Raw genomic sequence first — 88,865 nt, forward strand, 5'->3', positions numbered from 1 at the left:
CCTTTATTCAATTTAGATACATTATTTTACTGTATCTTAGGTTTATCTATCGCTTTTTCATAAAACATAAGAGCGTTATTACTAAATATTACTCTTCGATATCAATTCCTTTGGATTCAAATAAATCACGTACTTCTTTAGAAAATGGAAAGATTGTTCCGTCTATGGTTTTTAAATTCGAAAACTGTGATAGCTCTTTTTCACTCACATTTTCCAAATCAAATTGATCATCTTCACCATCCCATAAAGGGATTAATTGCGCATAGATATCATTACCTCCATCAAAGAAGAGGCTTTCCACATTCTGCGCATACTCTTTAGGTATTTCCAACTGTTTAAAATAAGTCTCTACTTCAGGAATTGGTGTCTCATCGAAGTCTTCTGGATCTACAGATAATTTCTCAGATTCACAAAAACTGTAAACGTTAAATCGTGGCTCAAGCACGTTTTGTTCATACATCAACTCCTGAATAATAGCCAACTTGAAATTAAAATTGTCAAATTGTAAGAAATCACTCATAAATTGGTTCCTTTCATAATCAGAACGAACCCTCTATCTTCCGAATACACCAGTCAATCAGCTCTTCCAGTCGCTCAATGGCTTCGGTCATATGCAGGTAGCCCATGACTGCCTCAAAGCCGGTAGACATCCGATAGGTGACGATATCTGTATTCTTAGCCTTGGTGTGGCTGTTGGCATTGCGGCCGCGCTTGTAAATATCCTCTTCCTTCTCCGTCAGAAATCCTTCTTCCAGCATGAGAGAGATGAGATTAGCCTGAGCCTTGGCAGAAACGTACTTGGTCGCTTCCCTGTGCAGCTGATTAGGCTTGGTCAGCCCCTGAAAAATCAGGTGCCGCCGGATATACATGGAGTAGACAGCATCTCCCTCAAAGGCGAGGGCAATACCGTTAATCAGGTTGACATCAGTCACGGGTCCACCTCACTCCGTCCTTAGTATCCAAAAGCTTGATGCCCTGAGCGGCCAATTCATCTCGAATACGGTCTGCAGTCGCAAAGTCCCGATTAGCACGCGCCACCTGGCGTTCCTCAATCAAGCGCTCAATGTCCGCGTCCAAAACTTCTTCTACAAAGACGATACCAAAAACTTCTAAGAGCTTGGCAAAGGCTGCCTTGACTTGAGCTGTGTAGTTGCCAGAGTTGATCCACTTGGCCAGCTCGAAGACAACCGTGATACCGTTGGCCGCATTGAAATCTTCGTCCATGGCGGCGGTGAACTTGTCCAGAAAGGCCTGAAGCTGATTAGAGTCTGCCTGACCAGTGAAAGGCTGCTCATAGGTGTTCTTCAAATATTTGAGATTAGTCGCTGCATCATGAACAGCTTTTTCCGTGAAATTAATCGGCTTGCGATAATGCTGAGTAGCAAAGAAGAAACGCAGCACCTGACCATCAATGGTCTTGAGGGCATCGTGAACAGTGATGAAATTGCCTAGAGATTTAGACATCTTGACGTCATCAATGTTGACAAAGCCATTGTGCATCCAGTAGTTGGCAAAAGTCTGACCAGTCTTGGCCTCTGACTGGGCGATTTCATTGGTATGGTGAGGAAACTCTAGGTCTGCCCCGCCACCGTGGATATCAATTGTATCACCCAAAATCTCCGTCGACATGACCGAGCACTCGATGTGCCAGCCCGGACGACCTGCTCCCCAAGGACTGTCCCAGGAAATCTCACCCGGCTTAGCTGCCTTCCAGAGAGCAAAATCTACTGGATTTTCCTTGCGGGCGGTCTCCTCATTTGTCCGACCAGAAGCACCCAACTCCAAGTCTGCCAAAGTTTTGTTGGCTAATTTGGCATAATCGTGAGACTTTTCCACGCGGAAGTAGACATCGCCCTCTGACTCATAGGCGTAGCCTTTGTCCACCAAAGTCCGCACGAAGTCAATGATTGCCTCCATAAAGTCAATCACGCGCGGATGCTGAGTAGCCGGCTTGACACCTAAGGTCGTCACATCCTCACGAAAAGCAGCGATATACTTGTCAGCCACTTCTTTTGGTGTGATGCCTTCTTCCTTGGCGCGATTGATAATCTTATCATCTACATCTGTAAAATTGGAAATATAATTGACCTCAAATCCCCGATACTCAAAATAGCGGCGAACCGTGTCAAAAGCTACTGTTGAGCGGGCATTGCCGACATGGATATAGTTATAAACCGTCGGACCGCAGACATACATGCGAACCTTGCCCTCTTCAATGGGCACAAATTCACGTAGGCTGCGGGTCATGGTGTCGTAAATTTTAATCATGCGGTCCACTCCCTTCTCTATTTCTGACTTTTTCGGCTGAAAACCAGCTCTGCAAAAGGGCCAAATTGTCTGAGGCTATCCAGTTGGTAAAAGCGCTGCCCTTCCTCTTGGGTAAAGAGGGGAACCCCCTTTCCCAGGATAAGGGGCGCTATCTGAATAATGAGGTGGTCGAAAAGATCCGCATCCAAGAGCGGTCCTACCAAGGAATTACCACCAATCACAAAGACATTTTTGCCTTTGTCAATCTGGTGAACAAAGTCCACCACATCCCCAGCTACTGGCTGGTAATTGCTGACAGGCAGGTGCCTATCATGCGTAAAGACATAGTTTTCCGTAGCTTGATAAAAACTTTCTACATCTTGCAAATCTTGGATTTCCTCAAAGGTCCGCTTGCCCATGATGGTGATATCCATTTGCCTGTAAAAGTCATCATAGCCTGTATCCTCTACAGAACCAAGCTGATGCAGCCAGTCTATCCTGTGCTGACTGTCTGCCAAGTAGCCATCCATGGTGATACAGCCGTAAAAATATACTGCCATTCTTGTAGTTACCTTTCTAGTTCCTTTGCTATTGTCAAAGCGATAGTGAAAAAAGTCATGGCATCAGCTGTCCGCTCTTCATGACGGGCATCCCAGGTTCGGTTATGATGATCCACATAGTCAGCTGTGTAGAAGAACTGATAGACTTTACTCTTGCGAAATTGACTCCAAGCCATGATAGCTGAAGCTTCCATGTCCACCACTTTGGCTCCAGCAGCCAAGCGACGCTTGACCTTATCAGGCGTTTCTCGATAAAAGGCATCAGTCGTCCAAGACTTGGTGCGGATATGCTCGATATTGTGCTTGTCAAAGATGGCTTCCAGCTCGATCAGCAGTGACTCGTCATAGGCTACTTCGTCACCCGGTGGGGCATAGTGATAGCTAGTTCCTTCATCTCGCAATGCAGCTGCAGGCAGGATAATCTTATCCGCCTCAATTGAGCGGTCCAAAACGCCACAGGAACCTAGAATGATGAAATTCTTGAAGCCTCTGGCCGCCAACTCCTCCAGCTGGCCGACTATCATGGGAGCCCCAATCGGAGCCAACATAACTGCCAGCTTGCTAGGTCCTTGGCCATAAATATACCATGGATGCTGGCCGTTTATGCTTTTCAAATAGCCTCCTGGATAGACTTCCTCTGACTCAACCAAACGTTTCAGAATTTCGCCATTAAAGGACAGGATGATGGTTTCGCATACCTCACCCTTGTCATGGACTGGCTTTTCATTTGGCTCAATGACTGCTGCCACATCTTCAAATTCCTCTAATAGCATAACTTCTCTTTCTTTAAGGCTGCAGCAAATCCACCTTCATCTTTTCTATGCGGCGCAGTTTGGTCTCATCTTTTTTAGCTTCACTGATATAGCGAGCCCATTCGCGCTGGTGGCTAGGCGGCAATTTTGTAAAACGATCCTTGGCAAGACCGTCCAAACCTTCTTTCAGTTCAAGGACTACCTGGTTCAAAATAGCATCTGATAAATCTGACATGTCGGTTCCTCCTGTCATATTTTACTTAGATAACTTTGCCAACTTTTTCTACAGACTTGACGAATGGTGGCTGGCTTCGCGGGCATGCTCTAGCTTGTCTAGATAGTATTCCCGTTTCTCCTCTACCTCGTGAATGGTTGGCTCGTCTTTCTCACCGTGAACACGGACAATCTTGGCCGGTACACCAACAACTGTCACATCACTTGGAACATCAGCCACTACAACTGCACCGGCTCCGACCTTGGCTTTTTCACCAATCTCAATTGGTCCAATGACTTGAGCATGGGCAGAGACTAAGGCACCCCGACGGACGGTCGGGTGGCGTTTGCCTGTATCCTTGCCCGTACCGCCTAGGGTCACGCCGTGGTAAAGCATGGCCCCCTTCTCCACAATGGCTGTCTCACCAATCACTAGGCCACTGCCATGGTCGATGAAGACACCTGACTCAATCTGAGCGCCGGGATGAATCTCAATCTGGGTCCAGAAACGCCAGAATTGACTGTGCATGCGCGCCAGCAGCTTGAAGCCGTGCTGCCACAAAAAATGCGAGAGGCGGTGGGCCGCCAAAGCTTTGATGCCTGGATAGGTTAGCAAGACTTCTAACGACGTTCGTGCCGCCGGGTCATTTTCCTTTACGATATCAATGGATTCCTTCCACCAACCCATGCTAGCCTCCTTCCTTCTCTAAACAAGGAGAGACGAGAACTAGGCTCGCCTCTGCCGATTTCTGATGAGGTCTACAGGGATGAGCGACCTCTTATTCTTCTGTTTTAGGGCTTTCTTGATGGTCTTTGTGACCTTTGTGCTCCTTGTGCGGATGATGTCCCTTGTCATGATGATGTTTTGGCTTATCAGACTTTGGCGGACGCGGCAGCAATACTTTCATGGAAGCATCTACCCGACCTTTGGCATCAATCTTGATCACCTTGACATCCACTTCATCACCGATTTGTACGACATCTTCGACGTTGTTGGTCCGAGTCCAAGCCAGCTCTGAGATGTGAACCAGTGCATCCGTCTTGTCAAAGAGATTGACAAAGGCACCGAATTTCTCAATTCGAACAACCTTGGCATGGTATACTTCATCCACTTTTGCTTCGCGGACTAGACCAGCAATGATTTCCTTAGCACGATTGATGGCGTCTTGATCGCTGGAGTAGATGGATACATTACCCTCTTCATTAATATCAATCTTAACACCGGTCTCAGCGATAATCTTGTCGATGGTTTCCCCACCCTTACCGATGACAATCTTAATCTTGTCCACATCAATCTTGATGGTGTCGATTTTCGGAGCAGTTGGAGCCAACTCTGGACGTGGAGCAGGAATCGTCGCTTCAATCAAATCTAGGATTTCAAAGCGGGCTTTCTTAGCCTGAGCCAGAGCTTCTGTCAAGATCTCTGCTGTAATTCCTTCAATCTTGATATCCATTTGCAGGGCGGTAATCCCTTCGCGAGTACCAGCTACCTTAAAGTCCATATCACCAAAATGGTCTTCCAAACCTTGAATATCGGTCAGAACTGTGTAGTTGCTGCCATCTGAAATCAAGCCCATAGCAATTCCGGCAACCGGTGCCTTGATCGGCACACCGCCGGCCATCAAGGCCAGAGTACCCGCACAGATAGATGCTTGTGAGGAAGAACCGTTTGATTCCAAGACTTCTGCTACCAGACGAATTGCGTACGGAAACTCTTCCAGACTAGGCAAGACTTGCTCCAAGGCACGTTCCCCAAGAGCACCGTGTCCAATTTCACGACGGCCAGGAGCCCCATAACGGCCTGTCTCACCGACAGAGTATTGCGGGAAATTATAGTGGTGCATGAAGCGTTTCTTGTATTCTGGATCCAAGCCGTCAACAATTTGCGTTTCGCCCATTGGTGCCAAAGTCAGAACAGACAAGGCTTGGGTTTGCCCGCGAGTAAAGAGACCAGAGCCATGCACGCGCGGCAGGTAATCCACTTCCGCATCCAGCGGACGGATTTCATCAACCTTACGGCCGTCAGGACGGATCTTATCTTCGGTAATCAAACGGCGCACTTCCGCGTGCTCCATTTGCTCCAAGATTTCAGCCACATCACGCATGATACGGTCGAATTCTTCGTGGTCTGCGTATTTCTCTTCATAAACCGCTGTGACTTGGTCTTTGACAGCCTGAGTTGCGGCTTCACGCGCCAGCTTTTCTTCTACCTGAACAGCCTTTTGCAAATCGCTGTTATAAACTGCGATAATCTCTGCCTGCAGCTCTTCATCAACATGCAGCAATTCTACTTCTGCTTTTTCCTTGCCGACTGTCGCTACGATTTCTTCTTGGAAGGCAATCAATTCTTTTACCGCTTCGTGCCCTTTGAGAAGAGCTTCCAGCATGACATCTTCAGACAGCTCCTTGGCTCCAGATTCTACCATGTTGATAGCCTCTTTGGTACCAGCCACTGTCAGTTCCAAAAGCGAAACTTCTTTTTGTTCCTTGCTAGGGTTGATGATAAATTCACCATCTACATAGCCGACTTGAACTCCTGCGATAGGGCCGTTAAAAGGAATATCTGAGATAGAAAGAGCCAGAGAGCTACCGAACATAGCAGCCATTTGAGGCGAAGCATCTTCATCATAAGAAAGAACAGTATTGATAACCTGAACTTCATTGCGGAAACCTTCTGCAAACATAGGGCGAATCGGACGGTCAATCAAGCGAGCGGTCAAAGTCGCATCCGTTGATGGACGACCTTCGCGCTTGTTAAAGCCACCAGGATATTTCCCAGCTGCATACATTTTTTCCTCATAGTTGACCTGCAATGGGAAAAAGTCACCAGTAGCCATCTTTTTGGACATGGTTGCCGCAGTTAAAACGGTACTTTCTCCATATCGAACAACGGCGCTGCCATTTGCCTGTTTTGCAACCTGACCAGTTTCAACTACCAGCTCACGGCCTGCAAAAACGGTTTTAAAAACTTGTTTTGTCATAAAGACTCCTTGCCGAGCACATGCTCAAATTTTTTCATACGCCTTGGCTACAAAGATCAAGATATTAAGCCCGTCAAAAGCAAAGTAAAAATTGGAAACTGATGAAGTCTTCGATGAAGACAAGACAGTTTATCTTTTTTACACAGCTTTTAGGTCGTATTCAGTTCATCAAGATATTAAGCCCTTAAGCAACCTATAGGACGTGTTCAGTTAGCACTGTGACTTTAATTTCATGGTCTTAGTAGCTTATTATATCCTCATCTTTGTATCAAGCACGTATAGACCTTATTTTACCACAATTTCAGACAAAAGAAAAAGGCTTTGACAGCCTTTTTAAATGAATATCTTAAATCTACTTATTTTTAGATTTTAGAGCCAGTTATAGTTCTCCACAAAGATTAAAGCTAATCAATTGTTTCTCGGCTAACAGCATAAAAACGAGTCTTTTGAAACCTAACGGACCAAGACGAACTTAGAGTCGTATAATAAAAAAGAGCCCTAATAGGACTCCGGTTACAGATTATTCAAATTTTGATTCACATGGACTTCATATTACCATTTTGGTATAATTATATTGGTTTTAAACGAAAGCCTCAGAACGTTTTGAAGGGCTTTTTTTGTGGGGTTGTATATTCATAAGTTAACTAGTATTACCTATTTTGTATGCTTTGTTTTTATATAAGCTTTTTGGTTATGAGTCAATAGAAAAGCGAAAGGAATTTTAAAATGTTAAAAGACAATATAAAAAAGCCCAGCTATATGAAGGACTTACTCAAAATGATAAATATAAAAAATAGATATTGATACTTCATGGGAACTGTCTAATTATAAAATAAGTGAGGACTGGCAAAAATTAAATTAGAGGTGGAAAAGATGAATTTTAAAATGTTTGAAGATAAAAATTGGTTTCAACTAATCAGGAATAGAGTCCTTAGACTAAGTGATGGTAGTGTCATAAAACAAGATTTATTGTCGACCTTGCTACTAATAAATTTTTTTGCTTATTTCATAGGAACAATGAAATTTATTTGGAATAGCGGAATTGATGAAATTTATCGATTGTCGATTTCTCACTTACTTTCGTTAATGTTCACTATTAATTCATTTTTGGATTTCCAACTTGGTAAAGTTGATGAACTTATTTATTGGAAACCTACTGTTGTTTTTCAGCTAAATTTTTCAGGTATATTAAGTGATTTAGGTTTATTATTAACCAGATTTATCCCTTGCGGAATTCTACTATTTTTTATTTTTGTGATCTTTTCCCGAGAAAAATTTATTAATGAGGTTATTAAAGTGATTTCATCAATTCTCGTAGCAATTATGACATTTGGAGAGTATCAGTTTACTTTGTCAGTTATATTGATGCTTATACTAGCTTCATCAATACAATTTGGAAAGGGTAATTTGTTTAGACTACTTAGTATTTGTCTTCTATTTTTAACACCAACTTTAAATCTTGAGAAAAAAGTAAAATCAGAACAAAGTACTAGGGCGCTCAAAATTTTCCTTTGGATCTTTTCTTGGCTTATGATTTCTAAAATTATTTCTATATGGTTTGAAATTCCTTTGGAAGTTGCTGTCTTGTTAGTAATAGTTTTAATGATAAGATTTAGTTTACAATTGCAAACTAAGAATCCACGTTTAGAAATTTTGTTAAAAGGAGCTATTTACTTTTTAGTTTTTATAACTGTAATAGTTTCTAACAATACAACTGATGAGATGATAAGTTTAGTTACGGTATCAATTGCGATATACTTTGCAGTTGATAGATTCTTTAGTCTATTTAAGGAAATTGAGACACTTGTACAAAATGATGAAATTAATTATTTTCTTTACTTTGACAGTTCAATAGATATTCTAAAACAGAAATTTTTACCAGATGAGTTTTTAACTTCTGTGATAACTGATATTGATGACCAAAAATTATATGGACAGTTAATAATAAGAGCTAAGCTTGGAATGAAAGATAGTTTTAATAAATTATTATTACTAGTTAAAGCTCAAAGAGAATATAAAGGCTATCAATTGTTATTATTAGCAATTGAATATAAATTACAGAAAAAAGAAAATAAAGAACTTACTATAGTTAATTTTATTGAAGATAATGTGCACAATGAGATCTTATTTGATGACCAGATAATCCATCCAATTGAATTTTTAGTTTTGTATGGTACAGAGTTAAAAGAAAAAAAAGAATATGAGCAAGCTAGTAAATATTTATGTTTTTCAGAATACTATGATTCTTATAATTATATAAATAGTTATTTCGATTGTATAAAAATAATTGGTGATGAACAGGAATTAAATCGTCTTCAAAAAAATATATATTACATTGAGATGAGTAATTGGTAGCTAAACATACAAAAGTTAACATCTTTCTAAAAAAATATATTAAAAGAATGTTGATAAATCAACATTCTTTTTTATTTCAAATCAATTCTCAGAAAGACATTTTGAGGGATTTTTTGCTATACTATTTCTATATACGACAAAAGGAGTAAACTATGGAACAAAAACATCGTTCTGAATTTCCAGAAAATGAACTCTGGGACCTAACGGCCCTTTACCAAGACCAGGAGGACTTCTTGCGGGCCATCGAAAAGGCCAGAGAGGACATCCAGAAATTCGTCCGTGATTACCAAGGCAAGCTCAGCACTTTCGAAGATTTTGAGCGGGCTTTTGCTGAGCTAGAGCAGATTTATATCCAAATCAGCCACATTGGCAACTACGGTTTTATGCCACAGACCACTGACTTTGGTGACGAGAGCTTTGCGCAGATTGCCCAAGCAGCTATGGAATTTGAGACCGAGGCCAATGTCGCACTCAGCTTCTTTGACGACGCCCTAGTCGGCGCAGATGAAGCTGTCTTAGAAAAACTAGGGCAAGAGCCCCATTTGACCTCAGCCATTCGCCAAGCTAAAATCAAAAAAGCCCACTATCTGGGAGCTGATGTCGAAAAAGCCTTGACCAATCTAGGTGAGGTATTTTACAGTCCACAGGATATTTACACCAAGATGCGAGCTGGCGACTTTGCCATGGCTGACTTTGAAGTAGACGGCAAAGTTTACAAAAACAGCTTTGTCACCTATGAGAATTTTTACCAAAACCATGAAAATGCAGAAATCCGCGAAAAAGCTTTCCGCTCTTTCTCTGAAGGCCTTCGTCAGCACCAAAAAACTGCCGCTGCTGCCTATCTGGCTCAGGTCAAGTCTGAAAAATTACTAGCTGACATGAAGGGCTATGACTCTGTCTTTGACTACTTGCTAGCTGAGCAAGAAGTTGATCGCTCTATGTTTGACCGGCAGATTGACTTGATTATGAACGAATTTGCCCCAGTAGCTCAGAAATACCTCAAGCATGTCGCTAAGGTAAACGGACTTGAAAAAATGACCTTTGCCGACTGGAAGCTGGACTTGGACAGCGAGCTCAATCCCGAAGTCAGCATTGATGATGCTTACGATCTCGTCATGAAATCAGTCGAGCCGCTCGGACAAGAGTATTGTCAAGAAGTTGCCCGCTATAAGGAAGAACGCTGGGTCGACTTTGCGGCCAATGCTGGAAAGGATTCTGGAGGCTATGCTGCGGATCCTTATCGGGTTCACCCTTATGTCCTCATGAGCTGGACTGGTCGCATGAGCGATGTCTATACTCTGATTCACGAAATTGGCCACTCTGGTCAGTTTATCTTCTCTGACAATCACCAAAGCTACTTCAACGCCCACATGTCCACCTACTATGTGGAAGCACCGTCTACCTTCAATGAGCTTCTGCTCAGTGATTATCTGGAGCGCCAATTTGATAATCCTCGCCAGAAACGCTTTGCCCTGGCTCACCGTCTGACGGATACTTACTTCCACAACTTCATTACTCACTTGCTGGAAGCTGCTTTCCAACGCAAGGTCTATACTTTGATTGAAGAAGGCGGAACCTTCGGCGCAAGCAAACTCAACGCTATCATGAAAGAAGTCTTGACGGACTTCTGGGGAGATGCCGTTGAAATCGACGACGATGCTGCCTTAACTTGGATGCGCCAAGCCCACTACTACATGGGACTCTACAGCTATACTTACTCCGCAGGCTTGGTCATCTCTACCGCTGGCTACCTACATCTGAAAAATGACGAAAATGGTGCCCGTGACTGGCTTGAGCTGCTCAAATCTGGCGGCAGCAAGACTCCGCTTGAGTCAGCTATGATTATCGGAGCAGATATTTCGACAGACAAACCACTCCGCGACACCATCCAGTTCTTGTCAGACACAGTTGATCAGATTATTGCTTACAGCGAGGAGTTGGGGGAGTAAGGAATAAACAAAATCAGCTTGAAGCAAATCTTCAAGCTGATTTTTAAATAGTTTAATAAAAATAAAGCGACCCAAAAAAGCGGAGATAAAGTAAAATATAGGCACTAAAACAAGCGATAAATATAAGCCATCTTGTCCAGTACTGTGATTTAGTATAATTCTTCATTCGCAACAGCCCGATGAAAAACCAGATTAGACTCCAAAACACTAGGCCTAATATCTGAGGGGCAAAATACGAAATTAAAAGCAAAACAGGGATCAAGAAAGCTAATACTAGTATGATTCTTTTTTGCGTTATCTGCTCTCTAGGAATCATCCAGCCTACAAAAAAACAAAAAACCGCTGGAGCAACAAATGGTGTAAAAATCATAAAGATAAATAAAATATATTTTAAAAACTCAATAATAATCATCACCACATTCCCATCGTGTTTTAAATAACCTAGATCTCTAGCGCGACCCATTGGAAAAAAATTTACCTCTACTTATTATACCTTAAAATATGCATTTTCAAACAAAAATTTTAAATTGACTCATTATTGTTATAATCGAAATAAAAAAGACTGCTCCAAACAAGAGCAATCTCATTTTAAAACAGGCCTATATAACCATAATCTTACTTTATCCCAACTCCGCCACAATGGCTTTAATCTGCTGGGCAGTATGAACGCCCGCTACCTGCTTGACGACTTGACCGTCTTTTTTAAAGAGCAAGGTCGGGATAGACATGATGCCAAAAGCGCGTGCTGTAGCTGGATTTTCGTCCACATCCATCTTAACAATCTTGAGCTCATCTTCGGAAAGTTCCTCTGAGAGCTTGTCAAGGATTGGCCCCTGCATCCGACAAGGTCCGCACCAAGTGGCCCAAAAGTCAATGAGCACTAATCCATCTTTTGTTTCTTGCTCAAATGTTGCATCTGTGATTGCTTTTACCATTATTTTTCTCCTTTATTCTTAGTCAAACTTTGTCAAATCCTGCTTCATCAGGAAAAAGAAGACATCTCCATAAGTGCCCTGGTAGTTCAAATCATGACCTTTATAAGTCAGTTTTTTAACTGGGTAATAATCTGCCACTCCAATCAAGCAGGCTTGCTGGGATTGCTCAAACTCCTGATAAGACTCAAAGGTCATCTTCCGCTCCTGCTTGACAGCATCCAAATATGTGATTTCAATCATAACTTCTCCTTTTCAAAACTACTCTTGTAATTTTTATTTTATGATTATATTGTAATCTCTTTTGTTACATCTGTCAAATAAAACGACTTGGAGAAATCAATTCACTTTTTAAGCCACTCACTGATTGCCTGACAAACAAAAAAGCCTCCCATCGGAAGACTTTCCCATATAAATAAGAAAAAGCAGGCTCAATGCCCCTTGTGCTTTTCCAATCGTTTTTGCTGTTTGAGTTCGAATTTCCTTTGCTTAGCCAGTTCTTTCTGCTGCTTACGCTTGACTCGAGCGATTTTCTTTTGCTCTTCAAATTGCAGCTTCAGCGCTTCCTGAGACTTTGAAGAACGTGAAGCCAGCTGCTCTTTTTTAGCCTGTCTCTGCAAGCGTTTGGGACTGATGGACTTAGCCTTCTCCTTTACCCTGATGCTAGGACTAAATTGCAACCGATGATAATAACGGTTTAGAAAATCCAACAATTCCCGCGTGCTAGGCTCTGCACCAAAGGTGACTCGGCAAACTCTATAAGATTGAGCATGTTCCTGCTCGAAAAGACCGTGCCAAAATCCCTCTTCAAAGTAAACTGTCAGCGTCATTGAAATCTTATCCATGACAGCACCTCCTTTAAAAAATCCCTAAGAATGGACAACCAAGGAGGAAGGTTACTGACAAAAAATCGATTTTTTGCGTCTGGACTACCAACCAGAACTGTGTTTTTATCTTAGTAGCTACAGTCTAGCAATATTTTCTAAAAAATTCAAGGCTATCTGAATCTCGCTTAGATAAATGAATTGGATTTTCTTGTATGAGATCCAGAAAAATCAAAAACAAGAAATCTCTCTTCTTGTAAAATACATTCATTTCCGATATAATACTACAAATACTGAAAGGAGAGAACTATGAAGTATATTTGGGCTTTTTTAGCAGCCTTGAGCTTAGCTGGACTGGTTCTTTTCTTCTGGCACTCCCAAACCAAATCAAATCCTACTCCTCCTAAGCCAGAAACCACACAGACAGCTTCTAGCGAGAAAATGGACAATCAACCGACTCCGACAGAAGACATCGTGTCTGAAGAATACAGCGTTTCATACGATGACAAGCAGCTCTACGGAAAGATTACTGCTCCTTCTGACTACAAGAGTAAAAAATTGCCGACTATTGTTATCGCACATGGATTGAACAACACCCTTGAGCAATATGAAATGTACAGCCAGCTGTTGGCAAAGCAAGGTTATCTGGTTTACAGCTTTGATTTCTACGGCGGCAGCCGTCAGTCGAAGAGCGGTGGACAAGATATGCTGAATATGTCGGTCAAGACCGAACTCACAGACTTGACTCAAGTCATGGAAAAGCTTCGTTCCGAGGCCTTTGTAGATAAAAGCAAAATGAGCTTATTCGGTGCCAGTCAAGGCGGTGTCGTTGCCAGTCTCTATGCTGCTGCTTATCCGGACCGCGTGCACAAACTCCTGCTCATCTTTCCAGCTTTCGTTCTTTTCGATGATGCCAAAGAGACCTATCGTGAGCTAGGGAGTCCTGACTTCGACCAACTTCCTGATAGCTTGACACACCACAATGCTACTCTGGGCAAGATTTATCTAATTGATGCCTTAGACATTGACATCCAAGCAGAACAGACCAAAATCACAGCTCCGACCCTCATTATCCATGGTACCGATGATGCAGTCGTGCCCTACCAGTATGCTGTTCAAGCGAGTCAGACCATTCCAAATGCAAAGCTGGTCACTGTAGAAGGCGGGGAGCATCGTATTGACGAAAGATTTGCTATCACTGCCGCTCCTGCCATCCAAAAATTCTTGAAAGAGTAAAGTCGCTGATAGAAAAAGTTCTTCTAAAGAAATAGAAGGACCTTTTATTTGGAAAAATTAGAAGAATTAGACTTAGAAATGATATTTGAATATCTTAAAACGAACTAAGAGGAAAGACGAATAATCGTACTCCAAAACCCTGAAAACTGATTTGAGATTAGGTTACAATCCTAGTGAAAAAGAAAAACTACTCTTTAGTGGAGTAGTTTCAACTTTGTGTATTCAATTGAACATGGCCTAAGCGAGTCAATAAAACAAAAAAAGCCCCCTGAAGTCAGAGAGCCATTTTGAGCTCGGGCTAAAATCCTAGCAAAAAAGATGAAACTCCTTGTGTTCATCGAACACGGTGTCGTTTCCTTATTTTCATACGGATTTTTGACGCCCTTAGCATCATGATTCTTGCTAGATAAAACGTTTATAAACTAGGCGACGAGGCGAAGATTGTACTAATGGTACATCGAGGCGAAGTCAACGAAGTATGGAAACGTTTTAGACGCAAGATTAACGACGAAGTCCAAGAGAGTTGATCAACTCACGATAACGGTTAACGTCGTTCTTACGAAGGTAAGCCAAGAGGTTACGACGGCGACCGATTTTCTTCATCAAACCACGGTAAGTAGCGTGGTCTTTTTTGTGTTGTTTGATGTGGTCGTTGAGGTGGTTGATTTCCCAAGTAAGGACAGCAACTTGTACCTCTACTGAACCAGTGTCACCTTCGTGACGTGCGTATTGTGCAATGATTTCATTTTTTTTCTCTTTTGAGATTGCCATGATATACTCCTTTTCTTTACGCTTCATCCGAGTGGCAGGTTTGGCATGGCCTGCAACCAAGAAGAAGTTATTTGTCTTTTAGACATTCTTATTCTACCAAGAAGGGCTACCTTTGTCAAATGATTCTGTTTCAACTCTTTTGTATGAGGAATTCAGGCTCTTTCATTTACAATTCAACGCCGAAGATTTCTAAAGAAAGCATTTCTACCTCGGTCAGCCTCCGCCATTCTCCAAGAGCCAATGCAGGATCCGACTGTAGGGGTCCCATCGTGAGGCGCTGCAGATCCGTGACTTCTTTTCCGCAGGCAGCCACCATGCGCTTGACCTGGTGGAACTTGCCCTCAGCTAAGGTAATTTCTACGAGAGAAGTCTCTTTTGCTTCATCTAGCTCTAAAATCTTGAGCTGAGCTGGCTGACAGGTGAAATCTTTCAGCTCTATTCCTGCAGCAAAGCGCTCCTCATCTGTTTGGTTCATCAGGCCTGCCACTTGAGCTCGGTAGATTTTTTCTACGTGCTTTTTGGGTGACAGCATGGCATGGGCTAGCTTGCCATTATTGGTCAGAAGGAGCAGGCCGTGGGTATCAATATCCAAGCGGCCGACAGGAAAAACTTCTTTCTGACGGGCAGTCTCGTCTAGCAAGTCCAGAACTGTCTTATGACGGTCATCCTCTGTCGCCGAAATGACTCCCTGCGGCTTGTTGAGAAGGTAGTAAACGAATTTTTCATAGGTCAACCTTTGGCCAGAAACGACAATCTCATCTGCTGTCTCATCAATCTGGGTCTTAGGTGATTTCTCTACTCTGCCATTGACCAAAACCAGCCCTTTCTTTAGAAGCTGCTTGACCTGAGCGCGTGAGCCCAGACCATTTTCTGCTAAAAATTTATCCAGACGCATCGTATAACCTCCTAACTTTCTGAAGCCATTCCGCTCTTTTCTTTGCTAAATCTTAGCACAAAGAGCGAGGTCAAAATCATAGCCAGCCCCAAAACGCTGAAGATAAAGGCTGGGGCGTTAGAGAATCTCCCAATGAAACTGAGGACAAATGTAGTGGCCGTTGCTCCAATACTGCAACCTAAAATCACGATAGAAGTGGCTTGATTGAGGAGGTGGGCGGAAATGCGCTCGGACAGGGTGTAAAAAATGGTCGTCAGACCGACACTATAGACAAAGCCGGCGCTAATAGTAGCCATGCTGAGTGACAAGAGATTAGGTGAGAAGCCAATGATAATCTGACTCAGTCCAAAAACCAGACCAGAAAGCATCAGCAGTTTATCTCTAAAAAGACGGGTCAAACTAGCAAAGCTGATGCCCGCTGCAATCCCAATCAACTGCATTAAGGAAAGAATCACGCCTGCAGTTTGGGCTGTCCCCATGCCAGACTTCTCTACAATCCCCGGCACCCGCACATTGATGGCAATATAGGTCAGCACAATAACCCCCGCCACAAAGGCAAAAGCTAGACTCAGCTGCCAATTCTGACTGCTTAGCTTGGGAGTCGATTCAAACTGTTCTTGCTGCTTTTCAGAGACCTTGTTATAAGGGACAAAAAGCAGATATAGCACCAAGACCACCAGTCCGAAGCTATAGACGAGAAAGGCAGCCTGCCAACCGAGAGGAAGAAGCCGACTGACGCCAAAAGTCAAGAGGGCTGTCCCGACTACTTCTGCTGATCCCCTCAGTCCTAAAAGCCGAACGCGTTCCTGCCCCTTGTAGCGCTCGCTCACAATCGAAATCGCCTTGGCATTGAGCAGACCAATTCCCATCCCAAAGACAAGCCGAGATACAAACATAAGCCAGTAAGACTGATTAAGAAGAGGAAGAAGTCCGCAAAGTGAAAAGATCAGAAGCCCGCTCACAATCATCTGACGCTCTGTCAGGTATTTTTCAATGACCCTATTAAACAGCAACATCAGCATAATCCCAGCCGAAGGCAAAGAAACTAGAAGTTCTACCCAACTTTCTGGAATCCCCTTATAAAAAGCAAACATGGCCGACTGGGCACTGGAAATCGAAAAAGCCGTCGTCAGAATCAAAGAAAGCGAGAGGATACTCACCTTTTCCATCAATTTTTTCATTCTATTTTCCTTTAAAATTCACACTACCTCTATCATACAGTTTTTTGGGTCAAGACGCAATTTCTTTGTCAGGAATATTATGGGTCTCTGTCGCTCCATTCAAAATCAGGCACCGCCAGCCAGTCAAAACCGCTCCCGCCTTTATTTCTTGCAGGTTTTATGTTATGATGAAGGATAGAAAAAGGAGAGAATCATGTCTGTGAGTGAAAAAACATCTGTTATTGAAAGATTAACCAAACCAGCCCATTTAATTGATATGAAGGACATTATCCGCGAGGGCAATCCGACCCTGCGCGCTGTCGCTGAGGAAGTCAGCTTCCCTCTGTCTGATCAGGACATCATTCTGGGCGAGAAGATGATGCAATTTCTCAAGCATTCCCAGGATCCAGTCATGGCAGAAAAAATGGGGCTTCGCGGCGGTGTTGGTCTAGCTGCTTCCCAGCTGGATATTTCCAAACGGCTCATCGCTGTTTTAGTTCCCAACCCTGAGGACGAAGAGGGCAATCCGCCTAAGGAAGCTTATAGTTTGCAAACACTGATGTACAATCCTAAGATTGTAGCCCATTCCGTTCAGGATGCAGCTTTAGCTGATGGTGAAGGCTGCCTGTCAGTCGATCGAGAAGTACCTGGCTACGTAGTTCGGCATGCGCGAGTGACAGTGGATTACTTTGACAAGGACGGTCAAAAGCATCGTATCAAGCTCAAGGGCTATAACGCAATTGTTGTTCAACATGAAATCGACCATATTAACGGCATCATGTTTTACGACCGCATCAATGAAAAAGACCCATTTGCAGTCAAAGACGGCATGTTGGTGATTGAGTAAACAACTTGCATATCATTATCAAAAATACCTAGATAGAAACTATCTAGGTATTTTTCTATTCTAACTATCCCGTCTCCAGAAAATAGCCAAGAGGATAACTGCTCCTAGCACTGATGGAACAATAGCTGTATCAGCAAGCATTGGTCCCCAATGGCCAAAGAGAAATTGACCAATCAAGGAACCAAACCAACCCAAGAGGATCTTTCCGATACAGCCCATGCGCTCCCCACGGCTAGTAATAGCCCCGGCGATAAGACCGATGATAAAACCGACAAACATACTACCAATCATATATGCCCCTTCTTTCTATATTTCTAGCAAGGCTTCTCAAGAAGCAAGTGGAAGCCGTCATTATGGAATGCGCCATTCAAGGCAGCTCAAAATCTTAAATCACCCAGTCTCCATTGCGGAAGATTGGCACACGGCTGCCGTCTTCGCGGATACCGTCAATATCCATCTGGTTAGAACCAATCATAAAGTCCACATGGACATCCGAGCGGTTGAGACCCGCTGCTTCTAGCTCTTCTTCGGAGAAATTCTCTCCACCGACCACACTAGTCGCATAAGCTGCACCGATAGCCAAGTGGTTAGAGGCATTTTCATCAAAGAGGGTATTGAAGAAAGTAATACCTGACTGAGAAATCGGACTCGGATCTGGAACCAAGGCACACTCACCTAAAGCACGCGCGCCAGCATTTTCAAAGACAAGATCCTTCATAACCTGATCGCCCTTTTCAGCGGTAACATCCACAATCTGGCCATCCTTGAAGGTCACCTTGATGCCCTCAATGATGTTGCCATTATAGCTAAGAGGCTTGGTACTGGTTACATAACCATCTGCTCGGCGGAAGTCCGGTGCTGTAAAGACCTCTTCTGTCGGCATGTTGGCAATGAAATACTCGCCCTGAGCATTTAGACTACCAGCTGATTCCCAGTGGTGGTTCTTGGGCAAGCCCAGTGTCAAGTCTGTTCCAGGAGCTGTGTAGTGGAGAGCAGTGAATTGCTCTTCATTTAAAACCTTCGCTTTTGAGCTAAGTTTTTCTTCATGAGCTTTCCAAGCGGCTACTGGGTCATCCTCATAGACACGACAGGTTTTGAAAATCTGATCCCATAGAAGATCTACTGCTTCCTCATCGCTGGCTGCATTTGGAAAGACCTTCTTAGCCCACTCTGTACCCGCTGCTGCAGCGACTGTCCAGCTGACTTTATTGGATTGGGTTGCGATTCGCATCGGCTTCATGGCTATCCCCATAGCCTTAGCAGAAGCCGATAATTTCTCAGCATCCACGCCATTTAAAGCTCCTGGGTCAGATGAACGAACGCCCAAGCGGCTGGCTTTCTTCTCAAGGAGATAGTTCATCTCAGCCACCTTATAGTCTGGGACATTGTCCAAGCGCTCCATCGGCGCATGGAGGAATTTCTCCCGCGCAGTCAAATCATCCGCCCACTGGACAATGACTTCGTGAGCTCCCAGAGCATAGGCTTCCTTGACAATCAAGTGAGCCAGCTCACGTTGCTCCACATCAATATTGAGCGCCACTGTGTGACCCGGCTGCACATTGATACCATTGGCAACCAATAGTTTAGCATATTTTTCTAAGTTTTCTTTAAAATTTGGCAGAACCATTCTGCTTCTCCTTTTCTTTTGTTATTTCTCTTTAAATAAGGACAGCAGGCTAACCACTGCCACCGTACCGGAAATCAAAGCGGTCATTTTCAAAATCGTATCTGGATCAAGATCCAGCTGGTAATCCAACACTTTTTGCGCTGGCTTATCCTGAGCGGAAATGGTAAGCTTCATGAGCAAGTCCTTTCTAAAACATAATTCTAAGGTATAAATTTCTAATCGTGCTGGAGTCTTCAGAATCCTCAATTAATAGATTAAAACAAATCACTATGACTGCCTGTCCTAAGCAAGTTTAAAATCAATTCTTCCTTGTCTACTTTATAGACCAGGAGCCAATCCGGCTGGATATGGCATTCACGCACTCCTTTAAAGTGCTTGGATGCTGTCAGTTGATGATCTCGATATTTGGCAGGAAGTTCCTTTTCCTGAATCAAAAACTCCAATACTTCTTCTAACAAGTTTGCCTTAAGTCCACGCTTCATAGCCAACTTAAAATCTTTTTTAAACTGTTTATGATAACGAATCTTAAGCACGCAAATCCTCCATCAAGTCTGAAACACTCACAAAAGACTGACTCATATTCCGATTTTGATCTAAATCCGCCAATACTTCCATCAGCTTCCGACTTTCATCCAGTCTGACATCAAAGGGCAGCCCTTGGTACTGAATAGCCTGACGAAGAAAAATATTGATAGCCGTTGTCATATCCATTCCCAAGCTGTTGAAAACTTGCTGAGCCTGCTCCTTGACCTCACTGTCCAAGCGGATGCTCATACTAGTCTTTGACATACTCTCACCTTCTTTCTATAGACTATTTTAACAAAAAAGAAAGCCAATGTAAATCTGTTAGATATACATTGGCTTCTCAAATTTTCTATTTACGATAAATCTTATAACTTACTTTTTACTTCCTATAAATTCGTTGACCATAGGTAAAATCTCTTTTTCCAGTCCTAGAACCTGATCTGATTTCCATTTAGTCTTTTCTGTTATGGCAGCCATTATTTGTAATTTTAGACTCTGACGACTAAAAATTCCTTCCCACTGTTTATATTTTGCACTCGGATCTAAATTTCCAAACTTGGAATTCTGGCTATCTGTAATGATACAAAGGTTCCCAAAGGAGTGCAAAAATTTATCATCCATTTTCTCAATTCTTTCATCACTATTTGGGTTCTGAGGATGCCAATGCTCTATGGAACGACGATATGCAAATTTGAAATCTTCAAATTCAACACTCGAATATTTTTCTTTTAAATCAGAACGATTTTTCCATAAAATATAATCCACAAAGTTAAATGCATAAACAGGAATATCCCCGTATTTCTTTATACTTCCATCCTCAGCAAACAATCTTTCTTCAGCATATCTCACTGCTATACCTTCAAGAAACTCCTTAAAGCGAGCACCAAATTCTTGATCATTTAGCTCTTCAATATGTTTGTAGAGAAATTGTAAGATCTCATATAACCAACGACTATCTCGATTGGCAGTGAAGGTGACAGCAAACATGGATTGGAGAAGAATGATGTTTTTGTTAATCTCCGAATCTGAAAACGTATTATTAGTAAAGCGTTCTTCAACTATATAGTGCTCCTTCGATTTTCCATTTGGTTGATATTCATAATAAGTACCCTTCTGTAAAAACCATTCATCCTTATTTCTACTTGAAGAATCCGTATTTGAATTTCTAACGATGTAGTTATCAAAAATATGCTTCATTGTAAGAAGAAGTTTACTAAAATCAATTATCCATTTTTCATCACGGTTCTTTACATCAAACAATGATAACATTTTTTTATCATCTAACTGAACACCACCAACTGTTTGCCCATTTTTGAGCGCAAATGCACAAAGTAAAAAGGTCCGAAAATCAACTACTGTACTGTAATCCCCAAATTCTCTTTCCGCAAATTTTCTATTTTCAATTACCTTGTGATTTAATGCTTCTATTAGTGTCTTCTTTTCATTTAAGGTAGTATCAATGTTATCATAAAGATTTTTAAATTCATAATTTGAAAAATGCCAACCAAAAATCTTTTCTCGTTCTTGAAAATCATCTTTCCTTTTTCTTCTCATTTTAAACTGGCTATCAACCGGCTTATCAAACTCTGCACAGGCATCCCAGATTCTTGCAAATTTTTGTGCCATTTCTTGATCTTCACCAAACTTAGCCATCATTTGCGCCTTAAGAATTTCATGGGCCTCTAGTTGTTCTCCTCGAGAGTTGAATCGTTCGAAATATAGATTCAAATCTAAATCATTAGGAAGAAGACTGCGAAAAATAATGACTTTATCAAAAAGATAATTAAAGAAAGATTGAGATTCAAATTGCCGCTCCTCTAGTACTTTTTTCAATGCGTCATAAGCATGTCTGTAACCTCTAGTCAGCTCATTTTCATCATTCTCAGAAATTTTTTGCTTGGTGAATAACTTTTGAATATTCTCATTTGACTTCTTCCTAGCTGGGAAAATAAGATTGACAGCTCTCAATCTATCAAAACCAAACTCATGTTTCAAAGCTAAGGCAATCAAATTAAGGGCTGTTGTCCGCTGCTGCCCATCTATGATTTTGAAAAGACCATTTTCCTCATTAACGACTAATGTTCCAATATAGTAATTTGCTCTTTGTTCTTGAAAAGCATCTGCTACATCGTTCAACAATTGCTCAATTTCATCATAGGTCCAGGCAAAATTTCTCTGATAAAGAGGAATAGCATAGCTATCTTCATTTAACAAACGATTAACTGATAAGCTTATATGTGTTTCTACCATTTCTCTTTTTCCTCCTCTATAATTTGCTCCACAGTATAATTTTCAAATAATTCTCGATCTATCTTAACCATGAAATCATTTGGAGTTACAGCATGGGCTAAAAGTTGGAATAGTTTTTGAACCTCTTTTTGTCTAAACCTTCCACCAGCAGCATATTTTCCTACCGTTAAATCATATATCGCTCGAGACTTCACACGGGGGTAGTAAACCCAAATAAACAAAGTCTCTACTATTTCCTTTGATAGCTCTTCTTTTCCAAATCTCTCTGCGAAAAGTGAACAAACATTAAAAAACAAATTATGGCACTTGAGATAGCGTCCCTTTGAGCTATTGTAAATTTTCAACATACCTTCTGGGTAAGTTAAATTTTTTTCTTCCCTCTCTGACTCATTAGAGAGTCCTAACTTTTCATTTAAAAAATTTTTATGATCTTTAATAGTTTCATGGGCCGATTCAATATACTCAAAAAATTTACTTCCATCAATAATAGGCATGGTAATTGACATAGGAAACTTTTCAATATGACGATATAATTCTAGGTATGGAAAGTTCTGATTTAAATCAACACCTTTAAAATCATCAATAAAGTCCTCTGTAAAACGCAAATAAGAACCATAACGCTTGTTTGTAAGTCCTGTCTCTCCTCGAGACCAACGTCTCATACGGAAAAGATGTTTATCAAACAACTCTTTGAGACTTAAATCTTTATCTTCTACAAATTGCTCCCACTTTTCAACAATCTTTTCATCTTCTGAATCTTGCTTACGAAGATGATAAGCTTTGAGTAAATCGTGAGGTTCTAGAGATTTTCCACGATTATTTTGTGAATCAAACAGCTGAAAGGCCTCTGATAATCGTTCCTGTGGCATAGTTATCACGGAGGCAGAACAATTTTCAAGTAGAAAACTACACACCTGTTCAGCTTCTTTCTCGCCTACAAGTTGGATTAAATTCTTCCATTCATTAAAATTTTCGTAAGCATTATAGCAAGATAGTTCTCCAAAGTCAGCTTCAAGTAAGTTTTTTGCTCCTTTAAATTCATCATATCTATTTAAAGCATAAAGAAATAGCGAAATGGAAACCAATCGTTGCTGACCATCTACAATATCTAAGTGTCCGTCATTCTCATGCAAAATAACAGAGCCAATTTGATATTCATTTTTTTCCATAGCATCTCGTAAATCATAAAAAAGATTACGAATATGCTTTCTGTTCCATTTATAAGGTCTTTGATAACTTGGTATTGTTAGCCTATCACATTTCAATATTTCTGATATTTTTTTACTTTCAAACCCTATTTCTTTTTCATTGACATTCATCATTATCTCCTAAAAATATTATCAGCATAGAATCTTTGGTCCATTAATGCTTTGGAATAATAGTAGCATTAGGAATTGCTTTTGCAACATTTTCTGCTGCTATTTTATCAATAAATGGTCCTGCGATTTGATTGCCAAACCTATCAACTACAATCCATTCAATCATTTTTCCCTCCTTTATTTCTCAATATAAAAATTCTACACCTTTCAGTGGACATTTTATGTCCACTCAAGTTCAAGTATCGAAAATATTTATTGATAGTAACCTAAAATTTCTTTCATCGTCTTTTGAATATCATCAACTAAAGACTGTGGCGACAAAATTTTAACTGCTTCTCCTTGACTGAGTAGCCAACGTTTAAGACCAGGTGTATATTGACTCTCAAACTTAAACCTCGTCCATTCTTCGTCAGCTAATAAGAGATGTGCATTAGGAAATTGGTCTAAAACAATAGTTGGATCATAACGGAATTCCAATTCAACTGTAATCTTTCTTCCTAAAAAAGCGTCTACTCGCTGATTACGAATATCCCCATCCCTGAATTTTCTGCCATAAGAGATGTTAGGTTTAGATTCCTTTGTGGCCTTCCAAGTCTGTATTCTGTCCAAACGCAAGGTCATGTAATTCTCATTCTTAAGATTGTAAGCTACAATATAGAAATAATGAATATCATAATACAGAGAAACTGGAAAAATTAAATGTTCTTTTTTATCTTGATATGGACTCTTGTAGACAATTTCTAGCACCTTCTCCTTGCGAATCATCTCTGACCATTCCCAAATCTTTTGAATACGATTTTGCTCGTCTGTAATTGGGGCATAGTTCAGTCTTTCGCTGTTGATAATCATTTCTATTTCTTTTTGTTCCTCTTTTGAAACAAGCCCCAACAAACTTTTTAACAAGTCCTCATTTTCTACTTTATTTAAAGCTCTATTTTCTAATAAAATCTTAGAAATTATTAAAATATCTTTTTTATTAAAGAGTGATTTTCCTTTTAAATATCTTGTATGATGTTTTGAATCGTAAGCCAATTCAGCTGCAATCATGGGCTGAGTCATTAAAAAATCACCTAATAAAGAGAAATCTCTCTGAATCGTTTTTGCACTAACCTTAAACTCATCACTTAATTGATTTTTTGATAGATGAGCTCCTGATTGTAAACGTAACAAAATGGATAAAATACGTTCTTGATCGTTCATAAAACCTCCACTTTCCCTATATTATAACATGAATATTCTATATATCCACCCTAAATCCTATTATTTTTGAGTTATTTTCTTTTTTATCTAAATCGTGTATTGCTTTTTCAAAATCTCTGTACGACAAATAGCTCAACTCTACATCAGTTAGAGCTGATACTATCTCTTCTTTCATCAGTCGCTCCGCCTGAATATATAAAACTAACTCAAATAGTTTTCTGACATAAGAGGTATGGTCTTACATTTTTTATCAGTTATTAGAGTTATTTAATAAAACAAAACAATCATAACCACCCGTCTAACGGGTGGTTTGTCCCAGGGCTATAAGCCCACATCACCAGCCAGCGCCTAAAGACGCTGGCTTTCACTTTGTTCAAGCCTCATTGCTCTTGACTCGTAACAAACCTCTCAAAGAGGTGTTTGCATTACTTACCACTATCCCTAAAGGGATCCTCATATTCTTTTACACTCAATTTATCCAACGCTATATCATGCTTTTCCTGCTCTTGGATATATTTCTTAATGGTGGCTTCATTAAGGCCTACTGTACTCACGTAATAGCCTTCCGCCCAAAAATGTCGGTTCCCAAACTTATATTTTAGATTGGCGTGCTTATCAAACATCATGAGAGCACTTTTACCTTTTAAATATCCCATGAAACTAGAAACACTTATCCTCGGTGGAATACTTACCAACATATGTACATGATCTGGCATTAAGTGACCCTCGATAATTTCAACACCTTTATAACTACATAATCGGTGAAATATTTCACCCAAACTGTTTCGATATTGATTATAGATAACTTTTCGTCTATACTTAGGTGTAAACACAATGTGATAGAACACATCCACTTTGTGTGTGATAAACTATGTGCCTTTTGCGCCATATATTTCTCCTTTCGCTTTACAATTGGCTTGAACACCTTTATTGTATCGCGTTGGGAGTTTTTTTGGTATAACCTTCAATGCGCACCCGCGTAGCGGGTGGTTTATTTGTCTCGCACCTAGCGGAGCGAGACAGACTGAAAGTCACAACAAAAAAGATGGAGAAAATCGTCCATCTTTTAATTTTTCTGAATTGTTTTAGAAAAACTCATCAAACAAACTCAACTGGTTATCTTCAGGCATATTGCCTAGAATACCCATATCGTCCATTTTTTCGACTAGGGTGCTAGAGAGGCCACCACGTTTGCGGAGCTCTGTCTTAGAGAGGAATTCACCTTCTTTCCGTGCTCTGACCACTTGGCGAGCAACGTTGTCACCCAGACCGTCCATAGCAGAGAATGGTGGGATAAGGGTATCTCCTTCGATGAGAAACTCGGTCGCATGGCTCTTGTAGAGATCCAGCTTTCCGAATTTGAAGCCCCGCTCCAGCATTTCATTGACGATTTCCAAGGTCGTATAAAGGTCAATTTCTACATTGGAGGCTTCGTTGTTCTTACGCTTTTCAGCGATTTCGTCCATCCGGCGCTTGACGGCATCAAGTCCGCCACTCATTGTCTTGATATCAAATGCTTTAGCCCGAATGGAGAAATAAGCACAATAGTAATAAATCGGATGATGCACCTTGAAGTAGGCCACCCGCAGGGCCATCATAACATAGGCTGCTGCATGGGCCTTGGGGAACATGTACTTGATTTTTCCACAGGACTCGATGTACCATTCTGGCACATTGTTTTCCTTCATGGCTGCGATGTAGCCATTGCGCTCTTCTTCAGAAATCTTCAGCCAAAGGCCCTTCCGCACGCGCTCCATAATCGTAAAGGCCATCTTAGGCTCCAAGCCCTTGTGCATGAGGTAAACCATGATGTCGTCCCGACAGCCAATAACGGTGGACAGGTCAGCAATCCCTTGTTTGATCAAGTCCTGAGCATTGCCTAGCCAAACGTCCGTACCGTGAGAGAGACCAGATAGCTGTAAGAGCTCGGCAAAGGTGGTCGGATGGGTCTCATCAACCATGCCCCGTACAAAATTAGTCCCAAACTCCGGAATCCCCAGCATACCAGTCGGCGTGCCGATTTGCTCCTGAGTCACACCCAGAATGTCTGTTCCAGAAAAGAGGGCCATGACGCCAGCGTCATCCATAGGAATGTCATTTGGATCAATGCCAGACAAGTCCTGAAGCTTCCGAATCATGGTCGGATCATCGTGTCCCAGAACGTCTAGCTTGAGGACATTTTCATCGATATCGTGGAAGTTGAAGTGAGTGGTCTGCCACTCAGCTGTCACATCATCTGCTGGATATTGGACCGGTGTAAAGTCATAAACATCCATGTAGTTAGGGATAACAACGATTCCGCCCGGGTGTTGTCCAGTCGTCCGCTTGACTCCGGCAGCTCCCTGCGCCAGACGCTCAACTTCTGCGTCTCGGTAGAACTTCCCGTAGTCGCGCTCATAGCCCTTGACAAATCCATAGGCCGTCTTAGCCGCAACGGTACCAACAGTACCAGCCCGAAAGGCATACTCCGCACCAAAGATATCCCGCACGTCCAAGTGGGCGCTTGGCTGATCTTCTCCGGAGAAGTTCAAGTCAATATCGGGTACCTTGTCCCCGTCAAATCCAAGGAAAGTCTCAAATGGAATATCCTGACCGTTCTTGCTCAGCTTGCGGCCGCACTCTGGACAGTCCTTATCCGGCATATCAAAGCCAGAACCATAGGAGCCGTCCGTGATGAACTCGCTGTATTGGCATTTGCCACAGACATAGTGGGGTGATAGAGGATTAACCTCGGTAATCCCGATCATAGTCGCGACAAAGCTAGACCCGACAGACCCCCGCGAGCCTACCAGATAGCCCCGCTCATTGGATCGTTGCACCAGCATCTGCGAAGCCAAGTAAATCACGGCAAAACCATTCCCCAAGATGGAGCTCAGCTCTTTTTCGATCCGCAAATCTACGATATCTGGCAGAGGATTGCCATAGATCTCAAAAGCCTTTTGATAGGTCAGCTCGGCAACTGTCTCCTCAGCCTTGTCAATGAAAGGCGTATAGAGGTCGCCCTTGACTACCTCAACCGGCTCAAAGGTTTCCGCCAGCTGATTGGGATTTGTGATGACTAACTTCTTAGCCAACTCCTCGCCCAAAAATGCAAATTCGTCCAGCATCTCATTGGTGGTCCGGAAGTGAGCCTTAGGAAGCGGAGCCGGCTGGGCATTTTCGCCGTGGCCAATAGTCCGGTTAATCATGGCTCCCTGACCGAGACTGCGGACGATAATCTCACGATAGATTTCTTCTTCCGGCTCGATATAGTGGACATTTCCCGTCGCAAGGACAGGTTTGCCCAAACGATCTCCGACCTCAATCAGGTTGCGAATAATGGTCTGCAGTTCTTCCTGGTCCTTGATTTGTTCCTTGGCAATCAGCGGTTCATAGATAGCCGGCGGCATGACCTCGATAAAGTCATAATACTTGGCTACTTCGACAGCCGCATCTACCCCCTGAGAGACAACAGCGTCATAAACTTCGCCCTCTGAGCAGGCCGAGCCTAAAATCAAGCCTTCACGATGGGCATCCAGCACAGTCCGTGGAATCCGCGGGACACCTTCAAAATATTTGGTATTGGACAGACTGACTAACTTGAAAATATTCTTGAGACCCGTCTGATTTTTCACATAAATGGTCGCATGCTTGACCCGAGCTTTCTTGTAGGAGTTCTCATCGACCAGATCCGTATTGAGATCCTTGAGATTGGTCACACCATGCTTTTCAGCCACATCCTTGATAAAGATAAAGAGGAGACGGCCCGTCGCTTCCGCGTCATAGTTGGCCATGTGGTGGTGCTCCAGAGCAATCTGGAAACGCTTGGTCAAAGGCCCCAGACCATGACGCTTGTACTCTGGATAGAGATTGCGGGCAAATTCCAGCGTGTCAATAACTGGCTGGGTAATTTTCGGCAGGCCATGCCGCTCATAATTGACATTCATAAAGCCCACGTCAAAGGTAGCATTATGGGCCACGAGGACACTGTCCTGGCAAAATTCCTGAAATTCTTTCAGCACCTGCTCCAGTGGCTTAGCATTGCGGACATGCTCATCTGTAATCCCGGTCAGATCCGTCGTAAAAGCCGAAAGAGGATGCCCAGGATTGATAAACTCATCAAACTCAGCGATGATATTGCCCTTGTGCATCTTGCTGGCAGCAACCTGAATCAAGTCATTGTAAACCGCTGAAAGTCCTGTTGTTTCGACGTCAAAGACTACATAGGTCGCATTGCTCAGCTCCATGTCCACTTCATTGTAGACGATGGGTACCCGGTCTTCTACAATATTGGCTTCCATGCCGTAAATCAGCTGAATACCAGCCTTCTTAGCAGCCTTGTAGCCATGGGGAAAGCTCTGCACATTGCCATGGTCAGTAATGGCGACAGCCTTGTGGCCCCATTTGGCTGCCGTTGCAACGATTTCCTCGACCTCAGGCAGGGCATCCATAGTAGACATATTGGTATGGGCGTGAAATTCAACCCGCTTCTGGCCCTCAGGCATCAAATCCTTGCGCTCATAGTGGGTAACAGCCTGCACATCCTGAACATTCATGGTCAGGTCGCGGGTGAAATTGTTCATCTCCACATTTCCCCGCACGCGCAGCCAGGCACCTTTCTTAATCATGTCAAACTTCTTGGCTTCTTCTTCGTTTTTCATCCATTTCTGCAAGGAGAAGCTGGAAGTGTAGTCTGTCATCTTGAAATTGAGCAAGACTCGGCCAGTTCGAGTGACCTTCTGCTCCAGATCAAAGACCATTCCCTCAAAGACCAGACGATTTTCCTCAGTCTGAACTTCAATCATAGGGGTAATCTCTGCTTTATCCAGCTTTGGTTTAGCCGCAGCCTTGCGAGATTGGAAGTCATAGGCTGGCTTCTCCTCTGGCGGCGGTGCCATCTGCTGCAGGGATTCCATGGCTTTGAGAGCCTCTTCATTGGCTGCTTGGACAATCTTGTCATTCTCCGCCTGGAAATTCTCCGCTTGCTGCTGGGTCAGTTCATCGCTGTGCTGAACCTGACAGGTCAGATGAGGAAAGCCGTACTTGACCAACTGCTGGCTGAGATTTGGCAAGTGATTCTTACGAAAATGCTCCGTATCAATGGTTGAAGCTCCTTCAATCAGCAGCTTGTCCCCATCCAAATGAACCCGCAAATCCTGATACAGGCTTTTAAAGCCATGGCTGGCACATGGACCTTCCTCAAAGGCCAGCTGGTAATAAGCCTGTAAGAGCTCATCCGACACCTGAGGAGCCTGACAGTGAATTTCAAAAATGGCCTGATTACCCGTCTTAGAAAACTCTTGAGCTAAGCGCTTCTGCAATTCCCGAAAAATCTCAATAGGCAGAATATTCGCAAAAGAAAAATGAAACTCCCAGACCCGACTGACCTTGTGGACCAGAACCTTCTCAATTTCTGCATTCAAAAAGGCCTCTGAATTTCTCATTTCAAGGGGCATATCCAGCTGATGCATTAAAATTTCAAACTTGTTTGACATGATATTTCCTCGTACAGTAGTGACCCTATTTTACCATAAATCAGCACTTTTTTCGATAGAAAAAGAGTAGGACAAAGCGCGACTCCTACACAATTATTAAGATATTCTTCCTGGAGCTAAGTTATGATATAATAGAAAAAACATTTATCAAAAGGAGTCTTAATTGTGAAGAAAATTCTTTTAGCCTGTGCTTGTCTGTTGACCCTGACTGCCTGCAGTATGCCTAATCAGCATAAGCAAGAAAACAAGCCCAAGCAAAATCAGAGTCAAAGCAAGACTAAAGAAGAAAAGACGAAGACAAAAACTTTTTCTCGTTCAGTAAGCGATGATTCCGTCATTAAAGTCAAAGTCTACTATCAAAAAGATAAGATTACTGCTTTTTCTTTCATTACAGAAAAAGAGATTCCTGATGAGGAAAAAGGTAAAAGTCGCAAAGAGCTGGCTGATATTTATCAAAAAGACATGGAAAGCAGTCCCAATTTTGAAGCGGTTCACAAGACCAAGGGGATTGAGTCAGAGGTTAGAATTTCTGCAGATAAAAAAATAGTTCATCAATCTGTCACCTTAGATTTGAATAAGATTGATATAGACGAAGCTGCTGCTGCTTTTGGAGTGACGAACCAAGAGGACACCATATTTGAAAGGCTAAAAGATAAACCAGAAGACTTTTTTGAAGCTATCAAAGAGCAAGGTTTGACAGAAGAATAAAAAAAGCTTTCTGAGTGATTTAACTTTACAGTTAATACTCAGAAGGCTTTTTCTGTCTATCTTAACACTGCTTCCGCTAAGGCTTTTTGAATGGCTATAACACTACGATCGCTGGTAAATTGCAGGACTTCTGCTGGCTCTTGAGCGCTGGAAACCCAGATTTTCAGCTCAGCATCTAGGTCGAAATGGCCGGCTGTTTCTACTGAGAAGCGACTGATAGAGCGATAAGGAAAGGACTTATAAGAAGTCTTTTTGCCAGTCATTCCCTGCTTGTCGACCAAGATTAAGCGCTTATCTGTGAAGACAATCAAGTCACGAATGAGGCTAAAAGCTAGTTCCACATTCTCTGTTGATGTCAGAATATCCTCCAATTGTCTTTCTGTTTTTTCAATATCTTTCTGAGAGGCATTGCCTAATAAACCGCTGAATAATCCCATCATTCGGTCCTCCAATCTATTTTTTCCTACTATAGCATTTTCAAGACCAATAAGCAAAAGAAAACTGCCAGATAAAACTGGCAGTTGTTTTATTTTGTCAAAATCGACAGGGTTTCTAGCAGATTATCAGCGTGGACTTCAATGGTATCGCCAGTAGCTTTGATCTTGACTTCGACGATGCCTTCTGCAGCTTTCTTACCAACTGTCACACGGATTGGAAGACCAATCAAATCGCTGTCGCTGAACTTAACACCTGCGCGTTCATTGCGATCATCCACCAAGACCTCATAACCAGCACTTAGCAAGTTAGCCTCGATTTGGTTAGTTAGAGCCAAGGCTTCCTCGTCCTTGATATTGACCGGAATCAAGTGCACATCAAATGGTGCCAGCTCTTTCGGGAAGTTGATGCCCCAAGCATAGCGGAATTCACCCTTAGGAGTTTTATTGACAAAGAGACGGGCATGCTGCTCCATAACAGCGGACAGGAGACGACTGACGCCGATACCGTAACACCCCATAATCATCGGTACTGCTCGGCCATTTTCATCCAAGACATTAGCGTTCATGCTGTCAGAATAGCGAGTTCCCAGCTTGAAGATGTGGCCAATCTCAATCCCACGAGCAAACTTGAGAACACCTTGGCCGTCTGGCGAAATTTCACCTTCACGAACTTCACGGATATCCACATACTCAGCGGTAAAGTCACGACCTGGATTGACACCGGTCAAGTGGTAACCATCTTCGTTAGCGCCAACCACAGCGTTAGCTAGGTCTTGCACCTTACGGTCAGCGATGATTCTCACACCTTCAGGCAGATTGACTGGCCCTAGTGAGCCAAAACCTGCTCCCAAGAGCTGACGGACTTGATCTTCACTCGCCACATCAAAGAAATCCGCTGCCAAATGATTTTTCAGCTTAACTTCATTAAGCTGGTCATTTCCGACCAGAAGTGCTACGACAGGAGACTCGTCAGCCATGTAAACCAAGGTCTTGATTGTCTGGCTTTCATCCAGCCCAAGGAAGGCAGCAACTTCGTCAATTTTCTTGCAGTCAGGCGTGGAAACGCGGGCTACTTCTTCCTCAGTCACGACACGGCCGGCTGGCTTGTATTCATCCGTCGCCATTTCAAGGTTGGCAGCATAGCTGGACTCACTGGAGTAGGCGATGGTATCCTCACCAGATACCATCCAGCTGGTCAATTCTGTCCGAATAGCTTCCTGAACTTCCTCAGGAATTTCATCAAAGCTGGCTACAGACTTGTCCAAGACCACCCAGCGGTTCAAATCCGTCCGGTCTGGCGTAATGGCCATGAATTCCTGACTGTCCTTGCCCCCCATGGCACCGCCATCACCAATAATGGCTTTGAAATCTAGCTCGCTGCGGGTAAAGATTTTCTCGTAGGCAGACTTGTATTCATCATAAGCTACATCTAAGCTGTCATAGTTAGCGTGGAAACTGTAGGCATCTTTCATGATAAACTCACGCGTCCGCAAGAGCCCGTTACGAGGCCGCTTTTCATCACGGTACTTAGGCTGAATCTGATAGAGATTGAGTGGCAGCTGTTTGTAGGATTTAACCGAATCACGGACGATAGCCGTAAAGGTTTCCTCATGGGTTGGCCCCAAGATAAAGTCGGATTTCTCACGATTTTTAAGCTTGTAGAGGTCTTCACCATAGGTCTCATAACGGCCAGACTCGCGCCAGAGGTCTGCACTGAGCAGGGCTGGCGCCAGCATCTCCACTGCACCAATCTTGTCAAACTCTTCCCGCATGATTTTTTTTGCTTTTTCAATCACGCGATTAGCCAGCGGCAGATAAGAATAGACCCCAGCTGAAACCTGACGGACATAGCCAGCCCGCAGCATCAGAGCGTGACTGATAACTTGAGCATCGCTAGGCATCTCACGCAGGGTTGGAATTAACATTTTACTTTGTTTCATAAAAACAAAACTCCTTGACTTTCATTGAATAATTTCTTTTTCATAGTTCTAAGAACTTTAGTTTCTTAGAAGAATAATTTCATGATATCGTTCCAGGTAACGGCAATCATCAGGATGACCATAATAGCCACTCCAGACAGAGTGATATAGGTCTCCGTTTCTCTTTTCAGCGGTTTTCTGCGGATAGCCTCCAGAATATTGAGGACGATTTTTCCACCGTCCAAGGCTGGAATGGGAATCAGGTTGAAAATACCGATATTGAGCGACAGCATGGCCAAAAGGCTGAGTACTGCTGGCAAACCTTGCTCTGCAGCCTGACTGCTGAAATTGTAAATAGCGACCGGACCGCCCAGCTTATTGATATTGAAGTTGAAGATGATATCTTTCAGAGCTGACAAAATGCGAACCGTTGTAGACCAAGCCGCAGTAAAGCCGCCAATGACCTTGTCCCAGAAGCCTGTCTTGACCGTTGGAGATACCCCTAGCAGATAACGATTGCCGTCTTTTTTAGGCTGTACAGTAATCTCTTTCGTTTCGCTGCCGTGTTTGTAGGTAACAGACAAGGTCGGCGCTTCTTTACTCTTGGCTGTGATTTTCGCCAGAGCGCTGGTTAGATCCGCCCAGTTGCTAATCTCATAGTCATTAATTTTAAGGATTTGGTCATTATTTTGAACCCCAGCAGCTGCTATAGCACTACCATCCATGACTTGAAAATGATTGCTGTTCTCATCGCGAACGCCACCCTGAACAAAGGCCAGCAGCATAAATACCAGGACACTCAGGATGAAGTTATTCATAGGCCCAGCAAAGTTGGTGATAAGACGTCCCCAGATACTAGCATTCTGATACTGAACATCCAGCGGTGCAATCCGCACCTCAGTGCCGTCTTCTTCAACAATCGTTGCATCATGATCTACTGCATAAGTCTTGAGCTCGTCAAGGACTAGACCAGTGATTTCCAGCTTTTTCTCAAAGTCAAAGCCAGTCACATTTATGGGCAGAGCTGTCTGGTCAACCTTTTTGCCAGAGAGATTGATACGAACCACCTTGCCCTCTGCATCCAAGGTCAGACTAGCCGGTGTCCCCACCTTAATGTCAGTGGAGTCTTCCCCCCAGCCGGCCATGCGCACATAGCCCCCCAAGGGTAAAATCCGAATCGTATAGGCCGTCCCGTCCTTGCCAATATGGGAGAAAATCTTGGGTCCCATACCGATGGCGAACTCTCTGACCAAAATGCCGGACTTCTTCGCAAAGTAGAAGTGTCCGAACTCATGGACCACCACAATGATCCCAAAAATAATAATAAAGGTTATAAACTGCATGGACTTCTATATTTTACCTTTCCTAGAAATCTTGTTTTTGCTTTTAAATCAAAGAAGGAGCAGAAAACGGCCAAATACCGAGCTTCCCGCCCCTGCATAGCTGACACTCTTGAAAATAGGTTAGAAGCTCAATTCAAAATTTTGAGCTCCAAATCCCAGTTTTATCTCAAATCGTTTTCTTTTGACAAGCTTGCCATCCCTTGCTTTCAGCCATGCACGACTGTCTTAGAACAAGCCGAAGAAATGCATGAGCGGAAAGACGAAGAGAAGGCTATCAAAACGATCCAAGACACCACCGTGGCCAGGAATGAATTTTCCTGAATCCTTGACCCCGAAATGACGCTTGACTGAGCTTTCGACCAAATCACCCAACTGGCCGGCAATACTAAAGAGCACTGCCAGAATCAAAAAGACAAGGGCATTATAAGGAGCGTACACTTGCGGTCGAACCAACATAAAGATTCCAGTCACTAGAACGGCTGATAGAACGCCGCCTAGGCTGCCTTCAATCGTCTTATTAGGAGAAACTCTCGGCGCCAGCTTTCTTTTACCGAAACGCACCCCGACCAGATAAGCTCCACTGTCAGTAGCCCAGACGATAAAGAGAGCTAGCAGGACCTTGTCAATATTCATCAAGCGGGCATCAATCAAGGCATTAAAGCCAAGACCGACATAAAAACTCGCTGCAATCGGATAAGCCGCATCTTCAAAGGTATAGCTGGATCCTAGAACAGTCGAGATCAACAGAAGGAAGACGACCAAGCCATAGGCCACGACATTGCCATCCACTGGCAGAAACTTCAAATAGTTCTCCAGAGGTAGGGTCAGGACAAAGGCTGCCAGCATGGCCAAGACACCCTCGATGGTCGCTGTCGGCAGACCTTTCATTTGGAGAAATTCATGCACCGCCAGCATGGCCAGCAGGCCCACAAAAATCTGAAAGATGACGCCTCCTGTCAATACCAGAGGAATAAAAATAGCAAGAGCGATTCCTCCAAAGATTAGACGTTTTTGTAAATTTTTACTCATACTTTTTTACTTTCTCCCTTAAACACCGCCAAAACGTCGATTCCGACGGCTGTATTCTGCAATTGCAGCCTTCAAAGCCTTCTCATCAAAGTCAGGCCAGAGAACATCCGTAAAATACAGCTCACTGTAGGCTGACTGCCAAGGCAGAAAATTGCTGAGACGCAGCTCTCCACTGGTCCGAATCACCAGATCCGGATCGCGCAGCATCTTAGGCAAATTGCTGGTATAGAGGTAGTTGCCAATGACTTCCTCAGTAATGTCGCCAGGACTGAGTTTGGCATCCAGAACATCCTGAGCAATCTCTTTAACAGCCTGATTGATCTCATATCGACCACCGTAGTTTAGGGCAAAATTGAGAATCAAACCTGTATTGAGCTTGGTCAGGCTTTCAGCCTTTTCCAGAGCTTCAAATGTCGCCTTAGGAAGCTTAGCCGTATCACCAATCATCTGGATTTTAACATTGTTCTTGTGCAGCTCCGGCACATAGCGGTCGTAAAATTCAACCGGCAGATTCATGATAAAGGAAACTTCCTTTTCCGGCCGAGACCAATTTTCCGTTGAAAAGGCATAGACAGTCAAGACCTGAACACCCATTTCCTTGGCAGCAATCGTCACCTTTTGCAGGGTTTCCATACCAGCCTTATGACCAAACACGCGCGGCTGCATCCTTTTTTTGGCCCAACGGCCGTTGCCGTCCATAATAACAGCAATGTGCTTTGGAACATTCAGCGGTGCGTTCAGCTTTTCTTTTTTCTTAAAACTAAACATACTTTTTATCCTATTTAAAGTTTTGTCAGTTCATTATATCATAAATCCTTGGAATGTGGGCAATTCATCCGCTTTTTCAAGCCTGAGGGCATAAAATAAGGACAGAATGTCAACCAGAGAATCTAAACTCAGTTAAAACTCACCAGCCTGTCCAAACTGCGAGGCCAATAAGCTTGAAACCAGACACCTCCTAAACGTATGAGTCAAAACAAAAAAACAGCCCGCAAGCTGTTTATTTCTTTACTCTTCAATTGCTGATTCTTCCTCGGGAAGGTCAACGCTTCCCTCACCGTCAGCAACAGCAGGAATCCCCTCAGTCAATGGCAGCACAGTCTTAATAGCTGTCAGTTCAAAGGTCAGATAAACACCGTCCACATCCAGAACAACTGTTTTCTTGTCTGTGTCTACTTCATCCACTGTTCCGTACAAGCCGCCGATGGTAATCACTTCATAACCCTTTTGCAGCTTGTTAAGACTCTCCATACGCTGCTGAGCCTGTTTCTTTTGAGTACGCATTTGGAAATAAGTCATCCCTACCAGTACAACCGCAAATACAATAAGCATAATTGGATTCATATCTTTTCTCCTTCGAATATCATATATGAACTACTATAGCAGATTTCCCTTATTTTTACAAGACGATTCTGACTTTTCAGGTAAATTCCATCTCAAGTCAGAGGAAGCATGACTGGCCTGGATGCATTTTTTTAAAAGCAAAAATCAGGATGACCAGCACCCTGATTTTATGTCTTTTTATTTAAGATTTTTAACAACTTCTGCTACATGCTCAACTGTAAAGCCGTATTCTTCCAGCACCTTGCCTGCTGGAGCAGATGCACCGAACTGGTCGATTCCGATAACTGCACCGTCTAGACCGACATACTTGTACCAAGGTTGGCTAGCTGCCATCTCAATCGCTAGGCGGCGACGAACTGCATTTGGCAGAATTTCTTCTTTGTAGGCCGCATCTTGAGCATCAAAAAGTTCTGTTGATGGCACGCTGACCACGCGGATTTTAGCGCCTTCTGCTGCAAGTGCTTTAGCAGCTGCAACAGCCAAATTAACCTCAGAACCAGAAGCCAGCAAGATGGTATCGAAATCTGCTCCTGTTTCATAGACCACATAAGCACCTTTAGCTACCTTGTCAAAGTTTGTTCCTTCTTCAACTGTTAGATTTTGACGGGTCAAGACCAGAGCAGTCGGAGTAGATTGGCTCTTAAGGGCCAGATACCAAGCTGCCTGAGTTTCACGCGCATCTGCTGGGCGGAAAACAGTCAGGTTTGGAATGGCACGCAGACCAGCCAAATGCTCAATCGGTTCGTGAGTTGGGCCGTCTTCACCAACTGCAATTGAGTCATGTGTGAAGACATAAGTCACTGGTAAACCTTGAAGGGCAGACAAACGGACAGCTGCCTTAACATAGTCTGAGAATACGAAGAAGGTACCACCGTAAACACGAAGACCACCATGAAGCGCCATACCGTTGAGAATTGTTCCCATAGCAAACTCGCGCACACCAAATTGGATGTTGCGGTTGAGACGGTGGGCATCATCCTGCAGACCGTCTTCCTTGATGTAGGTCATATTGGAATGAGCCAAGTCAGCAGAACCGCCAAGGAAAGTTGGAAGCACCTTAGCTGCTGCATTGAGGGCATCCTGACTAGAATTACGAGTCGCTTGAGAGAAGCCATTTTCAAGCACTGGGAAGTCTTCTGGTTTGATTTCTACTGGATCCTGACCACCAATGATAGCTGCTACTTCTGCTGCCAATTCTGGATGGGCTTGCTTGTAGTCCTCTACCAGCTGTTTCCAAGCATCGTAAGCCGCTGCACCACGCTCCGCTACATTTGTACGGTAGTCTGCATAGACTTCCTCAGGAATCTCAAATGGAGCATAGTCCCAGCCCAAGGCTTTACGAGTAGCTTCAGCTTCTTCTGCTCCCAGAGGCGCACCGTGCACTGCATTCGTTCCTTGCTTGTTTGGAGAACCGTAACCGATAACCGTCTTGACTTCAATCAAAGATGGTTTGCCGGAAGCTTTAGCTTCATTGATGGCTGCATCAATCGCTGCAAGGTCTGTTCCATCTTCTACCAAGGCAGTATGCCAACCATAGGCTTCATAGCGGGCACGAACATCTTCTGTAAAGGAATCCTTGGTCTCTCCATCTAGGTTGATATCATTTGAATCATAGAGAACAACCAGCTTGTCCAGCTTTTGTAGACCAGCGTAAGAAGCAGCTTCAGCTGAAACACCCTCCATCAAATCACCGTCACCACAGATGACATAAGTGTAATGGTCGAAAATTGGATAGCCTTCACGATTATACTTGGCAGCTAAGAAACGTTCTGCCTGAGCAAATCCAGTAGCTGTAGAAATACCCTGTCCCAGTGGGCCAGTAGTAGCATCAACACCAGCTGTGTGGCCAAACTCTGGGTGACCTGGTGTCTTAGAACCCCATTGGCGGAAGTTTTTGATTTCCTCCATGCTGACATCTTTAAAGCCAGACAGATGAAGCAAGGCATAAAGCAACATAGAGCCATGTCCTGCAGATAGGACGAAGCGATCGCGGTTAATCCAGTTTGGCTCTTCTGGATTGATACGAAGTTGTTTAGTAAACAAGTCATAAGCCATCGGTGCAGCACCCATGACTACGCCAGGGTGACCTGACTTAGACTTTTCAATCGCGTCAATCCCTAAAAAGCGAATGGCATTAACTGATAATTGTGACATTGGATTCTCCTTATTTTTACTAAAATCTGTCCTGACATCAGAACAGGATAAACAATGGTCGTAGAAACGATAAAAATTGTCTCATATCTATTATAAGAAAATTATCCCTATATCGCAAGATAGGGATAATCTCATCTTTTTTATAGATTTATTATAAATCTTGAAAACGGCAACAAAAAGACCAAGAATTACACAGGCGACTGTTCACTCTTGGACTGTCAAAAAAATCTGCCCATAAGGACAGAAAAAGTAAGAAATTGAGCATCCTGCTCCTAAGTTTGACTGCGCCCACAGATTGTTTCATTAAGTTTTTACAGAACGTAGTTTTCGCTTACGCTCAAACTGCATCTATGCTTCTAAGCTCTGCTCGACTCTGCGAGCCGGCAATCGCTAAAAAAATAGCGGAACGTAGACTTAGCTTGCACTCAGTCTGCATCAATGCCTCTAAATTCGACTGCGCCCACAGCTTGTCTCATTAAGAGACATAGAAAAACCCAGCTATCCAAATGGTTAGCTGGGTTAGGGTTGAGCTACATCATAGTTTTAGACTATCCTGCGGCCTTTTGATGAATGGTGATGCCGTATTTTTCATGGTTTTCTTCATACCAATTAATTAAGGCCATCGCAGTTTGATAAGTAATGTTCTTAATTTTGCTGGTCCCTTTAGTTAAGGTCAGGATACTCATCTTGCTGATGTTTGCATCCGTCGCAATTCGATAACTAGTTAAGGTTCCATTAACTAACAACTGAACAACAGCCTCGACTTTCCTATAGTCAGGCATAGTTGTAATATCCAACTTTTTCATAATTAAATCCTCTCCTAAAATTTAATTTACTAATCCATTATACACTTTTTTCTGACATTTACATATATAAAAACTTGAAAATGTACAAAAAAATTAGAACACAATCTATTGAAATGTCAACTTTTCATGTTTTATCTCCATTATCTAAAAAATTTAAAATGCCCAATTGTCATTTGCTGTCTTCCTCCAAATTATCTAAACATTTTTTAGAAGCCTAAATCATGCTAGTTCAGATTATGTGAGTGTCTTCCAACAGTTTTTTTAATTTTCTGAAAGCTGATGAAATACAGTATTGCGTTCCCGCATTTTACACTAGTCTGCTTTAGAGTTTTCAAGAAAAAACTTAAAAAATTTAGAGGAAAATAGCAATGTTAACCTTTCTAAAAAGTAAGCAGCTTCATGAAGCCAGTATGTTAGTCTATCAGAGAGAACGGCAGTATCTAGAAGAAAACAAAGAGCAGATGACAAGTTATAGTTCTTATGCCCTTGCAAGTATTTCCAAATTATGAAATGGAGCACCAAGCCAATAGAAAGGTTTTGATAGAAGACTTGTATAAGGCTTATCAGCTCTTTCTCTGCTGCAGGAGCCTGTTCAAATGACAAAATCCGCCTCGCTAGAACGAGACGGATGTAGCTGTGCATTAAGGTGACTGAGATTTAGACTTCTGCTCTAGCCTCTTGGCTGAGGGGCTGTCTTTTCTGACCAGATAAAGGCCCTCCTTGGAATTGGTCGGATCCTCCTTGAGCTTGAGCATGAGCAAATCCCCATTGTGGACATAGCTGTAAAGTTTAGACCCTAGCCGGATACTGCCGGCCTTGCGGTCAATGCTGCCCTTCTCTTCCAGACCCTCTTTATAGAAGGTGACTTGCTGGTCTCTGATATTCAGAATCGTTTCCTTGTCCAAGCCACTGAAGCCGTCTGCCCCATCCTCAATCTGGCGGTAATACACTCCGTCCAGACTGGCCTCATTCAGGCTGGCAAAGAGGAAGAGAGCTCCAAAAGCTAAAGCAAGGAGGACTAGGCCTGAGAAAATAATTGTCTTACGCTTCATCTGCCGCTCCTGCTCTTTCCGGGACGGTCAGCCTGGGATAGGGGATATCAGCTATCAGCTCGTCATAACGCTGGAGCAAATCCTGAAAAGTCACATCTACATAACCAACAAAGACCAGCCGCTCAATATCTTCTTTATTAAAAAAGATTAATTCTTTTCCCGTCAGACCGGAGGGCAGGATTACTGCTCCAAAGTCAAAGTAGCCGGTCTGTCCGTCAAGGGTCGTCACAGGAAACTGGCTGACAATCATCAGGGGTTGAGAACTGCCCTTAACCATGACTACACTTCCGATAGGTAATTGTTGCTTCATCAAAGTCTCCTTTCTCCTTAAGCCAGAGCAAGCGCTGGGAGGGCGACTACAGGAGCTACTGTCACTGCAACTACTACAGCTGCAACTTCCAGACCATTCACGGTTTGCGCCCCCGTTTCAACCGAATTCACCGTTTTATTTCCATTCGAGTCTTTACTGATATTCGAGTCGACGCCATAGACTCCAACCATACCATTCCAGATATCAGTAGATACTTTAAGACCGGCCCCAGTATCGTGCTGCTCTGTTCCAGCATGTAGAGAAAGATTAATCTCCGGCATAGGGAGCCAACCTGTGTCTGTATTTAAGCCAACACTGCCATTGACACCAATATGATAGCCACCGACACTGATTTGAGGACTGGCATTAAGCTTCCAGTCACTGGCATCTATATCAACAGAAGCCACACCCAAATCTACAGCTACTCCATTAAAAATACCATTATTTGTCTTGTACTTGAAAATACCAGGATCATCTTCTTCCACAGTTGTCGAGTATTTGGCATAGGTACTATATAACCAGCCTGTACTCCAGTCAGTCTTTTTGGAGTGTTCCAGGGTATTGGTATGACCAAAAAGAAAGTCCCAAAAGCCCGATGAACCACCGCTACTACCAGCAGCCTGTTTGGCAGCAGGCATAGCTACTGTTTGGGCACCAGTTTGATTGCCTGCTTGCTTCATAAAGCCCAGCATAGCCCCAGCCCACAGCCCATTGAAAGCAGCCTGCGAGAGACTACCAGAAGCCTGATCTGCCTTGGCCTGGTCCAGTCGTACCTTGAGGATGGGATCAGCCTGCTGGACCGCTTCTTCCAGATGGCTGCGGAGGGCCTGCGGAATGTTCCGGCTGGGATAGCGCTCTAGATAGGCCTGGACAGCCTGGATATCCTCCGGAGTCAGCTCTTCACCGCTGTCTAGCTTATCCATGACCTTTTGAAAGGCAGCTTCAACTGCTTTTTTGCTCTCCCAAGCTGTTTCAACAGTCTGGGTCCAGGTCATCCTGTCCGGACTAGGCAGGACAAAGCTGCCGTTAAAGTTTGCAAAGCCTTCTGTCATCAGGCTCAGAGCTTGGTCCAAAGCAGCAGCCAGCCCCGGCAGATTGTCGAAAATAGTGGCCGACGATGAATAAAAGGCCAGCAGTTTATTCAGCTTGTCCTGCAATTCATGACGTTTGTCCTGAGCTGCTGTAATGGCATTCTGGATGCTGCTTTTGGTAGAAGCAGCCACATCCTTCTGTTTATTGGCCTCGGTCAGAGCCTGATTTTGGCTGTCAATGGTCTGATCATAAGAAGCAATCTGACTCTCCAGGACATCCTGATCCAAACTCTCTTCTGCCACCTCACTGACATAACGGCTGGGCAGATCGCTGCCAGCTTTGACCAGCTCTTCTTCAAAGAGAATCGCTGCCTTAAAGAGGGGAAGGAACATCCCCTGACAGTAGGTTTTAGCACTGTCATATGCTGTTCCGGTCAGCCCGCTTTCCCCTGCAAAATTTTCCATGGCCTGCATGGCAGATTCATAAGCCGCGATCCTCACCTGGCTGGCAGTGGCCATTGACCCTGCCTGCTGGTTGGAAACGGGGAGTTCCATCTTAGCGCCCATATCCAGCCTCCTTGTCTTCTGCTTCCAGAGCTTGTCTATACTGACCCTGGATGATCTCAATCTGACGGTCTAGCTTTTTTCTTTCCTTATCCAGCCGATCCTGACCATCCTGGATATCCAAATCCAGCAATCGGTGACTGTGCTCAACCAGACCCATAATATCATAAAAATCCTGACTGTCCTTGGCCGTTAAGGGCAGGTAATTCAGCTCTCTCAAGGCCGAAAGTCCCCGGTCATAGAGATAATCAATATCCTCTTCAAAGCGGTCTAGACGACGCTTTTGCTCCTCAGCCTTATCCAGTTTTTCAAATGCCTGCAGGCGTTCAGCAGCTAGAGTTTGGGAATTCTTCATACTACTTCCTCCTTATCCCTCAATATCCGCAGCCATTCCTTGGTCAGTCGCCTGAAATTCCTCTGCTACGCTTTGCAGGAGCTGACTGAAGCTTGTAATCTTACCGGCGATATCAGCTGACGCCGTACTGGAATGATCAATTTCCTCACTTGCCCGGCTATTTCCCTCCAAACGACTGATAGCATCCTTGTCAGGCTGAGATGCTGCACCTATCTGACTGGAAGCGGCTGAAAAGCTATTAGCATGGCTAGCTACTAGCCCATTATCACTTTTAATATCTGACATTGCTTGCTCCTCTGTTTTTGCTTTTATTTTATGACATTTATATTATAAGTTCAAGTCTCCGCCTGCTTTTTAACCAAAAAGAAACAAGACTGATAAATAATTCCAATCTTGTTAATTGCTAAACCTACTTAATCTGGTGCTTTTAAAGCCTCTAATTTCCGCTTCCTAATGAGCAGAAACTCATTCTCCAGATCGCCTTCCAAATCTTTGACAGCCAGATGATTCAAGCGAGATCCGGTAACATTATCAGGAATCTGCTTTTTATTACTCTGTTAGCTCGACTTTCCATACTCCAGTTTTTTTCTCCATTTCCGTATAGCTAGACCGACTGTAAAATAAAGAACGGTCGGAATCATCCCCACTGAAAGCGAGAAGAGGAAAGCTTGATTTTTTTCTACCGAGACAAAGCCTAGTAATAGTAAAGGATTTATAACCGCATCCTCCATAGTGTGCATAATTACCAGCGGCCAGACAGACTTAGTAATTCTAAAAATCTCTGTATACATGACCGTCCAGCATGCAACAGTTATCATCCCGATAAGGAAGAATGTAAACCTTCCAACCGGCAAGGTATTTTGGATTTCTCTCTCAGACAGAAGCTTCATAATGTAAGGCAGATGCCAAATCCACCAGATAAATCCAACAAGTAGATATAGTTTTAAGTCAGATAATTTTAATTTGATTAATTGATTGGTAAGATATGCCCTCCAAACGGATTCTTCAAAAATATTTTTTATGAATTGAGCCCCTATCTGTGTGAGCAAGATTCCAAGATAGACCGTAAACTCAACCTTCACATCTGTCACTCTGATGCCTTGTGTCATCAGTCCCAAGAGTATCACTATCATAGTAACAAGAGGGTAGACTAAAAAACTAATCAGATATAATTTTTTGTTATTCTTAAAATGAATGGAAAAACCTGCCTCTTTCCAGCCGTCTCCGCCAAAGCTTCGAAGAAAGATGGTACAGATTAACGGAGTTACCAGCCAAATCAGCATCCCTAAAGAGCCGCTTCCTATCTCTGTTCCGATATTTTCGTAATGAGCTTGGCCAGTTACTTTATCAACAACATAACCAATCCTGCCACATAGGCTGCTGAGAATGGCGAAGATAATGACATTGCGTTTAATTGTAGTTATGGACTGTTTCATAGCAGTCTCCTTTCGTCAAAAAATTATTCATCTCTCTTATTTGAGAGAAGCTAGGTTGATTCGAGTCATCGACTGCTTCGGCAATATCAAAATTTTGTTTCATTTTACCGATACCTTCTAAGCAAGTCTGGCTTTTCTTCAGCATCAGGTTTCAATGTTTTTCTTTTTATATACCTAATAGAAACATTTCTTTTAAGTGATATCAAGGAGAATTTAGTTGAGATTTTGGGGTAAATGGTAATTTATTTCCAGAAAGGGGAGATATTTGTAATTCCTACTTAACAAAAAAGACCTACCTTCATCTAAGAAGGAGATCTTTGAAAAGTTAGTTGACTCAGTAAGCTTTATTCTGCTTGCTTGTCTTCTTCAGATGCGTCAGCACCCTTTTCACGAATAACTAAGACACCATCTTCCAAATCGGCTGTCAAGTGCTTAGCATCTAGATTGTCTAAGTGGAAGTCAGTCACCTTGTCACGAATTTGCTGCTCAATGACACGGCGCAGCGGACGAACACCCATGACTTGGTCATAACCAGCGTCGCGCAGGAATTCCTTAGCTGCATCAGATACAGCCAGATCAATTTCTTTCTTGCTCAAGGTTTGATTTACTTCGATCAGCATGAGATTAACAATCTCCATCAAATCTTCTTTCTTGAGATGAGAGAACTCAATAACCGCGTTGAAACGATTGAGGAATTCTGGACGGAAGTAAGCTTTGAGTCGATCCATCAGATCAGGTTTTTCAGCATCCTCTTCCAAGCCTGCTTCATATCCAAATCCAGCATTGGAAGTCGCAATAATAACCGTATTCTTGAAGTTGACTGTATTCCCTTGACCATCTGTCAAACGACCGTCATCCAGAACTTGAAGGAGAAGGGTAATCACTTGTGGATCAGCCTTTTCAATCTCATCCAAGAGAATGATAGAGTAAGGATTGCGACGCACACGCTCGGTCAAGGTGTTGTTGTTATCATCATAGCCGACATAGCCTGCAGTCGTACCAATCAGCTTGGAAACAGCAGTCCGGTCGGAGTATTCTGACATATCCAGACGGATGATGGCTTCCTTGGTACCGAACATATCCAGAGCCAGTTGCTTAGCAAGCTCAGTCTTACCAACACCAGTTGGTCCAACAAAGAGGAAACTTCCGATTGGACGGTTGCCTTCATCAAATCCTGCACGGTTACGGCGTATAGCTCTAGCCACGGCTTCTACAGCCTTATCTTGGCCAATCACTTTAGCTTTGAGACGGTCACTCATGCCCTTGAGGCGCTCAATGTCGCTGGCACCCATCTGAGATACTGGTACACCCGTCATCCGTTCAACAGACTCTGCTACGTCGTTGACCGTAGCTGTCACCTTCATATCCTCAGTGTGATTTTGAATTTTCTTTTCTAGCTCTTCAATGCGAGTCTTAGCATTCAGAGCTGCTTCATAATCTTCTTTCTCAACAGCCGCTTCCTGTTTGTCTTTCTGTTCAGCAATCTCATTTTCAACCGCATGAACATCAGTCACTGGATGCTGGGCTGCCAAGTGGGCAGCAGTCACGTCGACCAGGTCAATCGCCTTGTCTGGCAGGCTCCGTTGTGGAATATACTGGACAGAGTAGTCCACAGCCGCTTTCAGCACTTCATCTGGCAGGATGACATTGTGGTGCTTTTCATACAGGTCACGAATACCTTGAAGGATCTGATAGGTATCTTCGGCAGACGGTGCATTAACCTTGACTTCATTGAAACGACGAGCTAAAGCTGCATTTTTAAGGATAGTATTGCGGTACTCATCCTGAGTAGTAGCTCCGATGACGGTTAACTCACCACGAGAAAGCGCTGGTTTGAGAATATCCGCCATGCCCTTAGAGCCACTATCTCCACCGATAGATCCTGCTCCTAGGATTTGATGGATTTCATCAAAGAAGAGGATAATGTTGCCGGCTTCCTTGACTTCATTGACCAAGTTTTGGATATTTTCTTCAAAGCTACCACGATATTGGGTTCCAGCTTCCAGACCGGAAATATCAACAGAAATAATTTCCTTATTCTTGATAGCCGCTGGCACATCACCGTTGACGATAGCCTGAGCCAATCCTTCTACGACAGCTGTCTTACCAACTCCGGCGTCTCCGACCAATACAGGATTGTTCTTGGTTCGGCGAGAAAGGATTTCAGCTGTTTCTTGGATTTCCTTATTGCGCCCAATGACTGGATCTAACTTTCCATCACGCGCTTCCTGAGTCAGATTGCGACCCAGTTTAGCCAGGATACCATCCTGCTTAGGTCCTTGAGCAGCAGTCTGGCCAGTCTGCTCACCTACTCCTTGACCAGGGAGCTTACCAGTAGCCCGGTACTGAGCAAACTCTTCCGGTGTGACCTCTCTACCATTAATCAAGTAGCGCCGGTGTTCGCTGTTGTAGCCACCCATGCGCCCCATAAGTTGGTTGAAAAGGTCGTCCATATTATTAAAATTGTTGTAGTTGTTGTTCATAGCATTACCTCGCTTTTTTCATATTTTGCTTTACATAATTTTTATTTTTACTAAAGTTTGAGATAAGAAATCTCTTCCTTATCTACTATAAATTTTCATTTGGGAGATCTTCTCCTATCTATTATTTTACATAACTTATTCTCTTTTCAAAAATCAAGACTGATTCAGTCTCTATTTTTATGAGTGATTTGATCTCTTTCGGAAGAAGATGATCTTACATAATTTTTAATCCTCCCAAAAATAATCGCCTTCCGGCTATATTCACATCTTCTGATTAAATTTACGTAAACTTTTTTGTTTACAGTTGTAATTTTATCATGACAGAATTTATTTGTCAATAGATTTTACATAATTTTTTAAAATAAATTTACAAATGTAATCAAAATTTTGGTTTAGGCTCTTTTCATTCCTATAAAGACGCTTTTTTATAATAAAAATCTGGACATAGTCCAGATTTTAAATCATATACTCTACACTATAGCTGGCATCCGACAGAATACGGGACAGAAACTGTTTGGTCCGTTCTTCCTTCGGACTAGAGAAGAATTCCTGAGGAGGATTTTCTTCAATTATGTGGCCTCCGTCCATAAAGATGACATGGTTGGCCACATCGCGGGCAAAGCTCATCTCGTGGGTCACAACGACCATGGTCACTCCCTCCTGAGCCAGCTGCTTCATGACACTAAGAACTTCGCCGACCAGTTCCGGATCTAGCGCCGAAGTTGGTTCATCCAGCAGGATAACGTCTGGCTTGACAGCAATGGCGCGGGCAATCCCAATCCGCTGCTGCTGGCCGCCTGATAGCTGGGAAGGATAGTAGTCTTTGTAGGCCAAGAGACCCACGCGCTTCAAGGACTCTTCCGCAATCTCAAGCGCTTCTTCCCTCGGTATCTTACGAGCGATCACTAAGCCTTCTAAGATATTTTCAAGGGCTGTTTTATTGGCAAAGAGATTATAATGCTGGAAGACAAAGGCCGTCTTTCTACGGATTTCTAAAATCTCCTTTTTGCTGAGCTTAGCCAAATCATAGTCTTTACCAGACAGAGTCAGCTGGCCGCCATCCGCTTTTTCTAAGTGATTCAGACAGCGCAGAAATGTTGTTTTCCCAGAGCCTGAGGGTCCTAGAATAACCACAACATCACCTTGATTGACCTTGAGACTGACATCTGCCAGCACCTGATGCTCTCCAAACCGTTTGGAGATATGTTTTACTTCTAACATAATCTTTCCTTCCTAAGCAAGAGCGTAGCGCTTTTCCAAGCCCCTAAACATCCACTGAATCAAGCCACAAATAATGAGATAAATAACAAAAATCACCAGATAAGACTCTGAATACTGGTAAGAATGGGAGGCTTCTATCTTAGCCAGGGCTGTGATATCCTTGACTGTCATGACAAATACCAGCGAGGTTCCCTTGACTAGATTGATAACCAGATTGGCCAGATTGGGCAGGGCAGAGCGCAGAGCCTGAGGAAAAACAATCCTCCGATAGGCTTGAAAATTCGTTAAACCAATCGCTTGAGCCGCTTCTAACTGTCCTTTATCCACTGTCAATATGGCAGAGCGCAGTATTTCCGACAAACTGCCTGTCGTCATCAGGCTATAGATGATGAAAGCATAGTAAAGTGGATTGAACTTAAAGACGTCTACCTGACTGCCCAGATTTTTAAAAATTTGATTCAGTAAGCTAGGAAAAAGACTATAGAAAAAGAGAATGAGCAAAATGGGAGGTGTCGCCCGAATAAAGGCCAGATAAACCACCGAAAAGGTCCGAACACCCCGAACTTTATAAATCTGCCCCAGAGCTAGAAGCAGAGCCGGAATAAAGCTGAGCAGAATAGCCACCACCATAATGATCAAGGTTACTGGTATGCCTTTCAACGTTACCAGAAAGGTATTTACAATATAATTCAAATCCATGCTTTACCTCTCCTTGACTGTCAGACTTTTTTCCAGAAGCTGGGAAGCCAGCGAAACCACTAGGGCAATCCCCCAGTAAATCAAGGCCACCGCTGTATAGGTTTCTAGGGAATAATTGCCCAGATTCCGACTGATGAGATTTTGCCCTGCTCCCATGACATCCACTGCCCCAATCGTATAAGCCAGCGCAGCATCTCGCATGAGATTAAGAAGGGCGGTAGTGAGATTGGGCAGGGCGATGCGAAACGCCTGTGGCAGGACAATACGCAGAAAAGTCTGCAGCGGTGTCAAGCCAATACTGAGACCTGCCTCAGTCTGTCCCTTGGGAACAGCAAGATAGGCTGCCTTGAAGACTTCCGCAATCATAGCCGCAAAGAGCAGAATCATGGTGATGATAACAAAAACAGTACGCGACCAATTATTGATATCCAGCCCCAGCCACCATTCTAAAAACTCTGGAATGCCATAAAAAACCAAGAAAAGTAAGACAATAGGCGGCGTACATCTAAGGATAAATATATATCCTCTAGCCAGGCCAGCAAAAGACTGTTCCTCGGCAATCTGAGCCCAAGCCAACAGACCACCCAGTAAGGAGCCAATCAAAGCTGTCACAAACATAATCCATAAAGTGGTCGGCAGAGCCTGCAACAGACTAGGCAGCAGGCCAAAGACACGGGACAAGTCATACGAGACCATAATTTTCTTCTCCTTCGACAATGATTAGATAGAATAAGCTTCTCTTGGACGGGCGCTTTCAGCTTGGAGCAACCATGCTCTCGCCTAGCTATCCTCTTTGAAAATTCCTTCAAACAGCAGCAAGGTCAGCTTAGAAGCCACCAACTCTATTTTCAGCCAGCTTCTCAGTCAGCCTTTTGATTTTCCATAATCAGCAGACAGCAGCAACTAATCCTTGTCCACATAAGAGAAGACATCCTCTCCGAAATACTTTTCAGATAGTTTAGCCAAGGTTCCGTCTTTTTCCAGTTCCTTAATTGCCTTCTCGTATGCCTTGGCAAATTCTTCATTCTTTTCGTTTTTATGCAGCAGGGGATAGGTCGGAATCCCCTTGTAAGGGAACCAAGTCAGTTGATCCGCATACTGATGGTAAGAACCTTCTTTATCTGTCACAGCTTTTTCAAAAGACAGCTTGATGTCAAAGAAAGCATCGTAGCGCCCTTCCAGAACCCAAGCATAAGCATCAGCTACCTTGAAGGACTCTGCTGCAGTCAAATCAATAGGAGCACCGCTATGCTTCTGATTATACTCTTCGATAACCGCCCATTGAGCATTCTGCGGAGAAATCGGTACCAACTTGCCCTTTTCCTTGGCAAAATCATCAATGGTCTTGTATTTTTCAGCGTCTTCCTTGCGGATAGTGAAACCGATAATGCTAGCGCCGATTGGGCTTTCTGGAATGATGAACTTCTTCGCCCGCTCTTCAGTGTACCATGCTCCCTTGGTTCCAATATCATATTTCCCAGATTCCAAACCGACTAAAAGATCTTCATCACTGGTACCAGTATATTCAAACTGATAGTCTGGCAGCTTTTCATCAATGGCCTTGAGAACAGCAACTTCATAGCCATCTGACTCGCCTTTTTCGTCCACAAAGTCATAAGGAACATAGTTCTGTGTATGTGCCACTTTCAATGTCGTGACCTTGCCACTGCCTGATGCAGAGCTGCTCGTCTTGCTAGATGAAGCACCTGTCAAGGTTCGCCCCAAATAAGTCGCCACTACAATAGCAATCACTGCTGCTCCACCAATAATCCATTTTTTCTTGCTCATTCTTTCGCCTCCTTCTTATGCTAAACTTGCTGCTTGGCGAACCCACTGAATCCGCTCTGCTTCAATATCGCTTGGAATAGTACAGTCAGCCCCGATAATCAAAGCTACCTTGCCAGCCTCTGCTATCAGCCGCTTGGTCTCGTCTTGAATAACTGCTTGACTGCCCGTGTAGAGCAGGCCTTCCTTGCCATTTTCAAAGCCACCCAAGACAGTACGACCGCCAAACAATTTCCGGCCCTCCGCTAGGCTGATGCCTTCTGGCCCCACTGCCCAGTTGATGACCTGAGCTGGATAGTCAGTAAAAAGATGAACATCATTTCGCGCGCCTTCGTAACCGCAAATGTGCAGGATATTCACTCCGCCAGCCGCATTGGCTGCTTCCAGCACCGCCAATTCACTAGGAGCAATAAAAGCCTTATAGTCTTCAGCCGACACCCGCGCATCCTGAATGCTCTGAACGCTGAGGTAGATTCCATCCGCACCAGCTTCCTTGATAATCCGCTCCGTCAGAGCTGCAATATCTTGAGCAATCACATCCAGCACCCGCTTCGTGAGCACCGCATCCTCCACCAAGAAATCTGCAATGATATCATCTCCACCAGCAACCTTACCGATCAACCATTTGAAGTAGGTCACTGGCGCAAAAATATTGTAAATAGCGACCAAGTCTTCTGTAAATCCAGCCCTAATCTTCTGAACCAGTTCCACTTGCTCACTAATCCAAGGGTGGTCAGCACCTAGCGGCTCAATATCTGCTAAGTCTTTTATAGATTGGACTTTTTTCAAGCGTTCATTAGGATAGGCAAAATAACCATCACTCATCAGCTTGATAAAGTCTGGCTCGACTTCTGCCAGAAAAGCTTGATGGCCAGCCAGATTTTTCTCAATAATGGCCTGATTTCCAAAACCTACCAGCCACTCATCCTCGTTGGTAAAATGATGCCAGAAACCAACTGGCACTCGGTCAACGGGCTCTCCTCTGAAGGCCTTCAGTACTAATTCTCTTTTTGAAGTCATCTTTTCTCCTTTTTTATTATCCTTATCTAGCCAATGGTTTGTTTTTTAGCTTGCTCATTGAGCTAAGTCAACCTTTTAAAATTCTAATCCGACAAGAGCAGGGCAGCGATATCATTGGGCTGCATCAAGCCAGTTGACTGCTCAGGCAGTTTCTTGAGCGCCTGCAAATCATCTTCTTTTTTGTCTGAAGACTGATGAGCATAAATCTGACTGATGCTCAGAAAGGTTCCTATTATCAATAATATCAGAGCAAGAGCAGCAAGCATTTTTTGATACCGATTCATCTATCTTCCTCCTTGAAAGAGTTGAAAATTGCTCTTTAGGACTTTGGCAATTCCATCAGAACTGATTAGCTGCCTGGCGGATCCAGTCCAATCTTTCTATTTCAAAATCATCTGGTACAGTACAGTCAGCCCCTAGAATCACTCCCTGACTGCCAGCTGCAGCCAGCAACCGCTTGGTCTCATCCTCTAATTCTGCACGACTGCCTGTATTTAGAAGAGCTGCTCTGCTATTTTCGAAGCCCCCAAGGACAGTCTGACCGCCAAAGAGCTTGCGCCCTTCCGCTAGGCTGACACCCTCATGGTGAGTTGCCCAGTTAAAGACTTGAGCCGGATAGTCTTTGAACAGTTCCAAATCATTGCTGGCTCCTTCAAAGCCGCAGATGTGGAGGATATTCACTCCGCCAGCCGCATTTGCCGCTTCCAAAACCTTAACCGTACTGGGCTCAATATAACTACGATAACTAGCCGCATCTACCCGGCCGTCTTGGATTTGCTGTGTACTGAGATAAATCCCCTCAGTGCCCGCTTCCTCAATGATACGTCTAGTCAAAATAGCAATATCGCCGGCAATGACATCCAAAACTTGTCCTGTCAGCTCGGGATTCTCTGCTAAAAAATCTGCAATTTCTCTATCTCCTCGTGACCCTTCCCTGCGGAACCAGCGCTTGAGATAGGTGACCGGCGCAAAGATATTGTAGAAGGAAGCGAGGTCCTCCGGATAGCTTGCCTTTACAGCCTTCACCATCTCAATCTGCTGCTCAATCCAAGGATGATGCTCACCGATAGACTGAATAGCTGCCAAGTCCCGAATGGACTCAACATGATCCGAATAAAGCGCGCTAGGATACTTAAAGAAGCCATCGCTCATAATCTTGACAAAATCTGGCCGTGCAGCTCGAACATAAGCAGCATGCCCCTCAACACTTTTATTGAAAATCACTGGATTGTTCAGGCCCAGCATCTTTTCCTCTTGGCTTACAAAGTGAAACCAAAAACCAACAGGCACTCGGTCAACTTCTTCACCCCGAAAAGCTCTCAGCACTAATTCTTTCTTGCTGACCATTACTTCCTCCTTCTTTGAATTTGTAATATATCTTACCATCCTCTCTTTCTCCTGGGAAATATATTTTCCCTATCAGCCTGATTAAAAATATTTATCAAAGCAAAATAAAAAAGCTAGACTAAGCTAGCTTTTTCAAGGCTTCTCAGACTCTGCTGAACAACCTTATTTTTTGTACCTTTTTTAGATAAGTACCATATATATTTTCTATAGACGAGATAGGTAATTTTTATCAAAAAACTGCTACTCCGATCTTACTTACCCTTAGCTGCAAAATACTCCCGCACGAGCGGTGCAACCTTGGTGCCAAAGAGTTCGATAGACTGGAGAACCTGCTCATGCGGAAGCGATCCCAACGGCAGATGCAGCATGAAGCGGTCCAGTCCCAGCTCCTCTATCATCTTGATCAATTTCTGAGCGACATGTTCAGGGCTACCGACAAACATGGCACCCTCTGGTCCTACCTGATCCAGGTATTGCTCATAGGTCATCTCCCGCCAGTGAGGGCGGTCCTTAGAGATAGCGTCCACTACCTGCTTGGTCGGATGGAAGTAAGTCCGGACCGCCTCCTCATTATCCTCCATGACCCAGCCCCAAGAGTGGGCAGCGATCTTCAACTTTTCATCTGAGTGGCCACTTTCCTGCCCAATCCGGCGATAGGCATCCAGCAGGGGCTTGAAGCGCTTAGGCTGTCCACCGATAATGGCATACGCAATTGGCAGTCCCTTCTGGGCGACCTTAATGGTGGACTCGACATTGCCCCCCGTCGCTACCCAAACTGGCAATGTTTCTTGCACCGCCCGTGGGTAGACTTCCCGATTTTCAATAGTCTGCGTCAGATTGGCATAGAGGAGCAGGTCCAGCTTTTTATCAAAAAGCTCTTCATAATCCTTCAAGTCATAGCCAAAAAGCGGAAAGGACTCGATAAAAGAACCACGGCCAGCCATGACCTCTGCTCTGCCATTTGACAATGCATCAATCGTCGCATACTGCTGGTAGACTCGAATAGGATCCAAGCTCGACAGGACACTGACAGCACTGGTCAGGCGAATCTTCTCCGTCTTGATCGCACCAGCCGCCAGCACAATCTCCGGCGCAGAGACCGCAAAATCCTCCCTGTGATGCTCTCCAATGCCATACACGTCCAGCCCCACCTTGTCTGCCAACTCAATCTCTGCTACCAGCTGCCGAATCCGCTCATCATGAGTATAGGTCTGCCCTGTCCCCTCCAGCGGCGTTGTCTCTCCAAAAGTAGAAATACCTAATTCCACCATGTTTTTGTCCTCCTGATATTTAAGATAAAAATATTTTATCACTAATTAGTGATAAAATACAAAAATGATGCTCAACCTATTTGTCCATCTGTATAAAATAGGATGACTGTCGTCAGCATGGCTTTGCCATGGTCGAAATAGACTTCCAAAGAGCATCGTCACCAAAATACCATACCAAAAGCCCCAGAAAAATCTGAGGCTTGGTATTTTTATCGAGATTCATTAAGACGGTTATTCCACCGTTACAGATTTAGCGAGATTGCGTGGTTTATCCACATCTAAGCCGCGGTGCAAGGTTGCAAAGTAAGCAATGAGCTGTGTCGGTACCACCATAGAGATTGGTGACAGGTATGGATGAACCTGATTGAGTACGATATCGTCTCCCTCTTTGGCTACATTCTCCTCAGCAATGGTCAGCACCTTGGCACCCCGAGCTACGACTTCTGAAATATTGCCTCGTGTATGACTAGCCAAGACTTCGTCTGAAAGCAGAGCCAAGACTGGTGTCCCGTCTTCAATCAGAGAGATCGTACCGTGTTTGAGCTCACCAGCCGCGAAACCTTCACACTGAATATAAGAAATTTCTTTGAGTTTTAGGCTGGCTTCCATCGCCACATAGTAGTCTTGACCACGGCCGATATAGAATGCATTGCGGGTCGTTTCCAGAAGGCCACGGACCTTATTGTCAATCAACTCCTTTTCTGACAAAGTGGACTCAATAGACTGCGCAACTATGGACAGCTCGTGAACCAAGTCAAAGGCTGCCGCTTTTTCAGAAGCATTGGCATCGCCAACAGCTTTAGCCAAGAAAGCCAAGGTTGCGATTTGAGCTGTATAGGCCTTAGTAGAAGCAACCGCAATCTCAGGACCTGCATGCAGCAGCATGGTATGATTGGCTTCCCGAGAAAGCGTAGAACCTGGAACATTGGTCACGGTCAAACTTGGAATACCCATCTGATTCGCCTTGACTAAGACCTGACGGCTGTCAGCTGTTTCACCAGATTGGCTGATAAAGATAAAGAGAGGCTTCTTGCTAAGGAGCGGCATGGCATAGCCCCACTCAGAAGCAATGCCCAGTTCAACAGGTGTATCCGTCAGCTCTTCCAGCATACGCTTAGAAGCATAGCCAGCATGGTAAGAAGTTCCAGCTGCAAGAATATAGAGACGGTCAGCTTCCTGAACAGCCTTGACAATATCCGCATCTACTGATACTTGCCCCTTATCATCTGTATAAGCGCTGATGAGCTTACGCATCACAGTTGGCTGCTCATCGATTTCTTTGAGCATATAGTATGGATAAGTCCCCTTACCAATATCGGACAAGTCAAGCTCAGCTGTATAGCTTTCACGCTCCAGAATATTCCCATCATAATCCTGCACTTCCACACTGTCTTTACGGACAATAACCAGCTCTTGGTCATGAATTTCCATAAATTGATTCGTCTCACGAATCATGGCCATGGCATCTGAGCAGACCATATTGTAGCCTTCACCCAGTCCGACTAGAAGTGGAGATTTATTTTTAGCAACATAGATAACATCTGCATCTTCTGAATCCACCAAAGCAAAGGCATAAGAACCACGGATAATGTGAAGAGCTTTTTTAAAGGCTTCTAAAACAGACAAGCCTTCTTCTTCAGCGAATTTGCCAATCAGATGCACAGCAATCTCTGTATCTGTCTGCCCCTTGAAGTCATGACCAGCTAGATAGGTATTCTTGATATCAAGGTAGTTCTCAATCACACCGTTGTGAACCGAGACAAAACGGCCAGTCTGTGAAGTATGAGGATGGGCATTGTTTTCACTTGGTTTTCCATGAGTAGCCCAACGAGTATGTCCGATACCAGTAGTCCCAGCAACATCAATGCCAATTTTAGCATGCAGGTCAGCGATACGACCGACCGACTTGATCAGACTAGAAGTTTTCCCTGTTGTTACAAAAATTCCAGCCGAGTCATAACCTCGGTATTCCAGCTTTTCCAAGCCCTGCATCAAGATATCAGTTGCGTTGCGATTTCCGACAACTCCGACAATTCCACACATAACATTACTTCTGATTTCCTATATTTTAGAAACCAGCCCTTCTTATTGAAAATTGGTATAGTCTTTTTGGAGTCCAAAAACTCCAACAAAGCTAGTATACACACTGTTTTTTGGTTTGTCAAGTGTAAAATTGGTATAGTCTTCTTTAAGAAAAGTATGCTTAGCTTCTCTTACAGCAAAACAGCTCCTTGAAGCATTTAGAAAAATGGACAGATATGGTAAAAATGACTTTTTATATGACTAAAAATTTGGAAAATAGAAGCTCAATAAACCACAGACCTGTCTTTGATGATTCTCACAAAGCAAGATACAGAAAAAGAGACTCAAATGAGCCTCTTTCTTTTACCATTGAATTATTTAGCGATTTTCGCGAAGTATTCAAGAGTACGTACAAGTTGTGCAGTGTAAGACATTTCGTTGTCGTACCATGATACAACTTTAACCAATTGTTTGCCGTCAACATCAAGAACTTTAGTTTGAGTTGCGTCGAACAATGAACCGTAAGCCATACCTACGATATCTGAAGATACGATTGGATCTTCTGTGTAACCGTATGATTCGTTAGCTGCTGCTTTCATAGCTGCGTTTACTTCATCAACTGTTACGTTCTTTTCAAGAACAGCAACCAATTCAGTAACTGATCCTGTTGGAGTTGGAACGCGTTGTGCAGATCCGTCCAATTTACCGTTCAATTCTGGGATAACCAAGCCGATAGCTTTAGCAGCACCAGTTGAGTTAGGAACGATGTTTGCAGCACCAGCGCGAGCACGACGAAGGTCACCACCACGGTGTGGTCCGTCAAGGATCATTTGGTCACCAGTGTAAGCGTGGATAGTAGTCATCAAACCTTCAACAACACCGAAGTTGTCTTGAAGTGCTTTAGCCATTGGAGCCAAGCAGTTTGTAGTACATGAAGCACCTGAGATAACTGTTTCAGTACCATCAAGAATGTCGTGGTTAGTGTTAAATACAATTGTTTTAACATCGTTTCCACCAGGAGCAGTGATAACAACTTTCTTAGCACCACCTTTAAGGTGTTTTTCAGCAGCATCTTTCTTAGCAAAGAAACCAGTTGCTTCAAGAACGATTTCTACACCGTCAGTAGCCCAGTCAATTTGTTCTGGGTCACGTTCAGCAGAAACTTTAACGAATTTACCGTTAACTTCGAATCCACCTTCTTTAACTTCAACAGTACCATCGAAACGACCTTGAGTTGTGTCGTATTTCAACAGGTGTGCAAGCATTACTGGATCTGTAAGGTCGTTGATGCGAGTAACTTCAACACCTTCTACGTTTTGGATACGACGGAAAGCAAGACGACCGATACGACCGAAACCGTTAATACCAACTTTAACTACCATTCGTGATTTCCTCCTTATGAAAATCAAAAAATTTTTATGTGAAAAGAGTAACTTGAGTTGCTACAAATCACCTTTCAACATTTCTATTATATACTTAATTGAGGTAAAATGCAACTGATTTCATTGTTATTAACAAGTATTATGAATTCTTTCACTAACTTTCATTTCGACTTTCATTGATTTGAAAAAGCAAAGCAGTATCTTTTGAAAATGCGGGAATACAACTTACAAAATCAATCATTTCCCCTTTTTATTGAGGGGCAGTTCTCCAAAAATAGAAAAAGCACCCGCAAACGCGAGTGCCAAGGTTTGCTCAAGGATTAAGCTTCACCTTTGTTTTTCTTAATGATTTCTTCTTGTACTGACTTAGGTACATCTTCGTAGTGGTCAAATACCATCATGAATGTACCGCGTCCTTGTGATGCTGAACGAAGAACTGTCGCATAACCGAACATTTCAGCAAGTGGAACATAAGCACGAACGATTTGGCTGTTACCATGCGCTTCCATACCATCAACACGTCCACGACGAGCTGTTACGTGACCCATAACGTCACCAAGATTTTCTTCAGGAACAGTGATTGTTACCAACATCATTGGCTCAAGGATAGCTGGTTGTGCAGTCTTAGCAGCTTCTTTCAAAGCAAGTGATGCCGCAACCTTGAAGGCTGTTTCAGATGAGTCGACATCGTGGTATGAACCATCGTAAAGTTTCGCTTTCACGTCAACGATTGGGTAACCAGCAAGGACACCATTAGCCATTGACTCAACCAAACCTTTTTCTACCGCTGGGATGAATTCACGTGGAACCACACCACCGACGATAGCATTTTCAAACTCGAAGCCTTTTCCTTCTTCGTTTGGTGTAAACTCGATCCAAACGTCACCGAATTGACCTTTACCACCAGATTGGCGTTTGAAGAATCCACGAGCTTGAGTTGGAGCACGGAATGTTTCACGGTAAGATACTTGAGGTGCACCTACGTTAGCTTCAACCTTGAACTCACGACGCATACGGTCAACAAGGACATCCAAGTGAAGCTCACCCATACCAGAGATAACTGTTTCACCAGTTTCAACGTTTGTTTCAACACGGAATGTTGGATCTTCTTCAGCCAGTTTTTGCAGAGCAATACCCATCTTGTCTTGGTCAGCCTTAGACTTAGGCTCAACCATCAGCTGGATAACTGGTTCTGGAACGTTGATAGACTCAAGGATGATTTTAGCTTTTTCATCTGTCAATGAGTCACCAGTAGTTGTATCTTTCAAACCTACGGCAGCAGCGATATCACCAGCATAAACAGTTTCAATTTCATTACGGCTGTTAGCGTGCATTTGCAGGATACGTCCGATACGCTCACGTTTACCTTTAGAAGTGTTCAATACGTATGAACCGCTGTTCAGGACACCTGAGTAAACACGGAAGAAAGTCAAACGACCTACGAATGGGTCAGTCATGATCTTGAAGGCAAGAGCTGCAAATGGCTCTTCATCAGATGCAGGACGAGTTTCTTCTTCTTCTGTATCTGGGTTGATACCTTTGATTGCTGGGATGTCAAGTGGGCTTGGCAAGTAGTCGATAACTGCATCAAGCATCAACTGAACACCCTTGTTCTTGAAGGCAGAACCACACAATACTGGGAAGAATTCAACGTTGATAGTCGCTTTACGGATAGCAGCTTTCAATTCTTCGTTAGTGATTTCTTCACCTTCAAGGTATTTCATCATCAAATCTTCATCAGTTTCAGCAACTGCTTCCACCAATTTTTCACGGTATTCTTGAGCTTGCTCAAGGTATTCAGCTGGGATATCTTCTTCCAAAATATCTGTACCAAGGTCATTAGTATAGATTTCAGCCTTCATCTTGATCAAGTCGATAATTCCGCGGAAGTCATCTTCTGAACCAATTGGCAATTGGATTGGATGAGCGTTTGCTTGAAGACGATCATGCAAAGTGCTTACTGAGTAAAGGAAGTCAGCACCAATCTTGTCCATCTTGTTGGCAAATACAATACGAGGAACTCCGTACTCAGTTGCTTGGCGCCAAACTGTTTCAGTTTGAGGCTCAACACCTGATTGTGAGTCAAGAACAGTTACCGCACCGTCCAAGACACGAAGAGAACGTTGTACTTCGATTGTGAAGTCCACGTGTCCTGGTGTGTCGATGATGTTTACGCGGTGGTTGTTCCATTGAGCTGTTGTCGCAGCAGATGTGATAGTGATACCACGCTCTTGCTCTTGCTCCATCCAGTCCATTTGTGACGCACCTTCGTGAGTTTCACCGATTTTGTGGATTTTACCAGTGTAGTAAAGAATACGCTCAGTTGTTGTTGTTTTACCAGCATCGACGTGGGCCATGATACCGATATTACGAGTTTTTTCAAGTGAAAATTCGCGAGCCATTTGGTTATTTCTCCTATTAATTTATTTTACAATTTATTATAACATGATTTAGCAAAAACGGATAGGCAGGACCTACCCGTTCTCAATGTTTATCTTGTTTTTGTTGGTCTCAACTTGTAGATAAGTTGAATTGAACTCGGGCTAAAAGCTCGGAAAATAGATAAGCTTTTCTAGAATCTTTGATTCTGCGTCAAGCTTCCTAATTTTCAGTCGCTTTTTTAACGCCCTTAGTATCTTATTCTTACCAACGGAAGTGTGCGAAGGCACGGTTGGCTTCAGCCATACGGTGAGTATCTTCACGTTTCTTAACAGCTGCACCGGTGTTGTTAGATGCATCCAAGATTTCTTTTGCAAGGCGGTCAACCATTGTGTGCTCACCACGTTGACGAGCAATAGTTACCAACCAGCGAAGTCCAAGTGTTGTACGACGTTCTGGACGAACTTCAACCGGAACTTGGTAGTTTGAACCACCGACACGGCGAGCACGAACTTCAAGTACAGGCATGATGTTTTCCATAGCTGTTTCAAATACTTCCAGCGCATCGTTTCCAGTTGCTTCTTTGATTTGGTCAAAAGCTCCGTAAACGATAGAAGCCGCTGTACCACGTTTACCATCAAGCATAACGCGGTTGATAAGACGAGTAACTAATTTTGAATTGTAAAGCGGATCTGGCAATACTTCGCGCTTAGGCGCTTGGTTTTTACGACTCATTTATCTTTCTCCCCTTTCCTTATGCTTTTGGTTTTTTAGTACCGTATTTAGAACGGCCTTGTTTACGATCAGTAACACCTGCTGTATCAAGTGCACCGCGGACGATATGGTAACGTACCCCTGGAAGGTCTTTTACACGTCCACCACGAAGAAGCACCACACTGTGCTCTTGCAGGTTGTGTCCGATACCTGGGATGTAAGCTGTAACTTCAATCAGGTTGCTCAGACGTACACGGGCAAACTTACGAAGGGCAGAGTTCGGTTTCTTAGGTGTCATAGTTCCGACACGGGTTGCAACTCCACGTTTTTGTGGTGAAGATACGTTTGTTTGAACTTTTTTATGGCTGTTGTAACCAACGTTCAAAGCTGGTGATTTAGATTTTTCTACTTTTGATTTACGCGGTTTGCGAACCAATTGGTTAATTGTAGGCATCTACATTCTCCTGTATTTTTTTTTAATTTTGGTGATGATACACTTGGTGACAGCTACCATCTGCGTGTACTTTTGCAACATTTGTCAGCACGTCTCTGTACACTTTTGAGAGACCAAAAGTAAAAAGTACCGTCTATCATTATAGCACGACGATACTTTTCTGTCAATACATTTTTTCTATTTTAAGCCTATCTCTGCTTATTAGATTGCTGCTGACTTATTGCTGCGGCTGAGCCACTGCTTCTTCTGATACACCAGCTGGATTTTCAGAAACAGCGGCCTGAGCTGCTTCCGGATCAATCAAGACTGCTATCGCCTGAATACGACTTTGGAATCTAGCCTTCGTCGCTGCATCCTTAACCTTCTCTACTGCAGTCTTAGCCAGCTGCAAATCTTCCAAAGTTTGCATGGTTTCAAGCTGTTTGACTGCTTCTTCTGCGGCCTGAACTGCTTGCTCCTCTTCCTGAATTTCTTTTTCCTGCGCTTCTTTTTGAGCAGAAGATAGCTGTAAGGAAGAGCTGCTTGATGCGATGCTGGCAGCTGAACTAACTGAATTTCTGGTGGAATTAGCCTGTCCCTGCACAAAAACCATGCCGGTAATCAGAATCCCAAATAAAATCGACAATACTCCTAAACGAATCCACAGCGGACTGTGGTCAAACTTTTCTAAAACTGTTTTCATCTATAATCTCCGCCCTTTTCCCTAATCAAAAATATTTCCAATTTCCACATCAATGGTATTCGCCTTGACATCAATATTGGTTACTTTCAAGAGCGATTTATAGCCCAGATAATCGCGATTGGCCTGCGCGTTGTCCGCAAAGACCGCTACACCTGCCAGCTCCGAGTCGAACTCAGATAAGAGACTAATCATCCCTGTAATGGTCCCTCCGCCTTTGAGGAAGTCATCCACAATCAAAACACGGCTGCCAGCCTTGAGACTGCGCTTAGACAAGAACATCTTTTCAATACGATCTCCGCTGGAGCCCGATACATAGTTGACACTGACCGTTGACCCTTCTGTAATCTTTAAATCCCGACGAACGATGACAAAAGGTACATTGAGAACATTGGCTACTGCATTGGCCAAAGGAACACCCTTAGTCGCAACTGTCATGACCGCATCAATCTGTTGATCTTTAAAGCTCTTGGCAATAATTCGTCCGATATTATTCAAAATGGATGGAGTGCTGAGCAGATCAGATAGATAAATATAGCCCCCAGGAAGAATCCGATTGCTTTCAGACAGCTGATCACAAAGACCTTGTACAATGGTCTTAGCTTCTGCATCTGAGATGGACGGGCTGAAAATCACTCCTCCACCAGCACCAGTAATCGTTTCGATGGTTCCAATTTCAATCTCTTCAAAGGCACGCTTAATAATGACAATATCTTCTGAAATAGAAGATTTGGCAGATTCGTATTTTTCTGCAAATGTATTTAAGCTCGTTAATTCATAAGGATGGTTAATCAGATAATTGGAGATAACCACCATACGCTCACTTCTTCTTAATTTCATTTTTTCACCAATTAAAGTTATTTTATTCATTATACCATAACAGAAACAAAAAAACGAACATTCTTTTCCAAGTAATGTCCATTTTTCGTATTTTACTGTTCAAGTTTTGGTTTGTAGAAAGAACGGCCTTCAAGAGCGAATATTTTATTGCTCATTTCACCTGGATCTACAAGTCCCAAGGCAGCAGTCATCATCATCATCTCCGCATCCAGATTATCAATCATGTGAAGAATTTCTGCCTCCATAATCTTAGGCCGTACAGGACTGCCGTATTCCAAGAGACCGTGGTGGCTGAGAAGGACATGGCGCAGGACAATAACCTCTTCCTTACTATCGTCAATTTTCAGCTCCATCAAGGTCTTGGTCAATTCTTCATCAATCAAAGCGATGTGGCCAATCAGATTGCCTCGCACGGTATACTCGGTATTTTCTGGACCGCTGAGCTCAATAACCTTGGCCAAGTCATGGAGCATGATCCCTGCAAAGAGCAAGCTTTTATTAAGCTGAGGATAAATGTCTCCGATAGCATCCGCCAGCTTGACCATGGTAGCGGTATGAAAGGCTAGCCCCGACTCAAAAGCATGGTGATTGGTCTTGGCAGCTGGATAAGAATAAAACTCCTTGTCGTACTTGCTATAAAGCGAGCGGACCACGCGCTGCCAGACCGAATTCTCAATCTTAAAAATCATCTGAGATAAATAATCTCGGATTTCTTTCTGGTCTACTGGCGGTTTTTCCTTGAAATCCGCTGGATCATTGGGCTCTCCAGCCTTAGGAAGACGCAGGGTCAGTTGATTTACCTGAGGCGTGTTATTGTAGACTTCCCGTCGGCCTTGCATGTGCACAACCTTGCCAGCAGTGAATTCTTCAACATTATGTGGCTGAGCATCCCAGAGTTTACCCTCGATTACCCCTGTATCGTCTTGGAAAGTGAAGGCCAGATAATTTTTCCCAGCCCTTGTCTGACGGACTTCTGCTGACTTGATCAGATAGAAACCTTCAAACAGTTCATCTTTTTTCATTTGATTAATCTTCATTGTTTTCCCTTTCTTCTGAAAAATCAAGTAAGTTCAAATCGAGGTCTTGGTCAGACAGCTCAATATGGCGTAAGGTTCTTTCGATAGCTCCTGTCCTACGAGTCAAGAGTTCATCAATGTTACCCGAAGCATGCTGTAAGTGTTTTTGTGCCTTGGTCAGAATTCCACCGAACTTGTTAAACTCGGATTTGACAGAACCCAGAACCTTGCTGATGTCGTCCGCACTTTTTTGGATATTGAGCGTTTTAAAACCGACAGACAATGAATTGAGTAGGGCAGACAGGGTAGATGGCCCCGCTACCACAATCTGCTCCTCCCGTCGCAAACTGTCAAAAAAGGCTGGATTGCGGACAACTTCCGAATAGAGACCTTCCGTTGGCAGAAACATAATTCCAAAATTAGTCGTAGCTGGCGGCGCCAGATATTTACTTTTAATATCCTTGGCAAAGCGTTTAACGCTTGCTAAGAGAGACTTGCGGTAGAGCTCAATCTCTTCCTTGCTGCCAGACTCATAAGCATCTTCCAAACGGTAGTAATCGGCCAGAGGAAACTTAGAATCAATGGGCAGATAGACATATTCATGCTCCGTCTGTCCTGGCAGTTTAATGGCATATTCGACACGCTCGCTGGAGCCGGCCACCGTCACAAACTCTCGCTCATACTGACTGGCCGTCATGATGTCCTCAATAATCTGCCCCAGTTGCAACTCCCCTAGAATCCCCCGAGTCTTGGTGTTGGATAAGACCTTATTCAGTGTGCCGACATCTCGGGCAACACTCTGCATTTCTCCCAAACCGCGATTAACAGACTCCAACTGCTTAGAGACCGTTTCAAAAGAAGTCTGAAGACGAGTCTGAAGTGTCTTTTCCAGTTTCTCTTCAACAGTCTGCCGCATCTGCTCTAGACGGGTTTCGTTGGACTCTTGAATCTGCCGCATACGCTCGTCAGTTTTATCCCGATTCTTGGTCAGGTTATCGCTGATTTCCAAGCGCAGATCTGTCAAGTTGCGGTGCAAATCTGTCCTGACCTCGCTCAAACGATCTCCCAGAGCTAATTCCAGCTCTTTCTGAGCCGTTTGCTTTTTCTGACTTTCCTGCTCCAAGCGATAGTCCAACTGATCCGATAGATGATCTGCCTGATTTTCCAAGACTTGCTTTAGCGTCTCGGTCTGCTGACTAATCTTTTGCCATAAAAGAAAGGTCAGTACTAGATTTCCCAAAAGAATGAGGATGATTATAAACTCCATATCAGCTCCTGTCTCTGCTGTAAATGACGACTGTATAGCCGCTATCAAAGTCCAAATAAATTGGCCTATCTATAAATTCGTTAGAAGCATACACTTTTTTGAAAAAAAAGTTATCTTTATTGAGCGGATATTTGGCGCCCTCAATCGTTAAGGCAGCATCATCCGACGGCAGAAAGGCCAGATAGCGCATGCCAGCTACTGGTTTGATTTCATGGCGCCCCTGGGGAACATAGGTCAGCAGATTCTGCTCATCTTCCAGAAAAATCTTCTCCATATAAGGTGCAATTTTTTCATTACTGGGTAGGAAAACATTGGCCAAGGCATGATCCAGACGGCCCCCAAAGGTGCCGAAAATGGTCAAACGGGCATCTGGATACCGTTCAAAACAAGCCAGAACAGCTAACTCCAAGTCTGTATCATCCTTTTCAGGATGGGCCTGAACGACTTCCTTAGCTCTATCTTTTATACGTAGCAATTCTTCCTTGCTCACAGAGTCAAAATCTCCGACAGCCAAGTCAGGACAAACTCCCTGCTCAAGCAGAAAGAGGCTTCCACGGTCTACTCCAACTAAAACATCAAAATCTAAGCTAAAATGTTCCAAGTTTCCGCCAGCAAACAGCGCCACCTTAGTCATGCAGGGCATCCCGTAAGGTCTGAACTTGATGATTGACATCACCCTTGAAGACATAGCTGCCAGCCACGAAGACATTGGCACCAGCTTCTTTAGCAATCCCAATGGTCTTATCGTCAATACCGCCATCCACTTCAATATCAAAATTCAACTGATTGACTTCGCGCAGAACGACCAGTTCACGAATCTTATCCATGGTTTCTGGCAGAAAGGCCTGACCGCCAAAGCCTGGATTAACTGTCATCACAAGGACTTGATCAACCAAATTCAAAACATTTTTGACTGCTTCGACTGGTGTTCCCGGATTAATCACAACACTAGGCTTGACCCCTGCTGCTCGAATCTTCTGCAGCGCTCCATGGATATGAGGTGTCGCTTCGGCATGGATGCTGATAATATCTGCACCGGCACGAGCGAATTCTTCAATATGATGTTCAGGATTGGAAACCATCAGATGACAATCAAAGACTAGCTTGCTGTGAGGACGCATACTGGCAACAACCCCAGCCCCAAAGCTGATATTGGGTACAAAATGACCATCCATAATATCAATATGAGCATACTCAGCGCCTGTTGCTTCTAACTTTTTTAGTTCTGATTCAAAATTAGCATAGTCCGCACTTAAGATTGAAGGGGCAATTTTGAATGAAGTCATAGTTCTTCTCCTTATTTAGAATTTTTTTTGGCAACTTTTTTATAGGTTTCCCGACGATTTTCAATCTCGCTGAGAAACTGCAGGTAATTATCAAAGCGGAATGACGCTATCTGGCCGGACTCGACTGCTGGCTTAACGGCACAAGCTGGCTCGTGGGTATGAGTGCAAGTACGAAATTTACAGGACTGGCTGACCTCAGCAATCTCCGGAAAAGCTTGATTGAGATCTTCAGCTGTAGTCACCTCGTAATCCAAAGACGAAAATCCTGGTGTGTCGGCAATCTTCCCACCGTTTAGATTGTAAAAACTGACAGCCCTCGTCGTATGACGGCCGCGGCCAAGACTTTCAGAAATCTCTCCTGTTTCTAGCTGCAGGTCTGGGGCAATTTTATTGAGCAGGGTGGACTTTCCAACACCAGTCTGTCCCATGAAAACAGTGATTTTCCCTGTCAGCAGCGGTAGTAACTCCTCAGTTGCTTTAACGACCTCATAGCCGATGGACTGATAGGCCTGCACATAGACATCCAAGCTCTGCTCATCTTCAAGCAGGTCTAACTTGCTGATGTAGATAATAGGATGAATCCGCTTATGCTCTAAAAGCACCAGAAAGCGATCCAACAGATTGGCATTGAAATCTGGCTCTTTCGCGCTCATGATTACAACTGCTTGGTCAATGTTGACAATGGGCGGCCGCACGAGACTGTTCTTTCGCTCTGCTATTTTTAAAATATAGCCTTCCGAGTCTTTTTCTGCTGAAAATTCGACTTCATCACCGACATAAGGTGTCTGCCCTTTTTTGCGAAAATTACCCCGCGCTCTGGTTTGATAAACCTGTCCGTCCGACTCTACATAATAGAAACCAGCCAGAGCCTTAATGATTTTTCCTTGCAAGATTGCTCCTTAAAAGTTAATACACTCATTATAACAAAAAATGCGAGATTTAGCTTGCTTGTTTTGCATAGAAGGTATTTCTTAAGGTTGGCTTCATTTTTCATAGAAAGCAGCTACTTTAAAATACTTGAGATGAAACTGACATGATAAAAGCGAACAAGCTCAAAAGAACCTGTTCGCTTTTTTATATCGAATGAGATATTTACTGTGATTTTCAGTAAGTCACAAAACCGATTAGCTGCGTTTTGCCTTAGCCTTCAGTATTCCTCCTGCGAGAAGAGCTGCTAGTAAGCCAAAAATAGTAACAAGAAGACTTTCTTCCTGTCCAGTACGAGGAAGAGCTTTTCCTCCGACTTTCGGAGCTTGACCGCCTGGCTTATTAGGTGAAACCGCTCCTTCAACAGCCACTTTCTTAGTAGGGATACGACTGAAGGTTAGCTGAGTACCGTTGATCTCAAGCTTATAGCCATCTACTGGATCAGCCGCAACACTATAGACAATTTCCTTGCCATCCTTGTACTTAGGAAGGCCGCTAAAGTCATACTGCCAACCATTTTCTCCTGACACAACCTCTTCTTTGATTGGCTTGCCATCTGCCAAGAGGCGAACAGTAATCTTAGAAGGTCGCACCTTATCTTGATTTTCAGCATCTGACCATATAGCAGTTCCCTTAACAGCAATCTGTGTTGGTTTATAACTATTAGTCAAAGTAAAGCTGCCATCTGTTGCTTGTTCTTGGCTGCTACTATAACCCTCAACTGTCACTTCTTCAAGGACTGTATAGTTGATTTTCTTACCCTTCTTATTCTTAGGCAGATCCTTAGACTCAAACTTCCAGTCAGTAGCGGCTGTTACTTCCAGCTCATCTACGACTTTATCTCCGTCCAAAATCTTGACCTTGATAGATGTCGGGCGCTTGCCATCTTGATTATTAGCATCATCCCAAACCTTTTGACCAGAGACTTTAACGGTTTCTGGAGTATAGGAGTTGGTAATGGTGAACTTATCAATCTTAGTTTCATATTGAGCAACAGCATCTTCCTTAAGTGTGTAGACAATCTCTTGACCATTTCTATATTTAGGCAGGTCTTTAGATTCAAACTTCCATCCATTAGCAGCTGTTACTTCAAGTGTATCAACAATAGTGCTTCCATCCATCACTTTAACTGTAATAGATGTTGGACGTTTGCCGTCTTGATCATCTGCATCATCCCAAACTTTCTGACCAGAAACTTTAACCTGTTCTGGAGTATGAGAGTTAGTGATTGTCTGACCTTCTACTTTCGGACTGTAACCTTTTTCTTTCAAAGCGGCTACTGTTGCATCATCCTCTTTGACAGAGTAGGTAATCTCCTGCCCCTTGTCAAACTGAGGCAGATTGGTGAAACTTGCTTTCCAAGTGTTGGCATCTGCCTTATCAGCAACTGTCAATGTTAATGTCTTACCTGCGACAGCAACTGGCTCTTCACCATTTACTGAGCTATACAGCTGCACTGTGATGGAAGCTGGACGCTTGCCGTCTTGGTTATTAGCATCATCCCAGACCTTCGTAACAGCATACTCCGTACTTTGAGGAGTGTAAGAATTGGTAATGGTGAACTTATCAATCTTAGTTTGATAGTCCGCAACTGCTTCTTCAGTAACAGTGTAGGCAATCTCTTGGCCTGCTGCATACTTAGGAAGGACTTTAGACTCAAACTTCCAATCGTTAGCAGCTGTTACTTCCAGCTCATCTACGACAGTATCGCCATTTTTCACCTTAACCTTAACAGAAGCTGGACGCTTGCCGTCTTGGTTATCCGCGTCATCCCAGACTTTTTGACCAGAAATCTTGATCATCTCTGGAGTGTAAGAGTTGGTAACAGTGAAATCTTTGATTTCTTTAGTGTAGCCAGCTACATCATCTTCCTCGATAGAGTAATCAATCTTCTGACCATTTTCATAAACTGGCAGATTTTCAAATTTGGTTTGCCATTGATCAGCAGCCGTCACTTCCTTGCTAGCGACTTCTGTCTTGACACCGCCAACGGTCTTCATCAGTTTAATGCTAATCTTAGTTGGACGCTTGCCATCTTGATTGTCGCTGTCATTCCAGGTCTTGCTGGCAGTGATTTCTGTCTTTTCTGGTGTATAAGAGTTAGTGATATTGTAGCCGTTGAGATTGGTTGAATAACCCAGTACAGCTTCTTCTGTCACTGTATAGGTAATTCGTTGGCCATCCTTGTAGACTGGCAAGCCAGTAAAGTTGTAAGACCAGCCTTCTGCCTCTCCGACTGTTTGAGTATTGACTTTTTGACCGTTAGCTAGCAGATTAACTGTGATAGAAGCTGGACGTTTGCCATCTTGGTTATCGCCATCTTCCCAAGTCTTGCTTCCAGACACAGTCGTTGTCTCTGGGGTGTAAGAATTAGTGATGTTGTAACCATCCACTTTGCTAGTATAACCTGGTACAGCTTCCTCACTTACAGTATAAGTGATTTCTTGGCCTGCTGCGTACTTAGGCAAAGCCTTGGACTCATATTTCCAGTCGTTAGCGGAAGTCACATTTTGCTCATCCACAACCGTATCACCATTCAGAATTTTAACCTTAACAGAAGCTGGACGCTTACCATCTTGGTTTTCCGCATCATCCCATTTCTTCTGACCGGAAACCTTGACCGTTTCTGGAGTGTAAGAGTTGGTGATGTTGTAGCCGTCCACCTTGCTCGTGTAGCCTGAGACAGCTTCTTCGCTTACAGTGTAGGTAATTTCTTGGCCTGCTGCATATTTAGGAAGAGGATTGGATTCATATTTCCAACCGTTAGCAGCCGTCACTTCCTGCACATCAACAATATCTTGGCCTTTCAAGATCTTGACTCTAACAGCATTTGGGCGCTTGCCGTCTTGGTTATCCGCATCTTCCCACTTCTTCTGACCAGAAATCTTGATTGTTTCTGGCTTGTAAGTGTTGGTCACTACAAAGCCGTCAGCAGCATTGCCAGTTACCTGAGATTGATAGTGAGGGACCGCATCTTCTTCAATAGAATAAACAACTTCTTGTCCCTTTTCATATTTGTTCAAGTTGGCGAACTCGGTTGCCCACTGGTCAGCTTCGGTCAGAGTTCTGTTCGCAACTTCTGATTTCTGACCGCCGACTTCTTTATAAAGTTTGACAACAACATTGGCAGGACGTTTGCCGTCTTGATTCTCGGCATCATCCCATTTCTTGCTGGCTTTGATAGCGATTTTCTCTGGCGTACGAGTATTGGTAACAGTGAGATTCCCCTGATCTACTTCTGGAGCATCGTAGCCATCAAGCTGATCTTCACCGATTGTATAGGTGATTTTTTGACCATTTGTATCAAAGATTGGTAAATCAGTTGTCTGAGCTGTCCACTCCGCATCTGTACTTCCGCCAGTTACAGTCACTGTCTTATCAGCCAACTTTTGACCGTTAGCGTAGACATCTACAGCAATAGAAGCCGGACGCTTGCCATCTTGATTGTTTTCATCTTTCCAAACTTTCTTGACTGTCAGCTTTTTGCTGGCATTTGGATCCACCGTATTCTTGACTGTCTTAACCGCTCCATCAGCCTTGATAGTCACCTTCATCGGATTGCTGTCCAGTACATAGCCTTCCGGAGCTGTGACTTCTTCTACTGTGAATTGGCCTTTCTTGATTTCTTCACTTGAGAAAGGCTGTGTAGAAACCCGCCCGTTAGCATCAGTTGGCGGCAGAGTAATCTCTTCACCGCTAGGAGTTGTCACCTTAAAGACAGCACCTTCCAGCATTTTACCAGTCTTAGAATCTTGTTTGTAGAGAACCAGACTGTTGCTGATATCTGCTGTGATGACACCGCCTTCTGTAATCCGGCTGCTACGCTCTACCGTAGAGCTCGTCTGACCAGGACGATCATCTCTGAATGGCAGTTTTGTATTATCAACTTCCATCTCAGCCGTATTCGACACCAAAGAACCATCAGCTGGTGAAGTTGTCATATAGTTCAACATAAAGGCACGATTGCCTGGGTTATTGATAGTTAGAGTAAACTCTGTATAAGTGTCATTATAGGCAACCGTATAATCTTGACCTTCTTTCAAGATGACAGAATTCGCAATACTTGATAAACTCTGCGTGTACTCCCCTTGGCGAAGGACAAGTTGCTCCGGAACGAATTGCATTGGTGCACTGCTATCTGGAATGACATCCTTGATAACAATAGGAGAATTATAAGTCTTTTGCTGAGTATTGATACGAACAGTCCAGTTATGTGAGTAGTCACCACTCTTGCCTAGAATAGCCGAATTATATGGCTTCTTAGCAATGACCCCTCCAATCTTAGCGTAGTTTTCACCGGCTGTTGAAAAACTGCTTTGTTTGCGCTCGTTAATGGTGACCTTATGGCTCATCGCCCCTTGAGTTTCCTCAGGCTTATAATTCCAGTCCTGATCAGCGCCTACTGTCGTCGCCTGAAAGTCAAAGAAGAAGCTCCCTCTAACTCCACTAGCAGTTGTCTTGGCCTTGTAATCTGCCAGATTCTGAATAGTAACCGTGATCAGACCACCCTTACCCGAACCATTCGACGTCATCTTAGCCGCTCCAAGTTGGACCTGCGTTTCATTATCCGTCAGAGTAAAAGTTGTACCATCAGCAATGGTTGCACCGTTCGGTACTGTAAAGGTAAAGGTATCCCCATCCTTGAGCTTGTTATCGTAAGCAGACAAATCAAAAACTAGCTCATAGCGATAATTCCCCCCTTGGACCAAATTGTAAGCACCGTTAACCTTGGTTGCTTCGCGGCCATTAGAATGATCCCAGATTTTAATGTCTGTGATTGCATTCTTCAAAGCATCAGCTTGAGCAGTTGCTGTAAACAGCTTCAAATCCAGCAAAAACAGAAGGGGCAGCATCAAAAACAGCAGCCATTTTTTCAGTTTCATAACATTCTCCTTTTTTATTTCGTTACCTAAATAAGTAATTAATCTAATTGTAACAAATACTTGCTATAATGGCAATATCATAGAACTATTTTAGTAAAGAAAAAATAGAAATTTTTCTGCTTTTTTCACTGTATGAAAAAAACTGATATTCTCTATTGGCATTTTCACAAAAATAAGTTATAATAGAATCTCAAGCGGAGGTGGTGGAACGGCAGACACGCATGCTTCAGGCGCATGTGCCCGTACGGGTGTGAGGGTTCAAATCCCTTCCTCCGCATAAAAAGCAATCCTATCATGATTGATAGGATTTTTTGTTGTTATGAAGTAGAATTACACTGCTGAGAAAAGCCAAAAAGGTCAGCCCCCCTGTTAAATACTTCTCTAATAGACTCGCGGTCACAAAGAAATTGAAAACTGTAGCCAAAAAGAGAAAAACAGTTCCACTTAAGATGTTTTTTCTCAAAACAAAAGACTTCAAGCTACTTCTTAGCCAGCCTCCAAACGATAAATAACTGAAAGCAAAGAAACCCCACAGCAAGAAAAGTAGAAAGTTAACAGGCCGCAACCATAAAGGAAATACTATATAAGTGCCGCCAAATACCAAACGTCCCAGAGGCAGGCCTAGCAGTAGAAGGAAGTGGAGTAAAGACTGCGAAAACCAGAGCAAGGCAGAAAACAAAGACAGAAATTTCACTTTCATATGTACCTCATGAGCAAAATAGAAGACCAGCTATATAGAGCAGATCTTCTATTTTTTTATAATCCCTCTGACTTCAAAGCGTCTGCCAAGCGAGCAAATTCCTCTAAACTCAGAGCTTCTCCCCGAACACTTGGAGATAACTCCGCTCGTTCTAAAGCTGCTGTCAGTTTGCCTTTAGTCTCCTCAGACTTCCCAAAACAACTGGTCAGGTTATTCCAGAGAGTTTTCCTGCGGTGGACAAAACTGGCCTTGGAGACCTTGAAAAAGAATTTCTCATCCTGAACCTCAGCTGCCGGCTGCTCTCTGCGCACCATCTTGAGAATAGCCGAATCCACATTAGGCGCTGGCACAAAGACTGTCCTCGGCACGATAAAGGCAACCTTGGCCGTCATGTAATACTGCACCGCAATCGACAAACTACCATAAGCCTTGGTATTCGGCTGAGCCGAAATCCGATCGGCCACTTCTTTTTGCATCATAACGACAAACTCACTAAAAGGAATCCCGCTCTCAATCAAATGCATGAGAATCGGTGTTGTGATGTAGTAGGGCAGATTTGCCACTACCTTGATAGGCAGGTCTGGATTCTTAAACTCTGCTATGTACTGGGCCAGATCAACCTTGAGAATATCCTGATTGACCACTGTCACATTGTCAAAATCGCGCAGAGTATCCGCCAAAATCGGCACCAGCCGATCATCAATCTCAAAGGCCATGACCTCCACGGCACTTTCGGCCAAAAATTCCGTCAAAGCCCCAATACCAGGACCAATTTCGATGACATTGACCTTTTTGTCAATCTCAGCTGTGTCCACAATCTTCTGGAGGATGTTCGTATCCGTCAGGAAATTCTGACCGAAAGATTTTTTAAAGGTGAAACCGTGACGCTCCAGAATGGCACGGGTTACACTATGGTCTGCAATACGCATCTTTTCTCTTTTCTAATTCGTTATTCGTTATTTTTTAAGGAGGTCATTTGCTCAAGCAAGGTGTAGAGTTTTTTCTGCTCTTCTTCCTCGTAAGCAGATGCATTAGCCTTAACTTCTCTGCATTTCTCGTCATACAAAAATCCTTCATAGCCATCTTCTGTAGATAAAGCTATATAGACTTTCGCCATTTCTTCAGGACTAATCGAAAATCTCGACTTAATTTTATACAGATTTTTCATAAAAGCGCTGAGGTGATCATAGCGGCGCATATCAACTTTGACATTGGTCACACGGATTGCCTGAATTTTGATACCTTTCCAATATTTCCGCATATAAAGCGACAGCATCAACAAAGCCAGTTTATTCTGATAATAGGTCTTAGCAGGGCTGTAATGTTTTTGACCAGATAAATTTTCAAAATCAAGCTTCATGAAAGGATAAAGCACTAGCCCTTGGGAAGAAATATTAATAATCCGACCACTCTCTGACTTTTCCAACAAGTCTTTCAATAAGGAAGAAAGCAAGAATGGAGCGCCCACATTGGTCGCAAATTGTTTTTCCAATCCGTCTTTGGTAATCACAGGACTTTTGATTGATAAATCAAAATCAGCCGCATTGTTAATTAAAACATCTAAAGTCACTTCTTTTTGGATATACTGCTCCACTGCTTTCCTGACACTCTTCATCTCAGATAAATCAACCAAGATGTAATCTACATGCGGATTTCCTGTTTGTTGACGGATTTTTTCACAGGCTTGCTCAGCAGCTTCTTTTCGCCGGCAAAATAAGGTCACTGACCACCCCTTTTCAGCTAACTGTTTAGCAGCCTGGTAGCCAATCCCACTATTACCGCCCGTAATAATTACTTTTTTCATTCCTTACTCCGTTAGACTGAATACCTCTCCATCACTTCTTCCACTTCCGCCAAAGTCACCCCAAACAATTCCAAGCGTTTAAGCAGTTGCTTGCCGTTAGAATAGCCGATACGGAGCTGCTCTCCCAGATACTCTCGGCGCTGACGGCTGTCGCTTCCCATAAGCAGACCTAGTCGCACAAGATCGCCTTTGGTGATGTCAAAATTATCCTCATCATCGAAATATCCGACCAACCCAGCTAACGCCTGCTGTAAATTCTCAAATGAAGCGTGTTCCACTCCAAGCGATTTACCCTTGTTCTTAGACTTGGGAGCCGCCTCATCACGGCGGAGAAAGGCATGCTGAGCAGTTGGCACAGCCTCCATAATCATTCGACGGATACGCTCACCGTTGTAGTCTGGATCGGTAAAGACAATAACCCCACGCAGCTGGTGCAGTTTCTCTATCCGCTCTAGGTCTTCTTCATTGATAGCGGAGCCTCTCGTCTCGTAAGTGTCAACTTGGTAAAATCGCTGAAGGTTAGCTGTATCATCCTTGCCCTCCACGACGATTACCTGAGGGATTTTTATCTTCTCAGTCAAGCCCAAACACCTTCTTTGCATTGTCATAGGTCGCTTGCGCTACTTCTTCGACCGTCAACCCACGCAGCTCAGCAATTTTCTCTACAACATAGCGGGTATAGGCTGTTTTGTTTTCTCGGCCACGCTTGGGAACAGGTGCTAGATAAGGCGCATCCGTCTCGACGAGGATTTTGTCCAAAGGCAGGTTCTGCGCTGACTCCTGAATATCCGTCGCTTTCTTAAAGGTCACAACTCCAGAAAAGGAAATCATCATCCCTAACTCGATAAAGCGCTCTGCCATTTCCAAAGAACCCGAATAAGAGTGCATAATAGCGCCTCGAGGACCTACACCTTCACTCTTGATAGTCTCATAGGTATCCTCCAATGCGTCACGTGTGTGAACGACAAAGGGCAGGTTCAGCTCTTTAGAGAGCTGGATTTGGCGTCGAAACACCCGCTCCTGAACATCCTTGGGCGCGGTCATCCAGTGATAGTCCAGCCCAATCTCGCCCAGAGCCAGCACCTTGGGGTGACGAAGCTTGTCCAGCAGATAGGCTTCCACCGCCTCATCATAAGTCCCAGCCTCAGTCGGATGCCAGCCAATCGTAGCATAAAGCTGATCATAGCTGTCGGCCAACTCCAAGGCGCGCTCAATGGTCGGCCGATCAAAACCGACAATATTTATTTTGCTGACGCCCATTTCTGCAGCCAGCTGCAGCTCCTCTGCCTCTCGACCAGCAAATTCTTCCACATTTAAATGCGTGTGTGTATCAAAAATCTTCATGGCTTACTTCCTTGTCTTTCCTGTCCTTTATTATATCAAAAATGACCTAAAAAATCAGAAGTCGCTTCAAAGCAGAAAAATAAGATAGCTGCCATTCAACAGCCATCCGAATCCGCCTTCAAGTTATCCATTGGAATAATTAAGCAGAAAGACAATGCCAGCATTAACACAAGAGGGAGGAGAATATAAATAACCCCCAAACTGCTGGCAAGAGCTATCAACAGCATGGATAAAACACTCGGAACAGCCATGCTAAATAGATTAATAGCTGACTGTATGGCTCCCATGGACTCTTCTGGTATTAGGCTGAAGACAGATTTCTGCAGTCTTGGACTCAGCAAACCGACTGTAACTGAGCAAGCAAAGCTTGCTATCAGTATAAGTAAAAAATTTTGCCAGAAAAAACCGCAAAGAATAAAACCTTCACATACTTGGCTACTATACATAGCAAGCTTCGTCGAAAGTTTTTTCAGCAAACTGCCACTCAAAATATTTCCTAAGATCAGACCAGCGGAACTTAGAACAATTAACACGGCAATGGACTGACCAACCTGCAAATTCCAAAAAGGCCTTTTCAGCAACAAAAGAGTCGCTACTGGCGTCAGAATGTTCAGAGTGACCTGTCCAAAGGTTGAAACCAATAACAACCTCACAACATTTTTCAATCCCAGTAAGACTTTAAGAGAATCCAATAAATGCTGCCAATAATTTTCTCTATTTAGCTCCTTGGCACTGCTGAGCTCCGGTTCTAAATCCTGTAAGCTTTTACTAATATGCCAAAAACCAAGGTAAGCTAGTAAGAATGTCAGAGCATTTAGTCCTGCCAAAGCTCCAATACTCATCCAAGCGATGAGAAAACCGCCAGCTAGATTCCCCAAAATATGAACCAGACTCATACTAGCCTGCCGAAAGCCCATAGCAGAGGTCATATCTTGCTCAATCACCTTTACATAAACCGGCGTCAGCATGGCACCTGAAAAATAACTCAGACTATCCGACAGAAAGTTAATCAAGCAAATCACAAGCAAAATCAAGAAAGAGAAATCTTGTCCAAGCAACAAAAACGTTACCAAGCTATATAAGAGCACCTTACTAAACTGTATAAGCAGGTATTTATGAATACGATCCTTCTGAAAGTCCGCTGCAACTCCAGTAAAAACTTGAATTAACTGAGGCAGCGTTTCAGAAAGAGAAATCAATAAAACCGCAATTGGAGCAAAGGAGTAAGCAGAAACATAGTTCATCAAAGCCAAATAAAAAACAATGTCTCCAAAACCTGAAATCCATTGATTGATGAGCAACTGGCGAAAATTTTTGTTTTTTGCAAAAACAATCATACGACATCTCCTTTACTCTTGTTAGATTTTTGTTTAACAAATCATAACAATTAATTAGTCAATTGTCAAATTTTTGTTAGATTATTATTTTACAAAAAGAAGGCCTAGAATGAATCCAGGTCTTCTTAAACTATGTTAGGTCCTGTTTGAACTTCTCTATAATCTTTCGAATCAGTTCTTTATTGACCGTGTACTTAACCGAATCATCATCCACCACAAGCTCCAGCAAGCCAGAATTTAGGAGCTTCTGCGTATGGAATGAGATAGAGGCTCTTGTAAGCCCCAGTTTTTTAGCTATATCTTTATTCTTGGCATGCGGTTGAATCAATTCAATCAAGACTTTATAGCGGGTTTCATCACCAAGAGTTTTTAAGGTCAGAGCCAATGTTTCATCGTTAAGCTCTGATTCCGCCTTTGATAACTGGGAACTTCTCGTCGAAAGGACTAAGGAATAGGAAGTGAAATCAGGAACCTTTTCGAGAAAAGAATCAATAAACATGGGTGACAGAACAAAGACTTGAGTGTCCTTTTCAAGAAGCTTGGCATTCTGCTCTTCATCATCCATCACATCAGATAGGCTAAATTCTTGTTCAAAAGCTAGAACTTCCTGCTCAAACTGCTCATAAATAGGCTGATAGAGCTCGAACACTCTTTCCAGCAAGGAAACTAATTGATCCCGAAGCTTCTCTGGATACTGAATAGCTTGGTACCAGTACCATTTATTTTCCGGAGACTTGTCACTATTCTCTATAAAATCCAGCAGATCTTCAGGATATCCCTTGGTAACTCCCCCTTTAGAAAGCTTAAGTGATAAGCAATAGATGATTTGCTCTGCGTCTAGTTTTTTCAGACATTCTAACAAGTCATGCAAATTGGCCGGATCTTCTCCTTTTTCTAGCAAGTAGAGGTAGAGGAGCGGAGCCAGTCCCACTGTAGCTCCTTCGAACAAACTAACCGCAACAAGCTCGCTTTTCAAAGGAAGTAAATCCTGATAAAGCTTATCATAGTGCGGCTGTACATCAAGAAGCAGCTCCTTTTGATTCTGCCGTAAATCCTTCCACATATGTTTATCTTCCCTTGAAACGATGGCAGGCACCATAAGAAATTCATATAACTTACTACGATAATGAACAAGCTTTACACCCACAGACTCTTCCCTCCTTACACATACTCCGCTTCTGACCAGAAATAGTATACAATTCCTGTTTTTCATTATACCAAAAATCAAGCAAAATATTCATCGTCTTCTAATCTGTTCATCTCCTGACAATAAATCCATCTTTATAAAATAAGAGATTTTTAGAAACTTTCATCTAGTCCTTAAGACCGATTTTATCTTTTTTCGATATTTTCTTATTGATTATCGATAATATTCGTGTTATAGTTACTAAGAAATGAAACGTTAGTCGGAGGAAATTATGACAGACAAAATGAAAAAGACTGCTGAAGATATGAGCATCACTCTTACAAAAATCAGTATCAGCCTTTTATTTATTGCTTCCATTATCCTGATAGCCCTAGGACCTTGGGTCGTCAACCTAGTTATCGAATTTCCCTCTCCTTTCTTTCAAGGGGAGACGCGCTTTTGGCTATTGCTGCTGCTCGGCTATGTCCTAGGCTGCCTGGCTCTGGCCTGCATTGTCCATCTCTATCGACTCCTTAGCCGCATTGGTAAAAATCAGGTCTTTATCACACAAAATGTTCAGTACATGCGCTATCTTGGCTGGGAAGTGGGCACTGTCGCTCTTATCTCCCTATTTATGGGACTGACAGCTTACTTGCCCATGCTCTTAGTCACTGTTTCTTGCAGTATATTGACCCTGATTATCCGCGTCATCCGCAATGCCTTTGGCAAGGCCATTGAGCTGCAGGATCAAGTGGACTACACTATTTAGGAGGTCTTATGATTCAGATAAATTTAGACCTTGTCATGGCGCAAAAGCGCATCAGTGCTGGCCGTTTAGCAGAGTTGATTGACCTAACACCAGCCAATCTATCTATCCTAAAAAATAATCGAGCCAAGGCTGTCCGCTTTTCAACACTCAACGCTCTCTGCCGTGAACTAGACTGCCAGCCTGGCGATATTTTGGAGTATATCCCTGACGATGAGGAGGAGAAATAATTATGGAATATCCAGCACAAGATCAGATGAATGTCCAGCCTTGTCTGCCCGCAGAAGCAGAACGACAGACCATCTTCACAGGCCTAGAGGACAAGCAACTGCGATTCTTTAAAATCAGCTATCTAATCCTCTATCTTTTAACCTACTTTTACTCTGCTGTATTTTTTAATTATCAAACTGCACCCTTTTTCCCGTTTGCAATCGGCCTTATATTATTAAGCGAGGCCTTAATCAGGAAATTGGCCTATCCATCTCTGCAGATAAAAAATCTTGACAGCAGATTAGAGGCTAGAAGCTTTCTAATCATGACGTTAGCCCAAGCCCTAGCTTTAAGTCTCTGGGGGCTTCATCGCCAGCTAGAATTGTTCCAATTTCTAGCCATCCACATCTCATTCGCCTTCTATATTCTGTCCCACACAGGCTGGTTAAGCCAAGGGCGTTTGGGTATCCTAGTCTGGTTTGACACCATTCAAGCCTTCTGCATCCTGCCCTTTAAAAATTTCATTGCTGCTATTCTAGTCTTTATAGAAGGCAAGCAGCAGGACTCTTCTGACAGCTCTGACAGTCTGTCTTCAAAGAAATCCCAACAGCTCGTGATTATCGTCAGCAGCTTCTTTGTTGCAGGAATCTTGGTCTACTTTGTCTGGTCCCAGCTAAGTCAGGTTTCAGACAGCTTTGCTTCTTTCTTCAGCAATACCGCTGATGTTATTGAAAATCTCCTTGACTCCCTCTTTTCAAGTCTTGATAGCAGCATGATTGTCTTCAAGGCCTGCCTGGCTGTTCCTGTCAGTCTATACTTGTATGGCCTCCTAGCCGGCAGTCTGTTAGGCAAAAAAGATACTAAACTTAGCTACAAAAAATTCCAAGCAAGCATCCGCCCTTTGCGAGTAGCACCCGCTTTCGCAGCCTACATTATCATCGGCAGCCTCTGCCTGACCTATGCTCTCTTCTTCCTGACGGGTCTGGGTGAGCTCGGTCAGCTCCTAAGCGCCGGAACAATAGCTCAGGCTATTTCTCCCCAGAATGCTTCAACTGTTGCCGTAGCTGGCTTCTGGCAGCTGGTTCGGGTCTCTATCCTTAACTTTGCAGTCCTAGGTGTCTTCTATCTGATTGCCAAAAAGCCACTCTGGGACCAGAAAGGGACGCGATTCGCAGCTACTATCCTCTTTATCTTTACCGGTCTGCTGGCTTTACTAGCTGGCTGGAAATTATTTGGCATCTACATCTACCTTTACGGACCAACACCGCTGCGCTTGATTTCAGCTTGGTTCATCCTAGTTCTCTTAGTCTGGTGCCTACTGACCTTGATTCGTTTCTACAAACCTATCCAAGCCATTCGCATCGGTATCTTTTATGCCCTGATAAGCTTTACCTTGCTCTGCTATCTTTATCCAATGCTTTTACCAGTAGCAAAATAAGCAACTGTGCTTAACTATACACAAAAAACCAGAAAGAAAATCAATTTCTTTCTGGTTTTTTTCTCTTTTTATATCATTTACCGGCATTCGATAATAGACCGCTCATTCTTCTAACTCAAAGGAAAAATAATTATATTCTAAAATCACACGTCAGCAAATGATCATTAACCATGCCAATGGACTGCATAAAGGCATATATGGTCGTAGAACCAACAAAAGAAAAACCTTTCTTTTTGAGTTCTTTACTAATTTTATCGGATAGATCCGTTCGAGAGGGCACCTCTTCAATACTAGACCATGAATTAAGAATCGGTTCATTATTTACAAAAGACCAAATATAAGAATCCAAACTACCATATTCTTCTTTTAATTTTAAATAGGCCTTAGCATTTTTTATAACTGCCTTTATTTTCAGCCTATTTCGTATCACTCTTTGATCACTAAGCAATTCTTCAATCTTCTGCTCGTCATAGTTGGAGAGTATTTCAGGATTGAAGTTTTCATAAGCCTCTGTCATAGCATCCATTTTTGACAAAATAGTTTGCCAGCTCAAGCCCGCCTGCTGACCTTCCAAAATCAACATTTTAAAGAGTTTATGCTCGTCATGAACAGGTCGCCCCCAGTCATGGTCATGATAATTTCTCTCAAGCTCACTATTTTCAGCCCAATCGCATCTTTTTATCTCAACCATCTATTTTCTCCTTATAGTTTGATTTTCTCAACTTGATTATTATCTAAGACCAAGAAAGCATCAGAAAAAGAGACTTCAAAAAGTTGCAAGGAGTTGCTATGCTGCTCAATAATATCTTGATAATAAGGATACTTCTGAATAAAAACGCTTTTTATATCCTCAATAGAAAGCTGGCTTTCTTTGACTCTCCCTTGAATCCGGACATACCTCCCATCACCTTTCGGGACTGTTGTAAGAGCTATACGATTATTGATTGCCAACTCTTGGATTTTATGACTATTTTTAAATGAGATAAAGAACAATTTCTTCATCTCCTCATCATAGTAAAAATTGACAATTCTTACATTTGGGATATCCTTTACAGAAGTAGCTAGAGCCATTTCTGTCTGTTCTGCCAATAAGGCCTTAAAATATTGATTCATATTTGACTCCTTTATTATTTTCTCTAAAACTAGTATAATATAAAAAGGTATCATTTTTTGAAACTATTTAATAAAAATATGGAGTTTCTCATGAATAAATCTCAAAGAATTAACGATATGCTTATTTTTCTCAATAAGAAAAGACAATTCAACCTAAAAGATATTATGAATCGATATCATATTTCAAAAAGCACTGCCCTTCGTGATATTGCCAGCCTTGAAACGCTGGGAATTCCAATTTATTCTGACTTGGGCCGGAATGGCAGTTATAAAATTCTTAGCAACGACTTGTTATCTCCTATTATTTTCTCCATAGATGAAATTTCTGCCTTGTATTTTTCCATGCTGACTCTGGAAAACTACAATATGTGCCCTTTTGATATTGACCTGCAAAAATTAAAAGAAAAATTTGAAAACTCGATTTCAGAACAGCAGTTAAGCAAGATCACAAAAATTGAGAAAATCCTTCAACCAGAAGTCAGAAAGACAATCAACAATTCTCAGTTGCGAATAATTCTTGATATTTTATTGCACAGGCAGGAAGAATTTTTTCCAATTAAGTATGAACAGCAGTCTCTTCTGGTTCAATTTATCAAACTATTTAGCCTCAAAGGAGATTGGTATGCAGAGGTCATAAACAAAGACACTGGCCAAAAAAGGGAACTTCCCTGCCAGTCTATTGACTTTTACCCATAAATTTAAGACAAAAAAACCAGCGGTCTCGAGTCTCCGCTGGTTTCTTGATGAATCGTTTGGATTAAGCAGCCAAAACTTTGCGTCCTTTACGACGGCGAGCTGCCAATACACGACGACCGTTTTTAGTTGACATACGATGGCGGAAACCATGTTTACGCGCACGACGGATTTTACTTGGTTGATAAGTACGTTTCACGATGAATACCTCCTCTTAGATTCTTGTATTCGTTTAGCCGGCTAGTTGTGATCAGTTACTAAACATACTTTACTATTCTATATGATTCTAAGCCTTTTGTCAATACTTACTTAAATAACTTTCTCTTTGTAAACGTAATCATATGGTCCGAGTCGCCTCATAAAAGGGAATCAAAGCTGTCATGGCCTCCTGCAGCTGGGAAAGCACTTGCTCTCTTGAAGCAGCCTGAGAAAGGGGAATATCGTATTTAATCAAGACCTTACGAACCTGACCGACCGCTAGCTGCTGAGTAAGGAGCTGGCGATTTTCCTCTGTTCCTTCAAAACGCTGACTCACACCATCTATCTGAGCAAAATAGTAAGCTGGCGACTGAATAGGCAACTCCAAGACCCGATTTTGCTTGCTGAGGCTGTGCTCATCTTTCTTGCGCTCCATGAAGCTCACCTCCAGCGATACCCCAAAATCTTCTGCAGTTCCATACAAGCGCAGAGCAAACATCGGTTCTGTGATTTCTCCATAGCCTTTAAGATAATTCCAAAAATGGGGCCGCAGTATCTGTGCCTGATTCATCCACTGGCTGGTTCGCTCCAAGGTCAGCTTAGGATAGAGGCTCTGAAAATCCTTGACCAAATCCGCAAATTCCTTGCGTGCCGCCTGGCCCTTAGCTCTTAGCTCCAACATAGACTCACGCAACTGCTCTGCCTTGTCTGGAGATATATACTTAGCCCCTTGATGAGGCAGATAACTTTCAATAGCTGGAAAAAGTGACATAAAAAATCCTTTCTATATTCAAAAACCAGCATCTCTGCTGGCTTTCTTTTTATTCGCTGTCAATATCCACGACGACATAGCGGTTAGGCTCGTCGCCTTCGGAATAGCTAGTCACGCCATCGATGCGAGAGATGATGCGGTGGATAATTTTGCGCTCGCTGTTAGACATAGGGTCAGTGTGCTGACCGCGTCGGTCTTCCAAGGCCCGCTGAGCTAGTTTCTGCGCATAGCTTTGCAGCACTTCTGCTCGATGTTCAACATAGTCATTGACATTAATGGAAATATAGAAGCTCTTCGAATATTGGTTATAAAGATAGTTTTGTGCCAATAGCTGCAGAGCTTTCAAGACTTTTCCGTGGTAGCCAATCACGCGCCCCGGTTCATTAGTATCAATCTGCATGTTGATAGTTCGGCGGTTGTGGCTGCTGGAAATGCCCGCTTCAACATCCATCTCATCAACGATTTTCTGAACATAGTTCGTTACATTCTCAACTACTTCTTCAATATCGTAGTCAGCTTCGACTTGGATGCCTAAGTCAGCAAAAGAGCTTTCTTCTGTTTCTGTCGGCTCAGCCTTGTCTTTAGCTGCTTGTTCAAAAGAGATAACCTTGCTATCGTCCGCTTCTGCTTGAGCAACTGCCTCATCAATAGCTTGGTTGGTCTTGAGAAGATCAATGGTGCCTGTCTCTTCTAAAATCGTATTGGCTTGCTTGTCATTTTTGAGAATTTCAGCCTTGACCTCATCTGAGATAACTTCTCCTTCTCCTTCGACCTTCTTGATGGCAGCTACCACACGGCCCAAATCAACCGTTGCTTCACTGACAGACTGCACAGGCTCATTCTGAGCGTTAATCTCTTCGGGAACACCTTTTACAGCCTTTTGATTGGCCTTGACAACTGTCGTCTCAGCAATCGGCTCGACATCCACCTGAGCTGGCTTCTTGCCAAACAAGCCTAAAAAGCCTTTTTTCTCACGTGAAATAACAGTGATATGCGCTCTCATACGTGGAATATCCAACGTTTTCAAACCATTTTGAATGGCTTCTTCAACACTTGCTCCTGTAAAAATAACCATTGCAAGAGTCCTCCTTCTTACTTACTTTTTCTTTTTCTGTGCTTTTTTCAGGGCACGTTTCTTTTTCTGTTCCAATTGACGCTCTGACCGTTCCTTGGCTTCCCGCTCGGCAATGATTTTAAAAGGATTGCTCAGCAGCAAGGTCTGAACCACCTGATAAGCATTGGAGACCGCCCAGTAGAGGGCTACCCCGCTCGCCGCATAAAGGGCAAAAAAGAAAATCATCACTGGCATTAGGTACATCATGACTGTCATCCCGCCATTTCTCTCAGGCAAGGCTTTATTTGAAAGCCACGTACTGAAGAAAGTGAAGAGAGCCGCCAACAGCGGAAGAATAAAGGTCGGATCTGTCGCTCCTAGATTGAGCCAGAGGAAGTGACCTGTTTTCATAAAATCAACCCGAGTCAGGGCTTGAAACAGAGCCAAGAGCACTGGCATCTGGATAAAGAGCGGAATGAATGAGGCATAAGGATTGACACCCATTTCTTTGTAGAGCTTTTGAGTTTCCTCAGCCAAGGCTGTTCTGCTCTCCATGTCCTTACCAGGATACTTTTCCTGCAGTTGCTTGATATGCGGCTGTACTTCCTGCAGCTTGCGCGAAGAAGTCGTCTGGAATTGGAAGACTGGCAGGAGAACTGTCCGGATAATCAAGGTAAAGAGAATAATCCCAATCCCCTTGCTTCCACCAAAGGATAGAAAACGAATGGTGTCGGCAAAGAAATAGACCAGCTTCTCCCAAAAGCCATTTGAATCGGCCGTTACTTGACTGGTGCCGCAGGCTGTGAGAAAGAGCAGCGAGGCAACCAGCAAAATCCCTAATTTACTTTTCTGTTTCACAAATGAATCCTTCCTGATAAAGTTTAGCAATCTTTAATACATGCAATAAATTTTGTTCAACTTGGTGGTAGTCCAACTCTTCCACTCCTTTGCGAGCAATAACTACGAAGTCTGCCTGGACTAGATGTTTTTGATGCTGCATCAAGACATGGCGGATTTTTCTTTTAATACGATTACGAACTACTGCATTCCCCAACTTTTTACTGACGGAAATTCCTACTCGAAAATGCTTTTGCTCTTTTTCTAACATGTAAACGACAAATTTTCGATTAGCAAAACTCTGTCCACTTTTAAAAATCGCATTAAAATCTTTTTCGCTCTTGACGCGATAGTTTTTTCTCAAAACTCAACTCCATCCACCAAAATTATATCTATTATACCATATTTTTCGAAAATGCCAATAAGTCCTGCTATGACGCCGTTTTTGCAAATATTTAAAAGGTCGATTCACCAAAAGAACACCGCAATTCCCTTGCGATGTTCCCTATATCTTATTTCTTTTCCAGCTGTTTCTTAGCTCTTTCCAACTCCTGACGAATCTGTGCAAATCCTGTCCCGCCAAGGGAATTCCGCTTTTGTACAGCCGTTTGTGATTCGAGCGCTTGATAAATATCTTCCTCAATCAGTGATGACACTTCTTGATAGCGGCTCAGCGGAATATCCTGTAGATAATAGCCTGCCTTGCTGCATTCCAGCACCAACTTTCCGACAATCTCATGGGCTTCCCGGAAAGGCAGTCCTTTCTTGGCCAGATAGTCAGCCAATTCTGTCGCATTGGAGAAGTCTTGCTGGGTTGAAACCAGCATTTTTTCCTTATTGACTGTCATACTAGACAGCATACCCGCCATAATATCCAGCGATTTTTGGATAGTATCTACTGTATCGAACATGCCTTCCTTGTCTTCCTGCAGGTCCTTATTATAGGCCAAGGGCAGGGATTTCATAACCGTCAGAAGACTGAGGAGATGGCCATAGACCCGGCCGCTCTTACCCCGAATCAGCTCCGCCATGTCCGGATTTTTCTTTTGCGGCATAATGGATGATCCTGTACTAAAGGTGTCTGACAGACTGACAAAGCCATATTCATAGCTGCACCAGTTAATCAGCTCCTCGCAGAGACGAGACAGATGCATGATGAGCATGCTGCTGTTAGATAGAAACTCCAAGATAAAATCTCGATCACTGACCGCATCCAAAGAATTGTGGTAAATGCCTTTGAAGCCCAATAAATCAGCCGTCAGCTCCCTATCAATTGGAAACGTTGTCCCCGCCAGAGCCGCTGCTCCTAAAGGAGATAAATCCGTATGCTCCAGATTAAAGGCAAAGCGCTGACTATCCCGGCTGAACATCTGATAATAGGCCAGTAGATGATGGGCAAAGCTAATCGGCTGGGCATGCTGCAGATGGGTATAGCCTGGCATGATAGTCTCTACATGCTCCTCAGCCAAGTCCAGCAGCACCTGACGCAGATTCAAGAGTTTATCCGCAATCTGGCCGAGCTGATCCTTGAGATAGAGGTGCATATCTGTCGCCACCTGGTCATTACGGGAGCGAGCCGTATGAAGCTTGCCAGCCACTGGCCCAATCTCCTCGGTCAGAAGAGCCTCCATATTCATATGAATATCTTCATTACGCACATCAAACTCAAGCTCTCCAGCCTGATAACGTACCAGCAGCTTTTCTAGGCCTGCCTGAATAGCAGCTGCTTCCTCTGGAGCAATGATTCCCGTCTGTCCCAGCATTTTGACATGGGCTAGGCTGCCCTGCAGATCATAAGGAGCCAGACGATAGTCAAATCCGATGCTGGCACCAAACTCCTCTACCCAGCCTTCCAGAGAGGCTTCAAAACGTCCGCCCCACAGTTTATGATTCACCATAGGAAAGCCCCTTTCTATTTGTCCTTGTGAGCCTGAACCTCTGCGTGAACCTTAGATGGAAGACCCCATAGCTTGATAAAGCCAATCGCGGCATCCTGGTCAAAGGTATCTGCACTGGTATAGGTGGCCAGACTTTCATCGTAGAGAGAATTATCAGACTTACGTGCCACGACTGTCGCAGCCCCCTTATAAAGCTTCACTTTAGCTGTTCCATTAACCACCTGCTGAGTGGACTTGAGATAGGCAATCAGAGCTTCTGTCGCTGGATTAAACCAAAGGCCATTGTAGATGAGATTGGACAGTTCATTTTCGATAATCGGCTTAAAATGAGCCAATTCTCTAACTAAAGTCAGATCCTCGATTTCCTTGTGGGCAGCCAAGAGAGTCACCGCCCCAGGGCATTCATAGATTTCCCGAGACTTAATCCCCACCAGACGGTTTTCCACATGGTCAATCCGCCCAACACCGTGTTGTCCAGCTAGGTCATTGAGCTCAAGAATCAAGTCCGCCAGCTTCATCTTTTTGCCATCTAAAGCAACTGGCACGCCCGCCTCAAAATCAATATTTACATAGACTGGACTGTCTGGCGCTGCTTCTGGTGCAACCGTCAAATCATAGGCGTCTTCAGGTGCTTCATTCCAAGGATTTTCTAATACTCCGCACTCATTGGCCCGCCCCCAAAGGTTTTGGTCAACTGAGTAGGGGCTGTCCAGATCTGCTGGAATTGGCACACCATTAGCTTTAGCGTAATTAATCTCTTCTTCCCGAGACCATTTCCACTCCCGAACCGGAGCAATCACCTTGAGCTTGGGATCTAAGGAGGCGATAGCGACTTCAAAACGTACCTGATCGTTTCCTTTTCCGGTACAGCCATGGGCAATGGTTGTCGCCCCCGTCTTGTGGGCAATTTCAACCAATTTCTTAGAAATCAAAGGTCGGCTCAGAGCGGACACTAGAGGATATTTTCGTTCGTAGAAGGTGTGTCCTTGCAGAGCAACCAAGACGTAGTCTTCCGCAAACTCGTCTTTAACATCAATAACATGTGATTCGATAGCGCCTACTTTCAGCGCCTTGTCATGAATGAAATCCAAATCATTTCCTTCACCTACGTCCATACAGACCGCGATCACATCATAATCCTTGTTCAGCCAAGTAATGGCCACCGAAGTGTCCAAGCCACCGGAATATGCTAAAATGACTTTCTCTTTAACCATATGATTACCTCTATCCTTCTACATTTTATTTTTAAACATTCTACTGTATGAAAATGCGAATGTCAAGAGAAATTTTAATAT

General features: G+C 43.4%; 87 protein-coding genes, 1 tRNA gene and 1 pseudogene. 10 read left to right on the forward strand and 79 right to left on the reverse strand.

Annotated features, from left to right (window positions below):
- Positions 1 to 88: 88 nt before the first annotated feature.
- The 8 genes from HMPREF9378_RS03190 to pnp all read right to left on the reverse strand — a co-directional run bounded on the left by HMPREF9378_RS03190 (position 89) and on the right by pnp (position 6,753).
- Entirely contained in the window at positions 89 to 520 is a 432-nt protein-coding gene (locus HMPREF9378_RS03190; RefSeq protein WP_002899001.1) for a DUF6892 domain-containing protein, read from the reverse strand.
- Between the two features lie 19 nt (positions 521 to 539).
- Positions 540 to 932 (reverse strand): Mini-ribonuclease 3, encoded by a 393-nt coding sequence (locus tag HMPREF9378_RS03185; protein WP_002907988.1) that lies wholly within the window; start codon positions 930 to 932, stop codon positions 540 to 542.
- Positions 925 to 2,268 (reverse strand): cysteine--tRNA ligase, encoded by a 1,344-nt coding sequence (gene cysS, locus HMPREF9378_RS03180; protein ID WP_002914051.1) that lies wholly within the window; start codon positions 2,266 to 2,268, stop codon positions 925 to 927. The genes HMPREF9378_RS03185 and cysS overlap by 8 nt, the downstream gene beginning before the upstream one ends.
- Before the next feature lie 17 nt (positions 2,269 to 2,285).
- Positions 2,286 to 2,807: a dihydrofolate reductase family protein gene (locus HMPREF9378_RS03175; protein ID WP_000301974.1), complete on the reverse strand. Its 522-nt coding sequence runs from the start codon at positions 2,805 to 2,807 to the stop codon at positions 2,286 to 2,288.
- 8 nt (positions 2,808 to 2,815) lie between these two features.
- Positions 2,816 to 3,580: a nucleoside phosphorylase gene (locus HMPREF9378_RS03170; protein ID WP_002902286.1), complete on the reverse strand. Its 765-nt coding sequence runs from the start codon at positions 3,578 to 3,580 to the stop codon at positions 2,816 to 2,818.
- A gap of 13 nt (positions 3,581 to 3,593) precedes the next feature.
- Entirely contained in the window at positions 3,594 to 3,812 is a 219-nt protein-coding gene (locus HMPREF9378_RS03165) for a YdeI/OmpD-associated family protein (protein ID WP_002902283.1), read from the reverse strand.
- Between the two features lie 30 nt (positions 3,813 to 3,842).
- A complete protein-coding gene (gene cysE / locus HMPREF9378_RS03160; RefSeq protein WP_002902281.1) occupies positions 3,843 to 4,460 on the reverse strand; it encodes a serine O-acetyltransferase in 618 nt (205 codons plus the stop codon).
- A gap of 91 nt (positions 4,461 to 4,551) precedes the next feature.
- Complete coding sequence (gene pnp, locus HMPREF9378_RS03155) at positions 4,552 to 6,753, reverse strand: polyribonucleotide nucleotidyltransferase (protein WP_002902278.1); 2,202 nt, start codon at positions 6,751 to 6,753, stop codon at positions 4,552 to 4,554.
- 873 nt (positions 6,754 to 7,626) lie between these two features.
- On the opposite strand from pnp, the gene HMPREF9378_RS03150 reads away from it, so the two are divergent.
- Both HMPREF9378_RS03150 and pepF read left to right on the forward strand, forming a co-directional pair.
- Positions 7,627 to 9,108 (forward strand): hypothetical protein, encoded by a 1,482-nt coding sequence (locus HMPREF9378_RS03150; RefSeq protein WP_002914055.1) that lies wholly within the window; start codon positions 7,627 to 7,629, stop codon positions 9,106 to 9,108.
- A 152-nt stretch (positions 9,109 to 9,260) separates the two neighbouring features.
- The gene (pepF, locus tag HMPREF9378_RS03145; RefSeq protein WP_002902272.1) at positions 9,261 to 11,057 is read left to right on the forward strand and encodes an oligoendopeptidase F; all 1,797 of its coding nucleotides are present in this window, start codon (positions 9,261 to 9,263) and stop codon (positions 11,055 to 11,057) included.
- Positions 11,058 to 11,109: 52 nt separating this feature from the next.
- Here the strand turns inward: pepF and HMPREF9378_RS03140 are convergent, their stop codons facing one another.
- The 4 genes from HMPREF9378_RS03140 to HMPREF9378_RS03125 form a co-directional block, all read right to left on the reverse strand.
- The gene (locus tag HMPREF9378_RS03140) at positions 11,110 to 11,520 is read right to left on the reverse strand and encodes a hypothetical protein (protein WP_002902270.1); all 411 of its coding nucleotides are present in this window, start codon (positions 11,518 to 11,520) and stop codon (positions 11,110 to 11,112) included.
- 157 nt (positions 11,521 to 11,677) lie between these two features.
- Positions 11,678 to 11,992 (reverse strand): thioredoxin, encoded by a 315-nt coding sequence (gene trxA, locus HMPREF9378_RS03135; RefSeq protein WP_002902269.1) that lies wholly within the window; start codon positions 11,990 to 11,992, stop codon positions 11,678 to 11,680.
- A gap of 18 nt (positions 11,993 to 12,010) precedes the next feature.
- Positions 12,011 to 12,232: a DUF4649 family protein gene (locus HMPREF9378_RS03130; protein WP_002899027.1), complete on the reverse strand. Its 222-nt coding sequence runs from the start codon at positions 12,230 to 12,232 to the stop codon at positions 12,011 to 12,013.
- A gap of 188 nt (positions 12,233 to 12,420) precedes the next feature.
- Entirely contained in the window at positions 12,421 to 12,834 is a 414-nt protein-coding gene (locus HMPREF9378_RS03125; RefSeq protein ID WP_002902267.1) for a YjdF family protein, read from the reverse strand.
- Positions 12,835 to 13,122: 288 nt separating this feature from the next.
- Here HMPREF9378_RS03125 and HMPREF9378_RS03120 point away from each other — a divergent pair, with 288 nt between their 5' ends.
- On the forward strand, positions 13,123 to 14,049 hold the full coding sequence (locus tag HMPREF9378_RS03120) for an alpha/beta hydrolase family protein (protein WP_002914057.1): 927 nt from the start codon (positions 13,123 to 13,125) through the stop codon (positions 14,047 to 14,049).
- A 501-nt stretch (positions 14,050 to 14,550) separates the two neighbouring features.
- On the opposite strand, the gene rpsO is transcribed toward HMPREF9378_RS03120, so the two are convergent.
- From rpsO to HMPREF9378_RS03105, 3 genes are all read right to left on the reverse strand, one after another.
- A complete protein-coding gene (gene rpsO / locus HMPREF9378_RS03115; protein WP_004193424.1) occupies positions 14,551 to 14,820 on the reverse strand; it encodes a 30S ribosomal protein S15 in 270 nt (89 codons plus the stop codon).
- A 166-nt stretch (positions 14,821 to 14,986) separates the two neighbouring features.
- Complete coding sequence (locus HMPREF9378_RS03110) at positions 14,987 to 15,715, reverse strand: pseudouridine synthase (RefSeq protein WP_002914060.1); 729 nt, start codon at positions 15,713 to 15,715, stop codon at positions 14,987 to 14,989.
- An 11-nt stretch (positions 15,716 to 15,726) separates the two neighbouring features.
- On the reverse strand, positions 15,727 to 16,896 hold the full coding sequence (locus HMPREF9378_RS03105) for an MFS transporter (RefSeq protein WP_002914064.1): 1,170 nt from the start codon (positions 16,894 to 16,896) through the stop codon (positions 15,727 to 15,729).
- Positions 16,897 to 17,089: 193 nt separating this feature from the next.
- On the opposite strand from HMPREF9378_RS03105, the gene def reads away from it, so the two are divergent.
- The gene (gene def / locus HMPREF9378_RS03100; protein WP_002914066.1) at positions 17,090 to 17,722 is read left to right on the forward strand and encodes a peptide deformylase; all 633 of its coding nucleotides are present in this window, start codon (positions 17,090 to 17,092) and stop codon (positions 17,720 to 17,722) included.
- 60 nt (positions 17,723 to 17,782) lie between these two features.
- Here the strand turns inward: def and HMPREF9378_RS03095 are convergent, their stop codons facing one another.
- The 12 genes and pseudogenes from HMPREF9378_RS03095 to HMPREF9378_RS03045 form a co-directional block, all read right to left on the reverse strand.
- Positions 17,783 to 18,013, reverse strand: coding sequence for a GlsB/YeaQ/YmgE family stress response membrane protein (locus HMPREF9378_RS03095; RefSeq protein ID WP_002893807.1), 231 nt, complete (start codon positions 18,011 to 18,013; stop codon positions 17,783 to 17,785).
- 94 nt (positions 18,014 to 18,107) lie between these two features.
- On the reverse strand, positions 18,108 to 19,349 hold the full coding sequence (locus HMPREF9378_RS03090; protein WP_002914068.1) for an aminopeptidase: 1,242 nt from the start codon (positions 19,347 to 19,349) through the stop codon (positions 18,108 to 18,110).
- 21 nt (positions 19,350 to 19,370) lie between these two features.
- Positions 19,371 to 19,523, reverse strand: coding sequence for a hypothetical protein (locus tag HMPREF9378_RS11680; protein WP_002902249.1), 153 nt, complete (start codon positions 19,521 to 19,523; stop codon positions 19,371 to 19,373).
- Positions 19,524 to 19,603: 80 nt separating this feature from the next.
- Positions 19,604 to 19,882 carry a type II toxin-antitoxin system YafQ family toxin gene (locus HMPREF9378_RS03080; protein ID WP_002902247.1) on the reverse strand — a complete coding sequence of 93 codons (279 nt, stop codon included), beginning with the start codon at positions 19,880 to 19,882 and terminating at the stop codon, positions 19,604 to 19,606.
- Positions 19,875 to 20,138, reverse strand: coding sequence for a type II toxin-antitoxin system RelB/DinJ family antitoxin (locus HMPREF9378_RS03075; protein ID WP_002902245.1), 264 nt, complete (start codon positions 20,136 to 20,138; stop codon positions 19,875 to 19,877). The genes HMPREF9378_RS03080 and HMPREF9378_RS03075 overlap by 8 nt, the downstream gene beginning before the upstream one ends.
- A 108-nt stretch (positions 20,139 to 20,246) precedes the next feature.
- Entirely contained in the window at positions 20,247 to 22,124 is a 1,878-nt protein-coding gene (locus HMPREF9378_RS03070; RefSeq protein WP_002902244.1) for a DUF262 domain-containing protein, read from the reverse strand.
- The gene (locus HMPREF9378_RS03065) at positions 22,118 to 23,446 is read right to left on the reverse strand and encodes a DUF262 domain-containing protein (protein WP_002902243.1); all 1,329 of its coding nucleotides are present in this window, start codon (positions 23,444 to 23,446) and stop codon (positions 22,118 to 22,120) included. The genes HMPREF9378_RS03070 and HMPREF9378_RS03065 overlap by 7 nt, the downstream gene beginning before the upstream one ends.
- A gap of 40 nt (positions 23,447 to 23,486) precedes the next feature.
- Positions 23,487 to 23,609 carry a hypothetical protein gene (locus HMPREF9378_RS11820; RefSeq protein ID WP_002902242.1) on the reverse strand — a complete coding sequence of 41 codons (123 nt, stop codon included), beginning with the start codon at positions 23,607 to 23,609 and terminating at the stop codon, positions 23,487 to 23,489.
- A gap of 86 nt (positions 23,610 to 23,695) precedes the next feature.
- On the reverse strand, positions 23,696 to 24,643 hold the full coding sequence (locus tag HMPREF9378_RS03060; RefSeq protein WP_002902241.1) for a helix-turn-helix transcriptional regulator: 948 nt from the start codon (positions 24,641 to 24,643) through the stop codon (positions 23,696 to 23,698).
- Positions 24,644 to 24,680: 37 nt separating this feature from the next.
- Complete coding sequence (locus HMPREF9378_RS03055; protein ID WP_002902240.1) at positions 24,681 to 24,818, reverse strand: hypothetical protein; 138 nt, start codon at positions 24,816 to 24,818, stop codon at positions 24,681 to 24,683.
- A 250-nt stretch (positions 24,819 to 25,068) separates the two neighbouring features.
- Positions 25,069 to 25,532: pseudogene (tnpA, locus tag HMPREF9378_RS03050) on the reverse strand (IS200/IS605 family transposase).
- Positions 25,533 to 25,728: 196 nt separating this feature from the next.
- Entirely contained in the window at positions 25,729 to 30,117 is a 4,389-nt protein-coding gene (locus tag HMPREF9378_RS03045; RefSeq protein WP_002914071.1) for a PolC-type DNA polymerase III, read from the reverse strand.
- 165 nt (positions 30,118 to 30,282) lie between these two features.
- Here HMPREF9378_RS03045 and HMPREF9378_RS03040 point away from each other — a divergent pair, with 165 nt between their 5' ends.
- Positions 30,283 to 30,825, forward strand: coding sequence for a DUF1307 domain-containing protein (locus HMPREF9378_RS03040; protein ID WP_002902237.1), 543 nt, complete (start codon positions 30,283 to 30,285; stop codon positions 30,823 to 30,825).
- A gap of 56 nt (positions 30,826 to 30,881) precedes the next feature.
- On the opposite strand, the gene HMPREF9378_RS03035 is transcribed toward HMPREF9378_RS03040, so the two are convergent.
- The 36 genes from HMPREF9378_RS03035 to HMPREF9378_RS02855 all read right to left on the reverse strand — a co-directional run bounded on the left by HMPREF9378_RS03035 (position 30,882) and on the right by HMPREF9378_RS02855 (position 72,280).
- Positions 30,882 to 31,262 (reverse strand): PH domain-containing protein, encoded by a 381-nt coding sequence (locus tag HMPREF9378_RS03035; protein ID WP_023916976.1) that lies wholly within the window; start codon positions 31,260 to 31,262, stop codon positions 30,882 to 30,884.
- Between the two features lie 89 nt (positions 31,263 to 31,351).
- Positions 31,352 to 33,202 (reverse strand): proline--tRNA ligase, encoded by a 1,851-nt coding sequence (locus tag HMPREF9378_RS03030; protein WP_002902234.1) that lies wholly within the window; start codon positions 33,200 to 33,202, stop codon positions 31,352 to 31,354.
- A gap of 65 nt (positions 33,203 to 33,267) precedes the next feature.
- Positions 33,268 to 34,524, reverse strand: a complete 1,257-nt coding sequence (rseP, locus tag HMPREF9378_RS03025; RefSeq protein ID WP_002914073.1) for an RIP metalloprotease RseP — start codon at positions 34,522 to 34,524, stop codon at positions 33,268 to 33,270.
- A gap of 225 nt (positions 34,525 to 34,749) precedes the next feature.
- Positions 34,750 to 35,553 (reverse strand): phosphatidate cytidylyltransferase, encoded by an 804-nt coding sequence (locus HMPREF9378_RS03020; RefSeq protein WP_002914075.1) that lies wholly within the window; start codon positions 35,551 to 35,553, stop codon positions 34,750 to 34,752.
- An 18-nt stretch (positions 35,554 to 35,571) separates the two neighbouring features.
- Entirely contained in the window at positions 35,572 to 36,321 is a 750-nt protein-coding gene (locus HMPREF9378_RS03015; protein ID WP_002914077.1) for an isoprenyl transferase, read from the reverse strand.
- 240 nt (positions 36,322 to 36,561) lie between these two features.
- Entirely contained in the window at positions 36,562 to 36,897 is a 336-nt protein-coding gene (yajC, locus tag HMPREF9378_RS03010) for a preprotein translocase subunit YajC (protein WP_002914078.1), read from the reverse strand.
- 177 nt (positions 36,898 to 37,074) lie between these two features.
- Positions 37,075 to 39,051 carry a transketolase gene (gene tkt / locus HMPREF9378_RS03005; RefSeq protein WP_002914080.1) on the reverse strand — a complete coding sequence of 659 codons (1,977 nt, stop codon included), beginning with the start codon at positions 39,049 to 39,051 and terminating at the stop codon, positions 37,075 to 37,077.
- Positions 39,052 to 39,599: 548 nt separating this feature from the next.
- Positions 39,600 to 39,857 (reverse strand): hypothetical protein, encoded by a 258-nt coding sequence (locus HMPREF9378_RS03000; RefSeq protein ID WP_002893837.1) that lies wholly within the window; start codon positions 39,855 to 39,857, stop codon positions 39,600 to 39,602.
- A gap of 641 nt (positions 39,858 to 40,498) precedes the next feature.
- Positions 40,499 to 40,909 carry a hypothetical protein gene (locus HMPREF9378_RS02990; protein WP_002902216.1) on the reverse strand — a complete coding sequence of 137 codons (411 nt, stop codon included), beginning with the start codon at positions 40,907 to 40,909 and terminating at the stop codon, positions 40,499 to 40,501.
- Positions 40,899 to 41,219, reverse strand: a complete 321-nt coding sequence (locus tag HMPREF9378_RS02985; protein WP_002902215.1) for a DUF4176 domain-containing protein — start codon at positions 41,217 to 41,219, stop codon at positions 40,899 to 40,901. The genes HMPREF9378_RS02990 and HMPREF9378_RS02985 overlap by 11 nt, the downstream gene beginning before the upstream one ends.
- A 17-nt stretch (positions 41,220 to 41,236) precedes the next feature.
- Positions 41,237 to 42,817, reverse strand: a complete 1,581-nt coding sequence (locus tag HMPREF9378_RS02980) for a hypothetical protein (protein WP_002902214.1) — start codon at positions 42,815 to 42,817, stop codon at positions 41,237 to 41,239.
- Complete coding sequence (locus HMPREF9378_RS02975; RefSeq protein ID WP_002902213.1) at positions 42,807 to 43,169, reverse strand: hypothetical protein; 363 nt, start codon at positions 43,167 to 43,169, stop codon at positions 42,807 to 42,809. Before HMPREF9378_RS02975 ends, HMPREF9378_RS02980 begins: the two co-directional genes overlap by 11 nt.
- 12 nt (positions 43,170 to 43,181) lie before the next feature.
- Complete coding sequence (locus HMPREF9378_RS02970) at positions 43,182 to 43,454, reverse strand: TIGR04197 family type VII secretion effector (RefSeq protein WP_002902212.1); 273 nt, start codon at positions 43,452 to 43,454, stop codon at positions 43,182 to 43,184.
- A gap of 272 nt (positions 43,455 to 43,726) precedes the next feature.
- The gene (locus HMPREF9378_RS02965) at positions 43,727 to 44,605 is read right to left on the reverse strand and encodes a CPBP family intramembrane glutamic endopeptidase (protein WP_002914085.1); all 879 of its coding nucleotides are present in this window, start codon (positions 44,603 to 44,605) and stop codon (positions 43,727 to 43,729) included.
- A 344-nt stretch (positions 44,606 to 44,949) separates the two neighbouring features.
- Positions 44,950 to 47,088, reverse strand: a complete 2,139-nt coding sequence (locus HMPREF9378_RS02960; RefSeq protein ID WP_002911636.1) for an ATP-dependent Clp protease ATP-binding subunit — start codon at positions 47,086 to 47,088, stop codon at positions 44,950 to 44,952.
- Between the two features lie 456 nt (positions 47,089 to 47,544).
- Complete coding sequence (locus HMPREF9378_RS02955; protein ID WP_002911634.1) at positions 47,545 to 48,309, reverse strand: amino acid ABC transporter ATP-binding protein; 765 nt, start codon at positions 48,307 to 48,309, stop codon at positions 47,545 to 47,547.
- A 12-nt stretch (positions 48,310 to 48,321) separates the two neighbouring features.
- Positions 48,322 to 49,008, reverse strand: coding sequence for an amino acid ABC transporter permease (locus HMPREF9378_RS02950; RefSeq protein ID WP_002902204.1), 687 nt, complete (start codon positions 49,006 to 49,008; stop codon positions 48,322 to 48,324).
- Positions 49,009 to 49,011: 3 nt separating this feature from the next.
- Positions 49,012 to 49,704, reverse strand: coding sequence for an amino acid ABC transporter permease (locus HMPREF9378_RS02945; protein WP_002899085.1), 693 nt, complete (start codon positions 49,702 to 49,704; stop codon positions 49,012 to 49,014).
- A 207-nt stretch (positions 49,705 to 49,911) separates the two neighbouring features.
- Entirely contained in the window at positions 49,912 to 50,796 is an 885-nt protein-coding gene (locus HMPREF9378_RS02940; RefSeq protein WP_002902202.1) for a transporter substrate-binding domain-containing protein, read from the reverse strand.
- A gap of 15 nt (positions 50,797 to 50,811) precedes the next feature.
- Positions 50,812 to 51,813 carry a uroporphyrinogen decarboxylase family protein gene (locus HMPREF9378_RS02935; RefSeq protein WP_002914090.1) on the reverse strand — a complete coding sequence of 334 codons (1,002 nt, stop codon included), beginning with the start codon at positions 51,811 to 51,813 and terminating at the stop codon, positions 50,812 to 50,814.
- Between the two features lie 83 nt (positions 51,814 to 51,896).
- Positions 51,897 to 52,097: a hypothetical protein gene (locus HMPREF9378_RS02930; RefSeq protein WP_002911630.1), complete on the reverse strand. Its 201-nt coding sequence runs from the start codon at positions 52,095 to 52,097 to the stop codon at positions 51,897 to 51,899.
- Between the two features lie 55 nt (positions 52,098 to 52,152).
- Positions 52,153 to 53,199, reverse strand: a complete 1,047-nt coding sequence (locus HMPREF9378_RS02925) for a uroporphyrinogen decarboxylase family protein (protein ID WP_002911629.1) — start codon at positions 53,197 to 53,199, stop codon at positions 52,153 to 52,155.
- 212 nt (positions 53,200 to 53,411) lie between these two features.
- Positions 53,412 to 54,431 (reverse strand): LLM class flavin-dependent oxidoreductase, encoded by a 1,020-nt coding sequence (locus tag HMPREF9378_RS02920; protein WP_023916956.1) that lies wholly within the window; start codon positions 54,429 to 54,431, stop codon positions 53,412 to 53,414.
- A 231-nt stretch (positions 54,432 to 54,662) separates the two neighbouring features.
- Positions 54,663 to 56,474 (reverse strand): glutamine--fructose-6-phosphate transaminase (isomerizing), encoded by a 1,812-nt coding sequence (gene glmS, locus HMPREF9378_RS02915; protein WP_002911624.1) that lies wholly within the window; start codon positions 56,472 to 56,474, stop codon positions 54,663 to 54,665.
- Positions 56,475 to 56,827: 353 nt separating this feature from the next.
- Positions 56,828 to 57,835 (reverse strand): type I glyceraldehyde-3-phosphate dehydrogenase, encoded by a 1,008-nt coding sequence (gap, locus tag HMPREF9378_RS02910; RefSeq protein WP_002899102.1) that lies wholly within the window; start codon positions 57,833 to 57,835, stop codon positions 56,828 to 56,830.
- Between the two features lie 320 nt (positions 57,836 to 58,155).
- The gene (fusA, locus tag HMPREF9378_RS02905; protein ID WP_002914093.1) at positions 58,156 to 60,237 is read right to left on the reverse strand and encodes an elongation factor G; all 2,082 of its coding nucleotides are present in this window, start codon (positions 60,235 to 60,237) and stop codon (positions 58,156 to 58,158) included.
- A gap of 241 nt (positions 60,238 to 60,478) precedes the next feature.
- Entirely contained in the window at positions 60,479 to 60,949 is a 471-nt protein-coding gene (rpsG, locus tag HMPREF9378_RS02900) for a 30S ribosomal protein S7 (protein ID WP_002893865.1), read from the reverse strand.
- Positions 60,950 to 60,968: 19 nt separating this feature from the next.
- Complete coding sequence (gene rpsL / locus HMPREF9378_RS02895; RefSeq protein ID WP_002893867.1) at positions 60,969 to 61,382, reverse strand: 30S ribosomal protein S12; 414 nt, start codon at positions 61,380 to 61,382, stop codon at positions 60,969 to 60,971.
- A gap of 217 nt (positions 61,383 to 61,599) precedes the next feature.
- Positions 61,600 to 62,064, reverse strand: coding sequence for a hypothetical protein (locus HMPREF9378_RS02890; protein ID WP_002914096.1), 465 nt, complete (start codon positions 62,062 to 62,064; stop codon positions 61,600 to 61,602).
- Between the two features lie 21 nt (positions 62,065 to 62,085).
- Positions 62,086 to 62,901: a pur operon repressor gene (purR, locus tag HMPREF9378_RS02885; protein ID WP_032909079.1), complete on the reverse strand. Its 816-nt coding sequence runs from the start codon at positions 62,899 to 62,901 to the stop codon at positions 62,086 to 62,088.
- A 92-nt stretch (positions 62,902 to 62,993) separates the two neighbouring features.
- Positions 62,994 to 63,938 carry a 3'-5' exoribonuclease YhaM family protein gene (locus HMPREF9378_RS02880; protein ID WP_002893873.1) on the reverse strand — a complete coding sequence of 315 codons (945 nt, stop codon included), beginning with the start codon at positions 63,936 to 63,938 and terminating at the stop codon, positions 62,994 to 62,996.
- Positions 63,928 to 65,184 (reverse strand): DNA recombination protein RmuC, encoded by a 1,257-nt coding sequence (locus HMPREF9378_RS02875; protein ID WP_002902192.1) that lies wholly within the window; start codon positions 65,182 to 65,184, stop codon positions 63,928 to 63,930. The genes HMPREF9378_RS02880 and HMPREF9378_RS02875 overlap by 11 nt, the downstream gene beginning before the upstream one ends.
- A gap of 1 nt (position 65,185) precedes the next feature.
- The gene (locus tag HMPREF9378_RS02870) at positions 65,186 to 65,818 is read right to left on the reverse strand and encodes a thiamine diphosphokinase (RefSeq protein WP_002902191.1); all 633 of its coding nucleotides are present in this window, start codon (positions 65,816 to 65,818) and stop codon (positions 65,186 to 65,188) included.
- Positions 65,811 to 66,470, reverse strand: coding sequence for a ribulose-phosphate 3-epimerase (gene rpe / locus HMPREF9378_RS02865; protein ID WP_002893879.1), 660 nt, complete (start codon positions 66,468 to 66,470; stop codon positions 65,811 to 65,813). Before rpe ends, HMPREF9378_RS02870 begins: the two co-directional genes overlap by 8 nt.
- Before the next feature lie 11 nt (positions 66,471 to 66,481).
- Positions 66,482 to 67,360 carry a ribosome small subunit-dependent GTPase A gene (gene rsgA, locus HMPREF9378_RS02860; RefSeq protein ID WP_002902190.1) on the reverse strand — a complete coding sequence of 293 codons (879 nt, stop codon included), beginning with the start codon at positions 67,358 to 67,360 and terminating at the stop codon, positions 66,482 to 66,484.
- Between the two features lie 234 nt (positions 67,361 to 67,594).
- Complete coding sequence (locus HMPREF9378_RS02855; RefSeq protein WP_002902189.1) at positions 67,595 to 72,280, reverse strand: Cna B-type domain-containing protein; 4,686 nt, start codon at positions 72,278 to 72,280, stop codon at positions 67,595 to 67,597.
- A gap of 194 nt (positions 72,281 to 72,474) precedes the next feature.
- Between HMPREF9378_RS02855 and HMPREF9378_RS02850 the strand changes: the two genes are divergently transcribed.
- Positions 72,475 to 72,557: transfer RNA gene (locus tag HMPREF9378_RS02850), tRNA-Leu, on the forward strand.
- A gap of 15 nt (positions 72,558 to 72,572) precedes the next feature.
- On the opposite strand, the gene HMPREF9378_RS02845 is transcribed toward HMPREF9378_RS02850, so the two are convergent.
- The 7 genes from HMPREF9378_RS02845 to HMPREF9378_RS02815 form a co-directional block, all read right to left on the reverse strand.
- Positions 72,573 to 72,980 (reverse strand): hypothetical protein, encoded by a 408-nt coding sequence (locus tag HMPREF9378_RS02845; RefSeq protein ID WP_002902188.1) that lies wholly within the window; start codon positions 72,978 to 72,980, stop codon positions 72,573 to 72,575.
- 56 nt (positions 72,981 to 73,036) lie between these two features.
- Complete coding sequence (gene rsmA, locus HMPREF9378_RS02840) at positions 73,037 to 73,909, reverse strand: 16S rRNA (adenine(1518)-N(6)/adenine(1519)-N(6))-dimethyltransferase RsmA (RefSeq protein WP_002902187.1); 873 nt, start codon at positions 73,907 to 73,909, stop codon at positions 73,037 to 73,039.
- Between the two features lie 20 nt (positions 73,910 to 73,929).
- On the reverse strand, positions 73,930 to 74,784 hold the full coding sequence (locus HMPREF9378_RS02835; RefSeq protein WP_002902186.1) for an SDR family NAD(P)-dependent oxidoreductase: 855 nt from the start codon (positions 74,782 to 74,784) through the stop codon (positions 73,930 to 73,932).
- Between the two features lie 11 nt (positions 74,785 to 74,795).
- Positions 74,796 to 75,365 (reverse strand): ribonuclease M5, encoded by a 570-nt coding sequence (rnmV, locus tag HMPREF9378_RS02830; RefSeq protein ID WP_002902185.1) that lies wholly within the window; start codon positions 75,363 to 75,365, stop codon positions 74,796 to 74,798.
- Entirely contained in the window at positions 75,358 to 76,128 is a 771-nt protein-coding gene (locus HMPREF9378_RS02825) for a TatD family hydrolase (protein WP_002902184.1), read from the reverse strand. Before HMPREF9378_RS02825 ends, rnmV begins: the two co-directional genes overlap by 8 nt.
- A 95-nt stretch (positions 76,129 to 76,223) precedes the next feature.
- Positions 76,224 to 77,465, reverse strand: coding sequence for an MFS transporter (locus tag HMPREF9378_RS02820; RefSeq protein WP_002902183.1), 1,242 nt, complete (start codon positions 77,463 to 77,465; stop codon positions 76,224 to 76,226).
- A gap of 130 nt (positions 77,466 to 77,595) precedes the next feature.
- On the reverse strand, positions 77,596 to 78,678 hold the full coding sequence (locus tag HMPREF9378_RS02815; RefSeq protein WP_002914099.1) for an ArsR/SmtB family transcription factor: 1,083 nt from the start codon (positions 78,676 to 78,678) through the stop codon (positions 77,596 to 77,598).
- 205 nt (positions 78,679 to 78,883) lie between these two features.
- Here HMPREF9378_RS02815 and HMPREF9378_RS02810 point away from each other — a divergent pair, with 205 nt between their 5' ends.
- Genes HMPREF9378_RS02810 through HMPREF9378_RS02800 form a run of 3 tightly spaced genes read left to right on the forward strand, consistent with a single transcriptional unit; the run spans position 78,884 to position 81,005 of the window.
- Entirely contained in the window at positions 78,884 to 79,360 is a 477-nt protein-coding gene (locus HMPREF9378_RS02810) for a DUF2975 domain-containing protein (protein WP_002914100.1), read from the forward strand.
- 8 nt (positions 79,361 to 79,368) lie between these two features.
- A complete protein-coding gene (locus HMPREF9378_RS02805; protein ID WP_002899126.1) occupies positions 79,369 to 79,587 on the forward strand; it encodes a helix-turn-helix domain-containing protein in 219 nt (72 codons plus the stop codon).
- Positions 79,588 to 79,589: 2 nt separating this feature from the next.
- Entirely contained in the window at positions 79,590 to 81,005 is a 1,416-nt protein-coding gene (locus HMPREF9378_RS02800) for a DUF4153 domain-containing protein (RefSeq protein ID WP_002914101.1), read from the forward strand.
- Between the two features lie 130 nt (positions 81,006 to 81,135).
- On the opposite strand, the gene HMPREF9378_RS02795 is transcribed toward HMPREF9378_RS02800, so the two are convergent.
- Together HMPREF9378_RS02795 and HMPREF9378_RS02790 are read right to left on the reverse strand one after the other, a co-directional pair.
- On the reverse strand, positions 81,136 to 81,696 hold the full coding sequence (locus tag HMPREF9378_RS02795) for a DNA-3-methyladenine glycosylase I (protein WP_002902173.1): 561 nt from the start codon (positions 81,694 to 81,696) through the stop codon (positions 81,136 to 81,138).
- Between the two features lie 11 nt (positions 81,697 to 81,707).
- Positions 81,708 to 82,172: a pyridoxamine 5'-phosphate oxidase family protein gene (locus HMPREF9378_RS02790; protein WP_002902171.1), complete on the reverse strand. Its 465-nt coding sequence runs from the start codon at positions 82,170 to 82,172 to the stop codon at positions 81,708 to 81,710.
- Between the two features lie 24 nt (positions 82,173 to 82,196).
- Between HMPREF9378_RS02790 and HMPREF9378_RS02785 the strand changes: the two genes are divergently transcribed.
- A complete protein-coding gene (locus HMPREF9378_RS02785) occupies positions 82,197 to 82,814 on the forward strand; it encodes a helix-turn-helix transcriptional regulator (protein WP_002902170.1) in 618 nt (205 codons plus the stop codon).
- A gap of 61 nt (positions 82,815 to 82,875) precedes the next feature.
- On the opposite strand, the gene rpmH is transcribed toward HMPREF9378_RS02785, so the two are convergent.
- The 7 genes from rpmH to HMPREF9378_RS02755 form a co-directional block, all read right to left on the reverse strand.
- A complete protein-coding gene (gene rpmH / locus HMPREF9378_RS11330) occupies positions 82,876 to 83,010 on the reverse strand; it encodes a 50S ribosomal protein L34 (protein WP_002893904.1) in 135 nt (44 codons plus the stop codon).
- A 138-nt stretch (positions 83,011 to 83,148) separates the two neighbouring features.
- Positions 83,149 to 83,781, reverse strand: coding sequence for a hypothetical protein (locus HMPREF9378_RS02780; protein WP_002902167.1), 633 nt, complete (start codon positions 83,779 to 83,781; stop codon positions 83,149 to 83,151).
- A 49-nt stretch (positions 83,782 to 83,830) separates the two neighbouring features.
- Positions 83,831 to 84,856, reverse strand: a complete 1,026-nt coding sequence (gene jag, locus HMPREF9378_RS02775; protein WP_002893912.1) for an RNA-binding cell elongation regulator Jag/EloR — start codon at positions 84,854 to 84,856, stop codon at positions 83,831 to 83,833.
- 21 nt (positions 84,857 to 84,877) lie between these two features.
- Positions 84,878 to 85,693 (reverse strand): YidC/Oxa1 family membrane protein insertase, encoded by an 816-nt coding sequence (locus tag HMPREF9378_RS02770; protein WP_002914103.1) that lies wholly within the window; start codon positions 85,691 to 85,693, stop codon positions 84,878 to 84,880.
- The gene (gene rnpA / locus HMPREF9378_RS02765; protein WP_002893914.1) at positions 85,677 to 86,036 is read right to left on the reverse strand and encodes a ribonuclease P protein component; all 360 of its coding nucleotides are present in this window, start codon (positions 86,034 to 86,036) and stop codon (positions 85,677 to 85,679) included. Before rnpA ends, HMPREF9378_RS02770 begins: the two co-directional genes overlap by 17 nt.
- Positions 86,037 to 86,184: 148 nt before the next feature.
- A complete protein-coding gene (argH, locus tag HMPREF9378_RS02760; protein ID WP_002902164.1) occupies positions 86,185 to 87,570 on the reverse strand; it encodes an argininosuccinate lyase in 1,386 nt (461 codons plus the stop codon).
- Positions 87,571 to 87,584: 14 nt separating this feature from the next.
- Positions 87,585 to 88,784, reverse strand: coding sequence for an argininosuccinate synthase (locus HMPREF9378_RS02755; protein ID WP_002902161.1), 1,200 nt, complete (start codon positions 88,782 to 88,784; stop codon positions 87,585 to 87,587).
- Between the last annotated feature and the right edge of the window lie 81 nt (positions 88,785 to 88,865).

This window comes from Streptococcus sanguinis SK1 = NCTC 7863 (assembly GCF_000194945.1).
GTDB lineage: Bacteria > Bacillota > Bacilli > Lactobacillales > Streptococcaceae > Streptococcus > Streptococcus sanguinis.

Coding starts and splice junctions, on each gene's coding strand:
- HMPREF9378_RS03075 (WP_002902245.1), bottom strand. CDS start 20,138: ATGTCAAAGACTAGTATGAGCATCCGCTTGGACAGTGAGGTCAAGGAG.
- HMPREF9378_RS03090 (WP_002914068.1), bottom strand. CDS start 19,349: ATGGTTCTGCCAAATTTTAAAGAAAACTTAGAAAAATATGCTAAACTA.
- HMPREF9378_RS03055 (WP_002902240.1), bottom strand. CDS start 24,818: ATGAAAGAAGAGATAGTATCAGCTCTAACTGATGTAGAGTTGAGCTAT.
- HMPREF9378_RS03065 (WP_002902243.1), bottom strand. CDS start 23,446: ATGATGAATGTCAATGAAAAAGAAATAGGGTTTGAAAGTAAAAAAATA.
- HMPREF9378_RS11820 (WP_002902242.1), bottom strand. CDS start 23,609: ATGATTGAATGGATTGTAGTTGATAGGTTTGGCAATCAAATCGCAGGA.
- HMPREF9378_RS02755 (WP_002902161.1), bottom strand. CDS start 88,784: ATGGTTAAAGAGAAAGTCATTTTAGCATATTCCGGTGGCTTGGACACT.
- HMPREF9378_RS03035 (WP_023916976.1), bottom strand. CDS start 31,262: ATGGGATTATTCAGCGGTTTATTAGGCAATGCCTCTCAGAAAGATATT.
- tkt (WP_002914080.1), bottom strand. CDS start 39,051: ATGTCACAATTATCAGTTAATGCCATTCGCTTTTTAGGGATTGACGCG.
- HMPREF9378_RS02810 (WP_002914100.1), top strand. CDS start 78,884: ATGACAGACAAAATGAAAAAGACTGCTGAAGATATGAGCATCACTCTT.
- HMPREF9378_RS03105 (WP_002914064.1), bottom strand. CDS start 16,896: ATGAAAAAATTGATGGAAAAGGTGAGTATCCTCTCGCTTTCTTTGATT.
- HMPREF9378_RS02985 (WP_002902215.1), bottom strand. CDS start 41,219: ATGAAGCAACAATTACCTATCGGAAGTGTAGTCATGGTTAAGGGCAGT.
- HMPREF9378_RS03045 (WP_002914071.1), bottom strand. CDS start 30,117: ATGTCAAACAAGTTTGAAATTTTAATGCATCAGCTGGATATGCCCCTT.
- def (WP_002914066.1), top strand. CDS start 17,090: ATGTCTGTGAGTGAAAAAACATCTGTTATTGAAAGATTAACCAAACCA.
- gap (WP_002899102.1), bottom strand. CDS start 57,835: ATGGTAGTTAAAGTTGGTATTAACGGTTTCGGTCGTATCGGTCGTCTT.
- cysS (WP_002914051.1), bottom strand. CDS start 2,268: ATGATTAAAATTTACGACACCATGACCCGCAGCCTACGTGAATTTGTG.
- HMPREF9378_RS02925 (WP_002911629.1), bottom strand. CDS start 53,199: ATGGTAAGATATATTACAAATTCAAAGAAGGAGGAAGTAATGGTCAGC.
- pnp (WP_002902278.1), bottom strand. CDS start 6,753: ATGACAAAACAAGTTTTTAAAACCGTTTTTGCAGGCCGTGAGCTGGTA.
- HMPREF9378_RS02890 (WP_002914096.1), bottom strand. CDS start 62,064: ATGAAAACAGTTTTAGAAAAGTTTGACCACAGTCCGCTGTGGATTCGT.
- HMPREF9378_RS03000 (WP_002893837.1), bottom strand. CDS start 39,857: ATGAAAAAGTTGGATATTACAACTATGCCTGACTATAGGAAAGTCGAG.
- HMPREF9378_RS02785 (WP_002902170.1), top strand. CDS start 82,197: ATGGAGTTTCTCATGAATAAATCTCAAAGAATTAACGATATGCTTATT.
- fusA (WP_002914093.1), bottom strand. CDS start 60,237: ATGGCTCGCGAATTTTCACTTGAAAAAACTCGTAATATCGGTATCATG.
- rpsL (WP_002893867.1), bottom strand. CDS start 61,382: ATGCCTACAATTAACCAATTGGTTCGCAAACCGCGTAAATCAAAAGTA.
- HMPREF9378_RS03015 (WP_002914077.1), bottom strand. CDS start 36,321: ATGTTTAGTTTTAAGAAAAAAGAAAAGCTGAACGCACCGCTGAATGTT.
- HMPREF9378_RS02940 (WP_002902202.1), bottom strand. CDS start 50,796: ATGAGCAAGAAAAAATGGATTATTGGTGGAGCAGCAGTGATTGCTATT.
- HMPREF9378_RS02955 (WP_002911634.1), bottom strand. CDS start 48,309: ATGTTAGAAGTAAAACATATCTCCAAACGGTTTGGAGAGCATCAGGTG.
- HMPREF9378_RS02945 (WP_002899085.1), bottom strand. CDS start 49,704: ATGGTCTCGTATGACTTGTCCCGTGTCTTTGGCCTGCTGCCTAGTCTG.
- rpsO (WP_004193424.1), bottom strand. CDS start 14,820: ATGGCAATCTCAAAAGAGAAAAAAAATGAAATCATTGCACAATACGCA.
- HMPREF9378_RS02815 (WP_002914099.1), bottom strand. CDS start 78,678: ATGAAAAACAGGAATTGTATACTATTTCTGGTCAGAAGCGGAGTATGT.
- trxA (WP_002902269.1), bottom strand. CDS start 11,992: ATGGTAAAAGCAATCACAGATGCAACATTTGAGCAAGAAACAAAAGAT.
- HMPREF9378_RS02805 (WP_002899126.1), top strand. CDS start 79,369: ATGATTCAGATAAATTTAGACCTTGTCATGGCGCAAAAGCGCATCAGT.
- HMPREF9378_RS03150 (WP_002914055.1), top strand. CDS start 7,627: ATGAATTTTAAAATGTTTGAAGATAAAAATTGGTTTCAACTAATCAGG.
- HMPREF9378_RS02820 (WP_002902183.1), bottom strand. CDS start 77,465: ATGATTGTTTTTGCAAAAAACAAAAATTTTCGCCAGTTGCTCATCAAT.
- HMPREF9378_RS11680 (WP_002902249.1), bottom strand. CDS start 19,523: ATGAAGCTTACCATTTCCGCTCAGGATAAGCCAGCGCAAAAAGTGTTG.
- HMPREF9378_RS02920 (WP_023916956.1), bottom strand. CDS start 54,431: ATGGTGGAATTAGGTATTTCTACTTTTGGAGAGACAACGCCGCTGGAG.
- cysE (WP_002902281.1), bottom strand. CDS start 4,460: ATGGGTTGGTGGAAGGAATCCATTGATATCGTAAAGGAAAATGACCCG.
- HMPREF9378_RS03125 (WP_002902267.1), bottom strand. CDS start 12,834: ATGGATAAGATTTCAATGACGCTGACAGTTTACTTTGAAGAGGGATTT.
- pepF (WP_002902272.1), top strand. CDS start 9,261: ATGGAACAAAAACATCGTTCTGAATTTCCAGAAAATGAACTCTGGGAC.
- HMPREF9378_RS02825 (WP_002902184.1), bottom strand. CDS start 76,128: ATGAAGATTTTTGATACACACACGCATTTAAATGTGGAAGAATTTGCT.
- HMPREF9378_RS02780 (WP_002902167.1), bottom strand. CDS start 83,781: ATGTCACTTTTTCCAGCTATTGAAAGTTATCTGCCTCATCAAGGGGCT.
- HMPREF9378_RS03170 (WP_002902286.1), bottom strand. CDS start 3,580: ATGCTATTAGAGGAATTTGAAGATGTGGCAGCAGTCATTGAGCCAAAT.
- HMPREF9378_RS02870 (WP_002902191.1), bottom strand. CDS start 65,818: ATGACTAAGGTGGCGCTGTTTGCTGGCGGAAACTTGGAACATTTTAGC.
- HMPREF9378_RS03120 (WP_002914057.1), top strand. CDS start 13,123: ATGAAGTATATTTGGGCTTTTTTAGCAGCCTTGAGCTTAGCTGGACTG.
- HMPREF9378_RS02795 (WP_002902173.1), bottom strand. CDS start 81,696: ATGGTTGAGATAAAAAGATGCGATTGGGCTGAAAATAGTGAGCTTGAG.
- HMPREF9378_RS03165 (WP_002902283.1), bottom strand. CDS start 3,812: ATGACAGGAGGAACCGACATGTCAGATTTATCAGATGCTATTTTGAAC.
- HMPREF9378_RS03110 (WP_002914060.1), bottom strand. CDS start 15,715: ATGCGTCTGGATAAATTTTTAGCAGAAAATGGTCTGGGCTCACGCGCT.
- HMPREF9378_RS03070 (WP_002902244.1), bottom strand. CDS start 22,124: ATGGTAGAAACACATATAAGCTTATCAGTTAATCGTTTGTTAAATGAA.
- HMPREF9378_RS02990 (WP_002902216.1), bottom strand. CDS start 40,909: ATGAAGCGTAAGACAATTATTTTCTCAGGCCTAGTCCTCCTTGCTTTA.
- HMPREF9378_RS02975 (WP_002902213.1), bottom strand. CDS start 43,169: ATGAAGAATTCCCAAACTCTAGCTGCTGAACGCCTGCAGGCATTTGAA.
- HMPREF9378_RS02965 (WP_002914085.1), bottom strand. CDS start 44,605: ATGAAACAGTCCATAACTACAATTAAACGCAATGTCATTATCTTCGCC.
- HMPREF9378_RS02960 (WP_002911636.1), bottom strand. CDS start 47,088: ATGAACAACAACTACAACAATTTTAATAATATGGACGACCTTTTCAAC.
- jag (WP_002893912.1), bottom strand. CDS start 84,856: ATGGTTATTTTTACAGGAGCAAGTGTTGAAGAAGCCATTCAAAATGGT.
- HMPREF9378_RS02845 (WP_002902188.1), bottom strand. CDS start 72,980: ATGAAAGTGAAATTTCTGTCTTTGTTTTCTGCCTTGCTCTGGTTTTCG.
- HMPREF9378_RS02980 (WP_002902214.1), bottom strand. CDS start 42,817: ATGGGCGCTAAGATGGAACTCCCCGTTTCCAACCAGCAGGCAGGGTCA.
- HMPREF9378_RS02970 (WP_002902212.1), bottom strand. CDS start 43,454: ATGTCAGATATTAAAAGTGATAATGGGCTAGTAGCTAGCCATGCTAAT.
- HMPREF9378_RS03175 (WP_000301974.1), bottom strand. CDS start 2,807: ATGGCAGTATATTTTTACGGCTGTATCACCATGGATGGCTACTTGGCA.
- HMPREF9378_RS03030 (WP_002902234.1), bottom strand. CDS start 33,202: ATGAAACAAAGTAAAATGTTAATTCCAACCCTGCGTGAGATGCCTAGC.
- HMPREF9378_RS03095 (WP_002893807.1), bottom strand. CDS start 18,013: ATGATTGGTAGTATGTTTGTCGGTTTTATCATCGGTCTTATCGCCGGG.
- rsmA (WP_002902187.1), bottom strand. CDS start 73,909: ATGCGTATTGCAGACCATAGTGTAACCCGTGCCATTCTGGAGCGTCAC.
- HMPREF9378_RS02800 (WP_002914101.1), top strand. CDS start 79,590: ATGGAATATCCAGCACAAGATCAGATGAATGTCCAGCCTTGTCTGCCC.
- HMPREF9378_RS02935 (WP_002914090.1), bottom strand. CDS start 51,813: ATGACTTCAAAAAGAGAATTAGTACTGAAGGCCTTCAGAGGAGAGCCC.
- HMPREF9378_RS03190 (WP_002899001.1), bottom strand. CDS start 520: ATGAGTGATTTCTTACAATTTGACAATTTTAATTTCAAGTTGGCTATT.
- HMPREF9378_RS02855 (WP_002902189.1), bottom strand. CDS start 72,280: ATGAAACTGAAAAAATGGCTGCTGTTTTTGATGCTGCCCCTTCTGTTT.
- HMPREF9378_RS02930 (WP_002911630.1), bottom strand. CDS start 52,097: ATGAATCGGTATCAAAAAATGCTTGCTGCTCTTGCTCTGATATTATTG.
- HMPREF9378_RS02950 (WP_002902204.1), bottom strand. CDS start 49,008: ATGGATTTGAATTATATTGTAAATACCTTTCTGGTAACGTTGAAAGGC.
- argH (WP_002902164.1), bottom strand. CDS start 87,570: ATGGTGAATCATAAACTGTGGGGCGGACGTTTTGAAGCCTCTCTGGAA.
- HMPREF9378_RS03140 (WP_002902270.1), bottom strand. CDS start 11,520: ATGGGTCGCGCTAGAGATCTAGGTTATTTAAAACACGATGGGAATGTG.
- purR (WP_032909079.1), bottom strand. CDS start 62,901: ATGAAATTAAGAAGAAGTGAGCGTATGGTGGTTATCTCCAATTATCTG.
- rpsG (WP_002893865.1), bottom strand. CDS start 60,949: ATGAGTCGTAAAAACCAAGCGCCTAAGCGCGAAGTATTGCCAGATCCG.
- HMPREF9378_RS03060 (WP_002902241.1), bottom strand. CDS start 24,643: ATGAACGATCAAGAACGTATTTTATCCATTTTGTTACGTTTACAATCA.
- HMPREF9378_RS03130 (WP_002899027.1), bottom strand. CDS start 12,232: ATGATTGAAATCACATATTTGGATGCTGTCAAGCAGGAGCGGAAGATG.
- yajC (WP_002914078.1), bottom strand. CDS start 36,897: ATGAATCCAATTATGCTTATTGTATTTGCGGTTGTACTGGTAGGGATG.
- HMPREF9378_RS02790 (WP_002902171.1), bottom strand. CDS start 82,172: ATGATACCTTTTTATATTATACTAGTTTTAGAGAAAATAATAAAGGAG.
- HMPREF9378_RS02875 (WP_002902192.1), bottom strand. CDS start 65,184: ATGGAGTTTATAATCATCCTCATTCTTTTGGGAAATCTAGTACTGACC.
- HMPREF9378_RS03020 (WP_002914075.1), bottom strand. CDS start 35,553: ATGAGTAAAAATTTACAAAAACGTCTAATCTTTGGAGGAATCGCTCTT.
- HMPREF9378_RS02835 (WP_002902186.1), bottom strand. CDS start 74,784: ATGAAAAAAGTAATTATTACGGGCGGTAATAGTGGGATTGGCTACCAG.
- HMPREF9378_RS02880 (WP_002893873.1), bottom strand. CDS start 63,938: ATGAAGATTAATCAAATGAAAAAAGATGAACTGTTTGAAGGTTTCTAT.
- rpe (WP_002893879.1), bottom strand. CDS start 66,470: ATGACTTCATTCAAAATTGCCCCTTCAATCTTAAGTGCGGACTATGCT.
- rseP (WP_002914073.1), bottom strand. CDS start 34,524: ATGCAGTTTATAACCTTTATTATTATTTTTGGGATCATTGTGGTGGTC.
- glmS (WP_002911624.1), bottom strand. CDS start 56,474: ATGTGTGGAATTGTCGGAGTTGTCGGAAATCGCAACGCAACTGATATC.